86 protein-coding genes, 2 tRNA genes, 1 pseudogene and 1 riboswitch (2 of these 90 only partly in view) are annotated in these 115,343 nt (G+C 32.5%); of the genes and pseudogenes, 56 read left to right on the plus strand and 33 right to left on the minus strand.

What is annotated here, in order from left to right:
- Together gyrA and Q4Q47_RS20780 are read left to right on the plus strand one after the other, a co-directional pair.
- Positions 1–1,264 carry the end of a DNA gyrase subunit A gene (gyrA, locus tag Q4Q47_RS20775; protein ID WP_303308653.1) on the plus strand. 1,304 nt of this gene lie to the left of the window's left edge, so only the last 1,264 of its 2,568 coding nucleotides appear in the window; its start codon lies off the left edge, out of view; it ends in the stop codon at positions 1,262–1,264.
- Positions 1,265–1,281: 17 nt separating this feature from the next.
- On the plus strand, positions 1,282–2,532 hold the full coding sequence (locus Q4Q47_RS20780) for a tetratricopeptide repeat protein (protein WP_303308654.1): 1,251 nt from the start codon (positions 1,282–1,284) through the stop codon (positions 2,530–2,532).
- Positions 2,533–2,677: 145 nt separating this feature from the next.
- Here the strand turns inward: Q4Q47_RS20780 and Q4Q47_RS20785 are convergent, their stop codons facing one another.
- The 4 genes from Q4Q47_RS20785 to Q4Q47_RS20800 form a co-directional block, all read right to left on the minus strand.
- Positions 2,678–3,511, minus strand: a complete 834-nt coding sequence (locus Q4Q47_RS20785; protein WP_303309174.1) for an IS3 family transposase — start codon at positions 3,509–3,511, stop codon at positions 2,678–2,680.
- The gene (locus Q4Q47_RS20790; RefSeq protein WP_303307940.1) at positions 3,475–3,909 is read right to left on the minus strand and encodes a hypothetical protein; all 435 of its coding nucleotides are present in this window, start codon (positions 3,907–3,909) and stop codon (positions 3,475–3,477) included. Before Q4Q47_RS20790 ends, Q4Q47_RS20785 begins: the two co-directional genes overlap by 37 nt.
- 83 nt (positions 3,910–3,992) lie before the next feature.
- Complete coding sequence (locus Q4Q47_RS20795) at positions 3,993–4,742, minus strand: C40 family peptidase (protein ID WP_303308655.1); 750 nt, start codon at positions 4,740–4,742, stop codon at positions 3,993–3,995.
- Positions 4,743–4,988: 246 nt separating this feature from the next.
- The gene (locus Q4Q47_RS20800) at positions 4,989–6,164 is read right to left on the minus strand and encodes an acetyl-CoA C-acyltransferase (RefSeq protein ID WP_303308656.1); all 1,176 of its coding nucleotides are present in this window, start codon (positions 6,162–6,164) and stop codon (positions 4,989–4,991) included.
- Positions 6,165–6,451: 287 nt separating this feature from the next.
- Between Q4Q47_RS20800 and Q4Q47_RS20805 the strand changes: the two genes are divergently transcribed.
- The 7 genes from Q4Q47_RS20805 to Q4Q47_RS20835 all read left to right on the plus strand — a co-directional run bounded on the left by Q4Q47_RS20805 (position 6,452) and on the right by Q4Q47_RS20835 (position 14,133).
- Positions 6,452–8,500 carry an HD family phosphohydrolase gene (locus Q4Q47_RS20805; RefSeq protein WP_303308657.1) on the plus strand — a complete coding sequence of 683 codons (2,049 nt, stop codon included), beginning with the start codon at positions 6,452–6,454 and terminating at the stop codon, positions 8,498–8,500.
- A gap of 93 nt (positions 8,501–8,593) precedes the next feature.
- Positions 8,594–8,682: transfer RNA gene (locus Q4Q47_RS20810), tRNA-Ser, on the plus strand.
- Positions 8,683–8,703: 21 nt separating this feature from the next.
- Positions 8,704–8,778: transfer RNA gene (locus Q4Q47_RS20815), tRNA-Pro, on the plus strand.
- A 216-nt stretch (positions 8,779–8,994) separates the two neighbouring features.
- Complete coding sequence (locus Q4Q47_RS20820) at positions 8,995–10,071, plus strand: site-specific integrase (protein WP_303308658.1); 1,077 nt, start codon at positions 8,995–8,997, stop codon at positions 10,069–10,071.
- 291 nt (positions 10,072–10,362) lie between these two features.
- The gene (locus tag Q4Q47_RS20825) at positions 10,363–12,657 is read left to right on the plus strand and encodes an AHH domain-containing protein (protein ID WP_303308659.1); all 2,295 of its coding nucleotides are present in this window, start codon (positions 10,363–10,365) and stop codon (positions 12,655–12,657) included.
- Positions 12,658–13,314 (plus strand): hypothetical protein, encoded by a 657-nt coding sequence (locus Q4Q47_RS20830; protein ID WP_303308660.1) that lies wholly within the window; start codon positions 12,658–12,660, stop codon positions 13,312–13,314.
- A gap of 108 nt (positions 13,315–13,422) precedes the next feature.
- The gene (locus Q4Q47_RS20835) at positions 13,423–14,133 is read left to right on the plus strand and encodes a hypothetical protein (RefSeq protein WP_303308661.1); all 711 of its coding nucleotides are present in this window, start codon (positions 13,423–13,425) and stop codon (positions 14,131–14,133) included.
- A 737-nt stretch (positions 14,134–14,870) separates the two neighbouring features.
- On the opposite strand, the gene Q4Q47_RS20840 is transcribed toward Q4Q47_RS20835, so the two are convergent.
- From Q4Q47_RS20840 to Q4Q47_RS20865, 6 genes are all read right to left on the minus strand, one after another.
- On the minus strand, positions 14,871–15,350 hold the full coding sequence (locus tag Q4Q47_RS20840) for a hypothetical protein (protein ID WP_303308662.1): 480 nt from the start codon (positions 15,348–15,350) through the stop codon (positions 14,871–14,873).
- A 37-nt stretch (positions 15,351–15,387) separates the two neighbouring features.
- Complete coding sequence (locus Q4Q47_RS20845; RefSeq protein WP_303308663.1) at positions 15,388–17,088, minus strand: hypothetical protein; 1,701 nt, start codon at positions 17,086–17,088, stop codon at positions 15,388–15,390.
- Between the two features lie 20 nt (positions 17,089–17,108).
- Entirely contained in the window at positions 17,109–17,984 is an 876-nt protein-coding gene (locus Q4Q47_RS20850; RefSeq protein WP_303308664.1) for a PorP/SprF family type IX secretion system membrane protein, read from the minus strand.
- Positions 17,985–18,067: 83 nt separating this feature from the next.
- Positions 18,068–22,285 (minus strand): T9SS type B sorting domain-containing protein, encoded by a 4,218-nt coding sequence (locus Q4Q47_RS20855; protein WP_303308665.1) that lies wholly within the window; start codon positions 22,283–22,285, stop codon positions 18,068–18,070.
- Positions 22,286–22,421: 136 nt separating this feature from the next.
- A complete protein-coding gene (locus Q4Q47_RS20860) occupies positions 22,422–23,168 on the minus strand; it encodes a LytR/AlgR family response regulator transcription factor (RefSeq protein ID WP_303308666.1) in 747 nt (248 codons plus the stop codon).
- A gap of 3 nt (positions 23,169–23,171) precedes the next feature.
- Complete coding sequence (locus Q4Q47_RS20865) at positions 23,172–25,142, minus strand: sensor histidine kinase (RefSeq protein ID WP_303308667.1); 1,971 nt, start codon at positions 25,140–25,142, stop codon at positions 23,172–23,174.
- 1,206 nt (positions 25,143–26,348) lie between these two features.
- Between Q4Q47_RS20865 and Q4Q47_RS20870 the strand changes: the two genes are divergently transcribed.
- From Q4Q47_RS20870 to Q4Q47_RS20920, 11 genes are all read left to right on the plus strand, one after another.
- Positions 26,349–27,392 (plus strand): sensor histidine kinase, encoded by a 1,044-nt coding sequence (locus Q4Q47_RS20870; protein ID WP_303308668.1) that lies wholly within the window; start codon positions 26,349–26,351, stop codon positions 27,390–27,392.
- Positions 27,379–28,074 carry a LytR/AlgR family response regulator transcription factor gene (locus Q4Q47_RS20875; protein ID WP_303308669.1) on the plus strand — a complete coding sequence of 232 codons (696 nt, stop codon included), beginning with the start codon at positions 27,379–27,381 and terminating at the stop codon, positions 28,072–28,074. The genes Q4Q47_RS20870 and Q4Q47_RS20875 overlap by 14 nt, the downstream gene beginning before the upstream one ends.
- 131 nt (positions 28,075–28,205) lie before the next feature.
- Positions 28,206–28,907 (plus strand): DUF4386 domain-containing protein, encoded by a 702-nt coding sequence (locus Q4Q47_RS20880; RefSeq protein ID WP_303308670.1) that lies wholly within the window; start codon positions 28,206–28,208, stop codon positions 28,905–28,907.
- 83 nt (positions 28,908–28,990) lie between these two features.
- A complete protein-coding gene (locus Q4Q47_RS20885) occupies positions 28,991–29,422 on the plus strand; it encodes a DUF2846 domain-containing protein (RefSeq protein WP_303308671.1) in 432 nt (143 codons plus the stop codon).
- Positions 29,423–29,532: 110 nt separating this feature from the next.
- Complete coding sequence (locus tag Q4Q47_RS20890) at positions 29,533–29,922, plus strand: tautomerase family protein (RefSeq protein WP_303308672.1); 390 nt, start codon at positions 29,533–29,535, stop codon at positions 29,920–29,922.
- A 305-nt stretch (positions 29,923–30,227) separates the two neighbouring features.
- Complete coding sequence (locus tag Q4Q47_RS20895; protein ID WP_303308673.1) at positions 30,228–31,862, plus strand: LamG-like jellyroll fold domain-containing protein; 1,635 nt, start codon at positions 30,228–30,230, stop codon at positions 31,860–31,862.
- 17 nt (positions 31,863–31,879) lie between these two features.
- The gene (locus Q4Q47_RS20900) at positions 31,880–32,662 is read left to right on the plus strand and encodes an endonuclease/exonuclease/phosphatase family protein (protein ID WP_303308674.1); all 783 of its coding nucleotides are present in this window, start codon (positions 31,880–31,882) and stop codon (positions 32,660–32,662) included.
- Between the two features lie 81 nt (positions 32,663–32,743).
- Positions 32,744–34,276 carry a LamG-like jellyroll fold domain-containing protein gene (locus Q4Q47_RS20905; RefSeq protein WP_303308675.1) on the plus strand — a complete coding sequence of 511 codons (1,533 nt, stop codon included), beginning with the start codon at positions 32,744–32,746 and terminating at the stop codon, positions 34,274–34,276.
- A 14-nt stretch (positions 34,277–34,290) separates the two neighbouring features.
- Entirely contained in the window at positions 34,291–36,102 is a 1,812-nt protein-coding gene (locus tag Q4Q47_RS20910) for an endonuclease/exonuclease/phosphatase family protein (RefSeq protein ID WP_303308676.1), read from the plus strand.
- A 36-nt stretch (positions 36,103–36,138) separates the two neighbouring features.
- Positions 36,139–36,939 carry an endonuclease/exonuclease/phosphatase family protein gene (locus Q4Q47_RS20915; RefSeq protein WP_303308677.1) on the plus strand — a complete coding sequence of 267 codons (801 nt, stop codon included), beginning with the start codon at positions 36,139–36,141 and terminating at the stop codon, positions 36,937–36,939.
- 202 nt (positions 36,940–37,141) lie between these two features.
- The gene (locus Q4Q47_RS20920; protein WP_303308678.1) at positions 37,142–37,837 is read left to right on the plus strand and encodes a carbohydrate-binding family 9-like protein; all 696 of its coding nucleotides are present in this window, start codon (positions 37,142–37,144) and stop codon (positions 37,835–37,837) included.
- Positions 37,838–38,260: 423 nt separating this feature from the next.
- Here Q4Q47_RS20920 and Q4Q47_RS20925 read toward each other — a convergent pair whose 3' ends face one another.
- From Q4Q47_RS20925 to Q4Q47_RS20960, 8 genes are all read right to left on the minus strand, one after another.
- Complete coding sequence (locus Q4Q47_RS20925; protein WP_303308679.1) at positions 38,261–38,902, minus strand: M48 family metalloprotease; 642 nt, start codon at positions 38,900–38,902, stop codon at positions 38,261–38,263.
- A 65-nt stretch (positions 38,903–38,967) separates the two neighbouring features.
- Positions 38,968–40,038, minus strand: coding sequence for a DUF5018 domain-containing protein (locus Q4Q47_RS20930; RefSeq protein ID WP_303308680.1), 1,071 nt, complete (start codon positions 40,036–40,038; stop codon positions 38,968–38,970).
- Positions 40,039–40,095: 57 nt separating this feature from the next.
- Positions 40,096–41,418 (minus strand): RagB/SusD family nutrient uptake outer membrane protein, encoded by a 1,323-nt coding sequence (locus tag Q4Q47_RS20935; RefSeq protein ID WP_303308681.1) that lies wholly within the window; start codon positions 41,416–41,418, stop codon positions 40,096–40,098.
- A 10-nt stretch (positions 41,419–41,428) separates the two neighbouring features.
- Entirely contained in the window at positions 41,429–44,737 is a 3,309-nt protein-coding gene (locus Q4Q47_RS20940) for a SusC/RagA family TonB-linked outer membrane protein (RefSeq protein ID WP_303308682.1), read from the minus strand.
- 12 nt (positions 44,738–44,749) lie between these two features.
- Positions 44,750–47,272: a zinc-dependent metalloprotease gene (locus Q4Q47_RS20945; protein ID WP_303308683.1), complete on the minus strand. Its 2,523-nt coding sequence runs from the start codon at positions 47,270–47,272 to the stop codon at positions 44,750–44,752.
- A gap of 95 nt (positions 47,273–47,367) precedes the next feature.
- The gene (locus tag Q4Q47_RS20950) at positions 47,368–48,975 is read right to left on the minus strand and encodes a sensor histidine kinase (protein ID WP_303308684.1); all 1,608 of its coding nucleotides are present in this window, start codon (positions 48,973–48,975) and stop codon (positions 47,368–47,370) included.
- A gap of 12 nt (positions 48,976–48,987) precedes the next feature.
- Entirely contained in the window at positions 48,988–49,758 is a 771-nt protein-coding gene (locus Q4Q47_RS20955) for a LytR/AlgR family response regulator transcription factor (RefSeq protein ID WP_303308685.1), read from the minus strand.
- 295 nt (positions 49,759–50,053) lie between these two features.
- On the minus strand, positions 50,054–50,599 hold the full coding sequence (locus Q4Q47_RS20960) for an RNA polymerase sigma factor (RefSeq protein WP_303308686.1): 546 nt from the start codon (positions 50,597–50,599) through the stop codon (positions 50,054–50,056).
- 191 nt (positions 50,600–50,790) lie between these two features.
- Between Q4Q47_RS20960 and Q4Q47_RS20965 the strand changes: the two genes are divergently transcribed.
- The 16 genes from Q4Q47_RS20965 to Q4Q47_RS21040 all read left to right on the plus strand — a co-directional run bounded on the left by Q4Q47_RS20965 (position 50,791) and on the right by Q4Q47_RS21040 (position 77,909).
- Positions 50,791–51,978 (plus strand): FecR family protein, encoded by a 1,188-nt coding sequence (locus Q4Q47_RS20965; RefSeq protein ID WP_303308687.1) that lies wholly within the window; start codon positions 50,791–50,793, stop codon positions 51,976–51,978.
- A 219-nt stretch (positions 51,979–52,197) separates the two neighbouring features.
- Positions 52,198–55,551 (plus strand): SusC/RagA family TonB-linked outer membrane protein, encoded by a 3,354-nt coding sequence (locus tag Q4Q47_RS20970; protein WP_303308688.1) that lies wholly within the window; start codon positions 52,198–52,200, stop codon positions 55,549–55,551.
- Between the two features lie 10 nt (positions 55,552–55,561).
- The gene (locus Q4Q47_RS20975; protein WP_303308689.1) at positions 55,562–57,145 is read left to right on the plus strand and encodes a RagB/SusD family nutrient uptake outer membrane protein; all 1,584 of its coding nucleotides are present in this window, start codon (positions 55,562–55,564) and stop codon (positions 57,143–57,145) included.
- A gap of 262 nt (positions 57,146–57,407) precedes the next feature.
- Positions 57,408–58,070: an RNA polymerase sigma factor gene (locus Q4Q47_RS20980; RefSeq protein ID WP_303308690.1), complete on the plus strand. Its 663-nt coding sequence runs from the start codon at positions 57,408–57,410 to the stop codon at positions 58,068–58,070.
- 302 nt (positions 58,071–58,372) lie between these two features.
- Complete coding sequence (locus Q4Q47_RS20985) at positions 58,373–59,575, plus strand: FecR family protein (RefSeq protein ID WP_303308691.1); 1,203 nt, start codon at positions 58,373–58,375, stop codon at positions 59,573–59,575.
- Positions 59,576–59,728: 153 nt separating this feature from the next.
- Positions 59,729–63,130 (plus strand): SusC/RagA family TonB-linked outer membrane protein, encoded by a 3,402-nt coding sequence (locus Q4Q47_RS20990; RefSeq protein ID WP_303308692.1) that lies wholly within the window; start codon positions 59,729–59,731, stop codon positions 63,128–63,130.
- Between the two features lie 12 nt (positions 63,131–63,142).
- Positions 63,143–64,420 carry a RagB/SusD family nutrient uptake outer membrane protein gene (locus tag Q4Q47_RS20995; protein WP_303308693.1) on the plus strand — a complete coding sequence of 426 codons (1,278 nt, stop codon included), beginning with the start codon at positions 63,143–63,145 and terminating at the stop codon, positions 64,418–64,420.
- A 137-nt stretch (positions 64,421–64,557) separates the two neighbouring features.
- Complete coding sequence (locus Q4Q47_RS21000) at positions 64,558–65,430, plus strand: nucleoside phosphorylase (protein ID WP_303308694.1); 873 nt, start codon at positions 64,558–64,560, stop codon at positions 65,428–65,430.
- Positions 65,423–67,030, plus strand: coding sequence for a phosphodiester glycosidase family protein (locus Q4Q47_RS21005; RefSeq protein WP_303308695.1), 1,608 nt, complete (start codon positions 65,423–65,425; stop codon positions 67,028–67,030). Before Q4Q47_RS21000 ends, Q4Q47_RS21005 begins: the two co-directional genes overlap by 8 nt.
- 715 nt (positions 67,031–67,745) lie before the next feature.
- Positions 67,746–68,291, plus strand: a complete 546-nt coding sequence (locus tag Q4Q47_RS21010) for an RNA polymerase sigma factor (RefSeq protein WP_303308696.1) — start codon at positions 67,746–67,748, stop codon at positions 68,289–68,291.
- A 49-nt stretch (positions 68,292–68,340) separates the two neighbouring features.
- Positions 68,341–69,507: a FecR family protein gene (locus tag Q4Q47_RS21015; RefSeq protein ID WP_303308697.1), complete on the plus strand. Its 1,167-nt coding sequence runs from the start codon at positions 68,341–68,343 to the stop codon at positions 69,505–69,507.
- A gap of 141 nt (positions 69,508–69,648) precedes the next feature.
- On the plus strand, positions 69,649–73,119 hold the full coding sequence (locus tag Q4Q47_RS21020; RefSeq protein ID WP_303308698.1) for a TonB-dependent receptor: 3,471 nt from the start codon (positions 69,649–69,651) through the stop codon (positions 73,117–73,119).
- Between the two features lie 21 nt (positions 73,120–73,140).
- Positions 73,141–74,886: a RagB/SusD family nutrient uptake outer membrane protein gene (locus Q4Q47_RS21025; RefSeq protein ID WP_303308699.1), complete on the plus strand. Its 1,746-nt coding sequence runs from the start codon at positions 73,141–73,143 to the stop codon at positions 74,884–74,886.
- Between the two features lie 660 nt (positions 74,887–75,546).
- Positions 75,547–76,269 carry a hypothetical protein gene (locus Q4Q47_RS21030; RefSeq protein ID WP_303308700.1) on the plus strand — a complete coding sequence of 241 codons (723 nt, stop codon included), beginning with the start codon at positions 75,547–75,549 and terminating at the stop codon, positions 76,267–76,269.
- A 414-nt stretch (positions 76,270–76,683) separates the two neighbouring features.
- Complete coding sequence (locus Q4Q47_RS21035) at positions 76,684–77,490, plus strand: hypothetical protein (protein WP_303308701.1); 807 nt, start codon at positions 76,684–76,686, stop codon at positions 77,488–77,490.
- Positions 77,487–77,909, plus strand: a complete 423-nt coding sequence (locus Q4Q47_RS21040) for a hypothetical protein (RefSeq protein WP_303308702.1) — start codon at positions 77,487–77,489, stop codon at positions 77,907–77,909. Before Q4Q47_RS21035 ends, Q4Q47_RS21040 begins: the two co-directional genes overlap by 4 nt.
- 60 nt (positions 77,910–77,969) lie before the next feature.
- On the opposite strand, the gene Q4Q47_RS21045 is transcribed toward Q4Q47_RS21040, so the two are convergent.
- On the minus strand, positions 77,970–79,007 hold the full coding sequence (locus Q4Q47_RS21045; RefSeq protein WP_303308703.1) for a LacI family DNA-binding transcriptional regulator: 1,038 nt from the start codon (positions 79,005–79,007) through the stop codon (positions 77,970–77,972).
- A 265-nt stretch (positions 79,008–79,272) separates the two neighbouring features.
- Between Q4Q47_RS21045 and Q4Q47_RS21050 the strand changes: the two genes are divergently transcribed.
- From Q4Q47_RS21050 to Q4Q47_RS23925, 7 genes and pseudogenes are all read left to right on the plus strand, one after another.
- The gene (locus Q4Q47_RS21050) at positions 79,273–80,088 is read left to right on the plus strand and encodes an SDR family oxidoreductase (RefSeq protein ID WP_303308704.1); all 816 of its coding nucleotides are present in this window, start codon (positions 79,273–79,275) and stop codon (positions 80,086–80,088) included.
- A 239-nt stretch (positions 80,089–80,327) separates the two neighbouring features.
- Positions 80,328–81,509, plus strand: a complete 1,182-nt coding sequence (uxuA, locus tag Q4Q47_RS21055) for a mannonate dehydratase (RefSeq protein WP_303308705.1) — start codon at positions 80,328–80,330, stop codon at positions 81,507–81,509.
- Positions 81,506–82,930, plus strand: a complete 1,425-nt coding sequence (uxaC, locus tag Q4Q47_RS21060; RefSeq protein WP_303308706.1) for a glucuronate isomerase — start codon at positions 81,506–81,508, stop codon at positions 82,928–82,930. Before uxuA ends, uxaC begins: the two co-directional genes overlap by 4 nt.
- Before the next feature lie 9 nt (positions 82,931–82,939).
- Positions 82,940–83,938, plus strand: a complete 999-nt coding sequence (locus Q4Q47_RS21065; RefSeq protein WP_408612161.1) for a TRAP transporter substrate-binding protein — start codon at positions 82,940–82,942, stop codon at positions 83,936–83,938.
- Positions 83,939–84,047: 109 nt separating this feature from the next.
- Positions 84,048–84,515, plus strand: coding sequence for a TRAP transporter small permease (locus Q4Q47_RS21070; protein WP_303308707.1), 468 nt, complete (start codon positions 84,048–84,050; stop codon positions 84,513–84,515).
- Positions 84,515–85,810 (plus strand): TRAP transporter large permease, encoded by a 1,296-nt coding sequence (locus Q4Q47_RS21075; protein WP_303308708.1) that lies wholly within the window; start codon positions 84,515–84,517, stop codon positions 85,808–85,810. Before Q4Q47_RS21070 ends, Q4Q47_RS21075 begins: the two co-directional genes overlap by 1 nt.
- A 191-nt stretch (positions 85,811–86,001) precedes the next feature.
- Positions 86,002–86,451: pseudogene (locus tag Q4Q47_RS23925) on the plus strand (transposase); the annotation flags it as partial.
- Positions 86,452–86,528: 77 nt separating this feature from the next.
- On the opposite strand, the gene Q4Q47_RS21085 reads toward Q4Q47_RS23925, so the two are convergent.
- The 8 genes from Q4Q47_RS21085 to thiS form a co-directional block, all read right to left on the minus strand.
- A complete protein-coding gene (locus tag Q4Q47_RS21085) occupies positions 86,529–87,644 on the minus strand; it encodes a DUF7151 family protein (RefSeq protein ID WP_303308709.1) in 1,116 nt (371 codons plus the stop codon).
- A gap of 556 nt (positions 87,645–88,200) precedes the next feature.
- Positions 88,201–89,319 (minus strand): 2-iminoacetate synthase ThiH, encoded by a 1,119-nt coding sequence (gene thiH, locus Q4Q47_RS21090; RefSeq protein ID WP_303308710.1) that lies wholly within the window; start codon positions 89,317–89,319, stop codon positions 88,201–88,203.
- A 9-nt stretch (positions 89,320–89,328) separates the two neighbouring features.
- The gene (locus Q4Q47_RS21095) at positions 89,329–90,111 is read right to left on the minus strand and encodes a thiazole synthase (RefSeq protein WP_303308711.1); all 783 of its coding nucleotides are present in this window, start codon (positions 90,109–90,111) and stop codon (positions 89,329–89,331) included.
- A gap of 1 nt (position 90,112) precedes the next feature.
- The gene (gene thiE / locus Q4Q47_RS21100) at positions 90,113–90,763 is read right to left on the minus strand and encodes a thiamine phosphate synthase (protein WP_303308712.1); all 651 of its coding nucleotides are present in this window, start codon (positions 90,761–90,763) and stop codon (positions 90,113–90,115) included.
- A gap of 18 nt (positions 90,764–90,781) precedes the next feature.
- Positions 90,782–91,561, minus strand: a complete 780-nt coding sequence (locus Q4Q47_RS21105) for a hydroxymethylpyrimidine/phosphomethylpyrimidine kinase (protein WP_303308713.1) — start codon at positions 91,559–91,561, stop codon at positions 90,782–90,784.
- A complete protein-coding gene (locus Q4Q47_RS21110; protein ID WP_303308714.1) occupies positions 91,562–92,152 on the minus strand; it encodes a thiamine phosphate synthase in 591 nt (196 codons plus the stop codon).
- Positions 92,153–92,155: 3 nt separating this feature from the next.
- Positions 92,156–94,015, minus strand: coding sequence for a phosphomethylpyrimidine synthase ThiC (gene thiC / locus Q4Q47_RS21115; RefSeq protein ID WP_303308715.1), 1,860 nt, complete (start codon positions 94,013–94,015; stop codon positions 92,156–92,158).
- A 26-nt stretch (positions 94,016–94,041) separates the two neighbouring features.
- A complete protein-coding gene (gene thiS / locus Q4Q47_RS21120) occupies positions 94,042–94,245 on the minus strand; it encodes a sulfur carrier protein ThiS (protein WP_303308716.1) in 204 nt (67 codons plus the stop codon).
- 121 nt (positions 94,246–94,366) lie between these two features.
- Positions 94,367–94,460: riboswitch (TPP riboswitch) on the minus strand.
- A gap of 517 nt (positions 94,461–94,977) precedes the next feature.
- Here thiS and Q4Q47_RS21125 point away from each other — a divergent pair.
- On the plus strand, positions 94,978–95,901 hold the full coding sequence (locus Q4Q47_RS21125; RefSeq protein ID WP_303308717.1) for a hypothetical protein: 924 nt from the start codon (positions 94,978–94,980) through the stop codon (positions 95,899–95,901).
- Between the two features lie 160 nt (positions 95,902–96,061).
- Here the strand turns inward: Q4Q47_RS21125 and Q4Q47_RS21130 are convergent, their stop codons facing one another.
- Positions 96,062–97,051 (minus strand): AraC family transcriptional regulator, encoded by a 990-nt coding sequence (locus Q4Q47_RS21130; protein WP_303308718.1) that lies wholly within the window; start codon positions 97,049–97,051, stop codon positions 96,062–96,064.
- Positions 97,052–97,129: 78 nt separating this feature from the next.
- On the opposite strand from Q4Q47_RS21130, the gene Q4Q47_RS21135 reads away from it, so the two are divergent.
- The gene (locus tag Q4Q47_RS21135) at positions 97,130–99,469 is read left to right on the plus strand and encodes a TonB-dependent receptor (RefSeq protein ID WP_303308719.1); all 2,340 of its coding nucleotides are present in this window, start codon (positions 97,130–97,132) and stop codon (positions 99,467–99,469) included.
- 110 nt (positions 99,470–99,579) lie between these two features.
- Positions 99,580–100,296: a DUF4198 domain-containing protein gene (locus Q4Q47_RS21140; protein WP_303308720.1), complete on the plus strand. Its 717-nt coding sequence runs from the start codon at positions 99,580–99,582 to the stop codon at positions 100,294–100,296.
- Between the two features lie 94 nt (positions 100,297–100,390).
- Here the strand turns inward: Q4Q47_RS21140 and Q4Q47_RS21145 are convergent, their stop codons facing one another.
- The 3 genes from Q4Q47_RS21145 to Q4Q47_RS21155 all read right to left on the minus strand — a co-directional run bounded on the left by Q4Q47_RS21145 (position 100,391) and on the right by Q4Q47_RS21155 (position 103,646).
- Positions 100,391–101,119, minus strand: a complete 729-nt coding sequence (locus Q4Q47_RS21145) for a hypothetical protein (RefSeq protein WP_303308721.1) — start codon at positions 101,117–101,119, stop codon at positions 100,391–100,393.
- A gap of 155 nt (positions 101,120–101,274) precedes the next feature.
- Positions 101,275–103,344, minus strand: coding sequence for a PepSY-associated TM helix domain-containing protein (locus Q4Q47_RS21150; protein WP_303308722.1), 2,070 nt, complete (start codon positions 103,342–103,344; stop codon positions 101,275–101,277).
- Positions 103,344–103,646 carry a hypothetical protein gene (locus Q4Q47_RS21155; protein WP_303308723.1) on the minus strand — a complete coding sequence of 101 codons (303 nt, stop codon included), beginning with the start codon at positions 103,644–103,646 and terminating at the stop codon, positions 103,344–103,346. The genes Q4Q47_RS21150 and Q4Q47_RS21155 overlap by 1 nt, the downstream gene beginning before the upstream one ends.
- 82 nt (positions 103,647–103,728) lie before the next feature.
- Between Q4Q47_RS21155 and Q4Q47_RS21160 the strand changes: the two genes are divergently transcribed.
- Positions 103,729–103,998: a hypothetical protein gene (locus Q4Q47_RS21160; RefSeq protein ID WP_303308724.1), complete on the plus strand. Its 270-nt coding sequence runs from the start codon at positions 103,729–103,731 to the stop codon at positions 103,996–103,998.
- An 82-nt stretch (positions 103,999–104,080) separates the two neighbouring features.
- Here the strand turns inward: Q4Q47_RS21160 and Q4Q47_RS21165 are convergent, their stop codons facing one another.
- Complete coding sequence (locus tag Q4Q47_RS21165) at positions 104,081–106,612, minus strand: TonB-dependent receptor (RefSeq protein ID WP_303308725.1); 2,532 nt, start codon at positions 106,610–106,612, stop codon at positions 104,081–104,083.
- Between the two features lie 468 nt (positions 106,613–107,080).
- Here Q4Q47_RS21165 and Q4Q47_RS21170 point away from each other — a divergent pair, with 468 nt between their 5' ends.
- The 7 genes from Q4Q47_RS21170 to Q4Q47_RS21200 all read left to right on the plus strand — a co-directional run bounded on the left by Q4Q47_RS21170 (position 107,081) and on the right by Q4Q47_RS21200 (position 112,699).
- On the plus strand, positions 107,081–107,806 hold the full coding sequence (locus tag Q4Q47_RS21170; RefSeq protein ID WP_303308726.1) for a LytR/AlgR family response regulator transcription factor: 726 nt from the start codon (positions 107,081–107,083) through the stop codon (positions 107,804–107,806).
- 300 nt (positions 107,807–108,106) lie between these two features.
- On the plus strand, positions 108,107–108,784 hold the full coding sequence (locus Q4Q47_RS21175; RefSeq protein WP_303308727.1) for a response regulator transcription factor: 678 nt from the start codon (positions 108,107–108,109) through the stop codon (positions 108,782–108,784).
- Positions 108,785–109,056: 272 nt separating this feature from the next.
- Positions 109,057–110,283: a hypothetical protein gene (locus Q4Q47_RS21180; protein WP_303308728.1), complete on the plus strand. Its 1,227-nt coding sequence runs from the start codon at positions 109,057–109,059 to the stop codon at positions 110,281–110,283.
- Positions 110,261–110,611 (plus strand): hypothetical protein, encoded by a 351-nt coding sequence (locus tag Q4Q47_RS21185; RefSeq protein WP_303308729.1) that lies wholly within the window; start codon positions 110,261–110,263, stop codon positions 110,609–110,611. The genes Q4Q47_RS21180 and Q4Q47_RS21185 overlap by 23 nt, the downstream gene beginning before the upstream one ends.
- Before the next feature lie 52 nt (positions 110,612–110,663).
- Complete coding sequence (locus Q4Q47_RS21190; protein ID WP_303308730.1) at positions 110,664–111,116, plus strand: hypothetical protein; 453 nt, start codon at positions 110,664–110,666, stop codon at positions 111,114–111,116.
- Positions 111,117–111,119: 3 nt separating this feature from the next.
- On the plus strand, positions 111,120–112,244 hold the full coding sequence (locus Q4Q47_RS21195) for a type II secretion system F family protein (protein ID WP_303308731.1): 1,125 nt from the start codon (positions 111,120–111,122) through the stop codon (positions 112,242–112,244).
- Between the two features lie 26 nt (positions 112,245–112,270).
- Entirely contained in the window at positions 112,271–112,699 is a 429-nt protein-coding gene (locus tag Q4Q47_RS21200) for a type IV pilin protein (RefSeq protein ID WP_303308732.1), read from the plus strand.
- A gap of 210 nt (positions 112,700–112,909) precedes the next feature.
- Here Q4Q47_RS21200 and Q4Q47_RS21205 read toward each other — a convergent pair whose 3' ends face one another.
- Positions 112,910–113,071 carry a hypothetical protein gene (locus tag Q4Q47_RS21205; protein ID WP_303308733.1) on the minus strand — a complete coding sequence of 54 codons (162 nt, stop codon included), beginning with the start codon at positions 113,069–113,071 and terminating at the stop codon, positions 112,910–112,912.
- 111 nt (positions 113,072–113,182) lie between these two features.
- Here Q4Q47_RS21205 and Q4Q47_RS21210 point away from each other — a divergent pair, with 111 nt between their 5' ends.
- Complete coding sequence (locus tag Q4Q47_RS21210) at positions 113,183–114,589, plus strand: GspE/PulE family protein (RefSeq protein WP_303308734.1); 1,407 nt, start codon at positions 113,183–113,185, stop codon at positions 114,587–114,589.
- Between the two features lie 3 nt (positions 114,590–114,592).
- Positions 114,593–115,343, plus strand: partial view of a type II secretion system protein GspD gene (locus Q4Q47_RS21215; RefSeq protein WP_303308735.1) — the start only. It continues 1,181 nt past the right edge of the window; the window shows 751 of its 1,932 coding nt (coding positions 1–751); the start codon lies at positions 114,593–114,595; the stop codon falls past the right edge of the window.

Below are 115,343 nucleotides of genomic sequence, written 5' to 3' on the forward strand. Positions count from 1 at the left end.
TAAATTACGTTCGGAATATGAAGCCATCATGGAAACGATTACCGACCTTAAAGATATTTTAGACAAGAAAGAACGTCGAATGGATATTATTAAGGAAGAGCTGGAAGTTGTTAGAGATAAATATGGAGATGAGCGTCGTTCGATTATCGAATATGCTGGTGGTGATTTAAGTATTGAAGATATGATTCCTGATGAAAAAGTGGTGATTACCATTTCTCATGCGGGTTATATTAAACGTACATCACTTACAGAATATAAAACTCAAAATAGAGGAGGCGTAGGTCAAAAAGCATCTACGACTCGTAATGAAGATTTCTTAGAACATTTATTTGTAGGGACTAATCACCAGTATATGTTATTCTTTACACAAAAAGGAAAATGTTTCTGGATGCGTGTTTATGAAATCCCTGAAGGTAGTAAAACATCAAAAGGACGCGCTATTCAAAACTTGATAAATATTGAGCAAGATGATAAGGTAATGGCCTTCATTTGTACTCAGGATTTAAAAGATGAAGATTATATTAATAGTCATTATGTGATTATGGCTACTAAGAATGGTCAAGTTAAGAAAACCTCTTTAGAGCAGTATTCACGTCCTAGAACTAATGGAATTAATGCTATTACTATAAAAGAAGATGATGTACTTTTAGAAGCTAGATTAACAACTGGTACTAGCCAAGTCATGTTGGCATTAAAATCTGGAAAAGCAATTCGTTTTGAAGAAGCGAAAACAAGACCTATGGGACGAGGCGCTTCTGGAGTTAGAGGTATTAGACTAGCTAATGACAAAGATGAAGTTATAGGAATGGTAACTATCGAAAACCCACAAGAAGAATCTGTACTAGTAGTTTCTGAGAACGGTTATGGTAAACGTACCTATATTGATGATCCAGAAGATGGAGAGCCAGTATATAGAATTACAAATAGAGGAGGGAAAGGCGTTAAAACCATTTCTATTACAGAGAAAACGGGGAATTTAGTAGCTATAAAAAGTGTAACAGATAATGATGATTTAATGATTATTAATAAATCTGGTATTGCTATACGTATGGTTATAGCAAATTTACGAGTTATGGGAAGAGCCACTCAGGGCGTTAAACTAATCAATTTAAAAGGAAATGATTCTATAGCCGCAGTTGCTAAAGTAATGCATGATGAAGATGAAGTAGAAGTCGAAGACTCTGAAACTATTGAAAACACTGATAATTTGGAGGATGGCACAACTCTTGATAATAATGATGACGATAATAATACCGAAAATTAATAATAATATTTTATAAAATGAGAAAACAGTTAATTATAGCTTTGACCTTTTCTGTAAGCGTATTTGCATTTGCGCAGAAAAAAGAGCTGAAAACAGCAGAAAGAGCTATTAAAGGAACAAAGTATGCAGAGGCAAAAACAGCTTTAAAACAAGCAGAAGCATTAATGTCTAATATGGACGATAAGGCAAAATCAAAGTTTTATTTTTTAAATGGAGAAGCGTTGTATGCAGGAGGTGCAGGATCAATAGCCGATATAGATGCTGCTTTAGTTAACCTAAGTAAAGTTAAAAGTGGATATACCGCTGAAATTGATCAATTAAAGCAAGATATAGCTAATGGTTTATTAGTCAAAGGAAATGGCGCTTATGAGAAAAAAGATTTTTCAAAAGCTTCAGTATTTTTTGAAAAATCTTATAGAGCCACAGAAAGAGATACAGTATTTCTTTATTATGCAGCAGCAACAGCAGTTAATGTTCAAGAATATGATAGAGCTTTAGGGCTTTATGAAGAACTTAAAAAGTTAGGATATACGGGTATTGCGACACAGTATTATGCAACAGATGTTAAGACACAAGAAGAGGAGGCATTTAGTAGTAAAAATGTCCGTGATATTTCTGTTAAGGCAAAAACGCATATTAAACCAACTGAGCGTATATCAGAGTCAAAAAAACCAGAGATTGTAAAAAATGTGGCTCTCATATATGTTAATAAAGGTGATAATGAAAAAGCAATTGCTGCAATGAAAGAAGCAAGAGCTGAAAGTCCTAATGATGTTAATTTAATATTATCTGAAGCGAATGTTCATTATAAAATGGGTAATACGGAAGAGTTTAAAAGACTATTAGAGAAAGCGACGCAGATGGATCCTACAAACCCAGAATTACAATATAATTTAGGAGTTATAGCTGCAGAATCTAAGCAGGTTGAAGAAGCAAAAACGTATTATGAAAAAGCCATAGAGTTAGATCCGGGATATATAAATGCATATATAAATTTGGCAGCTTTAGTTTTAAACAAAGAAGAAGCAATGATTGAAGAGATGAATGGTTTAGGAACTTCTAAAGCTGATAATAAACGCTATGATGTGTTAAGAGAACAGCGTCAAGATCTTTATAGAGAAGCGATCCCTTATTTAACTAAAGCGCTTGAGATTAACTCTAAGAGTATTAGTGCGGCAAAAACGTTGATGAACATTTATAGTATTCTTGGAGAAACTGATAAATATAAAAGTATGAAAGAAAAAGTTGCTATGCTTGAAGAAGAATAGTGCAAACTAACTTACATTACTTAATGTCTAGTCCTAAATAAGCGATACAGATTATAAAGGATTAAATTTATAAATTAAAGCTGAACAATGATGCCTCATTGTTCAGCTTTTTTGATTTGTATTGTTTTCTTTTGAGTTCGTTTTGTTAGTGCATCTTTTCAGGAGTTAACATATGATTTGATAAATGAGGCCTTTGATCATTATAAATATCAATTGCATCTTTGATCAGTTTCTTCTTTATATCCAGATCTTTAATACTTCTGGCTATATCAAATTCTTGTTTTAAAATCCCATTTACTCTTTCTGCGATTGCGTTTTCATAGGGGTCATATTTCTCAGTCATACTTGAACTTATATTATTACTCATCAATAGTTGTTGATACTCATTAGAACAGTATTGCAAACCTCTATCAGAGTGGTGTATTAGTGGTTGGTTTTTATACATTCTATTCCCTAATGCCATATTGAGAGCTTGCAATGAACCTTCCATACTTAGGCTATCAGATATATTATAACCTACTACTTTCTTGGAGTATGCATCTGTGATCAAGGCCAGGTAAGAAGGGTTGCTCCTAGTTCCTACGTAAGTTATATCACTAACCCACACAGATTCTGGTTTTTCTATCTCCATGGTACTTATCAGGTTTTTGTGTTTTCTGAACCGATGGTGCGAATCTGTAGTGATATGGTAACTTTTCTTTGGGGTTATAAGCATATGGTTAGCTCGTAATATTTTAAATAACTTATCTCTGCCTACCTTTAGAGCTGATAGTTCTTTTTTTAACAAATGGTACAGCTTTCTAGCTCCTAGCTTGGGCATGACATTGCGTATACCACGAACTAGGGCGATCACTTTTTGAACTATGGCTTGTCTTTGGGCTTTTGATTTTATAGCCCTATAATAAACCTGTCTGTCTACCCCGAGTAATTTACAGGTAGAAACTAATGTTTCTTTGTGTGCTTCTTTGTAGTATTCAATAACTCGGGTTTGTAATTTTTTCTGATTGGAATATCATATTCTTTCTCTGCCATATCAACAAGCATGTCAAAGATGATCACTTTCTTGTCAGCGCGTTCAGCCAAATGTTCTGCCCGAGCTTTTTGCTTTTCCAGCAGTTTGATTTTTGCTTCTAATTCAAGTATCTTTTGTTCCGGTGTTTTTGCCAAAGTAAAAGGGGATTGATCTTCCCAATCAAAGGTACCATATTTTTTCAACCAATTGGTTACCGTAGAGTCTCCTTGAATGCCATATTTAGCTTTGGCCTGGCTTTTTGTGAGATTGCCTTGTTCTATGTCTTCTACTAATTGAAGCTTGAAAGAAAGCGAATAATCTTTTTGGGTACGCTTTAAATACCCTTTGTTTTCCGATGTTTTCATTACACTAAGCTTTTAGTGTATCGCTATTTTAGGACGGGACATAATTGATATAAAAAAGGAGCAAATTTAATTTGCTCCTTTTTTTAGACTATTTTTTTTATGACTCGTAATTTATGCGTGTGCATTTTTTTGTCAACGTTATAAATACCTGAGTGGTCTAATCTATCAATTCTAACTTTGCCATGCGCATGTATGATGTAATTATCTTTCATGATAATACCTACATGCGTTATAATACCTTCGTTATTATCAAAAAAGGCTAAATCACCGGGTTCGCTTTCCTCAATAAAACTTAAGGCTTCTCCTTGAGTAGCTTGCTGTGATGCATCACGTAATAATTTATAACCGTTTAATTTATACACCATTTGAGTAAGGCCAGAGCAATCTATACCAAAAGGTGTTTTTCCACCCCAAAGATAAGGGGTGTTTAAATATAGAAATGCTGTTTGAACAATGTTGTCTTTTGCTTTTTTACCATCTATACAATTCCCCTCATACTTATGATTTAAATCGGATAAACCATTTAAGGTAGATCCTAATAAAATAGGATGTAACTGGTTATTATTATCTTCAATAAACTCTACTAAGTCTGCAGAGAGTTTAGAAGATTCTTTGGCTAAAGATTTATATGCTTTTTCTGTAATTTCTAGATATTGCTTATTGTCAATCCAACCTTCATAAGAATCAAATGCTAAACGAATTTTACTCCAGTTTTTACGTTGCTCCAAGATTTTAAAAATTTCACCATAAATTACTTGAGATACAAGTTCACTGGTATCTGCAGGCTCATCTCTAAGGGGAACAATGCTTAAATTACAAATTCCGTATTGCATAAAGTTATTATCTATTGACTATTACTATTGATTATTTATGCAATTATTGGTGGGGAATATCAGATTGCTGAATAAAAATTTTAAAAAGTATTTCATGTGTCTATATGTATTGTTTTTTATTTGTCATACTTCGACTGCGCTCAGCACAGGCGCCTAGCATCTATATAATCATTGTCCTTGGGTATCGAACTTTTTAGTTATAGATGTTTCATAATAAATAATAACAATAAAAAACATTTAATATTACTAGCGTTCTATAACAATTGCAGATGCACCACCACCACCATTACAAATGGCTGCTGCTCCAATTTTAGCATTGTTTTGTTCTAAAACATTTAATAATGTGATTATAATTCTTACGCCAGAGCAACCTAGTGGATGCCCTAATGATACGGCCCCACCATTAACATTTACATTGTTATCATTCAATCCGAGAATTTTCATATTAGCTAAGCCAACTACAGAGAAAGCTTCGTTGAATTCAAAATATTCTACATCACTAATTTTAATTCCGGCTTTATTTAAAGCTTTTGGTAGCGCTTTTGCCGGAGCTGTTGTAAACCATTCAGGTTCATGAGCTGCATCAGCATAACTTTTTATGGTTGCTAAGGGAGTTAATCCTAATTCACTAGCTTTTTCTTTACTCATTAAAATCATGGCGCCAGCTCCGTCATTAATGGTTGAGGCATTAGCGGCAGTTACAGTTCCTTCTTTGGTAAATGCAGCACGTAATTGCGGGATTTTATCCATTTTTACATTAGTAAACTCTTCATCTTTACTAACTATCATTGGTTCTCCGCGACGTTGCGGTACTTCAACAGGAATAACTTCATTGTCAAATTTCCCAGCACCCCATGCTGCTGCAGAACGATTATAAGATTGTATGGCAAAATCATCTTGTTCCTCTCTTGAGAATTTATATTCCGTTGCACAAGCATCAGCACAAACACCCATAGCATTTTGATCGTAAGCATCTACCAGACCATCTTTCTGCATACCGTCAATTAATGATGCAGGTCCAAATTTGTTACCAGTTCGAGCATGTAAATAATGAGGAATTAAACTCATGTTTTCCATCCCGCCGGCGACAACAATATCTGCGTCACCAAGAGCAATGGTTTGAGCGGCTTGCATAACTGCTTTCATTCCAGATGCACACACTTTATTTATAGTGGTACACGGAACAGTATTTGGTATTCCAGCATAAATAGCAGCTTGTCTTGCAGGAGCTTGCCCTGTTCCAGCTTGTACAACATTACCCATTAAAACTTCTTCAACTAATTCTGGATTTAAATCTATTTTACTTAAGGCTCCTTTAATAGCAATAGCTCCAAGTTTTGGAGCAGGAATAGTGGACAGAGCGCCTAAAAAACTACCTATAGGAGTTCTTGCAGCCGATACAATAACTACTTCTTTATTCATTAATTTAATGCTTTAGTTTGTACTTGCGAAAATAACGATTTTTTAGTAGAAATTTGACTGATTCATTTATGAACTCATCTTGACTTTTTCTATTTCCTGAAAAACAATTAAAATTCGCCCATATTTCATTATTTTTTTATACCTAACGATGCTATACCTTTTTAAAATTGTTTCATCTGAACAAATTTCATCTCATTTTCGGTTAAAAACAAAAAGTCAAGATGAGTTCATTATAAAAATGGTGAAAGCTTATAATTTTATTACATTTGAAACCATTAAGCTTTTTGATGAAAGATTTTATAAATAAATTGTATAGAAATCATTCCTTAATTTATAAGGGATTATTGTTTATAGCTACCACTTTTTTAATTGTGTATTTATTCCCTAAAGGAGGAAAGTTTAAATATAATTTTGAAAAAGGTAAACCTTGGCAATCGGAAAATTTATATGCGCCTTTTGATTTTGCTATAAAAAAAAACGAAGAAGAGGTTACTGCTGAAAAAGATGCGTTAGTCAAGAATTCAATACTGTATTTTAATTTAGATAATACTATTGAAACTAAAGTAAAATCTTTGTATAAAAATCAGTTTAAAAATACGTTTTCAGATTCTATCTCCAGGACTATATTCAATAAGTTATACAAGGCTGGAGAAATGATTATCGCAGAACTGTATTTATTTGGAGTTTTAAGTGAAAATTATAATTTTTCAAACGATAAGGCTATAGTAGTACTTGATGGAAGGGTTAAAAAACAAGATGGTTTCTTTTCACATTTGGTTAAACAAGATGCTGTTTCAAAAGTCATTGATAATGCTTTAAGCAAGCAAGGATTGATCCATTATAAAACAGATTTCACTTCTTTGTTTTTTGATTTAATAGAACCCAATTTAACATTTGATAAATCGTTTACAGATAAAGCATTACAAGAAGAAATTGGTAAAATAGCTTATGCTAGAGGGAGTATTGCAAAAGAAACCTTAATCGTTTCAAAAGGCGAAGTTGTTGAAGGAGATAAATACCAGATTTTAAAATCTTTACAGTCTGAATACGAATCGCAAGTTTGGAGTGAGTCAAACTATATATGGGTGCTATTTGCATACACATTATTGGTTGCTTTGGCTTTATTGATGTTGCTTTTGTTCTTACGAAAGTATAGAATGACTGTATTTGAAAATAATACAAAAGTCACTTTCATTTTCTTTAATATTTCTTTATTGATATTTATTACAACCTTGGTAGTAAATTATGATTCCAAGTATATTTATATCGTTCCAATTTGTATTTTACCCTTAGTGTTTAAGGCTTTTTTTGATGCTAGATTGGGGTTGTTTGCACATGTGCTTACAGTATTGCTAATAGGTTTTATTGTGCCGAATAGTTACGAGTATATGTTTCTACAAATTATTGCAGGAATTGTAACTATACTAACTGTTTCAGAATTATATAAAAGAGTTAATTTATTTATTTCAGTAGGCCAAATAACACTTATTTATATTATAGCTTATTTCGCATTTTTTGTTATTCATGAAGGAAGCGTAAAAACTATAAAATGGGAAACATTTATGTGGTTTATTTTGAGTGGGTTAGCCACGCTGTTTGTACAACCTTTAATATACGTTTATGAAAAGCTTTTTGGTTTGGTTTCGGATGTATCACTTTTAGAACTATCTGATACTAATTCAAAATTACTTAAAGAGTTGTCTAATAAAGCACCAGGAACATTCCATCATTCTTTAAATGTAGCAAATCTAGCCGAAGCTTCAGCAAATGAAATTAGGGCGAATGCTATGTTGGTTAGAGTAGGGGCTTTGTATCATGATATAGGTAAAATGAAAAACCCTACTTATTTTACCGAAAATCAATCAACAGGAATTAACCCACATGATGAATTATCATCAAAGGAGAGTGCTCGAATCATTACAGACCATGTTATAAATGGTATTGAGATTGCTAGAAAAAATAATTTACCGGATAGGGTTATAGATTTTATACGTACACACCATGGTACCAGTGTTGTTTATTATTTTTATATGCAAGAAAAAAAGGATTTTGAAGAAGTTGACAAGTTAGATTTTAGTTATCCCGGACCCAAACCATTTAGTAAGGAAACAGCTATATTAATGATGTGTGATAGTATTGAAGCTGCTTCGAAGAGTTTAAAAGAGCCTACATCTACAAAGATTGATGCGTTTGTTGAAAATATAATAAATAAACAAATTGAGGATGGTCAATTTTTGAATGCAAATATTACATTTAAAGAGATTGAATCTATAAAAAAGGTGCTAAAACACAAGTTAGCAAATATTTACCATTTACGTATTGAATATCCAGAATAAAAATTATAAAAAAATAAATAAAATAGTTGTGTTATATCTAAGTATCTAGTACATTTGCAACCGCAATTTTATTGCAAAGTTCATAATATAATTGGAGAGGTGCCTGAGTGGCCGAAAGGAGCGGTTTGCTAAATCGTCGTAGCTAGAAATAGTTACCCAGGGTTCGAATCCCTGTCTCTCCGCTTTTTTTAAGATAACCAATTCGGGGTGTAGCGTAGCCCGGTTATCGCGCCGCGTTTGGGACGCGGAGGTCGCAGGTTCGAATCCTGCCACCCCGACAAACCTAGTAATAGGTCACAACAAAACACTGTTAATCGTATGATTAACAGTGTTTTTTGTTTTTACACATTTTATTTGATATCAAATAAAACCATATAAAAGGTGTGCAATTAGGTGTGCAATTGTTTGCCAAAAAAGTGCTGACTTTAAAGAACTTTAGGGTGTGATTTGACTTTCTGCTTAACAAATTATTGTTTAACTAAAGTCAATGAGTTATGAAAACAAAAAGCACTTTTGCCGTTTTAAACGCCTATTTAGATGAGGTGTATAACAAACTACTAAAGTGTCACAAATCCCTTTTAGAAGAAGATAAAATAATATCCTCGGATGCCATTAAGTCCAGATACCTGGGAGAAGATGACAACAGCAAGACCCTAAAAGAACTAATAACCTACCATAATGAAAATATGATCCACGTCCTCAAAGCGGGAACGATGAAGAACTACTATACCACAGAACGCTATTTACAAAAGTTCTTGCAGAAGAAAAGAAGGGTAAAGGACATCTACCTAAAACAATTGAATTTTAGGTTTATCACGGATTTTGAACATTACCTGAGAACCTACAAAAACTCGAAAAAGGAATTGCTATTATCCAATAATGGCGTCATGAAACATTTAGAACGTTTTAAAAAAATGGTAAACCTAGCCATCAAACTAGAATGGATGAACAAAAACCCATTTAGCCAATTTCAATTAAAATATAACAAATACGACAGGAAATACTTAACAGAAAGAGAATTGCATCTATTGGAAGCTACAGAGTTTACAAGCGACCGCTTACAAAAAATAAAAGATTGTTTTGTGTTTTCATGTTATACTGGGCTATCCTATGTAGATGTTAAAGAGCTAACGGAAAGCAATATTGTTAAGGGCATAGACAACAATAATTGGATATATACCAAACGGGAAAAAACGGACGAACAGGTAAAAGTCCCGATACTCCTCAAAGCATGGGCAATACTGGAAAAGTATAGAGTTATTCAAGAAAAAGATTTTGCAACCAATAATGTATTACCCATAAGCTCCAATCAAAAGACCAATATCTATTTAAAGGAAATTCCGAAAGCTTGTGGTATCCACAAGAACATTTCTTTTCATGTGGCTAGACATACATTTGCTACAACCGTCATGCTCTCCAATGGCGTGCCTATAGAAACCGTATCAAAATTATTAGGACATACTAAACTATCTACCACACAGATCTATGCTAGAGTACTTGAGACTAAAATTAGTGAAGACATAAGTAATCTGTTGGAACGTTTTAAAGAAAAAGAAAGTAAAATTGCATAAATTATTTTAATGAAATAGAGTGAAAATGGTGTCTAATAAAGTATTCCTAGTTCTTATATCCAAATAATCTCCCTGTCATTGACTATGCACGCAATAATTTCCTCTAATTCTGTGCGATTCGAATCAAATTATGGGTTACCCGTAGCGGTTTTTTCATTTATTTAAGAAAACCGCCCAGTTATTCCTTTATGTTGAGATAATTTATAGTAATAAACGTAAATTTATTGTCTAAATAAGTATTTTCGTCTGAAATCTGAGTCTAATTCATTAACTAATTCCTGTATAAAACGAATGACAAAAAAAACATTAACCCTATCAGTTCTCTCTCTTTTGATCACCTTTCTTTTTTTTAATTGCAACAAAGATCTCTTTGATGATGACAGAGACCTCGTTAAGGTGGATGGAAATAATGTCACATCAACCTATAAAATTGTTACAGCTAAGGAAGTGCCAGATGTAGCCAGTTCATTTGCTAATTTTATAAAAGAGACGGGCAACCAGAATTTTTTTGTAAGTCCTAGGATATATGAGCTGACGAACTTAAAAGAAGAAAAGAGCTATAGTGCACAGGTCTATTTAGGAGACTTCGAGGATAATAGATTCTATAACATCGCAGTAAAAAGAAACACAGATCAAAGTCTTGGAGCCTCAAAAATTATAGAATACCAAACCAGCCTGCCCAAAAATACTATCAGCACAAGTAATTTTAAAAATACTACATGGAAATTAAACAATTATAATACTTCTAGTTTAAAGCAAAAATTAAAAGGCAGTAATTCCAAAAATAAGGCATCAAGCTCACCTTGTACGGATGGGGTGTTTATACCAGAAGGAGGAACGGGGTTCAATGTGACACATATCTCTGGGAATAATTTTTCTGACAATATTTTTAATTCAGACAACGGGGGTAATTTAGGAGCATCGGGAACAGGAACAAGGTCAGGTTGGGTAAGTGTGTGCTTTGCCACTCTTGAAGTGGTTCCTTATAGCTGTAACGGACCTAATTCTGGGACGCCTCATCCACCTGGTGGCTCTGGACCGGGTGATTGTGGAGACGCCTCATCAGGTTACGAAGGTTCAGGAGTAAGGCTTTCGGTCGGGGAATATTGCACGCCAATATACGTAACCGTAGAAACTCAGACAGCTCCTATTACAGACTTTTTGAATGTAATAACTTTCGATTTTGGGTTTTATAGCCCCTGTACAATGCAGAAGCTTCGTGATAAGTTAAAAGCAGATAGAGAAAACTTGGATACATTGGGACTTGAGTTATTAGAGGAGTTGATCAGACTTTTAGGAGAAGATAGCGTTGAGCATTGTAGTAATCGTGATGATCGGCCTGTTCCAGACTTTTCAAAAACCAGTAGCCAAAAATCCACAGAAACGGACTGTCCCGAACCATTTGATGTCAATGTCGTAATTCCATCTATTTCTTGGGATTTATTTGAGATCTTGAATACTGCAAGCACTCCATTAGGGGATACGGCCTTAACAGATGCACAAAAAGTTTGGATACTGGATCATAGAAATATAGATGAAGTTGATGCATTATTAAGGTTTCTAGCTGATAACAACACCTCTTCAGAAGCCAAGACAGAAGCTAAAATGCGTATAGATGGGGAAAGAGCAAAAAGGGGCTGGGACTTCTCTAAATCTGGAACGTTCCTTAACAGGCCTTCGTTAACGTACAAGGCAACTTTCAGCCCAAACTCAGGGGAGACCATGTATTTGTTGGAAAATGGATTAGTTCTATATCAATCTGCTACCAAAAGAACAATTAACAAGGTAACCCTTAATAGTATAGCATCTACCGAACAAAATACGGATGGTTACAATTATATATATAATAATGACACAAAGGAATGGTATGAATACAGAATGCCCCCTGAAACTTTTGTTAATGCTGATATTGATTTTCTTTTAGATGCTTTTTGGGATGGCGTTAAGATAGTAGGTCGTTATGCTACGCCTTTAGAGGATGCTATTATACTTCTTGACGGTGAAGACTTCGACGGCATCGAACAAAATGAAGTTGTTGCGGGCGGTATGATATTGGTTAGTATAGTACCTGGTGGGAAAATATTAAAACCAATAGCAAAAGTAGTTAAGGGAACGAAAGCTTGGAAGGTTGCAGCCAAGGTAGGTGATAAGACAGTAACACTGTCTTTCAAGATAGTCAACGGTATTGTTGATTTTGGAAGTAGGAGCAAACTGGCGCAAGTAATAAGTACAAATGCTTTTGAAGAAGCACATCATATTATTCCTTGGAATAAACTAGATAACGAAATTATACAGGAAGCAGCTTATGCTGGGTTTCATATGAATGCTGAAGTAAACGGAAGGGCATTAACGAAGTTTACATCTTTAACAGGCGAAGGAATACATGGAAATCACCCTGCTTATGATAAATTTGTTCAAAAAAGGCTAAATGATTATATTGGAAATAGCTCTGAAGCGGCAAGAGAGTTTTTAGAAGAGGTATTGATTCCTGAGTTAAATGAACATATTGATGATGCTGTTAATTCTACAATGAATTTAAATACATACTTTAAAGAAGTGGTTAACCCTGCAAATGGTATTAATTAAATGAAATATTATTCAATAGGAATATCCGATGACCTTAAGATCATCGGGTATTATCCTCAATTAAAATTTAAAGAAGGTTATAATCCGAGTCTTTCGGATGGATACTATAATGTTCTTAAGGATAAATTCCCGAATTTTGTTCCTAACTACGAGTTAGAGTTACATGGTAAAGCCAATACGGTAAATATTTTACCATTATATCCCGAAGGGAAAGGACTATTGATAGATGATAAGGTTAGGCTAATATTAAAAAATCATCATCTACCACCTCATGCTTTTTACCCAATGAAATTATACCATAATGGAAATGTATTAAAATATTATTGGTTTCAATATATTCCAAATGATTTTTGGGAATTAATTGATACTAGTGCCTCTTATGCAGAGATAGTACAGATAGAAAAAGGTCAAGTTGCTGTTATAGATAAAATTAAAATAAAATCCTTAGAGCAAGTAAATCAAGGTAAAAAGATATATAAGGGACGTACTCCAATAAGGTTAGGACAATTAAAAATGGCTTCTGAATTTTGTAAATATGACTTCTATAAAACAGGAGCATTTAATCATACTATTATTAGTGAAAAACTAAAGAATGCATTAGGGGTTAACGGTATTACTGGATATCAAATTAAATCGTTCGATAAAATCTGTTTTTAACAAAACCTAACCCGTACTCTAATTAAGATTAGGGTAATTAAAAATGGCTTCTGAATTTTGTAAATATAACTTCTATAAAACAGCGACATTTATTATATAGCTAAAAAAATGAGTAAAAGACAATTAATATTCGTAATAGTTATTGTTTATATAACTACGAATAGCTTTGGACAAAAAAATAGTTTTACTAATACGTTGGTACATTTTGTAATAAAAGAAAGAAATTATGTGTCAAAAGAGTATGCTAATTCGGTTAATAATGAAAATGGTAAAAGAACTAATGACGAATGGGAGGGTGATTTGTTAGCCTTTTATCCACCAACGCCTTCATTACCAAAAGAAGTTCCGTCTGATTTCAAAAGATTTATACATTTCACAATAACCCCTAAACATTATATTGAATATCGAATAGTAGATAATATTTTTGAAAATGATACATTACATAGTCCTGCTACTATAAAAATAGTTAAGCTTGATAGAAAAGACTTAACAGTGACAGAATTTATACCATTATGGTTTGAAATGAGAAAAAGGAAACTCTATAAAATGGAAATATGCAATTATAATACTATAACTGAATATAGGAAGATTAGAAAGAATATGTGTGGATATGATTGTTTCAAAATAACTTTGGAGGACAAGTTTAATTCTGATTATTTAATTGAGTTATATGTTACCGAAGATATTAGACTTAATTATCACCCTATTGTTAATTGCGAAAAAATATTTAGTAAATATTTTCCTTTATATGTTAAAGAATATAAAAAGGAATATCCAAACGACTATTTTAGAGAGTTTAGTTTTGTAAAATCTCAATAAAAAGAATCAAAATGACTTTTAGGAGTATCAAAATCCAAGCAGTTATAATTACTCCACTTGTCTAAGACAGCTTACTTTCAAATTTTAGAGAAATAATCGGATAATGCAAAAATTTATATATAAGTTTTTAAGAATAGTAGAAAGGCACAGAAAACGCTGAGAAGTAAAGTAAAGATAAATTTTAATAATTAAGACTTAATCTGATAATACCTGGTCAACTTCACTGGAATATGCACTTTGTATCACAAAACGAAGAAGGTGACCGTCACACGACAGGATTACATAACTCAGCTAGTGCCAGACTTAATAACTTATAATCATACAGATGCTGGTGACGTTACATTGAACGATTACATATAGGAGTAGGAGCAAGTTATATAAGGTATTGAAGTATTGATAATCCTTCGGAATTACCAACAATTCAACACCAAAAAATCATTAATATGAGATAATTGAAAAAATAAATATTAACTTTGGAGAACTAGGCTAGTGCTTTTCATAGGAGTTCTTTGTTGTGCTTTCGTTATTTTTTATTCTATTTCGTTGTTCAATAACTATATCAAGTTCACTTTTTGTGGACGTTATACAAAAGGGAATGGTAGTCTACCTGCCACAGTTTGTCAAATTGTCTTTAAGCGCTTATGCGTAATTGTTATTTCCTTTCAAAGTCAGTAGAGTATGTACAGCTTATGATTTTCAATTTTATTCATTAAAGTTTATTGACAGTAGTTAACGTATTATTCAATCTCTCGTAATAATCTTCCATCACGAAGGTTATCTTTAAAATATACTAACGTAACTATTTCTCCAATAGAAGTATTATTATATGAATCACCATTAATATAACTTAGCTTAATCGTTTTGCCCAAACGTTCGATTTTTGTCCTTTCTTTATCTTTGAAAACAGTAGATAATATGTCGTCACTCATCTTTTCTGCATTATCCAGACCAGTTGTATCCTTTCTCTTGTAATAGGGGATTTTCTCAATAACCTCAAACCAATCCACATCCATATAATAATGTGGATTTTTACGTGTTCCCGTTTTATATTTTTTTACCACGACCACTTGTTCTCTGATTCCAGATTTTAACAACGAATCTTCTTGGGTATTAATAATATTGAATAATACCACAAAAGAGATGGCAATTATTGCTGATACTATCCATGTAATTCTGTTGATTCGTTTTATTTTTTGTTTGGAAAATTGTTTCGTCATTTATTTACTTTAATACTATTACCTACTTAAAAGTGAATTAGTTTATATTATCACACGATATATATGCATTAGTTCCTGCTCCAGCAAATTCTAAATTATTATTGAAACTGCCATTACCTTGAGCTTGCTGCTTAAAATTAAAATACTGGTACATGCATTTCCCGTCATGTTCTTTTGAGACCAATGCTATTGATAAAGAGCGAGACACAATAACACCTGAGTAGGTTTTATCATAGTCCCAATTTACCGATGTAATAATAGCTTTGGTATAAGTTTTCCCTGAACTTGAACTTTTTTTGCGCATAATCGTCAGAGCTTGATTTTCCAAACCAGTGCCGGACATTCCTCGTTTGGGCAATTTTTCATCTTTTAATCTGGCATTTTCTTCGCGACCAACAATTTGCTTCAAATGGTCTACACCCGAAGATTGGTCAATAGTAAAACCACCTTTTATACTTGAATTGGTTCCCCTAAAAACAACTTCAATATCAATAGTAGTTCCAGAATAAGGGCCAGCCGTCAATAAAGCATTGGCTATATGCTCATGTGTTCTTAACTTGTTTTCTACATATGGTGTTCCGTTTTTTTGTTTCCAGACATTACTTGGCAATATGGCAAGCTGCAGGTAATTTTTTTCTTGCATTGGTGTTGTTACCCATACTGCGGTGCTTGATGGTTCGCTAATAATGCCACTATTAACTTTGACCTTAACATCATTCGCGGCATAAGAATCTGTTAGCTGTCTTAGTTTAGAAGGTAAATAGACGGTTGCATAAATATTATCCCCTGATTTAAAGTTGGTTGAAAAATCATTTTCCGATTCATTTCCTATGGCCACTTCTTTTTTTGAAAACAATATTTTACCCAAATGCTTTTTATGCATTTCACTGGCATAAGTAATTCCTCCTGTTTTCTTACCAATCTGATTTTCTACTTCTTTTAACCATTGAGTGGCCTTTGCGTTATTGGGCGCAAATTTTAAAAGCAATTGACAAAACGCTTTTGTAGCTTCCAGTTCTTCTAATTCCTTTTGCGGGTCACCCTTAATACCAATATTGTTCATGTAATCTAAATAAGCCTTATAAGTGCCTTGACTTTTATTGATAAAGTTGGGATAATCATTTAAAGCACTAACTACTTGTTCTACATAAAACTTAACCCTTGTGTATGTTCCGTTTGTTTTTGAGGCTTCAACTTTGGCCATGTAGTCGGACTTATTGAAGTTCGCAAATCGAGTCACCGTCTCATATAATTTATTGTGGCTCCCATTAACAAATTTCAACCCTTGTGCGGCATCAGCACCATGTTCAGTATCACTATAGATATGATTTAGGTACATGTGAATGTCTCTAAAGTAATTTGCTGCATTTTCTGCGCTATTGGCCAAAGAAGCTTCATTTTCATAATCTACTTTATAACTATCAAAAGCTTTTTTTTCGTTAGAGATGTCCAAATCTGGGCATTTTGTCTGTATTGCTTTTAAGTTTCTTTCTGCATTACTTATATACGTTTTGAAGGAACTACTTGAAGTTTCATTGGCTGCCTTTTTAGTTTCTAGTTTTTCTAAATATCTGTTCAAAGATTTAAGTGCAGAATCACAAGGTCCTTTTTTTACTGTTGCCATGGTTTCTTTTGCTTTTTTTAAGTTTATTTGAGCATTTGTATGTTGTAGTACTCCTGTAAACAAGAAGGTTAACAGGATAAGTAAGTATCTTTTTATAATTGATTTATAGTGCATAAGCTCAGGATTATTTTTTATTAAAAACGAAATTTTAATATCACTTCATGACTTCCGTCACCATAGTTTCTCACGTCTGTTATTGAACTGTCATAGGCGTAACCGATTCTAACCCAATCTGCCATTTTAAAAAATGCCAAGCCACTTATAGATTCTTTTAATCTATGACTAATACCAATTTCTATCAGGTTGTATAAGTCGAATGTTCCACTAACATCCATAGAAAAAGGAACTCCACTTACTACTCTTGTTAAAACAGAAGGCGTAAAAGTCACATCTCTACTTAATGGAAGGTGGTATCCAGCTCCAGCAAACAAATGAAGTTCATCTGTAGCCTCTGTTACAATACCCGCTTCCTTTTCGTATCTTTCTGTCTTTAGAATGGCAGGCGCAGAAACATTTACAAAAAAGCTTTTTCCTCTTAAATAGGCGCCTACTCCAATATTTGGATTAAATACACTTACATTTTCGGTAAAAAGCGGGTCGTTCTCAACTCCTGTTTTGGTTAGGTCTATACCAATAAAAGAGCCTCCTCCTTTGAGTCCCAGAAAAAGGTCTACGGTTTCTGTTAATTGCAGCTTGTATGAAAAATCAATATAAACGTCAGTTTCATTCAGTACATATACGCTGCTATTGGTAATAGAAGCACCCAACCCAACTTTTTCATTCATTGGAATACTCAATGAAAAACTTTGGGTTTCGGGTGCATCTTCTAAACCAATCCACTGACTTCTAAAATTTGATGTGAATTCTGTTTTTTCACCAACTCCAGCATAAGCAGGATTGATAATGTTCATGTTGTAATTATACAGCGTAAAGGTTACGTCTTGCTGTGCATGGGACTGAATGTAAAATATCGAGATTACGATAAAACAATATAATTTGGTTTTTTTCATTTTTATATTTTTTATGAGAGAGGTTTTTGCAAACCCCTCTCAAGTAATTGATTTGATTTTTAATGATTTGATTATGGGAGTGGTTAATAATTGATGTATATCCACCCTTTTTTAGGGCTAAATTCTGCCTCATTTAAATTTATGATATACAGATATGCACCAACAGGCAGTTTTTTGTTACCGTTACCAGCTTTGTTAGACACACCATTCCAATTATTCTGATAATTATTGGCTTCAAATACCAGCTCTCCCCATCTATTAAATACTTGAACATTATTGTTTGGGAAGTCCTCAATATTTTCTATAATCCAGATATCCTTAATTGAATCGCCATTAGGGGAGAAACCACCTGGTACAATAACCTCCAAAGACTCACAATTGTCAGATACATTGTTGTTGTTTTCATCTATGGATTCAATGGTAACTGTTGCTGTTTCTGTAGCAGAATTTCCAGAATTATCGGTTACGGTAAGTGTTACAGTTACATCACCTAGAGCTGGACAATTAAATGAAGTGATATCTAAAGATATACTATCAATGCCACTGCAAGAATCGGAAGAACCGTTGTCTATATCTTGGGCAGAAATCGTTGCCTGTCCATCGGCATCTAGCTGTACGGTAATATCTTGGGTAACCACTATTGGTACGGTTGTATCTTCTACAGTTACAGTTGCTGTACCTATTTGGGAGTTCCCGTTGGAATCTGTTACAGTCAATGTTACCGTATTTGCTCCTAAATCACTACAGGTAAAATCTGTTTTGTCTAAAATTGTAGTTGAGATACCACAGCTATCAGTACTTCCATTGTCGATATCCGAAGCTTGTACGGTAGCTTGCTCATTGGCATCCAATGCTATTGTTATATTTTGGGTAATCACATTTGGTGTAACCGTATCTTCTATAGTTACGGTAGCATTAACATTATCGCTATTTCCTGAACCATCTGTTACAGTTAGTACAACAACATTCTGCCCAATATCAGAACAGGTGAAACTATTGGGAGCTACGGTGAGGTTAACAGTACAATTATCGGAACTTCCATTATCAATATCATTTCCTGTAATAGTGGCTTGTCCATTAGCGTCCAATTGTACGGTAATATTCTGAGCAACCGCTGTTGGAGCAATAACATCTTCTACGGTTACAGCAATGGTTGTAGTGTCTGTATTTCCGCTGGCATCGTTTACGGTAAACACCACTTCGTTAACACCGAGGTCTGCACATGTAAAGGTGCTTTTGCTTAAAGAGGCTCCAGTTATGGCACAATTATCCGACGAACCATTATCTACATCTAAAGTAGTCACCGTTACTTGTCCACTGGCATCTAATTGTAGGGTAATATCATTTGCACTAGCTACCGGTGAAATAGTTTCTGTAACGGTTACTATGGCGGTTCCAGTGCCTACATTACCTTCATTATCCGTAACCGATAAGATTACCGTATTGTCTCCCGTTGTACTACAATCGAAACTTGAAATATTTACAGACATTGAAGCAATACCACAATTATCCGTACTACCATTATCTATATCAGATGCGACAATACTTGCCTGTGCAAAAGCATCTAAGGGCACGGTAATATTTTGCGTTATAACTGTTGGAACAAGCGTGTCTTCTACAGTAACCACAGCTGTACAACTTGCAGTATTGGTACCATCATCAACGGTAAGCGTTACATTGTTAGCCCCAATATCAGCACAACTAAATGTACTTTTTGATATGGTTGAAGTAAATGTACCACAACCACTACCTGACCCTCCATCTATTTCAGAAGGTGTAATCGTAGCTTGCCCATTAGCATCTAGTTGTATCGTAATATTTTGGCAAACAGCCGTTAGGGGAACATTATCTTCTATGGTTACCACGGCGGTTTCTGTGTCTGTATTTCCACTAGGGTCTGTAACAGTTAATGTAACGGTATTGGCACCGAGGTTGGTACAATTAAAGCTTGATGGGTTAACCGTTCTACTAACTATCGCACAATTATCGGTAGAACCGTTATCAATATCTGTACCCACTATAGTTGCTTGCCCATTGGTGTTGAGTTGTATTGTAATGTTTTGAGTAGAAGCTATAGGAAGCGTATTATCTTCTACGGTTACCACAGCTGTATTGGTAGCTACATTATTATTAGTATCGGTAACCGTTAGTGTAACAGTATTGTTGCCTAAATTGGTACAATCGAAAGTTGTTATTGATGGTGTCATAGAAGCAATACCACAATTATCGCTAGACCCATTATCTATATCTGTACCAGTTATAGTGACTTGACCGTTGGCATCTAAAGCAACAGTAGTACTATTTGTTAGCGCAATAGGGTTTATACCATCTGTGGTGGTTATGGTTACCTGTGATGCCGCCGAATTGGGTAAATTAGGAGAGTTGACATCGGTTGCGGCATTTGCAGGTACATTGATAGTAATATCAGTATTACATAAAGAAGTTGGTGTTATTAAAGCGGTATACTCATTTGGACCGCTAGCTGCAGAAAAGTTGCTTGCAGTAGCATTAGTGAGTACAATATCATTAACATCAAAGCCCGTTACATCTCTATCAAATAGAAAAGTAACATTAAAGGGAGTGAGGGTATTTACTGTTGTTGGAGCATTAAGAATTGAAACTGTAGGGCCACATGGTCCGGATACAATATAAACTTGATTCGATCTTTTAACCATGTTAACATTGTTTTGGGCAACGGTAATATCATCTACATAAATACAGGTGAGTCCCGAAGCTACAGTAGTGTCTAGGTATAAATTTGTAATATTTGCATTTTTAATATTTAAATCTGTAAGGCTTGCAGGGATACCCAATGTACCCAAAACTGTACTAGATGATAAATCTAGACTTGTAATTGGGTTGTTGACACAGCTTAATTGGCTTAATGCAGAATTTGTAGAAGTGTCCAAACTTGTCAGGTTATTGTTATTACTTGTTAAATTGGCCAATGCCGTATTTGTCGAAATATTTAGACTAGTTATATTATTATCAGAACAATCTAATTGAACTAATGATGTGTTTGATGACACATCTATGTTTGTAAAATTATTTTCTTTTACATTAAGACTTATTAATGACGTATATGGTGATACATTTATGCTTGATAAATTGCTATTTTGAACAGCAATTATTTCAAGATTTGGAGCTGTAGATGGAAGAATAAGAGAAGAAAGACCTGTATTATTAACACAGTAAAGCCTCCTAAGTGTTGTATTAGAGCTGAGATCTAATGAGGTAAGAGAATTATTATTAAGATATAGAAAATTCAAGGCTATATTTGACGACAAGTCCACGGTACTTAAATTGTTGAAGTTTAACCTTAAGCTAGTTAATGACGTGAAATACTCGATTCCTGTTAAATCTGAGATACCCAAATTGGCCAAATTAAAGTCTGTAGGTATTAGGGCTTCGCTTACCTGTATTTCACTATCTAAATTAGTATCAACGCCTCTTGCAATTAATGCAGCCTTAAAATTAGCATCTGGAATATAAACGATTGGACAGTCTAAAGCATAAGCAGTTGCTGCATCCTTTTGCCAACCTGTTTTTGAAGCGGCAATAGTTACATCATCTACAGAAATACATGAAAGACTTGGGTTATTGAAGGCGTTAAATGTTGATAAAGTTGCAATATTTCCATTTTTGATATTTAATTCTATTAAATTAGAATTGTTACCACAACGAGCTGTAATGAGTCCTGTATAAGATGATAAATCCAAACTAGTCAGCCCAAGGGCTGTTAAGTTAACCGTAGTTATACTATTTGTGTTAGGTAAGGACAATGAAGTAAGATTGCTCATTCCTATCACACTAACACTAACTAGAGAAGTATTTGAAGTCAAATCTAATGAAGTCATGTTATTATTACTGCAAATTAATCCTGTCAAAGCTGTATTTGAGCTTAAATCTAAAGAAGTTAAAGTGCCATTTGTGTTTACTATCAAAAATGTTAGAGCTGTATTAGCTGAAAGATTCAAAGAGGTTAAGGGATTTGAATAGCAATCTAGTGTAGCCAAAGAAGTGTTTGAAGAAAAGTCTAGAGCGCCAATATTGTTCTGGCGTAAACTTAAATCTGTTAAAGATGTAAAAAACTCGATTCCTGTTAAATTGGATATCCCAAGATTATCTAGAGAAAGATTAGTAGGTACTAGCGCTTCATTTACTTGTATTTCACCATCTAAGCTAGTGTCAATTCCTAGAGCAATCAAAGCGGCTTTAAAATTCGCGTCGGGGATATTAATGGTTTGCGAATATGCTTTTACACATAGAAGTAGTAAGACTATTGGAAGTAGTTTTTTCATAATTGAATTGGTTTAATTTTAAATCAAAGATGAAGAAAGGTTCTTCTAAAAAATCAGCAGGTTGCTAAATCATAGTATTAGTTTGTTAAGTGATGTGGTATTCTTTTTAAGTGATTTTTAGTTTTAAGAAAATAAACTAAAGGCTATTTAAAAATTGTAATATCTTGGTGCGTTTTCTCTGTGATACTGGTATTTGGTCTTGATTTTCCATAATGAGACTACCTCCATCAGCCCTATCAAAACGGAGTATTTTTCGCATATTTATCAAATGGGAGTGGTGGGGGCGTATAAAACCATAGGGCGTTAATAATTCTTCGTATTCTCGCAAAGGTTTTGATATTACAATGTTTTTATGACCATCTATTGTGAACTCTGTGTATTGCCCACAAGATTGGCAGTTTATAATATCGTTTATCGTTACAAAATAAATGGACTCATGGTCTTTAAGAGCTATCTTTTTTTCTTTCACCATTACGTTTTTCAGGTTCTCCTGCATAATGGTTAACTGCATTTCTAATTGTTGTTTTTTTATTTGGTTTTTTACTTTATTAAAAGCGTCCAATAAATCTTCTAAAGCTATGGGTTTCAATAAAAAATCGATTGCACTAAATTTAAAGGCGTTTATGGCATACTTATCAAATGCAGTGATAAAAATGACATGAAACGGAATTTCATCGAGTGACACCAGAACATCCATTCCGGTGCCGTCATCCAGTTCTACATCCAACAACACCACGTCTGGATTGGTTTCTCGAATTTTTATCAGTGCTGATTGTACCCCTTCCGCTTCGTATAATTCTGAAACAAAGGGGCAATGCACCTGTATCATTTCAGAAATTCCATTTCTGATGTGTATTACATTATCAACGATGAGGACCTTCATACCTTAATAGAGTTTTGGTAAATAAATTACAATTTCAAAACCCTTCATTTCTTTTAGGTTCAATATCTCGAAACGTGCATTGTATTTTTGTTGCTGATTGAATAATACTAAGCGGTCTCGTACTATTTGAATTGCTCTTGATGTGTGTTTCTTGGTAGGTGTATTTTCATTCAAATTCATCCCATTATCTCTTATCGTAATACAAATTTCATTTGGGGACTCTTTTAAATTGACAACCATCTTTCCCTTGTAATCAATATTTTTAAAGCCATGTTCAATAGAGTTCTCCAGAAAAGGTTGCATAAGCATACCAGGCATTTTAAGCTCGTTTATCTCCAAGGTGTCTTCATATTCAATTTTATAATCAAACTTATCTGGAAATAGCAATTTTTGCGTTTCAAGGTATTGTATGACAAATTCAATTTCTTTTTCAATAGTTACCAATTCGGTATAAGTACTTTCTAGTGATTGACGCATTATTTTTGCAAAACGGGAAAGAAAAGCGGAAGTCTTTGGGCTGTTTTCTTTATTAGCAAAACTTTGCAAGGAAGCCATAGCGTTAAAGAAAAAATGAGGGTTGATACGGGCACGGTTTAAACGTTGCTCGGTTGTAATAAGTCTCATTTTGTTTTTTAGGCTTCTTTGTTGGTATATAAAGAAAATGATAATACCGATTAATGAAATCAATGCAACCAATACTATTAGCCAATAAATCTGGGAGCGTTTATTTTTGATTTCTAAAGCATCTATTTGTTGCTGTTGGTTTAAGTTCTCAATCTCTGCATCTTTTAACTCGGTCTTGTATTTGGTTTCGAGCTCATTAACCATTTTGATTTTATCCCTATTTAGAATGCTGTCCTTCATTTTACTATGAATTCTAAAGCTATTATAGGCTTTTTCTATATTTCCCGCACTTTCAAACAAATCTGCAGCATCATGGTGCAGCATCATATTTGCAGCTGTACCACCTCCTCTCAAGGTTTTGTTATCGTGATATAAAGCCGTATCCATCCACTTGACAGCTTCTTCGTATTGTTTTAAATCCAGATGGTCCCATGCTTTGGAATTGTACATCCCACTTAAATTTTTAACCCCTTTAATCCTTTTTCCGTAATAAATTGCAGAATCTATATGCTTTAAAGCTACTCTTGGGTTTTTTTTGTGGTATGAAAAAGCTTCCAAGGCTCTATAGATTAATGCTAATTCATAATCAATCTTATATTTTAGTGCACTTTCTTTCGCTCTCTTTATATACACAAGACCAGAGTCAATCAAGGTTTTGCGCCCGGTTCTAGTATAAGTAGCCTCATACTCGTATCCTAGCCACCTAAAATGTTTTGTTAGTTCAATAGGGTGTGCCTTCTCGTCTATCAGGGTTTCTACTCGTTTAATATAATCCCAATTCTTATCGCTTTCCTGCATTCTGGTAAACAAGTACACAACTTCTTTTATGATCTCAATTTCTTTTTCGGAGTCTTTTAAGAACTCAGATTCTTTTAATGCCTTAAAAGCAAACTCTGATAGTTTTTCCAGATTTTCCGAAGCACGATAATAAAGGGTTTTATTTAAATAAAGATTATATGTAAAATAGTCTTTGCAATTTGTATTTTTTAGTATTTGTTCTTGTTCTTTTATAAGAGTAAGAGCCTTATCTAATTTCTTTTCGGAGCAATAATATCTGAATTCTAATATTAGCCCTTCAACTTTGCAACTTTGAAATGGTGATTCTTTAAACCTATTTATTGCCCTAAAAATTTGAATGGAATCTTCATACTCAAGTAATTCTCTTTCAGTTTTTGTAATTATACGATTGCAATCACAAATGACTTTATCGGTATCTTTAGTTATTTTTGCTTTTTTTTTTAAAACCGATTCTTGAGCAAAAATTGGAGTGTAGGAAAGACTTGCGAAGAAAAAAGCAATCGCAAAAACTACTGATAACGAATTGAATGCATTATGTTTTTTAGCTATCATTTTAGTTTAAAAAAAAACAAAAATACGAAACGGTATATTATTTTTTTGATTTAAATTTTATAATTTAATTAGGAAATTGAGACGCCCTTCTATTAAAAGAAAATACTTTAGGTAAATTAAAATTAGAAAAAGGAATGTTACTAGATGAATCAAAATTAAAAGAATCTTTTTTCAAATACAAAGATGTCTAAAGAAGTTGGTTCACAAGACGGTCCAGATTATACTATAGATCTTGAAACACCCGACATTAATAATCAAAGATTATCTAAAGTATAAATTAAAGGGGTTCTAATTTGACTGTTAAATATGAAATTAAATAGGGGGTACTTATCAAAATATTATGACTAAACACACAGGCATAAAAATAATGACCGAGTATTTTCGCATCTATCTTTTATAAAGAAGGTCCAAATATCTCGTATAAAGTGTTATTGATAAATTATAATTGGCCAGACAAAGAAAGTTATACCCTAGAAGATATTAAAAATTCAAGAATGATTACTATTATTTGGAATTATTAAAATAGGAGATGATGAAATCTTAAAATTTATGTTAAAAGTCACTAGATGTTGTCACTTTTTCCCTGACATAAATTTAAGACTGTTTATCTAAAAATAAATATCAGAGAGTAATGAAAAAGTAAGTTTTTTGATATATCAAAATCATAAAACCAGTGCATAATGTTATTTTCATTAATACTCATATAATTTGTACCTTTATAACATCAAAGAAGATCAAATTATGTCTTCAAAGTTCTTTTTATAGTTTTAGTGTACAAATAGGTGTACATATTTAAAGAAAACAATATAAATAGCTGAATAACAGTGTGATACAGGGTAGTGGTTAAGTCTGCCACCCCGACGAACCTAGTAATAGGTCAAAATAAAACACTGTTAATCGTATGATTATCAGTGTTTTTTTGTTTTTATACATATTATTTGGTGCCAAATAAAATCACCTAGAACCATTAAAAAGGTGGGCAATGTTTCTTCACTAAAAATGTACTAGCTTTAGATCAAGTATACAGCCTCAGACTATAATTTCCAAAAGAGATCTATCTATGGCTTACATCTTATACATTATATGTTGTGTAATGCATACCATATCATATCTTGCAGACAAATATATTGAGTATGCAGAATACATTATTTAAATTCTCTAAAATAAGCGATTCTTGCTTTAACTTGAAAGCTAAGTTTTGAAGCCATGAAAAAATCAATTATTGTCTTGTTACATATAGGGTTTTGGACGTGTTATCTTTTTATGATTATGATTATGCTTGGGCTTTTATTTAAAAATAATACATACGAAGAAGCACGAATCAACCTTTTCTTCAAGTATCTTTTTGGATTTGCATTATTACCTTCGTTTATTTCATTTTATATATTCTACCTTTTTGTTTTTCCTAACTATCTTAAGTATAAAAATAGATATAAAACAATTATTTATAGTATTGTATCTTCTCTTATTATAGCTTTAATAGGAACAATTTTTATATCAATAATTGATGGAGATAATTCGTTGTACTATTGGCGAGAAGATTTTTTTGAAGGCCTATTTTCTATTTTTGTTATTACCTTAGTTTTTGGAATTATAGCTTTAATATTAAAAGGTAGCATAACCTGGTTTAATGATATTAAACAAAAAGAAGCATTGCAACAAAAGAATCATGAAATGGAAATGGCCCTGGTTAAATCTCAATTAGATCCTCATTTTTTATTTAATACCATCAATAATATTGATGTTCTTATAATAAAGAATGCTAACGAAGCTTCAAACTATTTAAATAAACTGTCTGATATCATACGGTTTATGCTTTTTGAAACTAAAACAGAAAAAATTCCATTGTCCAAGGAGATTGAATACATTAAAAAATACATAGAGCTACAAAAAATAAGAACAGCTAATTCTAATTATATAAATTTTAAAATAACAGGTTCATTTAATGGTAAAACAATAGCTCCAATGGTTTTTATTCCTTTTATTGAAAATGCCTTTAAGCATACTACCAATAAAAAACTAAACAATGCTATAACGATTATGATAACGATCAATGATGAATTCATAAAATTGAATTGTGTCAATAAATTAGATTCTAATAGAAAATTAAAACAAGAAAGTAATGGTTTAGGTAATGAGTTGATTAAAAAACGCCTGAATCTGATTTACCCGGAGAAACATACACTAGAGGTTATCAACCAAAATAGCACTTATAGTGTACAATTAACGATAAACAATGGAAAAATATAGCTGTATTATTATTGAAGATGAACCTTTAGCATTAGAGAGAACAAAAGACTTTGTTACTAAAATACCCTTTCTTAATTTATGCGCCACATTCGATAATGCATTAAATGGGTTGGCTTATTTAAAAGCTAATAATATTGATATACTTTTTTTAGATATTAATATGGATGAATTGTCAGGTATTGAGCTACTTGAAAATTCTAAAATAACAAGTCAAGTCATAGTTACTACTGCCTATCAAGAATATGCCTTAAAGGGGTATGAACTTAATATTACTGATTATCTTCTAAAACCATTTACATTCAATCGCTTTTTGCAAGCTGTAAACAAAGCACAGGAGAATTTAAGCAAAAATAATTTAGGCACAACAAATAATTTTATTTTTGTGAAAACTGAAAACCGATTGGAAAAAATTACACTTACCAATATTGTTTATATTGAAGGAATGCGAGATTATCGCAGAATTCATACCGTAGACAAAAAGATTATGACCTTGCAAAATTTTAAGGAATTGGAACAAATCATCCCTTCATCAATAGTATGTAGAGTTCATAAATCGTATATGGTGGCCCTAAATAAAATAGATTCTATTGAGCGTAGTAGAATAAAAATATCAGATCAACTCATCCCAATTTCGGAAACCTATAAGGAATATTTCTTTCAAAAAATCAGTAGTAAAACTTAAGGGCACAATAAATATTTTGCAGATTAAAAGTGACCGTATGCAGACGTCTTTACTTGATTTGCATATTAAAATTGTAGGATTAATGGTATGCATTGATATTTGTTTAATCATCAATCATTTAAACAAGCGAAATGCATGCCTACAAAAACACAGGAAGATTAGCAGGCTTTTTATTACTTATTTTAATACTGACAGGCATATTTGCTGAATTTTTTGTGCGTCAAAACCTATATGTAAACAATGATCCAATTGCAACTACTCAAAACATAATCGAAAACCAAGGGCTTTTTCGATTGGGCTTTGTGAGTGATTTGGTGATGTCTACAGTGTTCTTTTTCTATGCCTATATTTTATATCGCATATTTAAACCCGTTAATAAGAATATTTCACTGTTATTATTACTTTGTGTAGTCATATCTGTTGCTATGTTCTGTCAAAATGCACTTTATCAATTTTCTGTATTAGAACTATTGATAAATAGGGGCTATTCAGAGGCATTTATACCTGAACAATTGCAAGTTTTATCAATGTTTTTTCAAAACATTCATACCAAAGGGTATTATGTAAATCAGATATTTTTTGGAATGTATCTTTTTCCTTTGGGGTATTTGATTTTTAAATCCGGCTTGGTTCCCAAAATAATTGGTGTGTTTTTAATGTTGGGTTGCATTGGGGATTTAGTAAGCTTCTTTGATTATTTTCTTTTTCCTGACCATGAATCCATACTTATAAACAATATTACGTTGCCAGCAGATATTGGAGAATTTTCACTTTGCTTATGGCTTTTATTTATGGGAGTAAGAAATATAGACTCTCCAAAACTGCAGCACTAATAACTAATTAAAAAAATTGAATCTGAAGAGTCAAAAGAGTATTTAAAAAATATAAAAAGATTGAAAAAAATAATTAAATAAAAATGAAAAATATAATTCTAATATTATCCCTTACTATTACGAATGTTATGCTTTCTCAAGATGAAATTATAAGCATAGGAGAAAAACCTATAGTATATCTAATAAGAGATACAGGACTTCAAGGTGCTTTGCGAGCAACTCATATATTTTTTAATACGGAAAAGGTATGTAAATTAAATAATAAAAGATTTTCAATGCACAGTCTTGAAGTTGGAGAATATACTATTTATGCTCAAAGTGGTGGAAAAAAGCCAAGAAAGAAAGCACTTAACTTAAACATTAAATTAGAAGCGGGCAAGACTTATTATATTTATATGACTACCGAATCTGTAGATTATGGACGCGAATTTTATGAATTAACTTTAGGGTTAATAACCGAAGAATTTGCATTAGATAGATTAAAAACACTAAAACTTGACAAAAAGTGTTATTAATTTAATAGCCTAAAATGGCTTCATGAAATTTAAATATTTTATTACCCTTATAATTCTTGTTTCAGGATTGCCAAGAAACCCATTAAGTAAACCAGAAACACTTTTAAATAATGTCTCAAATTAAAATTTACGGTTTAGGATTAACTCTGCAGCCAATAAAAATAAAGCTATCAGAGGTAATACATCAATGTATAGTAGAATCGTTAAAGTATCCTAGAAATAAAAAGGCGCATAGGTTTATCAACCTTGGAAAAGATGATTTTTTTTACCCTGAAGGACGTACAGATAACTATATAATTATAGAAATTATAATGATTACAGGAAGATCTGTACAAACTAAAAAAAAACTTATCAAAATGCTTTTTAAAGAAATTAATGGGCAGTTGAATATTTCTTTCACAGATATAGAAATTTGCATAGTTGAGAGTCCAGCTTACAATTGGGGTTTTAGAGGAAAAATGGGTGATGAAGTTGAGTTAGATTATAAAATTGAAATTTAAGATATGTAATTCCAGATATTTTAGATTTAGATGTTTGCCAATTTTTAGATAATGCTTTCATTATAGATTTGAGTACAAAGATAGCGACTCAAAACCCAGAACTACTAAAGGCAAACATGCATTAGGTATTGACTTCTTTTTAATTGAAAATGATTTTCTCAAAAGGGGATAAATAGTGAATTTATCTTATTTGATACATAGTTAAATTAGTTAACAAATAGTTAAAAATTTCAAAATGTAGTTTTTTCATTGTTATATTTGGAGGTTGCCCTTTCGTATTTCCAAATAAGTAAATAATAATTTTAATGAAAAAACTAGTAGTTACCAGTATAATTTTTGTTTGTCTTTTTTCGAATTGTGCTCGAGCACAAAGCAAAAACGATTCGCAACCATTGATTTCAATAGCTATGGATACCACTTTAGTATCCAATGAAAACTTTACTTTTTATGGTAAAGATTCAATCGTAGAAGGTATAGACGGGAAAGCTAAATATTTTAGTGGAAGTGGGAATGAGGATAACTACATACATATTAAAAATACAGAAACCTTATCAGCCTTATGGAAGGATCGGGATTTTTCCATAGAACTATGGGTTCAGACTAAGGCAAAAAATGATAAATTCCAGGTTATCGCTTCAAATAAAGATTGGAATTCCGGAGAAATAAAAGACTATACAGATAATCGTTATGCAGGATGGAGTCGCATAAGCGGCCTTAATAAAGGCTGGGCCATTATATGTCAACCAGATGGTAGTTGGGCTTGGAATATTGGAAATGGCGAATATGATGGCAAACAACAGCGGGTAGAAATCTACAGAAAAGACTATAGACCAACGGCTCCGAGACAAAAAATAAATGATGGAGAATGGCATCATTTGGTATTTACAGTTAATCGTGAAGCTAATGAAACCCGTTTATATTTTGATGGTTTAAATGTAGGTATATATTACATGGGGCCAGTGAAAGATTTAGATTCTGGGCTACCAGTAAGTATTGCTACAGATGCTTTAGGTAAAGACCCGGAACTTTCCTTTAATGGAGCAATAGACAATTTCCATATTTACAACCGTGTTTTAAGTGCAGAAGATATAGCTCAAAACTATGAAGCATTGGTGCCAATGGCAGCAATTCCAAGAGCACCTGAAAAGCGTGTTGAAAAATTAAATCTTATGTCATGGAATATATGGCATGGAGGTAGAAGAAGAGGTAAAATAATTGGTCCACAGCAAGTTATAGACCTCATAAAAGAAACCAATACAGATATTGTTATGATGCAAGAAACTTATGGTTCTGGACCATTAATTGCAGATGCACTTGGATATTATTTTTATTTATCTAGTGCAAATATTTCTATATTGAGTAAGTACCCTATTGAAAAAAGTTGGGTAGAATACCATCAATTATGGACAGGAATAGCTACGATACAATTAAGCGAAGAACAAAAAATAAATCTAGCAAGTATTTGGCTTCATTATTTACCAGGTAGAGATACAGGATCAGCAAATGCTACTCCAGAAAAACTTATAGCAGGAGAAAAGAAAAATCGTCATAGAGAGATAAAAATCATTTTAGATAAACTTAAACCACAAATAGAAGTAGCAAATGATATTCCTTTAATTATAGGTGGAGATTTTAATTCCCCTTCTCATTTAGATTGGATAGCAACAAAAAAAGATTGGCACAACGGCTTGATTGTAGAATGGCCTGTTAGTAAAGAAATGTTGGATGCAGGATTTAAAGATTCTTTTAGAGAAGCGCATCCAAATCTAGACTATGCTTCACCTTCCATGACAGCAGAAAAACTTTCTTATCGCATAGACTATATTTATTATAAAAGTAAAAAGTTAAAAACTTTAAGTTCAGATATGTTTTTTGATTATAAGGGAGTCTGGCCTAGTGATCATCCAGCTTTAATTACTACACTTTCAATAAAAAAATAAATTCAAAATTCAAAAATATGATTCTTAAAACAAAATCTAAATGGTCTATTTTCCGCCTAAATAGCATCATCATACTTTTAATTATAACTAGTTGTGCTTCAACAGAAACAAAACCTATCACAGTATTTAATTATAATATTCACCATGGAGAAGGAATGGATAATGTTTTAGATTTAGATAGAATAGCCAAAGTAATTAACTCTGCTTCTCCAGATGTTGTTACATTACAAGAAGTAGATATAAATACCGAAAGAACTGGAAAGGTTCACCAAATGGAAGTTTTGGCTAAATTAACTAACATGAATTTTGCTTTTGGTAAATCAATAGATTTACAAGGAGGCAAATATGGTAATGGTATTTTAACAAAGTTTCCTATAAAAGAACAAAAAACCTATCCCTTACCAGGAAATGAACCCAGATCGGCGCTTGCTGTAACTATGGAGCTTGACGATAAAAAAGAAATAGTTTTAATTTCTACACACTTAGCAACAGAAAAAGAAGGGCGTTTAGCCTCTATAGAACCTATTGGAAAAATATTAAAAGATTATAATCAATTACCTCTAATCTTAGCGGGAGATTTTAACGCTGTTCCAGAAAGTAAAGTCATATCAAAATTAAACGCTAAGTTAAATAATACAACTGTTGGTAAAAAAACCCACCCTGTAAATGTGCCTACAGGACAAATAGACTATATTTTTTGCTCTAATAACGATCAATGGTCGGTTGTGTCTTCTAAAGTTTTAGATGAAAAAGTGGCCTCAGATCATAGACCATTAGTGTCTGTTTTAAAACTTAAATAGAAATTACGTAGATGTTTTTCTAATAAACATTGTGGATAAGTAAAGAAAATAACTTTAACAAAATTATAAATTAATTAAAATATGAAACAATTCACTATTACTAATCTTGGAATTGTAATAATGCTTGTTGCTTTTTCATTTGGTAATCTTCAAGCTCAGAAAAAAGAGGGGCAATTATTGTTTTTAGATTTTGACAGCAAAGACTCACCTAATCTAAGAGAATCTAATGCCAATCTTGTATATGGTATGGGGATAAAAGGCAAAGGATTAGATATAGAAAAGTCTACTAACCTTCCTAAACTGAAAGATTTTGGAACAGATTGGTTTTCTAATAGTAAAGACTTTTCAATATCTGTATGGGTGAAATCTGCGAAAGTTACAACAGACACTACTATTATTCTATCGAATGCAGACTTTAGGAAAAAAGATATGGGCATCTATAAGAAAAGAAGGATCAATCCTGGTTTTACGCTTTATAGTAGTAATGGAGCTTGGGGTTGGAATATTGGAAATGGAAGTGCCTATTATAACTACGAACCTATAGCTAAAGATCAACCAATTACAGATAATATATGGCATCAAATTGTTTTTACCTATAACGCTAGTCGCAAAGAAGTACGTTTATTTTACGATGGTATAAATAGAGCCATTTTAAGCATAGGAGACCTGAGCAATAGAGATTTTGCAAGTAATAAAACTTTAATGATTGGGAAAGATGAAAGTGAATCTAGTTATAAACCCTTTCAAGGAGTCGTAGATCAACTTGAAGTATCGACAACGACTCTGTCACAAAAACAAATTCAAAAAGCATTTAAAAAACATGCCAAAATTCAAGAAGAACCTGAAATGGAGAATGATGTTTTAACCGTGCTTAACTGGAACATCTGGCATGGTGGTTCACATTTTTTAAAAGATAGAGATGGGTTTGATGGTGTGGAACGTATTATAGAAATGATAAAAAAATCAGGAGCCGATATTGTAATGATGCAGGAAACTTACGGATCTGGTTCGATAATATCCAGCAGTTTAGGCTACTACTATTACGAAGCATCAAGTACAATTGGAGCTGTTTGGGGCGCAAATATTTCGGTGATGAGTCGTTATCCTATAGAAGATGTTTATATGATAGAGGAGCGCTCTAATTATGGAAAGAATTATGCATTTAATAACGGTGGCGCAAAAATTAGACTTTCTAAGAAAAATAAAGTGATAGCATTTTCTAACTGGTATAATGGAAGAAAACCAGAAGATTTGGACGGTGCTTTAAAAGGTTGGGCTAAGCTAGTAAATAATGCAGATGATATTCCTATAGTTTGGGCAGGAGATTTCAATTCGGTATCACATCTTGATGACGGTATTGGAAAATCAGGACATAGTAAACTTATGACAAATGCTGGTTTTAAAGATTCCTATAGAGAGCTATATCCAGACGCTAAAAAATACCCTTGCTATTCGGCCCCAAGAAATGAAGATAAAATAGACTTTATTTATTACAAAGGCGTAAAGTTGAAATTGATTGAAGCAGGAAAAATTATTGAAAATTTTAAAGGCAAAAACACACTCGGATACCCATCCGATCATTTAGGACTTACCAGCAAATTTAAGTTTAATTAAAATACTAATATAACATGAAAAAAACATTATTCTTTTTTACTACGATTATGATTGCAAGTCTTCTTATATCTTGTGAGCTTGCTAAAGAAAAAGACAAATCACTTACAGCATTTGACTTTGATAAAGATGTAAAAAGCGGAGACCTCCAGTTTAGCGGCAATGGGTTTTCGTTTGTAGACGGAATTGATGGACAAGCCTTAGCATTTAAGCCGGATAAGAGGTATCATAATTTAAGTTTGGATAGTTTGTCCCTTGATGGTACCAAAGACTTTTCTGTTCAATGTTGGGTGAAAACAACATCTGAAAAACCTACAGTATTTCTTTCGCAAAAAGATTTTAAAGACAAAAGTATTTTAACTCAAAAGAATGCTGGGTGGGCTTTATATAGCTCTGGAGGTACATTCGCATGGGCTATAGGATCTGGTAACCGAAGAATAAATTACGAAAGAGATAATGGAAACAGCATGCCTGTTAATGATGGAGATTGGCACCAATTAACCATCACATACAATAAAGAACGTTCAGAATTTCGTTTATACTACGATGGGCATAATAAAGCTATTTATAAAGTAAATTTTGATTTTTTGAATCAGCAACCTTTAGTCATTGGGGCAACAGAAAACAACTTTGATTATGAGAATAATTATGCCCCCGATATTATAAGCGGACAAGAAAATTTGCAACGCCTGGTCGATGAATTTAATGCTCTAGGCATAGAAAATGTAAAAGATGATGAATTCTTAGCCCTCATTACAAATCCCAATCAATTATTTAAGAGTAAATTAGAAAGCTATAAGGGAAGAAAAAAATTTGACAAAGAAACGCTTTCGAAAGTCATTGAAGTTAGAAAAACATTAGGACCAAATCCCTATACTGTTTTTCAGAATATGAAATTAACAGTTCTTAAGCCTGTAAGTAAAATTTATGGCTTGCAAGACGGAAAAGTACATATTAATGAGGCTGATGGGAAATCTTTTACCATGAGTGAAAAATTATACCCTTCAGATTTTACTATGGACCAACTATCCGTTTGGGAAAGAACAATAAGTTCTGAAGACGTATTACATAGTTATAATGAATATAAAGAAAGTGTTTCTTTTAAATTAACCAAAAATTTAAAAGACTATACTGTAGGGGTATGGAATATATGGCATGGAGGAATTCATTGGTCTTTGGAAAAAGACGGTTGGGATTCAAGAATGCGAATCGTTGAAATGATTAAAGAGAAAAATTTAGACGTGGTTTTAATGCAGGAAACCTATTCTAATGGTGATTTTATTGCTGCAGAATTGGGATATTATTTTGCGACAACATCCGATTGGGATTATTGCTATCAAGGTGCCAATATCTCTGTATTAAGCCGCTATCCCATTAAGGAATTGCAAGTATCTGAAGCTACCGAGTTTAATAATGTCGCAGTAAAACTAGCCATAAGTGAAACTCAGGACATTTGGGCGATGTCCAATTGGTATGGTATGAACAATTTTCCTAAAGTTTATGACTTCCATGAGTCTAAGTTTAGTAAATCAGACAGTATTCCAGTACTTTTTGGGGGAGATTTTAATGCAGTGCCACATACCGATGGAGGAAGAAGCCCAGCTTCTAAAAAAATGTTAGAAAACGGATTTACAGATGCATATAGAAGTTTGTATCCAGATGTTGAAAAATACCCTGGATATTCACACCAAGGAGGCGTAAGAATAGATCAGTTGTATTATAAAGGAAAAGGCATAGAAAACACTTCTACTGAGGTTATTTCAACATGGCCTAACGGTTTTCCTTCAGATCATTTTTTAATTGTATCTAAGTTCAAGTTGAATTATTAAAACTCAAAATAAGCACTATTTAATTTTAAAAAAAGTATGAAACAAATAAAACTAAAGATATCAATAGCTTTATTATTGATAGCAATCATTGCTCCAGTACAGGCTCAAAATAAAAAGAAAACAATAGTAAAAGTGCTATCATATAATATTTATGGAGGAAGAACTACAAAACTCGATTATAATTTAGAAGCAGTAGCAAAGGTTATAAAAGATACAGATCCAGATTTTGTAGCTATGCAAGAGGTGGATTATAAAGTTAACAGATCTAAAAAGTATGATTTGGCAACCGAACTAGGATACCGAACTAAAATGGCACCTATTTTTGCCAGAGCGATGTATTATGATGGAGGAGAGTATGGAGAAGGCGTGTTATCAAAGTACAGTTTTATAAGCACTAGAAATGTACCTTTACCATATATTGAAGGTGAAGAACCTAGAGCAGCACTAGAAATAATTACAGAAATACCAGAAACAAAAGACACTATTGCTTTTGTGGGTACACATTTTGCCCATGAAGGTAATGCAGGAAGAGAAATACAAGCTAAAAGGATCAATGAAGTGTTTTCAAAAAATAAGTACCCAACTATTTTAGCAGGTGACCTTAATGCAACTCCAGGAAGCGGTCCTATCAACACACTTGAAGAAATGTGGCAAACTACTTATGACAGGGAAAACCCAGAGCCTACTATACCATCTGACAACCCCCGAACTAAGTTAGATTATGTAATGTTTTATCCGAAAAATAGGTGGAAAGTACTGGATAAGAAAGTTATTGCTGATACTTATGCCTCCGATCATTGTGTTTATTTGGTGACTCTTGAACTTTTGGATGAATAGGAAAGCAAAAAATTATTAAATTAAGAACGCAACTAATTTAGAGGTTCTTAAGCTGTAGATTAAAAAACCTCAGATATTATAACTATAATGGCTGAGGTTTTTTAAGTAATGTCAAAGGGACAAAAAGTCTGACTGTTTCGATGATAATTTATTATTATATAATTTTATTGAGGATGAAAAATACCATTAAATAGAATACCTTATGAAACATGTATTGGCTCTTATTTTTTCTCTTTTCACGCTTGTTGCGTTTAGTCAATATGAATATAATGTTTTAAAGACAAGTAGAAAGATACATATTGATGGGTTATCAAAAGAGTCTACTTGGGACAAGGCTATTGAATTGACGACGTTTAGAAATTATTGGAGCGATAATGAAATGCCCAAAACGTCCTTCAAAGGGTTATATGATGATAATTTTTTCTATTTTCTTTATAATGTCATAGACAATGATATTGTTTTGGTAGACAAACCAAGTATTGGAGAAGAAAATCAGGCCGTAGGTTCTGATCGCATCGAGATTTTTATCAGAAATGAAGACACTAGTAAAGACTACTATTCTTTAGAAATGGATGCTAAAGCAAGAGTTTTTGATTCAAAGGCAGACTTTAACAAAAGTTATGGTGTTGACAGCGCATGGGATTGGCCAGAAGGTCAACTTGAATTAAAATCTACTTTTACGGATAATGGATATATTGTTGAAGGCAGAATTAGTATGACTTCCTTAAAAGAATTGGATCTTTTTGATGGAAATGTACTCTATGCAGGATTGTATCGAGGCAACTATAGTTCCAGAGCAGGTAAGAAGCCTTCTGTCGATTGGATTAGCTGGGTAAAACCTAAGAAACTAAACTTTCACATCCCTTCTTCATTTGGAGTTTTAAAGTTTATGGAATAAGGAGATTGATATGAAAAATAGAAACAGGATCCCAGACACCGTTAGGGTTTCCTAGTGGAGTACCGAGTCATTGTCTCGTCCTAAAAAAGTTTACGTATTTTGCATTAATCCTAAAATAGATTTATAACTTACTCTTAGTCCTGTTATAGATTTACCAGTCATTTTGAAATTTAATCTAAAAATCCTCCGACCCTTGGTGTCGGGCCTGCCTGCCGGCAAAGGCAGGGTTTCCTATTAATCTCTCCTTTGGAGAGGTCAGAATTGCCTTTTTTTGGCAATTCTGGGTGAGGTAAAATACAGAATTTCGATTTTTGACCTTGAGGTCAAAACCTTGTGGGCAAATTAATTGGGTATGAAACCAGTGAAATACCGCTGTGGCTCTGCCCTGGGGATAGTTGGTTTTAAGAAATTCTTTATTTGGTATTATTCCATTTCCCAAATATCAGTAAAGGATACCTTAAAAGCATCGACATTAGACATTGTTTTTGTTTTTTCTGCAAAAATTAGGAGCTGTTCTATTCTACGTTTGCCAGATGGATGTGTAAAGGTTTCATTTCCGAACAGGATTTTAAGAACATTAAAATCTTGCTTCATTAGACGCGCCATTTTGGGGAGATGTACAGTAATTTTATAGAATGCAATTAAATCTGCTAACAATTCAGCTTTTTTATAAATATTAGTTAGCTTTCCATTAGGGATTTCATTACCTAAATTAAACAAAGAAGCCTGAGCAAGTGTAGCCATATGAGCAAGTTCGTGGGCCATAACAAAGATACGTATTGTATCAATAGGTGCGTCTACTAAACCTTGACTAACTTCTATATAACCAGAAGCCGCTCCTGCATTTATAGTATTATCATTTTTATCGATAACATAATGCGAAGGAAATTTAATGCTATCATATTCTGAAAAAAGAGGCAATATCTTTTTAGTATACAAATTCATTAATGTTTCTTGGTTGGTTAGTTTTTCGGGCATTTCTACTTGAGCTTTAGACTTTACAATAGACCAAGAAATAATAACAACGCAAATACCAATGGCTAATAAATACATCCTATTCTGCATCTTAATTAAGCTTATAGAAAAACCCTCTAAAGAGAGGGTTTTTCTATAATTTATACAATAAAAAATTAGTTATATACTATAGTTTGAGTTACAAAAATGAATCCAAAATAAGAATAATCTATGGTTAGTGGATAGTTGTCTGTATTATATGTGTAGCTTTTTTTATTGTCATCGTATGCTGGAGATTCGTATGTAGAAGGATTATTAGGACCTCCTCTTTCTACTGTTTGTATAATCTTACCAAAAGCAGCAGGATAAACATGAGCAAAAGGATTGTTTTTATCGTCGAAAGCTGTTGCTATGGTTGTACTATATTCTATGCCTGTATCATTTTTTAGCATATTCCCGTTGGCATCGTAAGTATTGGTTACAACATTATCGGCTTCGCCTGGCACAGAAGTAGTTTTTGCTTCAATTCTACCTAGATCGTTGTATTGGTATGTAGTACTGCTTATCGCTACGGCGAAATCATCTTCTTTTGTAAAAGTTTCTGAAGACACTATTATGCCATCCTCATAAGTGAATACAACTCTTTCATCGTCGCCATCTACATCTTGGTCGTTATCGATGCTTTGCTCTATTACTTGGTTTAAATCGTTATACGTATAGCTAATTTTTTCATAAATAATAGTTCCATAGGAATCTTCTATATCGACACTTTCTACGATAAAATTAGCGTCGTTATAGGTGTATTCTACAACTCTATTATCGGGTGACGGAGCTGTACTATCATTATAAGTTAGTGATTTTATTCGGCTACCACTACCTACTTCTCCTCGCAAATTAATAGTAACAGTATAGGTTTTAGTTGATGTTCCATCTTCTGCGGTAACTACAAAAGTTACAGCCTCACCATTAATGTAATTTATAGCTTCTGCAGGACTTGGTGTTATAGTAGCGCCTTCACTCACCGTAATTGCTGCTACTAATGCATCTAAGCTGGTTCCAAAAGGGACACTTACTATAATATCATTACCTAGATCATAGATTATCTCTTCGTCAGGAATGCCTTCAAAGTTGATTGTAAAAGACTCGATACTATTTAAAGCGGATAAAGTTACACTATCATCACTTGAACATGCAACTATTGCGGTTAGAGATACAACAGCTATAAAAATTGAATAGATTTTTTTCATAATACTTCGTTTTTTGATTTTAATTAACATCCTTACAATAGGACATTCTTGTTAACATTAATTTAAATTAGGGTTGTTAATTGTGGCATCCACTGGAAATGGAATCGTATAACGATCGTCATTCTGATCTAATTGATATTGTATGCCATCATAAATTTTAGTAATCGCCTTTCTGCTGGTACGTCGTAAATCATTCCAACGGTGTCCTTCTATAGCCAATTCTCTAAAGCGTTCGTTTAGTATTTCTTCCAGTAATATTTCTTGAGACATTGCCAATAATTCGTTTTCGTAGGCTATCGCAGCAACTGGAGTATAGCGTGCTTTAATTAATGGACGTAATGCATCGACAGCATTTGACAATTGATTTAATGCAGCATAGCTTTCCGCTTTGCTTAAATACAATTCGGAAGTACGAAACGAACACTTATATTTATCGTCGGCATTTTTAACAGCTCTTATTTCTCCTCTGGCACTAATAAAATATTGCGCATAACGCAAATCTTCGGTTGGATTATAAGTATTTAATAAGGCAGAAGAAATTGAAGTATAGTAGGACAAATCGAAAGAAGAAGATGGTTCCAAGGCCAAAATAGATTCCACAGTATCGTATTCTGAAGCTAATACGCTTTCATCTATATTTAAATCTAATAATGCATTGTTTATTGCTAAAGCAGCATCGGCCTCATTAATAGCCAATTGCCACTCTTGTTGAAACAAATACACTCTTGTAGCAAAAGCAGATACTGCCTGCTTAGAGAAACGGTAATTTAAACCCGTTGGCTGCACCTCAAGATTAAGTAAGGTTTTACTTTTCGCAATATCATCAAGGATAAGTGTATATACCTTTTCTACAGATTCTCGCGAATAGGCTCTGTCTAACTCATAGATGGTTACTACAGGTACACCTAGGTCGGCAGAAGCCGTGACTTGGTTATAAGGCTCGGCATACAGATTTAATAATTCGAAATACTGTAAAGCTCTAAGTGCATACGCCTCGCCGAGTAATTGTTGAACTTCTTCAGAATCTCCAGTAATATTCTCTTTCTGATCTATAATATGATTCACATAAAAAATAGTGGTGTAAAAATCAGCATATGGAAACGATCTTGCATTGGGGTCTCTATCAACATCATTCCAAATAAAATTATCTTTATACTGTTCAACTCCTAAAGATGCGGAACTGAGATTTAACTCGTCCGATCGATATGCCGTAAGTACTTTGTGATTTGTTGTAAAGCTATAAGCAGCTGTTAAAAAAGCACGGTATTCCTCGACCGATTTAGGGATCACCAATCCCGTTGGTTCTATGTCTAAATAATCGCTACAAGAAGACACAACAAGTAGCAAGACTAAACTTAATATTTTCATGTTCTTTTTCATATGTCTCTTATTAAAAAGTTATATTTAATCCTAACGAAATTACTTTAGGAATGGGTTGTGCATACCTGCTTCCGAAAGTTTCCGGGTCGAAATATCCATCATAATTAGATCCAAAAACAAATAGATTTCGGCCTTCTAAATTCAATCTTACATCGGTCATTTTCAACTTGTTCAACAATCTATTAGAGAAGGCATAACTTAACCGAATGCTATTAATTCTGATATAAGAAATTTCGTCAATCCAAAGATCTAGATCGCTATATGTATCACCGCCATCGTCACCTCGAGCAAACCAATTATAAACAGCATTAGTCTCGAAACCTGGACTACTTGATCCTATAAGCGCAGGAAAACTTCCAGTGCCGGCTTTTAAAATATCGGTGTTATAATTAGTGCCAGGTTGGGCGTATACAAAATCGTAAGCAGGTGTGGTTTGCACCAATTGCTTCAAATTAAAATTAGCTGCAATACTTAAAGAAAATTGCTTATACCTAAATTTATTAGTAATACCACCAGTGAGTTTTGGATCACCGCTCCCTAAGTAAGTATACAAATCGCGATGTTCTTGACGTGTGAGCTGACTACCATCGGTACCTTCGTTTAACTGAAAGAAATCTACGGCCGATACCTTATTGCCATTTTTCCAAAATAATGGCAAGCCATTACTATCTAATCCCGCAGTTCGAATGCCAAAAATGGCATTGACAGAATATCCTTTTCTTGAAGGTTTAAAGTCTTCTTCTCTAATTTCAATCTGTTCCACAATATTCTTATTGTGTGCAATATTGAAACTTGTGATCCAATCAAAATTTTTGTTCCGGATATTTTGGCTCGTTATGGCCAATTCGAATCCTTTGTTACTTATAGACGCCCAATTAGTGTTTATAAAGCTATATCCCGACTCTAAAGGCACCGACTGAAACCCGATTAAATCGGTACTTTTTCGATAATAATAATCACTGTTTATATAAATGACGCTGTTAAATAACCCGATATCTAGGCCTGTATTAAATGATACCGTTTTTTCCCATCGCAAATCTGGATTAGGAGCACCATTTGCTATAATTGTTTCTTCTGTTTGTCCAGGTAAAATACTTGTAGTAGAATAAGTTCCCACCACATAAGGAGAGGTCGATTTATCAATATTTCCTTGCACACCGTAAGACGCTCTGAACTTTAAATCGGATACCATTTCTAGTTCATCCATAAAATCTTCTTGAGTTATATTCCAAGACCCTGCAAGAGACCACAAAGGTAAATACCTGTATTTTTTGTTGACACCAAACAAATTAGAACCGTCATAACGCAAGCTTCCAAAAAGCGTGTATTTTCTATTATAGGTATAAGATGCAGTTCCGAAAAAAGAGGTATAGGCATTTTCCATAAACTGCTTATCGTAAGTATCGAAAGCAGAATTACCTACCGCTCTTTCGTCGGTAATTGGCACAGACAAGAGTGTCTTAGCATTAAAACCAAATGCTCTTGTACCGATGTTAGTACTTTTATTGCGTCTAAACTCGGTTCCTAAAAGCACATCGAGTTCGTGTTTTTCTTTGAATGTTGTATTGTAGGTCGCTGTTGTTTTCCAGTTATACTGAAAAAAACCGGTATTAGTGTTTTCTATAATGCCTCCATCAGGTAAGAAGTAAGCATACTCACCACCAGCACCCAAATATTGTGAACGCTGTCTGTATTTTCTAGTAAAATAGCTTTCCTCACCACCAAAACGCTCTGTTTTGGTATCGTCAATTTGAAGCCCTAATTGGGTGTAAAGTTTCAGTCCTTTTGTAGCATTATACGTCGCATCGAATAGGGCTTTTATCCCAGTATATTTAAGATCATAACTGGTATTGCGACGCTCTTCTAAAATATTATATTTCAAATTTAAATCCGATCGCTCTATTAAATCGGGGTCATAAACATAATGACCGTCGACGTCCAAAACCTGTAAATAAGGATTTGCTCTACGAGAATAATTTGAAGGGTTTGTATTAGCATCAATTCCAGTGATATAAGAAAAGCTCTTATTAATATTCCCAAAGAGAGACACGCCAATTTTTAAATCGTCTCTCACTTGAAAATTATTTTTTATGGTCAAATTAAAACGCTTTTGGCCAGTGCCTTTAGTAGCTCCAATTTCATCGAAAAATCCTGTTGAAAAGTAATAATCATTTTTCTCACCACCACCAGAAATACTCAAGTTGTATTGTTGGTTTAATGCCGTTTGGTACAAGGCATCTCCCCAATTGGTATTAATCTTTCTAAGCGCGTTAATCTCGTTTTGTGCATCTAAACTTATCGCAGCAAAGCCATTAGTTACAAAATTATTATATGCGCCATAGCTATTCAAAATACGAGCAACTCCGCCTCTGTCGTTTTGATAGATGAGGTCGGAGCGACTCGCTAGATCTAATTCAAAATCTACCTTTTGGTTCGAATTCATTAAGTTTAACTTATCGAAATCTGGTCTTTGGGTCACAAAACTATTGGCGCTAAAATTAATGCGCATAGGTCCTTTTTTACCATTTTTACTAGTAATAACAATAACGCCATTTGCAGCTCTTGCACCATAAATAGAGGTTGCTGAAGCATCCTTCAAAATAGTAATGCTCTCAATATCTTCGGGATTAAGCCCTCCAATAGCATACGAACGTAATTGATCAATATTGTCTTTATCGGTAAAATCTGATGGAATATCATTGCCTTCTAAAGGAATCCCATCTAACACCCATAACGGATCTGAAGACCCATTTAAAGTGGCTATACCTCTAATTACAATTTTAGCCGGTGCACCAGGCGCTCCGTTGGTAGGTTGTACAACGACTCCGGCAATTTGTCCAGAAAGCATCTGATCGATATTAGAAACTCCTGCTTGTTTAATGTCTTCTGTCTTTACTTTTCCGAAAGCAGAGGTTACCTTTCGTTTTTCAATTTTTTGATATCCCGTTAATAATACTTCTTCTAATTCCTGATTTTTCGAATTTAGATTGATAACGAGATTCGTGCTTGACCTAGAAATATCGATAACTTTCGTCTCAAAGCCCATGGAAGACACGGTAATGTTAGCAGCATCCTGAAATGCTTGGAATGTAAAATTGCCATCAAAATCGGTTGTAGTACCAATCATGGCTCCATTAATTTGATTGGCTGTATTTGCAGTGCTTCCAATAATAGCCGACGAAATATAAACCGAAGCACCTACAACGGGTTCCCCGGTATTTAAATCGTATATATACCCACTAACGGTTTTCTTTTCTTGTGCGTAAACAGTGCTTGTTAAAATGGCTATTACTATGAACAGATATCCTAATTTCTTCATTAATCTGTGGGTTTAGTTATTTAAGTTGTATTGTATTCTATAAATTAAATCTGCGTAGTGGGTCTTTGTAATGACATCTCCTTTGTTTTTCTTTTTTTCTAACAACTGTAAAATGTTAACTAAAGCGCCTCTCTTTAATGATGCAGCATCAGTTGCTCTAGGTAAATAACTGTAGTGCACATATTTAAAATTAGTATTTATGTTTTCTTTTTTCTTTTTAGATTTTTTCAATAACTCGTTACTTCCCGAACATAACACATCGACATAGTTTTTTTGAGTCATGCGGTCGTAAACCGAAAGAGACTTCCCGTTAATTGTACGGTCGAATATACTTTCGTAAAGTGTATTAAAAATATTTTCTGATGTAAAGCCTTGTGGTTTTTCTAATAGTTCGTTTTCGGCTAATCGCATTAATCGGTCGGTCTTTAATAAATTATGCATGACCCTTAACTGAGACGACCTTAACATAGACAACGACGAATAATAGCGGGGACCATCAGGAGCATCACGCACAGCATACACTGTATGAAACAACTCTGGAGAGAACAGCCATTTTTGTGGTTTAATGGCATTATCGATAATATACTCTAAAGCCTCTCGCTGTATTTTGGAAGGCACGGCTTCGTACGATTTTTTCCCATCGCTATAAACGGCATTGTTTAAATACACCCCTCCAATATTGGCCATTACATGCCCGTTATATAATTCCCATTGGTCGATAATGGCTTTATATAATTTTGAAGCCTCGTAATAATCTTCCCCTTCTTCGGCAGTCCACTCAATAATATGAGGTAAAATTCTTTTTAAATTTAACAGGCCATATTCTGAAGCTAACATGGCATCATCTCCCAAATCTTCCGATTGCGAACGTGGGTCTACAACATGACCGCTTGGTTGTTGCTCTCCGTAAAAATATACGGGATCGTTTTCATTATCTCGAATCCAAGTATTCAAAAGTTTTTCTTCTTGTTTAGGGTTCGAAGAAGCCAACCAGCGATAGCCCCAGTTAATAGCATAAGTATCGTAAGCTCCAATTTTTGGTGTAATTTCCACTATTTTATCTTCGGGTTGTGCCACATAATTAAAACGCGCATAATCCATAATAGAAGGTGCAGTACCACCCATTTTAGAGGTGAAACTTGCCGAACGTAAGGACTCTACGGGATAGGCATTCGACGCGCCCATATTATGCTTTAAACCAAAAGTATGTCCGACCTCATGCGAGGATACAAACCGAATAGCTTCGCCCATATAATCGTCTTCAAAAATATTTTTCCGAGCCTTTTCGTCTATGGCACCAGTTTGTACGCGCATCCATTTATGTAAAGATCTCATGACGTTATGCCACCAAATAATATCGGCTTCCAATATTTCGCCGCTTCTAGGGTCAACAATAGAGGGACCCATTGCATTTTGAGATTCAGATGCCGCATAGGTAATCATTGAATAGCGCACATCGTCGCCATCGAAATCTTTATCATCCTCGGAAGGAAACTTAACCTGTATCGCATTTTTAAACCCTGCCTTTTCGAAAGCAATTTGCCAATCTCTAACGCCTTGCATTATAAAAGGACGCCACTTTTTAGGTGTTGCTGGATCTACATAATAAACTATCGGCTTTTTTGGTTCAACTAATTCCCCTCTTAAGTATTTCGCCTTATCGTCTTCTTTAGGCTCTAATCGCCAGCGTGTAATAAGACGTTTGTTTTCGACTTGCTGTTGCTCATCATTGTAATAAGACATAGGTGTACTAAAATACCCGATACGCGGATCGGCAAATCTTGGAGTCATGACTTCTTTGGGTAATAAGACCATATTAATCGTTAGGCCTAAAGACAAGGCTAATGATGGCCCGCCACCTTCAGATACCGAAGTAGACATCGTTGATTTTATTACTATGTTTTCTGGAAAAGCTTTTATCTGCTCAATTTTAGATAGTTTAGAAGATATACTACCACCTAGTCCTGTATTGGACAGCACGTCAGTAAAACTCTTTTCTTTTCCGTTAAAGACTTTATTCACCTTAATTAAGGTTGCTGTAGAATCGGTATTGAAAGTTTCTATCTCGAACACTTCAATATTCGACTCTCCAAAATTATCTTTCACCGATTTAGTGATCGCATCATCTTTTGGAGATTTAACCTGAGGGTTAATTGTTTTTACCCATACTTTATTTAATAAGGTGTCCTTATAAAATCGAATGACTTTGGTTTCGTAAGTCATTCCTTTATTTAAACCATGACCGTTTAAACTTAAAGGCACTTGTGATATTTTATTTACCAATAAAATATCTGTAGCAAGCATGAGATCTGGAATTTCAAAATAAATATCCTTTTTATGCTGATACACATTAAAAAAACCACTTTGCTTTGTGGACTCTTTAATGATATCGGCATAGGCAATATTGCTATCCAACAAATCAGCCGTTGTATCTTTATTATCCGATTGCTGTGCAGAGATTTCTCCTCCCAACATTATTAGTAAAACCACAATTATTTCAAGAACATATTTACGTTCTAAGAAAGTACACTTCATAAATCCATTTATATCTGGGCCAAAATTGAACTATGCAATCAACTTCTAACAATAAAAAGGAATGAACTCTTTATAAACTGGAGTGAAGTCTGCTTTTAAGGCAGCAAAGGTAAATAACAACTGAAATTATTATTGTTAATTTCTGTATAAAAAGTGCTTACACCGTAGTATTCGTAACTGTTTTTAATATATTTAAGACCTATTTTATGGCTTTTTTCTTCATATTTTTTTCGAGGATTATAATTATTGCTCACAATGAGCTGCTCGTCTTGAATTTCGATGGAAATTTGTAAAGGTTTATTTTTTGTAAAACTATTATGTTTTATTGCGTTTTCTAATAATGTTTGTAAAGAGAGCAACGGAATCTTTTTTTGTAATGCCCTAACATTATCGAGGCCTTTAAGTTCCATAAATAAGCTGCCTTTAAATCGTATTTGCTGCAAGAAAAAATACTGCTCCATAAACTCGAGCTCATTTTTTACCCATGCCAAATTACCTTCATTTTCTGCCAGTACATAACGATAAACATTGGCTAATTTAAGCACAAACTCTTGAGATAAATCTGGGTTGCTTTCTATAAGTACATGCAAGGAATTTAAACTGTTAAATAAAAAATGAGGATTCATTTTTTTCTTGAGTTGTTGTAACTGAAGTACCGCATTCTTTCTTTGAAATTTCTCGTTGCTCGCTCGTAGCTGCTCCCTTTCTTTAGTTACCTTTAAATTCTTGTTATAATCACTGGTTAGTTGTAATCTCGACAAAACCAATACTAATATAAAAGTACCTAGAACAGAAACACTAATCCATGTAAAGTAGCGTTGCGTACTTTCCATAGACTCCTTCAGTTTAATATCTACAGGAAAACTCTCTCCTAAAATTAAAACCTGGTCGACGTTATTTAATGCTTTATAGAAACGCAACACTTCTAATCCTAAATATTCAGAAATGAGTTGTGTTTTAATTAGGTTATCGCTGTTCTGTACATTTATATTATCAAGAATAGCACTTCTATCTACACCTTTAAAAAAAAAATCAATTTCTCTACCTATATATTTAACTTCTGGATGTAGTATGCATATCCCTTCTTTTGTTGTAAGTACTGTATAACTTCCTCCAGGAACATATTTTTGAGAATAATATTCCCAGAATTTCAACAAATCGATATCATACGAAAAGCCAACAAAACGACCATTGGGCAAAGATATATGCGTCGTTTTTCGCAAATATACGTTATCATTTATATGAAAAATTGGAGAACCATTTTCACTAAATCGGTTTTTTATTTGTCCTTCTACATACGATTTAATTCGAATATTATAATGGGCGTTTATGGTATCGAAATAAGTAATAGACACACTCTCAGCTAAACCAGAAAAAGCCCAAGATTTGTTTATATGTACATTTGTCGCAGCAATATCTGCTACTAATTCTAACTTTTCAAAATATTCCTGAGGACTTAATTCCTTGTTACTATTTAAAATTTTAGAGGCTTCTATGAGGTAAGTATCCAAACGTTCAAATTCTAATGCAATAACATTTTGTTTGGCAATTAAATCGCTTTTTACAATTTCGCTAATCAATTCTTCGGTAACCGTTTCAATTTTATTTGTTAAGGCCGTATATACTATAAAAAAGAGACCAATTGACATTAAACTTATAGTCCAAGTATACTGATGCTTTTTTAATTTTAAAAGGAGCTTCATAAAAGTACTGGATTAACGGCTTAACCACGCTTTAAATTTCTTCTTAACTTTTGCACTCACCAAAATAATTTCATTTTTATCTAAAGCAAAATGCAATTCAATTTTTAAGCGATTATTACTGTACTCATAAATATTCTTAATGGCACTGTGCTTAATAATATAATTTCTATTCACTTTAAAAAAATCGCGATGCGATAATTTTTGTTCTAGCCCTAAAATGGTATCCGAATACAGATAATTATCCCCATTTACATCGTGTAAAAATAAATGCTTGCCTTGTGCTCTAAAAAAACTAATCTCTTTACTCTCTATAGAAATAAGCTGTTTACCATTATTAATTAAAAACCGCTCTTGCGTTTCGGCAGTCTTTTTAATGCTATTCATTTCTAAAAACAGATTGGTCATTTTTTGCTGATAAATCTCGGGCAACGATACAACATCTTTATATTTCTTAATGGCCTGGTCTAATTTTTGGGCATCGTAAGGCTTGAGAAGATAATCGATTGCAAAATATTTAAATGATTTAATTGCGTAGCGGTCGAATGCGGTAGTAAAAATAATAGGTACTGTTATTTGTAAATTTTCGAATATTTCGAAACTTTCTCCATCTCCAAGATGAATATCGCTAAAAATAATATCACACTTATTATTTGCGAGCCATTCTGTGGCTTCTTCAACACTTTCTAAATGTGCAATGACGTCTATATTATAGGTGCTTTTTAACAATAACTTCTCTAAAGAAGTTGCGGCAAGCTCCTCATCTTCAATTATTACAACTTTCATCTATTATTGTTATTTTCAAATTTACGAAATTATGTTATAGTAGAAACTATGGTTGTTAACTAACCGCTTGTATACAATGCCATCGTTGCTTATAAGAATATCAAATAGAGAAACACCATGTTGCTCTTGTTTTGATTTTATGTTCAATTTCATTCTGTTTATATTTTTAGAATTAAAGATGCTTGCAAAAACTGCCTCTTAACGAGTTAATAACAGGGAGTAATAAGCATACACCAGTTACAAAACCAGCCATAATTACCATATTGTTAATCAAAATATCTGTTAAGGTCTAGTACTAAATCAATAATAATAGATAATATTTATCTTTAAGTATTTCCCTCAATTTGCGATATGCATTTTTTTTGGCTGTGTGAACAGTATGTGGAGAGATTTCTAATTGAGTGGCTATTTCAGGGTTTTTTAAACCACGCAAAGAAAGCTCAATGATTTCTTTTTGACGGCTGGGTAATTTATTTATTGCATTCCTAACAATCATAAATGTCTCCTGATTGATAATATTTTTCTTAAAGAAAGATTCAGATTCCAGTTCTTTCAATAAAGATAGATCCACATTGTTTTTTGATTTCTTTAAAACGTTTAGGCAATTGTTTTTTACAACAACATATAAAAAACTTTTTACGCCTTGTATGTCATCAAACTCTTTTCGTTTTTCCCAAAACTTTACAAGAGCCTCTTGTGCTGCATCCTTACTTTGATTTGGGTTTTTCAAAAACTTGTTTGCAAACGAACACAAAATAGGGTAGAAGTCATCAAAGAATTCTTTAAAGGAATCTTTATTTCCTTGTTTTATATCGACTATAATATTTTGAGATGAGAGCATTAATTAATAAAAGTATTGAGCCGTAAATATATAAAAACGGAATTTAGAAAAAGTAGAGATACTAAAAAAGTGAAGACGTCTTGGTTTTAAGGTTTAACTTAGAGCTACAAGATTTAAGATTTTTTTTTGTTTGACAATACCCATGTTTCAAACCTGAATTGTATTGTATATAGAAAGTTAAGTTAAAATAAATGAATCAGGAGAAAGAATTTTTAAAAATAGCAAAGCTTATTGCTAGTGAATTAAGTGGGGAAATTAATGATGAAGATCATCAATATCTTCACAATTGGTTAAATGAATCTGAGCAGAATAGAGGTATTTATAATGAAATTAAAAAAGATGGTTGGTATGCTTCAAATATAAAATCTATTCAAGAATATAAAATAAAAGAAGGTTGGAATAAAATTAATCCGAGGATTCATTCTATATCTAAAACTAAAATTAGAAAACTACCACCAAATATTTGGAGATATGCAGCAGCCGCAATTTTTGTGGGTATTTTGGCAACGGGTTATTTTTTTAGAGAGCATTTCTTCGAAAGCCCTTCAGAGATTACCCCAATAATTGTAAATAGTAATATAGAGCCGGGTACAAGTAAAGCTATATTAACCTTAGAAGATGGTTCGGTTGTAGAATTAGAGAAAGGTAATGCTTTTAAAACTAAAAGTGCCAATAGTAATGGAGACCAAATCATATACAAGACTGGAAAACAAAACTCAGCTAAAATTGTCTATAACTATTTAACTATTCCAAGAGGAGGCCAATTTCATGTTGTTTTATCAGATGGTACAGAAGTATGGTTAAACTCTGAATCTCAACTAAAGTATCCTGTAGCATTTACAGAGGGCAAAGCGCGTGAGGTTGAGCTAGTTTATGGAGAGGCCTATTTTGATGTGTCGTCTAGTTCTAATCATAAGGGGTCAATATTTAAGGTATTCAATCAATCTCAAGAAGTTGAAGTATTAGGAACAGAATTTAATATAAAGGCCTATAAAGATGAATCAAATGTTTATACCACACTAGTTGAGGGTAGCGTAGCAGTAGGTACTAGTGTTTTAAGGCAAAGTTTAGTGCCAAATCAACAATCTAATTTAGACATTAAGACCAACAGTATTACAGTTAAAGAAGTTGATGTAAAAGCTGAAACTTCATGGAAAAATGGAACTTTTAGTTTTATAGATAAGCCGCTAAAAGACATTATGAAAGTGGTATCTAGATGGTATGATGTTGATGTGATTTTTGTAAACAAAGAGCTGGAGAAGGTTGAGTTTATTGGTATTTTAGATAAACAACAAAGTATTGATGAAGTTTTATCAATTATAAAATCTACTTCAATGAATGATTATGAAATAAAAGATAAAACAATAATATTAAAATAGTGAATCCTAATTTAAATATACTAAAACCAACGCCTATGAGATAAAACAACAATCGAAAAAAGGAGGATAAGGTTTAACCCGGAAAAGTAAATACCCTATCCCCTCAGAATTATTATCAATTAATTAAAAATGTTTAACTAACTAATAACACGCAAATTTATGGAAATTAAATTAACCAATGTCAGTTTTCTATTTAGAAAAAGGCTATTAATGATTATTATGAAAACCTTCATTTTCTTGTTTTTCACTACGGTTTTTGCCCTAACACCTATTGAGATTGTATCCCAAAATTCTAAAATAAAAGTAGAAGAAGATAAAACCTTAACTGTAGATGAGGTCTTTAAATTGATTATGAATCAAACAGACTATAAATTCTTTTATGAAAAAGGGATATTTAAAGATTTTCCTAAAGTTAAATTGAAAAAAGGAGTTGTAAAAACGAATGAGTTATTGAAGAGGAGTTTGTCACAGGGTAATCTTGATATTATATTAACAGTAAATAATGCGATTTTAATAAAAGAAAAATCAAAAACCCTTGATGCCACCTTAGCAAATCAACAAACGCATAAAGTTTCGGGCTTAATAAATGATAAGAGTGGACAACCTTTGCCAGGAGCGAATATTCTGGAAAAAGGAACAACCAATGGAACCCAATCAGATTTTGACGGTAAATTTTCTTTAGATGTAATAGATGGTGATGCTGTACTTGTTATTTCTTATTTAGGATTCGAAACTCAGGAAGTATCTGTTAATAACCAAGCAAGTATTACTGTAGCCTTAAATGAAGATCAGGCTACATTAGACGAAGTGGTGGTGGTAGGTTATGGTACTCAAAAGAAAGTTAATATAACTGGAGCTGTATCTTCAGTAAGCATTAAAGATATTGAGAACAGACCAGCACCAAATGTGTCAACATTATTAGCTGGACAAGTTCCTGGTTTATCTGTTATTCAGCAATCTGGGAGACCTGGTCAAAGCGCTGGAACTTTTAGAATTAGAGGGATTGGAACTTTAGGAGATGCTTCTAAGAACAATCCTTTAATTTTGGTTGATGGTATAGTGGGCGATCTTCAAGATATTGATGTAAACGATATTGAAAATATTTCAGTATTAAAAGATGCATCAGCCGCAATTTATGGAGTAAGAGCTGCTAATGGAGTTGTCTTAATTACTACCAAAAAAGGACGCACTGGAGTTCCAGTAGTTAAATACCACGGAGGCGTTGGTACACAACAGGCTTTTAAAATACCGAATAGAGTTAATTCATATGATTATGCTAGATTGTATAATGAAGCTAGAATAAACGATGGAGGTTCTCCGTTATTTTCAGATGACGATTTGGCTAAGTTTAGAGATGGTACAAGCCCTCAAACGCACGTTAATATAGATCATTTTAAAAAACTATTAAAGAGTGGAGATCCAATAAAGACATTTCATAATATCAGTGTGTCTGGTGGTAGTGAAAACACGAAATACAATTTGTCCTTTGGATTCCTTGATGAGGGTTCCTTAATAAAAACATATGGCTATAATAGAAAAAACTACCGTGTTAATATAGACCAAAAAATAAACGACAAGTTAGATGTTGGTATTAAGTTAGCAGGATCCTTTGGTAAAACTTTCGGAAATATTCAGTCTGTTGGTCAAATCATTACAGAATCTTATAGAGAGTTCCCAGGAGAAGTTGATCAATTTGATAACGGTCTTTGGAAAAACATGCAAGAGTTTGGTGTTGGACAGAGAAATATGTTAGCATATTTAGAATTACCATTGGGAACGGATGTGGACAGAAATAATGATTATGTAAGTACTGTTTTTGCAGAATTTAAAATCATGCCAGAATTGAAAGTAAGAGGTCAATTTTCTGCTAGAAATGACAATAGGCTTCAAAATAGAAAAAGAAATGTTGTACAATGGCATAGATATGATGCAGCCACAGACACTTATAATGGAAGTAATATAGCAAGTGGTTATTTAATTAGAAGAAATGAAACCGTTTGGGATTATACATCTAATTTACTTTTAACCTATAACAAATCATTTAACGATCATAATTTAAAAGGGTTGTTAGGTTTTGAACAACGAGACCAAAATTGGTCATATAGCCAAGCAGCAAGGTTTAGTCTTTCTTCTAGTAATGAATTAACTGAATTAAATGGAGTTGCTGATGGCAATGACCGTGGAGAAGGTAGTGCTTCAGAGTATAAGTTAAGATCTGCTTTTGGAAGAATTAACTATAATTTTAAGGACACTTACTTTTTTGAAGGCATTTTGAGATACGACGGAACTTCTAGATTTACAAAAGAAAATAGATTCGATTATTTCCCTTCGTTTTCTGGAGGATGGAAAATATCTAACGAAGATTTCTTTAAATCGGAAACAATTAACCATTTATTTTTAAGAGGGTCATGGGGTATATTAGGAAATCAAGAAATAGGAAATTATCAATTCCTAAATACTTTTGGTCCAAGAGATAACTATAATTATTCCTTTGGAAACGGTTCAGTCAGTGGGGTTCTCGAAAATAAAACATTAGCAAATGCCAATATTTTATGGGAAACTACTACATCTACAAATATAGGTATTGATGCCAGATTGTTTAACAATGCTTTATCAATTACAGCTGAGTATTTTATAAAAGATACAAATGACATTCTACTAGGTTTAGATCAACCATACATTTTAGGGGCTGAACCTCCTACTGTAAATGCAGGTTCGGTCGAAAACAAAGGATGGGAATTAAGTGTCAACTATAGTGGTAGAGTAAATGATGATTTTAATTATTATATAAATGCAAATGTTGGTTATGTTAAAAACCAAATAACAGATTTAAAAGGAACAGAAAGACCTGGAAGAGATATTGGAGATCCTATTCAAAACATATTTGGATATGTGGCTGACGGGTTGTTTAATTCACAAGCTGAAATAGATGCGGCACCAACGCACAACATAGCAGGTACACCAGAACCAGGAGATATTAGATATAGAGATATTAATGGGCGTGATGCTAACGGAGAGTTAACAGGTTTGCCAGATGGTGTTGTAGATGCCAATGATAGAAAATCATTAGGAACATATTTTCCAAAGTATAATTTTGGACTTAATTTAGGGTTTGATTGGAATAATTTTGATTTTTCTATGGCTTGGCAAGGATTTGCAGGTCATAAGGTATTAACCGATGGACCAACGGTACGCCCTTTTTGGGGAGGAAATGCTGTACCGACACAAAGTATGGTTGACAATTTTTGGACACCAACAAATACAAATGCAGATTTTCCTAGGTTGGGTTTTGCAAATCAAGATCGGAATTACCAAAGTAGTACCTATTGGGTAAACAAGGGCGATTTTGCTAAGTTGAGAAACATGCAAATAGGTTATACGCTGCCACAAAATGCCTTAAGTTCTTTAGGTATTAACAAATTTAGAATCTATGTGTCTGGAGAGAATTTACTTTATATATCCAAAGTGAAAGATATTGATCCTGAATTTGCGCATGGTTCTGGATTTGCTTGGGATAATAATAATTATCCAACAAACAGACAGTTTCTACTAGGGTTTAATGTAACTTTTTAAAACAAAAAAAATGAAAAATATATTTATATTATATACTTTATTGGCTATAGTAATTACAGGATGTAATGACGATTTTTTAGACGTAGCCCCTGGGGATAAATTAACAGATGTATCATTTTGGAAAACAGAAAAAGAAGCTTTTGATGCACTTACAGCTGCTTATGCTACTTTTTCAGAACGCGGAAGCGTTTGGAGTACTTGGAATACCTACCTTTTTGCAGCAGGAACAATGACGGATGATGCAGAGGGTACTTATAACAGTTTTCAAGATGGATCTATTGGACCTACCGATGGTACAGTAGAAGCCCTTTACAAAGAATTATACACTAATATTAGAATTTGTAATGTCTTTTTAGCAAATATAGATAGGCCGGAGATGGATGAAACTTTGCGTACTAGATTTATTGCAGAAGCAAAGTTCATTAGAGCGTTTCACTATTCAATATTAAGAAATAATTGGGGAGGTGTGCCACTTATAACAGATCCATTAACACCATCTGAATTGAATGTTTCTAGATCTTCAGCTGCGGAAGTAACAGCATTTATTTCATCTGAATTAACTGTAGCAGCAGCAGTCTTACCTGCATCCTACGGAGCAGCAGATATGGGAAGAGCTACAAAAGGAGCCGCATTAACTTTAAAAGCACGTACACTATTATACGCTGGAAACTATGAAGATGCTTCAACAGCAGCAGAGGAGGTGATGACCTTTGGTTACGATCTTTTTCAAGATGGAACTGGAGAAGGTTATTTGAATTTACAACAGAAACCAAATGAAGATAATGTAGAAGTTGTTTTTGCTGTGAGGTATAATAACCCCGATACATTTCACCGGTATTTAGTTAGAGTATACCCACAAAATCATACCCACCCTGGAGGAGAAAATGGAGCAGTGAAGATATCACAATCATTTGTAAATGCTTTTGAAACTACAGACGGAAAAACCATTGACGATCCGATATCAATCTTTGATCCTTTAGATGAGTTTGCCAATAGAGATCCTAGATTGAATATGGCGGTGTTAAAAAAAGGAGATATGTTATCAGGAAACCCATTAGCTGGAAGTACTGTTGATGCATCAAATAACACGGGGTATTATGCTCGTAAATTAATTCAAGATGAAGGCTTTCACGGTTGGGATAGATACGATAGAGATATTGTATTAATGCGTTATGCAGAGGTATTATTAATCTTTGCCGAGGCTAATATTGAAAGTGGTTCGATAAGCCAATCCGTTTTAGATGCAATAAATGACGTTAGAGCTAGAGCATATAACACAACACGTGCAGATGTTGCTAATTATCCAAGTATAACAACAACAGATCAAAACGAACTTCGTGAAATAATTAGAAGAGAACGTCGTGTTGAACTAGGTATGGAACATGGAGATTATAGACTAAATGACATTCGTAGATGGAATATAGCAGAAACAGTATTAAATGGTGATTTAAATGGTGCAAAAGATGGTACAGGAAATTATAGGTTTATTAAAAACCTGAGTTTTGATGCATCTAAGCATTATTTATGGCCAATTCCTCAACGAGAAATTGATTTGGTAGGTTCCAATATATTAAGCCAGAATCCTGGATATTAACTTTAATATAATAACTTTTACTTAAAATCTTAGTCTTAATTAATTTGAGTTAGTTTTTTTAATGGGTTGGAGCGCTAAAATGTTTCAACCCTATTTTATTAAATAAAAGTTCAAATTATAACAAGAAAGATAATTTATTTGAATATCCGTAATTACCAATAATTGATCAATTATACTTAAGTTTAATATTTAGGTTTAGGTAGTAGTAGTTTTTTTATTATACCTTTAACCGCTCATAACTCTTTTTTTAAACATTTTTTTTGTGGTTAAAAAACCAATATATAGACATATCCAATTTCAAAATGATGGACAAATAAATCCGTCATCCGTTTCTACTAAAAAGACAATAGCTACATCTGATTTGCATTTGTGGCAAGAGTTTAAAAAAGGGAGTGAGTCTGCTTTTGCTCTAATTTATGAAGATCATGCTGCGGGCTTATATAGTTATGGATTAAAGGTGGTTTATAATAAGGAGTTAGTAAAAGATACTATACAGGATCTTTTTATCGAAATTTGGGATGCCAAAGAAAGATTGGCTAGTGTTGAATCCATTAAGGCTTATCTATATAAATCGCTTCGACGAAAATTAATAGTCAGAGCTTCCAAAGTTAGAAAGACATTTGATAAGAATAAAGATATAAACGATCTCGATAAAAAAATTCCCTCTGCAGAAGTTAGTCTTATAGAAAAACAACGTTTTGAAGAACAACGTCTGGCTTTGCAAAAAGCGCTTAACATGCTTAATGATAAACAAAGAGAAATTATTCATTTAAAGTTTTATGGCCGACTGAGCTATAGCGAAGTTATGGAAATTATGTCTCTAGATAAAAAAGGAGTATATAATTTAATGGCACGGACCATTAAAGTGTTGAAACAAAATTTAGTGATATTCGCTTTACTAGGCATCTTGTTTTTTATTTTATAAGTATTCGATTCTGCAAACACCTAATTGCTTTTCAATCTAAAAATTCTCCGATCTTTGGGGAGGGTCTGCCTGCCGGCAAAGGCAGGGTTTTCTATTAACCTCTCCAAAGGAGAGGTCAGAATTGCCAAAAAAAGGTAACTCTGGATGAGGTAAAATCCCTCGCTCAAACCCTGTAAAATATGAGGTTTTATAATTATTTAAAAAAAAGATTGTTTTTTTTGAAGTAAAAATTAAATTTTCTGCTCTTTTAAATAAAGAACCTGAATTTCATCAGATTCTACTTAGATAAAATGGCATAATAAATGAAATATATTCATTACAGCGTAGAGGATTTTGTAAAAGATGAATATTTCCAAAAATGGATTTTGGATACCGATACCATGACCTCAAATTTTTGGAATAATTGGATTGTAAAATATCCAGAAATGAAAGATACGGTAGAAGAGGCAAAAAAGCTTATTCTTTTAATTGATTTTGAAAAAGACCAACTTTCCGGTTCTGATTTTGACACCATGTGGCAATATATTATTGAAAAAAGAAATACGAAACTTGCGACTTCTCATATAATATCAAAAAGAAAAGTTAAAACTTTATACTGGAAATATGCGGCGGCAGCATCTGTACTGTTAGTTGTAGCGCTTACAATATTTCTAAATAGAGAAAACAACTTACCGCAAGTTACAGAACCAATTATTGTTAAAAGCCAAATTGAAGTAGGCAGCAATAAAGCAACGCTTACACTTGCAGATGGTTCGAATATTGATCTGGATAAAGATAAGGTTTACAAATCGGACAATGTTACTACCAATGGAGAAGAGATAGTGTATAATAAAGATTCTAGTGAAGAGATAGCGTATAACTATTTAACAATCCCTCGGGGTGGTCAATTTTCAATAAAACTCTCAGATGGAACAAAAGTATGGTTGAATTCTGAGTCGCAGTTAAAATACCCTGTGTCGTTCACCAAAGGCAAAACCAGACAAGTAGAATTAATTTATGGCGAAGCCTATTTTGATGTGTCTCCAAGTTCTGAGAATCATGGTGCAGATTTTAAGGTGTACAATAATAAACAGGAAGTACAAGTCTTGGGTACAGAATTCAATATTAAAGCTTATAAGAACGAAACAAATATCTATACCACTTTGGTAGAAGGTAGCGTAGCTATTAATTATGAAGATATTAAGCAAAATTTAATTCCTAATCAGCAGTCGATATTAAGTTTAAATAACAATGAATTGTCTATAAAAACTGTAGACGTATATAACGAAATATCTTGGAAAGAAGGTGTTTTTGTCTTTGAGGATAAATCGCTTAAAGATATCATGAAGGTTTTATCTCGTTGGTACGATATGGAAGTGATATTTAAAAACAAAGAAGTTGAAGATGAAGAATTCTTTGGCATTTTGGAAAAAAATCAAAAAATAGAAGAAATACTAGTGAGTATTAAAAATTTCGGAATAATTCAGGATTATGAAATTAAAAATAAAGAAGTAGTATTAGAATAAAAAAAAGGGAGCGAAGTATAGATATTTTGCGGCATCAAACTTCGTCCCTCTATTATGTATTAATTAAATGTTTAACTAACACCAAGCAAATTTATGGAAATTTATTTACTTAATGCTGGTTGCTTTATACGAAAGCGACTGCTAATTATTATTATGAAAACGTTTATCTTTTTATTTTGTTCAGCTGTTTTTAGTTTCAGTACAACAAACACGTTTTCTCAAGAAAAAGTATTGATAGATAGGGACAAATTAGTTTCAATCAGTCAAGTGTTTAAAATTATTAAGCAACAAACCAATTATCGTTTCATTTTCCCCAAAAAGGCGTTTAAGGATTTGCCTAAAGTTGAACTGAAAAAAGGGGAAATTAAATTAGGCGATTTGTTAAGAAAAAGCTTGGCAAATAACAATTTAAGTTTTGTTTTAACAGAAAACAATAACATCCTTATTAAGAAGAGTACAGTACTCAAAGACATTGAAAAGCAGCAAGAGATTATTGTAAATGGAATCATCAATGATATTAATGGTCAGCCTTTGCCAGGAGCCAACATCGTCGAAAAGGGTACTACTAATGGAACGCAATCTGATTTTGATGGAATTTTTTCTTTAACCCTTGGAGACAAGGATGCGACTTTAATCGTTTCTTTTCTGGGTTATTCAACTCAAGAAGTTTTAGTAAATAGCCAAACTAACATTACGGTAACTCTAGAAGAAGACACGGCCAGTTTAGATGAAGTAGTCGTTGTTGGATATGGTACTCAAAGCAAACGAAGAGTTACAGGATCTATTTCAAGTGTTGATGTTGTAAAGGCCGAAAAAGCAGGATTTTTATCGACAGATGATGTGCTCCAAGGTAGAATCTCTGGTGTACAAATTGCATCAACTTCAGGAAGTCCAGGTGGGCAACAAAGAATTAATATCCGTGGTATAGGATCATTACAAGGTAATAATTTGCCATTAATAGTCATTGACGGAATTCCTATAAATAATTCTGATCCGTCTTCACTTAATGAAAGCGTTTTTGGTTCTGTAAACAATCAAAGCCCTTTAGCGCTACTTAACCCTAATGATATTGAAAGTATAGATGTTCTAAAAGATGCCGCTTCAACAGCTATTTACGGGTCCCGAGGCACTAATGGGGTTATTATTATTAGTACAAAGAAAGGTAAATTTGGAAAAGCCAAAGTAAACTTTTCTACTTACTCAGGTATTCAATATGCTCCTGAAAAAATAGAAACGGCTAATACAGCGCTTTGGTTAGAAGTAAACAATGAAGCTAGAAATAATTTTAATAGCGATCAAGGTTTTACTAGTGGAGATTCAGGTTTTCTCGCGCCACTCTCGAATCCTTTACCATCGGGACAATCTGAGTTTGATTGGACAGGAGGCATAACAAATTCTACGTCTACTATACAAGATCATAATCTTTCTGTATTTGGAGGGAATGAAAAGACAAAATATTATTCATCTTTTGGTTTTTTTAAACAAGAGGGATGGTTTAAGAAAAGTGAATTTAAAAGATATTCAAGTAAGTTAAATATTGAACATAAGTTCAATGATAAAGTAAAGTTTGGAGTCAATTTTATAGGAAACTATAGTATCAATAGTAGAGTTGCCAGTCATGAAGGAGGTTTAAGATTATTAATTAGATCATTGGAACAAAGACCGGCAGATTTACCTTATCATCCAGATGGCAGCTATAATATAGGTGGTTCAGCTACATTAACCAGACACAGTGGGGTACAGGTAGTAAACGAACAAGATTCTAAATACAAAACGTATCGAGGTATTGTAAATGCTTTTGTAGAAATTAAACCGTTTGAAGGCTTTACATACACGCCATCGTTTAATATAGATTATGGTACATACCATGATAATACTTATAGATCGCCATTACATCCCCGGGGAAGAAATGTAAATGGTCAAATATTCGATTCAAGAAATATTCTTACGAACATTTTGGTTGAAAATTTGTTTAACTATAAAAAATCATGGGAAGATTTTGATTTAAATGTAACAGTGGGGCATTCTTATCAAAAGGAAATTGTAGAATCTGCTTTGATTGATGCAAGGAATTTTCCATCACCATCATTTAGAGCAATATCTTCAGCAGCAACACAATTTGCTTCTGGATCTAAAGCTGAAAATGCATTGGATTCTTATCTTGGGAGACTTTCTGGAACATATAAAAATCGTTATTTTTTAGATGTCGCTTTTAGACGTGATGGTTCTTCTAGATTTGCAGATGGCAAACGTTATGGGAATTTTCCATCTGTTTCTGCTGGATGGGTTCTTTCTAATGAACCATTTTTCAAGGAAGACTCTTTTATATCTTTCTTAAAATTAAGAGGATCATACGGTATAACAGGTAGTACTAGTAGTATTGGGAATTATAACTCACTAGCTTTAGTTTCTTCTGGTTCTGGTAATGATGATTCAAATTACTTAGGCAATAGCGGTTTAATTTCAGATCAATTAGCAAATCCAAATCTTACATGGGAACAAGCGAGTTCTGTAAACTTTGGTTTAGATTTATACTTTTTAGAAGACCGTGTTAAGTTAACAATGGATTATTATACACGAGACACAGATGATTTATTATATGATCGTCCTGTACATGGTACGACGGGCTTCACTACGTTCTCAGAAAATATTGGTAGTATGACAAACAAAGGGTTTGAACTTGGTCTGAGTACTAATATTATTAATAATGATTCATTTACATGGAATCTTGACTTTAATGTATCAACCGCAAGTAATAAATTGACATCTTTAATAGGGGACGAACCCATTCCTTTAGGATATAATGTTCTAAAAATTGGCGAACCAATAGGCTCCATTTATTTATTAAAACAAACAGGAATTTACCAATCAGATTCAGATGTTCCAGCAGCTTTAGCAGCTAATGGTGTACGCGCAGGAGATGTTATTTATGAAGATGTAAATAATGATGGCAATATTACTGCAGCAGACAGACAAATTGTGGGGAATGCTTTTCCTGATCTTTTTGGAGGGATAAATAATACCTTTAAATATAAAGACTTTGATTTATCAATTTTCTCAAGCTTTTCATCAGGTAACGACATATACTCTGCATGGAGATCAGGAGGGTTTCTATCTGGTGGATCTGCTGGTTCTATAAGAGTTGGTGGAGGCGTTGACGGATTAGGCTTTTCACAATTCGGAATGCTTAGAGAAACTGCTCAAAATAGATGGACAGGCTCTGGAACAAGTAATACAATACCTAGAGCAATTGCAGGAGGTACTGGTGCCGCTTTTCATAATAATCAAGCATCATCGAGATGGATTGAAGATGGCTCTTTCTTTAGAATTAAGAACATTACTTTAGGGTATACCTTACCGAAAGATATTACCGATAAATGGTCTGTTGATAATTTTAGATTGTATTTAACAGGGAGTAACTTATTTACTTTTACAAAGTATTCGGGGTATGATCCAGAAGCTTCTGATAGTTCGGATCCAAGAACCTTTGGCGCTGACTTTTTAACAGCTCCACCACTTAGAACAGTGATACTTGGATTAAATTTAAATTTTTAAAACCTGAAAATCATGAAATTATATAAAAAACATAGCTTAGTATATTTATTATTAATGCTACTTACAATATCTTGTTCAAATGAGTTGGACTTATTTCCAGAAGAAAGTATTAATCCTTCTCAATTGAATAGCTCGGACCTCCCTCAATTAATAAATGGGGTGTATAATAGATCTACAATAGGAATTGGAAATAGATTTGTTGATTTTGATTTACTGGCTAATCATTTTGAAGCGACCCCTTTATTCGCAGGTGATGATGTAAATTATGTTAGAAACAGATTGAGCCCAACAGAAACAGAATCTTGGTGGTTAGAACTTTATGAAGCGATTTTTAATGCAAACGTTGCATTAGAAGTCATTGACAACTTAGAAGGAGACTTTAATAATGAAAAGGCAACTGCTTTATATTTAAGAGGTTTAGCTTACTATTATTTGGTTACTAGATTTGGAGGTGTGCCATTGCTACCTCAAAATACGACTGAGATTGTTCAAAGAAGTACAGCGGCAGAAACATGGAGTTTTATAACTACAGACTTAACGAATGCTGAGTCATTGGCTGATAATTTTACTAATGAAAGTTTTGTTTCAAAAGAAGCGATTCAAGCTTTATTAGCAAGAGTATATATTTCAACGGGTAATAATTCTGGAGCTGAAAATATGGCAGAAGCCGTAATAGCTTCAACTTCGGGAAACTTTAGTTTAGAATCTAACTTTGCTTCTATTTTTAGTAAAAATGGTAATAATGAAGTTATTTTTTCTTTAGGAAACGATCCGGTTGAACTTGTTAGGCAGTATGTAACATTTAATCCAAATGATCATCCAGTTTCAGGTTCTCAACAATTTGCACCGACTGATGATATATTTAATAATTTATATACCAATGCAGATCTAAGAAAAGACGCCACATTAATTGTTTTTAATAGTCAGAATATTATAAACAAATATACTGAGAGTAGAAACCTTCCAGTAATTGTAAGTCGATTAGCAGAGATGTATTTAATAAGTGCAGAAGCTCAAGGGTATCCTTCAGGATTAACCAGACTTAATGAGTTAAGAAATGTACGTGGTTTAGGAGATAGCTCCGCTACAAATCAAGACAGTTTTATTGATGCCATTCTTGATGAAAGACAAAAGGAGTTTTATGCTGAAGGTTTTTATTGGTATGATTTGGTTAGAACAGATAAAGCTATAGAGCGATTGGACAATGTCACTGAACAAAATCAATTACTACTGCCTATACCTCAACGAGAAATAGATTTAACAGGGATCTCTCAAAACCCGGGTTATTAAATAATAAGTTTAATTTCGAGTTAGTTATTTTTAGAACTGAAAAACAGATCATGATCTGTTTTTCAGTTTCTTTTTAACATTTTTATGCCACAATGTGCCATTGAGCTATTTCTTCAAATTCAAATAAAAAAACTGTAATGATTTTAGATTCAGAATTAATTTTAAACCCAGACGGCAGTATTTTTCATCTTCATCTTAAACCAGGGCAAGTTGCAGATACCGTTATTTTAGTTGGGGATCCTAATCGTGTTAACATTATTGAATCGTTTTTAAGTAATGTTGAGGTAAAAGTATCTAATAGAGAGTATGTATGTGTCACAGGGATGTATAACAATACCAGAATAACTGTTGTTTCAACAGGTGTTGGTATTGGCAACATAGATATTGTTATGAACGAGTTGGATGCTTTGGTAAATATAGATTTTGAAAAAAGAAAAATTAAAGACACCCTAAAAACACTTAACTTCATTCGTATAGGTACATCAGGCAGCCTTCAAAAAGATATTCCAGTTAACTCATTTGTAATTTCTCAGAAATCTATAGGGTTTGATAATTTATTATGCTTTTATGATAAACATGAAACGATAGAAAATAAGGAATTTAAAACCGCATTTAAATCACATTTGGGGGCAAGTAACCTGTTCTTTTCTCCCTATGTCATTGATGCCTCTAAAACATTATTCAATAAATTAAACAGCTCAAAAACCTTTTCAGGTATCACCATAACCTCTCCAGGGTTTTATGTGCCTCAAGGCAGAGAATTACGTCTAAAAGCTAAATTAGAAAACATAAACGAAAAGCTATCTTCTTTTAAATATAACGACTTTAGAATAGCAAATTATGAAATGGAAAGTTCAGCAATGTATGGTTTGTCTAAACTATTAAACCATAAGGCTTTAGCAATTTGTTTAATTATAGCAAACAGATTAAATAAAAATGCAAATGAAAATTACAGAGAACAAGTAAAAGAACTTATCTCGTATGTTTTAAATAAAATAACAAATGAATAAGCCATCATATAAAATAATAATTGTTACATTTCTTTTTATTTCTTGTAACAATACCTCTTTTAAAAAATTACCAGATTTAGGTTTAGGAGAACCAAATTTAATCCAAGAAATTGAACACGAACAACTAGCTGAAGGACTGAATTTTTATAAAATAAAAAGAGGTAAGGCTTCAAATAAAGATTTTTTTACACTTTCCTCTGGAGTAGTTTCTGAAAACAATGAAACAGCGCTAGTAAATAAATTAAAACACCTTGGGTTTTCATCTAGAATAGTAACTGCTGCTGAGCTAGGTCCTCATGGAGAATCTTTAGGGAATATGGTCAGAGTAGGGAAATATCATACTATTGAAGATGCGAAAAAAGATGAAATAAGATTAAAAAAAGATAGTATACATATGGCTGTACGCTATACTGCAGAAGATGGTAAGCCAACTTCAGGTCCTTTCCGTATTAGTATCTTAGAAATTGATTTAAATAGATTTGAAGGAAATATGTTTTCCGAACTCGGTAAAGGTGAAGTTAAAGGGAAAGAATACACATCTTCCATAGCTAAACGACATCATGCTATAGCCGCCATTAATGCAGGTTTTTTTGCTTGGAATGATAAAGTAGGGATTGATGGAGAACCAGCAGGAATTTCAATAATAAATGGAGAATTAGTAAGCGAAGCGACAAATGGTAGAGCTGCCCTAGTTATTAACAATAACAAACGGCATCGCGTTTATATTGCACATAGCTTAAGAAATGAAATGAAGCTATTTATTAAAGATTCTGTTTTTAATATAAATGGCATTAATAGAGAGCCTGGGAAAATACTAAATTGTGGCAATCAATTAGAATCTACATCTACAATACCAGTACATGATTTTGTATGTGGTAATCCAAATGAAATTATTGTTTTTAATAAAGAATTTGGAGAAAAAAGTCATGAGGGAGTTGGTTTTGAGTTTATCATTGATGAAGTAGGAACTGTCATTTCAAAAAATAATATAAGAGGAGGTGAAATTCCTAGTAAAGGCTATTTAGTACAAGCAACAGGTACTTATGCAAAACAATTAGAAAAACTCGTCCAAAACGGAATAATGGTTTCAGTAGAAATTAAAGTGATGAGCGATGATGGTGAGATTGAACTTAAAGAAGGTGTTTATGCTGTAAATGGTGGTCCCACACTTTTACATAACGGAACTATAGATATGTCGGCTAGGTATCGAGAAGGGTTTGAAACACAATTCAAGAATTTTAAGGTATCTGATGAGTTTGTAGACAAAAAAGATAAAGCATCTGTTAGTGAGGAAGATTCTAGTAATAGATATGGTTTCTACAATGGCTGGGTAGTGCGACGTCACCCAAGAACTGCTATAGGAATAACACAAGACAACAAAATATTTGTGGTAGTTGTTTATGGTCGGCAACCTAAAATTACAGCAGGCGCATCTGTTACAGAAATGGCAAAACTTATGAAAGCTCTTGGTTGTCAAGAAGCATTTAACTTGGACGGTGGAGGTTCAAGTATGATGATTGTTAATAATAAAAAAACTGGAAAATCTTCAGATTTAGAAGGAGAACGTGCTGTAGGTGATGCTTTAATTTTTACAGAATAAGTTCATTTGGTATTATTCAAATAAGTAGTGTATTGTGAAATGGAGGTTAAGTCAACCGCTTTCCCGGCTTTTTAAGAAAATAATCAATATAGAAGTTCACCTTAATTAGTAATACAAAACTGACAATCATATGATTGCCAGTTTTTTTGTGTTTTTAAAGTTATCATTTAATCGAAAAGAATTCCCTGATGCTTGCGTCGGGGTTTCCGTTGAAATTGTCATTCCCGTGAAATCGTAAGATTCATGAATTCATTATTATAAAAATATTGCATAATGAATAAAACGGGAAATGCAAAGCATTCACGATTTCCTATTTAATGAAATAAAATGCATGAGTAATCTAAATATAAAATTTTGGTTTTTGACCTTTTTTAGATCAAAACCTGTGCTCAACTTGATTGGATATGAAACCGGCTAAATACCTTTATGGCTCTGCCGAGGATAGTTGGTTTCAAGAAATTTTTTATTTTGAATTGGTTTAGTTAAAATGTAGCCATTTAAATCTGAGAATTAATCCAAAGAATTCCTCGGGGGTAGTCGGTTTTAAGATTTTTTTTATTGTTACAAGTCCATTCTAATTGCTGCGTTTCAATTCTTCAAAAATAAAAAAACTATATATTTGGTTTTTAAATTTTATTCTATTTCCAAATGAATTGTTTGTTTTTTACTTTTGTTTATTTACCCATTGTTTGTAGCGGTATTTTTATAATAATAGATGCAGGAAAATAATTTGGACATAGAAGACATATTTAAACAGCACTATAAAGATTTGTGTCATATAGCTTTTAATTATCTTCAAAATGTAAAGGATGCAGAGGATGTTGTTCAGGAAAAGTTTATTGCTCTGTTGCATAACAAAAAACTAAATGAAATAACTAATATAAAGTCCTATTTGTGGCAGAGTATAAAAAATGCATGCATAAATAAACTTGAAAGAGAAAAGAAATTATACAGATTAGAGGAATCTTATTTTACAAATTATAAAAGTGTTTCAAAAGAAGAAGAGATGATACGTTTAGAGCAACAACTATATCTTCATAAGCAAATCGATTTGCTGCCTAAGCAATGTAAAAAGGTGTTTTTAAAATGTATAATAGATGGTGAGAGTTATAAAGAAACTTCAAAAGATCTTGAAATTTCTGTAAATGCAGTTAAAAATCAAATGAAAAGAGCTTATAAAATTTTAAGAAAATCATTAAACAATCATTATGTTTTCTCTCTATTTATAAAAAAATATATTTTTAGAAGTACCCAAAATTAAATTTATTGTGTTAATATACTAAAGGATGTATATTTAGTTAACACGATAAATGAAGAAGTCAGAGCTTTTGGTTGGAAAAATTGAAAACACACTTTCTAAAGAAGAGGAGTTACGCTTTCAAGAATGGATTGATAAATCACAAGAAAATAAATTGTTTTACGAGTACCTTCTTTTTCTAAATAAAAATGGAAAAGGAGTTAAAGAAATTATGTCCAAAGATCTGACTGAAGCATGGCTTGATTTCAATAAAAAACAGTACTACTATGAGCAAAGAAGGAGACGTATAAAAAGGCAACGAGTACTAAGGTATGCTGCTTTATTTATAGGTTTTTTATTGACCATAGGCTATGTGTTTAAAGATCATTTGATTAATTCTATTGGTAGTGAGGTCGAAGAAATTGTAACTCAGGATTTAATAATTCCTAACGAAGACATAATTTTAAAAAGGGAGAATGGAGAAGTTTTAACCTTAAAAGAAGAAAGCAATTTAGCGCTAACAAATAATAAAGGTGCTGTAATTGGACAGGTAAAAGGAAATAAACTTGCCTATAAAAAAGAAGCTTCCAAACAATTAGTATATAATGAAATTAGGGTTCCTTATGGTAAAACCTTTCAACTGGAACTTTCAGATAAAACCATCGTTTATTTAAATGCGGGTACTTCTTTTAAATACCCTGTAAACTTTATTGAAGGCTTAGATAGAAAAGTATTCTTGCTTGAAGGCGAAGCTTTTTTCGAAGTTGAAGAAAATAAAAACATCCCATTTTTAGTTGAAACCCCCCATCAATTAAATATAAAAGTAACCGGAACAAAATTTAATGTATCAGCTTATAAAGAAGACGATGTAATAAGTACTGTTTTGGTTGAAGGAAAAGTCTCTGTTGCTTCCAAAAATAATATGGTGGCGTTACTTCCTAATTACAAAGCTACTTCAAGCAAATTCACAGAAGAGATATCTACTAAAATTGTAAACACAGACGATTATACGGCTTGGATAAAAGGTATTATTATTTTAAAACGGACTACTTTTAAAAAGATAAGACAACGACTAGAAAGGAAATATAATGTGGTAATTCTTAACACAAATAGTGTACTAGATGAACAGTTATATAATATATACTTTCATGAAGAAACCATAGGAGAAGTTTTAGAATCCCTTAAAAAAACGTTTGATATAAAATATAAAATAGAAAATAATACAGTAATTATTAATTAAAATCTTTAATGCCTATGACATAATAAACTAACTACTTTTCATGAAGTCCACATAAAAAGATTGGGAATGGTGGGCATTCCCAATCCAAACAATAAGTGGCTAAAACTAATGTAAAACCACATTAATATTCAGAACAAAAATATGAAAAACTTAAGACAAGTTAAAGAAATTACTTTAACTAGATTAACAACCAATTTGAAAATGAAACTTTCTATACTTTTTTTAACGTTAGTTCTTTTTCAAACACATGCAAATACTTCTTATGCACAAAAAACCAAAATATCTTTAGATTTAGCAGATGTATCTATTGAAGCTGTTTTAGATGAAATTCAAAAAAAATCCAAATTTAGATTTTTGGTAAATGTATCAGAGGTAGATTTAAATGATAAGGTTTCTGTTCATGCAAACAAAGAAACTATCAAAAAAATTCTAACAAACTTATTTAAGAATAGAGGCATTCATTTTGAAGTATCTAAAAAACAAATCATACTAACAATTAAGCAAGCATCGGCTTTCCCCGAAGCTATAGATACTAATATACAACAGACTATTACCGGTACTGTTAAGGATATAAATGGCCTTCCTTTAGTCGGAGCAAATGTTTTAGTTAAAGGCACAAAAATAGGAGCTCAATCAGATTTTGATGGAAATTTTTCTATGAATATACCTGATGCCAACGCTACTTTAGTAATTTCTTTTTTAGGTTATGCCACTCAAGAAGTGCCAGTTAACGGGCAGACGGTTATTGCCGTAACAATGGAAGAAGATATTTCCGGTTTAGATGAAGTGGTGGTAGTAGGGTATGGTGTTCAAAAAAGAGCAAATTTAACAGGGGCAGTAGACAATATAGACTTTGAAAAAGAAGTCGGAGATCGACCTGTAGCATCTGTTAGTCAAATGTTGCAAGGCGCATTGCCAAATCTTAATTTTAGAACGAACCTTGGTGGTGGAGAACCTGGATCGAGTTTGAATTTTAATATACGTGGCATAGGGACATTAACCGGTAATCAAGGGACACCTTACATATTGTTAGATGGGATTCCAATATCTCAAAGACAAATGAATACCATTAATCCAAATGATGTGAAAGAAATAACAGTGCTCAAAGATGCAGCATCTGCAGCTATTTATGGCGCACGTGGAGCGTACGGGGTTATTTTAATTACCACAAAAAATGGAACAAGAACCAAAGGAACCACTGTGAGTTACTCTTCTAGTTATGGATTAGCTACTCCTAATAAGTTACCAGAAATGGCAAACAGTCTTGAGTTTGCTAATACATATAACCAAGGCCGGATAAATTTGGGGCAAACTCCATTATTCGACGATCAAGAGATTCAGGATATAAAAGATTATATGAGTGGCGTAATAACTGCAGATACAGAACCTAATCAAGCAAATACTAACTATAGATATTGGGATGATGGGTACGCAAATTATGATTGGTATGATATTATGTTTAAAGATAATGCTCCTAGACAAAGGCATAATGTAAGTGTAAATGGAAGTGGAAGCAAAATCAATTACTATCTTTCAGGTAGTATATATGAGCAAGAGGGAAATTTTACCTATGCCAAAGAAAAATATAATAGAACAAACCTCACTTTAAATATAGAAAACCAAGCGACAGATTGGTTTAAAATTGGTGGAAAAGCAAAATATTCCAGAGAAAAAACGAATTTTCCTAGTGGTGGTTTTGGAGGATTTGATAAGAATATTATATATCATCAAATATCGCGTATGTGGCCAGTAAACCCGCTTTATGCTCCAGATGGTACCATTTTTAATTTTGATGTAAAGCGCGTACAAGATTCGGGAACAACATTCGATGTTAAAAACAATACTTTCCTTACGTTGTTTGCAGAAGTAGAACCTGTAAAAAATTGGATAACTAAGGTTACCTATAACTGGACTATTGAGCAAGAGAATCGTGAAATCGAACAATTTCGAAACCTTTTATTTAATCCAGATGGTACCACAAGAAATGTAGGGCATAATCAAAACTCTATTTCCAGACGTGTAAGAGATCATAATGATCGTTTAATAAATTTGGTTTCTACCTATAATTTTAATTTAGGGCTGCATAATTTTTCGGTACTTGCCGGGTATGAAGAACGTGTTAGAAACGAATTTGTGTTTTCTGGTAGTCGTGCGGGGCTTATTACAAATTCACTCCCTACGTTTAGTACAGCCACTGGAATACAAACCGTTGATGACGCACTTTTTAGTTATTCAACCAGAGGCGTATTTGGTAGATTGAATTATAATTTTGATGAAAAATACCTTTTAGAAGTAAATACACGTTATGATGGAAGCTCTTTTTTCCGTGAGGGAAATCGTTTTGGTTTTTTCCCATCAGTATCTGCTGGTTATGTTTTATCAAAAGAAGATTATTGGGAACCTCTTAGTGATGTTATATCGTTTTTTAAACTTCGAGGATCTTGGGGTTCTTTAGGAAATCATGATCCGGAACTTGCTTCACGTTATCAAGCATTGATGGGGTCGAGCCAATCATCATATATAATAGATGGAGATCGATCAGTGGCAGTTTTTGCACCTAATTTAATTAGCCCTAATCTTACTTGGGAAACAGCTAGAACAGTAGATTTTGGTTTTGATGCCAGATTTTTAAATAATGCCTTTGAGCTTAATTTTGATTGGTATAATCGTGTTACTTACGATATGGTAGGACCAGCACAGTCGCTTTCTGCTGTTTTAGGAACATCCCCACCAGTAGAAAACAATTCAGAATTGGGAACTAAAGGATGGGAGCTTGTTCTTGGATGGAGAGGAAAAATAGGTGAGGTAGGTTTAAATATTAAGGCAAATCTTGCAGACCAGCAATCTAAAGTTTTATCCTATCCTAACGAAACGGGTACGGTTAATGATTGGTTTGCCGGAAGAAAATCGGGTGAGATTTACGGATTGACTACTGTTGGGTTTTTTGAATCTGATGCAGCAGCAGCGAGTGCCCCAGATCAAACTTTTATTTTCCCTAATTGGGGAGCCGGAGATATTCAATACCAAGATTTAAATGGCGATAATAAAATTGATAGAGGTGCTTGGACTAAAGATGATACCGGAGATTATAGAGTTATAGGAAATACAACACCAAGATATTCCTATGGTTTAAGTATAGGTGTAGATTATAAAAGATTTAATCTTACTACTTTAATTCAAGGTGTTGGTAAAAGAGACTGGTCTTTCCCACAAAGTACAAATCTATTTTGGGGCCTTGTTGGAAGTCAATGGCAAAGTACTATACACAAACAAGCATTGGATTATTGGACACCGGAGAATACAGGAGCATATTTCCCTAAACCATATTTATCAGGAGAGCATAGAAAAAATACACGAGCTCAAACTAAATACATTCAAAATGCTTCCTATATGCGCTTAAAGAATGTTCAATTAAGTTATTCGGTACCTAGCTCGCTGCTTAGTCGTTATGGCCTAAGTTCTTTGCAACTCTATATAAGTGGAGAGAATTTGTTAACCATTACAGATTTGATTGATACTCAGGATCCTGAAACTTTGGACGGAGGATTTGGAGACGGAAAAATTTACCCATTACAGCGGGTATTTTCTACAGGTATTAATTTAACTTTTTAACACTTCCAAATAATTTATATTATGAAAAAATTAATAAGATATATAACTTTATTTTTAACGATTGCTTCTATAAGTTGTGATGATGAATTTCTTAATCACCCAGATCAAGATAACATCACTTCAGATAACTTTTGGAAGACTACTCAAGATCTCGAACTGTATGTTAACCAATTTTATCCACAATTACCAAGTTGGTCCCCTGGAGCATGGAATGGTGGTATATACTGGTCGGATGGTAATATTGATAATATTATCCACGAAAATTCCACTCGAAGTGGGACCATTGTTGGTTTAAATACAGTTGAAACAGGTAATGGTCGTTGGAATTATTCGACAATACGCTCCTTGAATATTTTCTTTGCTAACTACGAGACTGTTGATGCAGATTTTGACGAGTACAAGCATTTTGTAGGTGAAGCTCACTTTTTTAGAGCATGGAGTTATTTTACGCTTCTTAGAACCTATGGAGGTGTGCCTTGGATAGATAAACCTCTATTACCAGATTCAGAAGAGCTGGAAGCGCCACGTGCTTCCAGAAGTGAAATTGCTACTAATATTTTGGCAGATTTAGATAAAGCTATAGAATTTATGGCATCTGGAAAGAATAAAGGAGGTAATCGTTTAAATAAGGAGTGTGCGCGACTTTTAAAAGCTAGAGTTGCCTTATATGAAGGGACATGGGAAAAATATCATAACGGAACTTCTTTTGGTGTAAGCGGATCTGATGGGGCATCATTTATTCAAATAGCTGCAGACGCTTCCAAATCACTTATCGATAATCCGGGAGGTTTTAGTATTAACAATACCGGAAATCCAGGTGTAGATTATGAAACTCTATTTAACCAAGCTGATTATTCTTCAAACCCAGAGGTAATGCTTTGGCGTCGATTTGATTTGGCTTTAAGTATTGCACATAATGGACAAAGGTATTTGCCACGTATTGGTGGTGCCCGAGGAGTAACAAAAGAATTAGTTGATGATTTTCTTGCCATTGATGGTTTGCCAATTGCTTCAAGTCCATTATATATGGGAGACCAGGGGCTGGTAAATGTTACAACGAACCGTGATCCCAGACTTAGCGAAGTTATATGGGTTCCTGGTCAGCTTCAACAAACCGGAAGAGGCGCTCCTGATGAATTTTTCGATAGAGCTCCTTTAGAAATAGGTGGAGAAGGCGGTTGTCCAACGGGGTATATGATTCGTAAAGGGGCTAGTACAAACCGCGATTATTCTCATACCTCGGGTGTAGGAGTTACTTCCTCTCCAACCTTTCGTTTTGCAGAAGCCTTACTTATATATGCAGAAGCAAAAGCAGAACTTGGGTCTATTTCCCAACAAGATGTAGATGAAAGTATTAATGTGCTTCGTAGTAGGGCCGGTATGCCTAATTTGAATATAGGGAGTATAACGGCTGACCCTAATTGGGCTTTCCCTTCGTTATCTCCAATACTTAATGAAGTACGAAGAGAAAGACATGTTGAGTTAGCTGTTGAAGGATATCGTTTTGATGATATAATGCGTTGGAGTGCAGCTGAAGATTTGGTTGTAGGGAAACGCTATAAAGGAGTCTATTTTGTTCAGTCTGAGTTTCCTGAACTTACACCAGGTACAAATGTATTATTGGATACTAATGGTTATGTAGATCCAAATCAAAATTCTTTACCCGGTGGGTTTCAATTTGATCCAATGAGAGATTATTTACTGGCAGTACCATTAGATGAAATTACGCTTAACCCTGCACTAACGCAAAACCCGGGTTGGGAATAGGGACACTGTTTTTTTGAAAAGATATATGATTTATTATCAATATGATATCGTATATGTAATTAAATTTAAGTTAGTTTTTTAGTTGTTAGAGTCGGAGAGGTATCCTCTTCGGCTTTAATTTTAATATATCATTATACTATTACAGTAATTAGCACCCCTTTATAAGAACCCATAACTTATGCTTTAGGGGGGGACATATAAATACCTGGAAGGATAAAGACCATTATATTGAAACATATGCTATTTATAATTGTCGTTTTAATACTGAATTTTTGTCCTTCACCAGAATTTGTGAAATTATAAGATTTATGCTTTGAAGAATGTAAGAAAAACATTATAGCTGAAAAGCACCTCCCACATAAGCTTTCTCTCGAGATGAAAATAATTGTCATTTTTTTTTAATTATACCACCCGTTTTTGCTTTCTTGTTGTGTTAACTATACATAGAACTCGTTTTGTGCTTTTTTATTGAAGTAAAAAATGATATTCTCTTTCTCTCTCTCTCTCTCTCTCTCTTCTTACAAAAATTATTTCCATTACCTCATAGTATTGATATACTATGAAGTGAAAAGGTGTGAGAACTGGAGATTATTTGTAAGTAGAAAAGGTAGTTTTTAATCATAAGAAATAGAAGATAAGTTCATAACATAAAAAATCTAAATGAATAATTCCAATAAAATTAAATCACTTTCAAAAAAATTAGCAGTTTCGTTATTTAGGGGTCAGGGCTCTAGTCTTTTTATGACTGAGGCTAGATATACTGTAGGGGTTACCGATAATGTTGTTATATCTGGTGAAACAAGCTCAGATACATTTGATCAACCAGTAGTAGTCAACTCTATTTTACATATAGAGTCTTATGGTTCCAATATAGATTATATGTTTACACCTACAGGAGCTAGTAATTCGATAGTTACAACCTCATTATTTGTAAGGACTTCTCCAACGGTTAATTTAAATTGGGTTAATGCTACATCCTTTACAGTAACATTATCATCTCTAGCTGCCTTAAGGTTTGACAATTTATCAGTTGCTACTAGTACCAATGGTCAAACTTTTTTTGAATTGAAAACTGCCTATAATACGGGAAGTACTATAACCGAAACAGCTAATGGTATTAGTGTTACAGTAGCTGGTGATTTTAGTTATTCCTTAACGAATTATGATGGTACTTCAGATGCATCAGGTCAAGTTGTTTTATCAAATGTGATTACGACCCCCATTTCATTTGCATTTAACCAATCCGTAGTAGTGAACTCCGTTTTAGCTATAGAGGGTAATGGAGACAGTACAGATTATACTTTTATACTCATAGGCGGAAGTAATTCACCAATTGTGACATTCATAGTTTCTATTGTAGGAACAAGTGTTGATTTAAATTGAAACAATGTGGCATCCTTTACAGTAAACACCTTTTCAGGAGCAGGCTCATATCTCACCTTTGATTATTTATTGGTTCCCCTTTTATTACTGATGGTTATATTTATAAAACATCATCATATATCCAAACCCAGTAGCCCTCTTTATATTAAAAACAGTTTAGGCTTAAAATCTATTAATGTAATGCATATAACCCAGAGGATAGATTTAGCTAAGTGGCCAGTTGGCTCGGTGATTTTGCAAAAGGAACTCGTAAATAAAAACAAATTGCAAGACAATGACCAAAAAATATACAAAAAGAAATACATTAATAAAAAGAAGGAGGAATGTAGTTTAAGACTGAACAGTATAAGTTAAGACTAAATCCCTCTTTTTTAAATTAATTAAAAAAATTAATCACTAATTACATATAAATTTATGAAAATCAAATTAACTAATATAAGAAGAAAGAGCAAAAAATTAATCATTCTGATCCCTGTATTCTTACTTTGTATATTAATATTCAGTTGTTTAAATTTAAAAAAGAAAGATAAGGAGGTTATTGTATTAGATAATTTTTCTTACATTAGCAAAACAATTATTGGTTCAGACGAAATACCTTTGCACGGTTTAATTTTTAAAGAAAAGGATGGTATTGGGAAAGATGCTATTGAAGAAGCTTTAAATTTAATAAACGAATACCTTGGTAATGGTTGTGCTACGGTAGATGAAAATGGCAAGGTTTTATTGAGTTTAACAGAAAAAGAAGTTAAAAGGTTACCAAGAAAACAAAGAGTATTCTATAGAGTTATAAATGAGGTTGTTGCTTCTAGTAAAGAAACTATAATTTCTATATCTAAAGATTCTGAATTTGTTGTAGTTGGTAGTGCATTTTATAATGAAATTGATATATCTGATGTAAATCATTTTGGAACAGGTAAAATATGTAATAAGTTTTCAGTGTTTGCCCATGAAATTAAAGAACAGCAATTACTGCAACGTGGAAAGGATAAGAACCCTCATTTGGCTGGAATATTAGTAGAAGAAGAAATGCTGGGGTATACCAGAAGCTATTTTGATTCATCTGATTTAAAAAAAGTAAGATTTGATGATGTTTCTAAAAAATGGATATGTACAGGCTTTATATATTCATTTTTTGAAAAAGGAAGTAGGAAAATTGAATTGTCTGTTCGCATAGATACTAATAATATTGTTGGAAAGCCTAAGAAAAAAAATATAAGATGAAATCATTAATAATTGTATTGTTTTTTAGTTCTTGTTTTTTATCAGAAAGTCAGATTAAACATGAACATGCATATAAATTTGATAACGTAGAAGAAAGCAGTAATTTTAAAAAAGAATTTAGGGAAAAAGCCCATTTTTTATCAACAGACTGTCAGAATGAAAAGGCTCAAAGATATTTCAGTAAACAAATAGATATTATTAAAGAAAGTGTAAATAATAAAGATGGTCGCATTAATATTAATGAGGTTGCTCGTGCTATAGTATATTTAGAAAGGGTTACCAAAATTAATTCTACTTCGGATAGTAATTACTTTGGAAGGTACAGCCCTACAAAAGAAGATTATGAAGAATGGGAAAAATGGTTCAAGAAAAACTTTCGAAAGATGTGTTGGGAAGACACCACCATAAAAAGCCCTTAAAAAGAATATAATGATTTAGTCTTTTGTTTTAAAAGAAAGGACCATGTCTTATAAATAAACTCATAAATACTTAATATTCTCTTTCGTTAAAAGCTTAATAGGTAAATACCTGTTTTTTTTAGGAACAATGTCATTTATAATAAAATTGAATAATGTCTTTGTACCTTCATAACCTTGGAAAAAAGCATTCTGATCAATTAGAAAATTAATGGTCTCATTTTTAATAAAAAGAGCATTTTCTTCGCTTAAATCGTAACCAATCAGTTTCAAATGTTTTAACCTGTGCTCTTCTATATATTTAGCCATAATACTAACTTTACTAGATGGTACAAACAAGCCCTTAATGTGTTGATTAGCTAATGTTTTGTAAATAAATGTATCAATAGCTATCTGATCTTTGGTTTTAGGAAGTACCACTTCATTTATTTTAATAGACGAAGCTTGCGTATTAAAATACGATTTAAAACCTGAAATTCTATCTTCAATAGCCGAATGATGACTATTGTCTTTTCTAACTTTTACTATGAGAACTTCATCATTATCATGTATTAGCAATGACATAAGTTTAGCGGCAAGTGTACCACTATCAAAAGAATGCTGTCCTATATAGGAAATATTGTTAGCCCCTTGTAATTCAACATTAATAAATACATAAGGTGTCTTTCTTTGTTCTAACTGTATAAGTCGTTTTTTGGTTTCGATTAAAAAAACTGGCGCTAATAATACAGCATCAAAAGTCTTTTCTAATAACTTATCAAAAGCTTCTTTAAAGGAATTCGAATCAAATTGATTAAAGTAAAAATAGCTTACAGAAGTTCTATGGATTTCAATTTCTTTAGAAGCCTTTTCAATACCTTTTTTTGGAAGATACCAAAAATCGGATGAAGACTCAATAGCAGGAATTAAAACTGCAATGTCATATTTTTTATTTAAGGCAAGTGTTCTGGCTGTTTTGTTTATTTGAAAGTTATGTTCCTGAATTATTTTTTCAATACGCTCTTTAGTTTTTTTAGAAACGCCAGATCTATTATGAATCACCCGATCTACAGTTCCAATAGAAACGTTTGCTAAAGCAGCAATGTCTTTAATTGTTTTCAATTTATTTTTTTAAATAAATACTTCTTATAAAATACAAACAAGTAGTTTGTTATACTCTTTTAAAAAGCAATAATAAACGAAAATATTAAATACTAGGTTATTTTTTCTTTGTTTTTCAAATAAAATTAAATAAAATATTTAAATTTGCGTGTGCGTACACGTTTTTTGTTAAAAGCATAATTTATACCTGACAAATGGAGAAGGTAATTATATAATATGAATTAAATTTTGATTCATTAGTTAATGTAAAAAAAATAAAAATAAGATGAATTTATTTAACATAAAAGGCAAAATAGTACTTATTACCGGAGGTTGTGGAGTATTAGGCGGATCTATAACTGAATATTTATTAAGAGAAGGAGCTACTGTAGTTCTATTAGATTATAATGAAGATGTTTTAAGAGAAACAGTAACAAGGTTTAAAAATATTAGCGAAAATGTAGATGGCTTTTTCTGTAATGTAACAGAAGAAGAGAGTTTACAAAAAGTTTCTGATGCTGTTGTTAAAAAATATGGTCATATTGATGTTTTATTAAATGCAGCTGGTGGAAATATGCCAGGGGCTACAATTGGACCGACGCAAACTATCTTTGATGTGAATATGGACCACTTTAAAAAAGTTGTAGACCTAAACCTATTCGGTAGTATTTTACCATCCATTATTTTTGGAAAAGAAATGGCAAAAAATAAAAAAGGCGTGATTTTAAATATTTCTTCCATGACAGCTCAAAGGGCCATTACAAGAGTTGTAGGATATTCTGCTTCAAAGGCTGCGATTGACAATTTTACAAAGTGGTTATCTGTTGAATTAGCATTGAAATATGGAGACGGATTGCGAGTGAACGCTATTGCACCAGGATTCTTTATAGGCAATCAAAATAGAGATTTGTTGATAGATAAAGAAACAGGAAATTATACAGATAGGGGACATACTATTATACAAAACACACCGATGAAAAGATTTGGTGAAACTGATGAATTGAATGGAGCAGTGCATTATTTGTGCTCAGACGCTTCAAAATTTGTAACGGGAATTGTAGTTCCTATCGATGGTGGATTTAGTGCTTTTAGTGGTGTTTAATCGAAAAGAATTCTCCGAGGCTTTGCCTTGGAGTTTCCGTTGAAATTGTCATTCCCGTGAAATCGAAAGATTCATGAATTCATTAATATAAAATAAAAACAATGAATAAAATGGGAATCTAAATAACAAAAATTCGATTTTTGATCAGAAAGGTCAAAATCAAACAAGCGAAATATCTTTATGGCTCTGCCTTGAGGATAGTTCATTTTAAGAATTTTTTTATTAATTAAGAAAAACAAATGAAACAAACATGGCGTTGGTATGGGCCAAACGATCCTGTACAATTATCAGATATTAAACAAGCAGGAGCAATAGGAATTGTTTCTGCGTTACACCAAGTTCCTAACGGAGATGTTTGGACTGTTGAAGCTATTAATGAAAGAAAGCAAATTATTGAAAATGCAGGTTTAAAATGGTCTGTTGTAGAAAGCATTCCTGTACATGAAAATATCAAAACACGTTCAGGAGATTTTAATGTATACATCGATAATTATAAGAAAAGTATAGAAAATTTAACAACATGCGGCATCAACATTGTTTGTTACAATTTTATGCCAGTATTGGACTGGACAAGAACGTCTTTAGATTATGAGTTAACAGATGGTTCTAAAGCTTTGTGTTTCGATGTGACGGCTTTTGCCGCTTTCGAATTGTATTTATTAAAAAGACCGGGAGCAGAAGTTATTTACTCCGATGTAGAAAAGGCAGAAGCAAAAGCGTATATAGACGCTTTATCTGAAGATGAAAAGGAAGTATTGATAAATAATATTATTGCCGGATTACCAGGAGCAGAAGAAGGTTATACTTTGGAGCAGTTTCAAACGGCTTTAGACACTTATACTCATATTGATGATCAGAAATTAAAAGAAAATCTGGTAGCTTTTTTAAAGGAAATTATACCCGTTGCAGCTCAAAATAACGTGTTGATGTGTATACATCCGGATGATCCACCTTATCCCATTTTAGGCTTACCAAGAGTCGTGAGTACCGAAGCGGATTACGCCTATGTATTTGAACAAGTACCTCATATTTCTAACGGAATTACTTTTTGTACAGGATCTTTAGGAGTAAGAGCAGATAATAATTTGGTACAAATTTTTAAACGCTTTGCAGATCGCGTTCATTTTTTACATTTAAGGAGTACTAAAAGGGACGAAAAAGGAAACTTTTATGAAGCGAATCATTTAGAAGGCGATGTAGATATGTTTAGCGTAGTAAAAGAAATCATAGTAGAAGAAGAAAAAAGAAAAGCAGCAGGAAGAGCAGATGCATTGATTCCTGTTCGTCCAGATCATGGTCACCAAATGTTAGACGATTTGTATAAAAAAACCAACCCGGGCTATTCAGGAATTGGACGTTTGCGTGGATTGGCAGAATTGAGAGGTTTGGAAGTAGGAATTTCTAAAAGTTTAAGCCGATGATAAATCAAACAAATCCAAAAGGCTTTATAACAGATAATTTTTTGTTACGATCTAAAGAAGCAGAAATTTTGTTTCATGATTATGCGAAAAAGATGCCAATCGTAGATTATCATAATCATTTATCTGCCAAACAAATAGCTAAAAATAAACCGATTGAAAATATTACCAAAGCCTGGTTAAACGAAGACCATTATAAATGGCGTGGTATGAGAGCTCATGGCGTTGATGAAGCATTTATTACAGGTTCAGTTTCCCTAAAAGATAAGTTTACAAAATGGGCTGCAACTGTGCCTTATACGTTGAGAAACCCTTTGTTTCATTGGACACAATTAGAATTGAAACGTTATTTCAATATAGATACTATTCTACAACCCGATACAGCAGATGCCATTTATGATAAAGCGAATGCTGTTTTAGCTCTAAAGACGCCAGCTGAGTTATTAGAACAAATGAAAGTAGAAGTTGTTTGTACTACCGATGACCCAACTGATTCTTTGGAATATCATAAGCAAATTAAAGAAGGTCATTTTTATACAAGGGTATTGCCGACATTTCGATCGGATGCTTTATTTTTTATAGAAAACACATATGAGTTTACTAACTATTTAGATAAGTTAGCTACCTGTGTTCATTATTCTATTGATAGTCTTGATAACTTGCTCAAAGCAATTGATGCAAGAATTGATTTTTTTCATGAGCATGGATGTAAATTATCTGATTATGGTGTTACGGGACCTTTATATGTTGTTGATTATACAGAAGGTGAGGTTGCGGAAATTTTTGAAAAGTTTTTAAGCAATAGATCTTTAACGGAAAATGACGTAGCAAAATACAGAACCTATGTTTTATTTTATTTGTCTCGTAGGTATCATGAAAAAGGTTGGGTGCAACAATTTCATCTAGGCACTATTAGAAATAATAATAAAAGACTGGTAGCATTGTGTGGAGCAGATGCAGGGTGTGATTCCATAGGAGATTTTTCGTTTGCTGAATCCATGTCAAGATTTTTTGGTAAGTTGGATTATGAAAATAAGCTAGCAAAAACAATTTGCTATAATTTAAATCCTGCACATAATGAAGTATTTGCCAGTATGATGGGGAATTTTAATACAGGAGAATTACCAGGTAAGATGCAGTGGGGGTCAGGTTGGTGGTATTTAGACCAAAAAGATGGTATAGAAAAGCAATTAAATGCGCTATCAAATATTGGCTTGTTAAGTCATTTTGTTGGTATGCTGACTGACAGTCGCAGTTTTTTATCGTTCCCAAGACATGAATATTTTAGACGCATACTATGTGATTTAATAGCTGATGATGTACAAAAAGGATTGATCCCTAATGATATGGCTTTTTTAGGAAAAATGGTTCAGGATATATGCTATAACAATGCTATAAGTTATTTTAAATTTGATACCAACTAAGAACGCTTTATGAAAAATCCAAACCTAAATTTTTTGTTTATTAAACAGCTGCTGGTCTTGATAGTATTATTCATGTTTAGTTCATGTAATACGTTGCAGGATAAAAAAGTTATAAAACTGGCACACGGGTTAGATATAAGTCATCCAGTTCATAAAGCTATGGTGTTTATGGCTGAAGATTTAGAAAAGCGTTCTAAGGGTACAATGAGGATTCAGATTTACCCAAACCAACAACTTGGAACCGAACGTCAGGCATTAGAATTATTACAAATAGGAAGCTTGGATATGACTAAAGTTTCAGCAGCGGTTATGGAGAACTTTTCTCCTAATATGAAAGTGTTTGGATTGCCTTTTTTATTTAGAGATAGAGCGCATACTTTTAATGTTCTGGACGGGGATATAGGCAAGGCACTTTTAGATGGCGGTCAAAAATACTGGTTAAAAGGACTTGGGTATTATGATTCTGGAAGCCGAAGCTTTTATACAAAGGAAAAATCTGTAGAGTCACCGGAAGATTTAAAAGGCTTGAAGATTCGCGTTATGGAAAGTATCACGGCTATGAATATGGTGAGTAGTTTAGGAGGTTCACCAACGCCAATTTCCTGGGGAGAATTATACACCTCTTTACAACAAGGCGTGGTTGATGGTGCTGAAAATAATCCACCTAGTTTTTATTTATCGCGTCATTATGAAGTCTGTAAATTTTATTCTTTAGATGAGCATACATCTGTCCCGGATGTTCTCATTATGGGAACACATTTATGGAACGATTTGAATGCTGAGCAACAAAAATGGGTTCAGGCTTCTGTTGATCTATCTGTTGCATACCAAAGAGAATTGTGGGCAAAGGCAGAGCAAGAAGCCTTGGATGCCGTTAAAAAGGCAGGCGTTCAGGTTATTCATCCTGATAAGTCTAAATTTCAGAAAAAAGTAGCAAGCATGTATGAAGGCTATCAAGATGAAAATGAGATTTATAGTTTAATTAATAGAATTCAAAAAGTAGAATAATACCAGTTTAGTTAAAAATGTTATATAACTAATTTGAACCAGTGAAAAATAAACGAATTATATACCGCATTTTATGATAGAAATAGTATAACACTTTAGTTTGCAAAAAATGGAGATAAGAAAGAAAATAGATAAAATTCTGGGTAATACTTTAGTTTTCATTATGGCTGTTATGGTTATAAATGTACTATGGCAAGTGTTTACCAGATTTATAGTAGGAACACCAAGTTCGTTTACCGATGAACTGGCTAGATATTTAATGATTTGGGTTGGTGTATTAGGAGCCGCTTATATTTCGGGAAAAAAAATGCATGTGGCTATAGATTTAATTCCTAGAAAACTTAATAAAGCAAACCAGATCAAGTTAAAGATCGTTGTAAATATTCTTATCATAATTTTTTGTTTAGGAGCACTTGTTGTAGGAGGAGCCAGATTGGTTTACATTACTCTTATATTAGAACAATACTCTCCTGCATTACAAATTCCACTAGCATTAGTTTATTTAGTGATTCCTATTAGTGGGCTGTTAATTATTTTTTATAAAATTTCAGACATTCTTAACAAACAATTACTCTAATGGAATATATACCAGTCATCATTTTAGTTTTAAGTTTTATTAGTTTATTGTTAATTGGAGTGCCAGTAGCTTGGAGTATCGCCATGTCATCATTATTAACTATGATGGCTAGCTTTCCGGTATTACCGGCGTTAACAACTGTTTCTCAAAGAATAGGTACTGGTCTCGATAGTTTTGCATTACTGGCGATTCCATTTTTTATACTCTCGGGACAACTCATGAACAAAGGTGGTATAGCCCACCGTTTAATAGCTTTTGCTAAAACTTTAGTAGGTGCTCTTCCGGGTGGATTAGCTTTAATAAATGTCATTTCGGCCATGCTTATGGGGGCTATTGCTGGCTCGGCTATGGCATCAGCTTCTGCTATGGGGAGTATATTGGGTCCAGAAATGGAAAAGGAAGGTTATTCTAAAGAATTTGGAGCGGCTGTAAATATTACATCTTCTACTATAGGGCTTGTTATTCCTCCAAGCAATGTATTGATCGTATATTCTTTGGCTAGCGGTGGTGTGTCTATTGCAGCATTATTTCTTGCAGGGTATATTCCCGGAATCTTAACTGGTTTATTTTTAATGATAGTCGCCTCTTTTTGGGCTAAAAAGAAAAAATATAAAGTAGGGAAACGTAGTTCTATAAAAGAAGTCGTAAAAACATTCATAGCAGCTTTTCCCAGTTTAATGCTTTTAGTGGTTGTTATAGGTGGCATTGTTACTGGAATTTTTACGGCTACAGAGGCTTCTGCCATTGCGGTACTTTACACATTAGTTCTTGCGTTTTGGTACAAAGAAATCTTCATTAAAAATCTGCCTCAAATATTTTTAGACTCTTGCGGTACTACAGCTATTGTTATGCTATTAATAGGCGCATCCATGAGTATGTCATGGATTATGAGTTATGAAAATATCCCTCAGGATATTTCTAACTTACTTTTAGGAGTTAGTGATAATCCCATTATCGTTTTATTAATCATTAACTTATTGCTCTTATTTGTGGGTATATTTATGGATATGACACCTGCTGTTTTGATTTTTACGCCTATATTTCTGCCAATCATTACAAAATTAGGCATGGATCCTGTGCAATTTGGAATTGTGATGGTTTTAAATTTGTGTATAGGGCTTTGTACACCACCCGTCGGCTCTGTCTTATTTGTTGGCGTCGGGATTGCCAATACGACTATAGAAAAAGTGGTAAAACCTTTATTGCCCCTTTTTGTATCTATGATTATAGCGTTGTTTCTGATCACTTATTTCCCAGAATTAAGTTTATGGTTACCTCGATTATTTGGGTTATAGGGTAGATGTTGACGTTGACGTATAAAAATAGTGCGGTTTGTGTACGAGGATTTTCCGAAGGAAAATCAGACGTAGCAAAACTGCACTAACAAAACTGCACTAACCTTTGGTTAAACACTAAATTACACATTACTTTTTTACGTTGTGCCCGTTGCACATTGTAAAAGTACAATTATTTAGTGTTTTTGTATATGCAAGGGAAAAAGACTTATCAAGAGCCATTGTTCACGAGTTTTCAATTAAGTGAACGAGTACCAAAGACTAATTTTTATAGACAATTAAGAGCCGTTTTAGATTTACATTTTTTGTGTTCAGAAACACCTCCTTATTATGGTAGCAGCAGACAAAAAAGTATAGACCCCGTAGTATTTTTTTAACTATGTCTGGTTGGCTATTTGGAAAACCTGACCAGTGATCATGAATTAATTAGGCATTGTAGTATGCGTTTGGATATTCTTTATTTTCTAAGTTACAATTTAGATGATAAATTTCCTTGGCACAGCAATATTAGGTGTATCCGACAGCTATTTCCCGAGGCTATTTTTGAAACGGTTTTCACTCACATATTCGAATTATGCGTAAACAAGAGGATGGTGAGTGATCATACCCAAGCCATAGATTCCGTTCCAATAAAAGCCTCTGTAAAGAGGCTTAAATAAAACCTTTTTTATTGAAATTATGGGATTGGACAACGATTACCGTTGTTGAATAGTTTTTATTAATTACTTCTTTTTATGACTAGGTACGGGATTCCACTAGCAGAAAATTCTCCATCAATTTCTGAGCTTAATCTTATTCCCAAGACAATTTCATTTTCTGGAAGATTGTCAATAATGTTATCTGTGATTAAATTTTCTTTTATATTAAAAGTATTATTTGTTCTTATTAATGTATTAGATATTGCTACATTGTCAGTGATATTGTAAAGTTCAAGTGATGCATAATTACTACTATTACCAACATAAGGGTCAGATTCAAAAAATATAGAACCAACATTTTCAAAATTACTTTTATTAAATGTTATTCCTGCGACAATTATAGGAATGGAGCTAGAAGTATTTGCAGTAGACCCTATACCATCCGCAACTTTCAACCTTATTTCTTCATTTATTACACCATCAATTCCATTGCAGACGTATTTAGTTATGTTTATTTCGTTTTCGTCTAATAATTCATTTCTATTTGAATCAACTCCAGATTCGATTTTAACTCCACCATTTTCACATATCGTTCCTTCTGCTTCATCAGTAATATTAGTAAGACTTAAATTACCATTTAACCCGTTGCATGTATAAGTTGTGTATTGAACTTCATTATCATTTAATACACCGTCATTATTTGAATCTATTCCATAGTATATTTTTAAACCGCCATTTTCACAGTTTACACCTGAATCTTCATTGGAAATTTTTGTTAAACTGATATTGCCATCAATTCCGTTACATATATATGCAGAGGACATAATCTCACTTTCATCCAAAATGTTATTATTATTAGCATCTATACCTGAATTAATTCTTATACCTCCGTTTTCACAGTTTTGCCCTTTAGGTTCTGAGATAACTGTTATAAGACTATTACTTCCATTAATTCCGTTACAAACATATTTTGTGTTTTGAATTTCATTGTTTTCAAGTATTCCATTGGAATTACTATCTAGACCAGCTTCAACTCTTAAACCGCCATTTTCACAATTACTTCCACTTATTTCATCAGAAATATTTATTAAACTATTTATTCCGTCATTCCCTTGTAAACCTTGAGTCCCTTCTTCTCCTTCACAGCTTATAAATAATACTATTGTAATTAAATAAAAAAGCTTTACTCTTTTCATATATTTCGATTTTTGATTAAATTATTCCTAACAATTGTATATGCGTACCAGTACACATATTTCTTATTTGTTGAGACCACTAATCTAGCGGATTTTTAATTGTTTTAAAAGTATTTGTAGCCTCAAATGTATATATTTCTGTTGTTTTGTATACTTAGTATTTGTTGATGTTATTTTTATATTACATAAAGATTTGTATTCGAATTATTTGTCGTATATACAGCTTGAAGTATGAGTGACAAACAAGACTGTCTAAAAAGTGTCATTCTGAATATTGCCGAGAAACAAAATATATTTTGTTTCGAAGGTAGGAGCGAAGTTGTGAAGAATTTCTTATAAGTATAATGCATTGATTTACATGAGTATAAGGTTCTTCGCTATAGCCAGTATTGGGCGTAGTCGAAGTACTCTGAATGACAAAATATATTACTTTTTAGACCTCTCCTCATTCTTCGATTGGAATGGCAGTAATCAATTAATAGAATATATTCAATGATATGGATTTACAGATTTTAATAGATCGAACTCACGTTAATCATATCAAAATCACGTTATTTTAGTCAACAGAAACATAAGACTTTGACCAATCTTTCCAGACAACCTCATAACCTTGAGATTGAATCATTTGTTTAATTTGATCGGTAGTACGTTCATCAGAAATTTCAAATTGCTCAAGTGATTCAGATTCTACACTATAGCCTCCCGGATTCGTCTTGGATTCTGCGCTAATAGACGTAATGCCTAAATGAATACAATGATTTCTAAAGGTTTCACTTTCACGAGTAGATAATGACAATTCAACGTCTTCATCCAGTAATCTATAGGCACAAATTAGTTGTACTAAATCCGTATCGGTCATTTCTACTTTTGGGTCTAATCCGCCTTGATGAGGTCTAAGCCTGGGAAAAGAGATAGAATATTTTGTTTTCCAATATGTTTTTTGCAGATATTTTAAATGCAAAGCGGTGTAAAAGCTATCCACACGCCAATCTTCAAGACCAAAAAGAGCGCCCAGACCAATTTTATGAATGCCAGCTTTACCTAATCGGTCGGGGGTATCTAATCGGTAATCAAAATTCGATTTTTTACCTTTTGGGTGATGTGTTTTATAGGTGGCTTTATGATAAGTTTCTTGATATACTAAAACTGCATACAAACCCGAGCTAATTAAGGTTTCGTATTCTTGTTGATGTAAAGGTTGTACTTCGATGCTAATATTTGAGAATTGGGATCGAATCAGGTCTATAGCATGTTTTATGTACGGTACTCCAACAGTTTTGTTGGCCTCTCCTGTTACGAGAAGAATATGATCGTACCCCAATTTTTTAATGTGGGTAACTTCCTTTAATATTTCAGCATCACTCAAGGTTTTCCTTCTAATACCATTATTCATGCTAAATCCACAGTAAGTACAGATATTTTGACATTCATTAGATAGATACATGGGAATATACATTTGAATCGTATTCCCAAAACGTTTCCGAGTAATGGCATTACTGCGTTGTGCCATTTGTTCTATATAGGGTTTAGCAGCCGGAGAGATTAGTTTTTTAAAGTCTTCTAACTCAATTTTATCTTTGAGAAGGACTTTTTCAACTTCCTGAGGAGTCACTTCGTAAATCTCTTTTTCTAAAACAGACCAATCGTATTTTTCAAATGTATCTTTAAAGGACATAGCGTTTTATTAATTTATATCATTTAAAAAAGAGGTTAGTGGACTACTTGCTTCAGCCCGGTTTTTAATGGGAGCTAGTTTCGCGTTATAAGCCATTCTACCAGCTTCAACAGCCATTTTAAAAGCGATTCCCATGTCTACAGGGTTTTGAGATACGGCAATGGCAGTATTTACTAAAACGGCATCAGCCCCTAATTCCATGGCAAATGCCGCATGAGACGGGGCACCAATACCAGCATCAACTATGACAGGAACTTTACTTTGTTCAATAATGATTTCCAAAAAATCTAAAGTTTTAATGCCTTTATTACTTCCAATGGGTGCACCTAATGGCATCACGCATGGTACACCTACATCTTCTAACCGTTTACATAATACCGGATCTGCATGGATATATGGCATCACTACAAATCCGAGTTTTACCAATTCTTCAGCAGCTTTTAAAGTCTCAATAGGGTCGGGAAGGAGGTACTTGGGATCTGGGTGTATTTCCAGTTTTACCCAATTGGTCTGAAGGGCTTCTCTGGCCAATTCGGCAGCAAATATAGCTTCTTTTGCGGTTCTTACGCCAGACGTATTTGGAAGCAAATTAATTTGGCTTCCGTTTAAATGAACAAGCATATCGTCCGATTCCTTTTCTAAATCAACGCGTTTCAATGCTACTGTAACCAACTCGCTTTCCGAAGCTAATATGGCTTCGCGCATTTTATTTGTGCTACTAAATTTACCTGTTCCGGTGAATAATCTCGACTTAAAAGTCTTGTCAGCTATTTTAAGTATATCCGTTGTCATTTTATATTTTTTGATTTGGATTCCAAACCTGTTCTTGCGCTGAAGAGCTGTTTAAAAGTTTGTTGAATTGACTAATTTTATTAAAGTTTTTGGTAATTTCTCCTGAAGCTGCAATACCGTAAACGCCCGTTTTTAAAATGTCAGGAACATCTTTTATGGTGATACCACCAATGGCAATAATCGGAGTGTTTGTTTGTAATGCTTCAAGAATGGCTAGGTAACCGTTTGCTCCTAAAATGGGACTTAAATGGTCTTTGGTAGTTGTAAAACGAAAAGGTCCCAGACCTATATAATCTACTTTTTTTTCGATTAATGCTTCACAGTCTTCAAGTGTATTGGCTGTACCTCCAATAACTTGCCAGGATTCTAAATATTTTTTTGCAATAGTTGGAGAGGTGTCATTTTTTCCCAAATGCACGCCATCTGCTTTTACCTTTTTTGCAATTTTATAATGATCATTAATAATTAAACGTGTTTGATAGTGCCCAGTAATTTCTCTGGCTTCTTCGGCAATTTTTAAAATCTTTTTTTCGGACAAATTCTTTAAACGCAGCTGTACTAATTCTATTCCAGAAGTACATGCTTTTTGGATGTTTTCAAGATGTTCCTTTGTGGTATTTCCTTGTGATATGTAATGTATTTTTGGAATCATAATATTGGCTATTGGCTGCTAGGTATTAGGTGTTAGGTATTGGGGGGTGTATTTGTGCTTTCCTAATAAACTGTCATTAGAATTTAAAAACTGTTCTGTGTACTGTTTTGCATTTTTAGCAGCATCTTCCAATTCTATATGTAATGCTAAATGACTAGCCAGTGAAGCCGATAACACACAACCACTTCCGTGTTTTTCATAAACTTTATCAGTATTTGGAGGTATGTTTACCATGACGATTCTGCTGTGGTGCAAGGTATCCCAACCTTTTTTGTCATTTCGATGTCCGCCTTTTAAATAAATATTGGAGGTTCTGGAAATATGTTCAATCGTATTTTCAATCGTTAATTTCGGATACAAAATTTGAATTTCATCATAGTTAGGCGTGACAATAAAACATTGTTTCCATATGTTGTCTAGTAAATCCTGGCTTTCGGTTTCGTGAAAATCAAAACCAGCACTTGCTTTAATGATTGGATCCAAAACAATTTTGATATCCGCACTTAATAGATGTAATTTGTTTAAAATAAGGTCTAATGTTTTCCAGGATTCTACAATGCCTATTTTTACGACATGGATATCAAAGCGCTCAAATAAGATTTCTAATTGAGCCATAATTAGATTAACTTCTGTCCAAACACATTGTTTAAAATCAATATCATTTTGAATGGTAATAGCTGTACAAACGGATAAACCATGCAACCCATGCGCCTCAAACGTTTTGATGTCTGATGTTAATCCTGCTCCTCCCGAGGGATCATGGCCAGCTATAGTTAATATATATTTATTGTCATTCATTTATCGCTCAAAGTGATTTTTCATCTTTTTAAAAACTTCCACAGGGTTACTGTTATTCCATACACCTCCTAAAACACCAACCCCATTAAAGCCTAGTTTATTAAACTCAGAGAGATTATCAGTTGTTACACCACCCATTCCAATAATTCGTTTATCAATATGGTTTACATCAAAACCCCTGCCTTTATAGCCTTCTTTTGAAATTGAAGAAAAAACAGGGCTTAGTAAGTGATAGTCAAACTCAAACTCACAGTTATTTAAGTCATCAGGTTCATGAAATGAGCTACTAATCGTTTTGCCAAACATATTTAATTCTTTAAAATAATGTCCTGGATTATCTATGTGGTCTCTTCTTTTTTGTTCTTGAAAATGAATGCCTTTTAGATTGTACGTATTGATTAACTCATGAAAATAATGAACCACAATTCGATTGTGGTATTTAACATCAATTTGATTTAAATAGTCACAATGCTCCTGATAATTTTTTTCGGGTTTTCTCAAGTGGTAGTATTCTAAACCAGCTTCGAAAAGCTGATTTAGAATTAAAATTTCTCTATGAATATCCTTTTCAGGAGCAATTAATACGATCATGGTTTATAAATATACTTCGCTTCCTTTTTCTTTGAATTCTTTCGATTTTTCTTCCATACCTTTTTGAACGACTTCATTCTCAACAATATCATTTTCAGCGGCAAAGTTGCGTATTTCCTGAGAAATTTTCATCGAACAAAACTTAGGCCCACACATGGAGCAGAAATGGGCTATTTTAGCCCCATCTGCAGGTAAGGTTTCATCGTGATATTCCCTTGCTAGTTCAGGGTCTAGACCTAGATTAAACTGATCTTCCCAGCGAAATTCGAATCGTGCTTTACTTAATGCATTATCTCTATGTTGCGACCCCGGATGTCCTTTTGCTAAATCGGCAGCATGTGCAGCTAACTTATAGGTAACCACACCTGTTCGAACATCTTCTTTATTAGGTAATCCTAAGTGTTCTTTTGGAGTCACATAACAAAGCATAGCGCAGCCATACCATCCAATCATGGCAGCACCAATTCCAGAAGTAATATGATCATAACCTGGAGCGATATCTGTTGTTAATGGACCTAATGTGTAAAAAGGAGCCTCATCGCAAATTTCAATTTGTTTCTCCATGTTTTCTTTAATCATGTGCATAGGGATGTGACCAGGACCTTCAATAAAGCATTGTACTTCTTGTTTACGTGCAATTTTGGTTAGTTCACCTAGTGTTTCCAGTTCAGCAAATTGAGCTTCATCATTAGCATCTGCAACCGAACCTGGACGTAATCCGTCCCCTAAAGAAAAGGCCACATCGTATTGTTTTAAAATAGCGCAAATATCTTCGAAATGGGTGTAAATGAAATTTTCTTTGTGGTGTGCCAAACACCATTTTGCCATAATAGAACCACCTCTAGAAACAATTCCTGTGACCCGTTTAGCAGTCATAGGAACATACCTTAATAATACACCGGCATGAATGGTGAAATAATCGACACCTTGTTCTGCTTGCTCAATCAGGGTATCTCTAAAAATTTCCCATGTTAAATCTTCGGCAACGCCATTTACTTTTTCTAAGGCCTGGTATATAGGAACAGTTCCTACCGGAACTGGAGAGTTTCTAATAATCCATTCCCGAGTTTCATGAATGTTTTCACCCGTAGATAAATCCATGATATTGTCTGCACCCCATCGACATGCCCAAACTGCTTTTTCAACCTCTTCTTCAATCGAAGATGTTACAGCAGAATTACCAATGTTGGCATTGATTTTTACTAAAAAATTTCGTCCCAAAATCATGGGTTCTGCTTCTGGGTGATTAATATTAGAAGGAATAATTGCACGGCCTCTTGCAACTTCTGAACGAACAAATTCGGCAGTGATTTTTGAAGGAATTGAAGCTCCAAAGTGCTCGCCTTTGTGCTGCTTTTTAATTTCAGTCATTTCATCAATTCGCTGATTTTCGCGAATCGCTATATATTCCATTTCAGGCGTTATTATACCCTGTTTTGCATAATGTAATTGGGTTACATTTTTTCCTTCTTTAGCACGTAATGGTTTTTTGAGCAAAGAAAAACGCATATGATCCAATGAGGTATCATTTAAGCGTTCGTTACTATATTTAGAAGTAAATTGATCCAATGCTTCTACATCATTACGATCTAAAATCCATGGTTTACGAATAGGATCTATGCCTTTATGGATATCTATGTCTTTATTAGGGTCTGTATAAGGTCCCGAAGTATCGTATACGGTTACTGATTCGTTAGGCGTTAATTTCCCAGTCATGGCATCTTTAGTATCGCTAAGAGAAATGGCTCTCATGGCCACTTGTATGTTTGGGTGTATATCACCTTGCACATAGATTTTTTTAGAGTTAGGAAATGGATTTCTTGAAATTTTTCCTTCTTTTGGAGCTGTGTCTTTTGTTTTCATTTTATAAGTTTAATGCTGGAATAGAATTAACCACCCTGAGTTGCTTGAATAATTAAAACCTGATCATTTGAATTGAAGTCGTGTGAGTCCCATCGTTCTTTTGCTATAATTTTATTGTTAATAGCAAAAGCAATACCTTCTGAAGGCGACTTGATTTTAGTAAGTAGTTTAGAAATAGTGGTGCTTTCTTCAACCTCTAATACCGTCTCATTTACCGATATTTTAATCATAAATAATACAATTTTAATAGTTTTTTATAACTAAAAAAGGTAGAGACAAAGTACTTTGAAATAGAAGCACAGCCATTATAAATAATGTGTACTTAAATAAGAAGTATGTAAATGCATATAAGATACATTTCTAACTTTTTCCTTCGTTGGTACTAACCATATCAGGTTCAAAGGGACTCTCTCAGTTCCAAAAAGGAACACCCCTAAAGTTTACTGTACAAACTTATTTAAAATTTTGGATTTAAACTACCTTTTTTGAATGAACATTAGTTATTAGTTTGAAATATTTAGATGAAGAGGGGGAATTGAAGGGTTCCTTTTTAAGTTGCAATTCTAGAGGAAGTATGAGGTTTTAAGAAACAATTCAAAAGAAAATTGAACATATCTATTTTTTGTATAAAATCCTTTTAAGACAAGTTTTAATCCATCAGAGGTAAGTTTAATCCATCTAAGATAAGTTTTAATCCGTATAAGGTAATTTTTATGAGTGATCTTTGGTAAAATATTGTTAGTCAAGTGTTTGTTGTTTTTTTTCTTAATTACATTTGACCATTTTTATTGAAATTTTCAAGACATAAACTTAATGTTTTTTCATTAAAAATTTGATTAAAAATTATTACCCTTATCTACTTTATTTTCTTTTTAAGATAAAAACCTATCAATTTATGATAGCGTTATTTTCATTTATGGTATGGAATTGTTAGGTTTAATTATTTCTAAATAAAGAAAGATATGAAAATAGAAAAAATCAAAAATTATAACCAGAAAATTCTAGTAATTTTAGGAACTATAACCATAATCATTGGAATAGTTTTTATATTAAAGACCATTAAGGAAACAGAAGATGTAGGAGAAAGTTTAAATGTATTTGCTTTTAGAAAGCCAGATAGTAGATATTTTAAGAATTATAATCCCATGTCTATAAGAAATAGTATAGTTACTAGAGATTTAATAAAATTTCAAGAATATAAAGATAGTGTTAAAGGTAGGCTGACGAAAATTACTGATAATAAAAAACAATTACAAAGAATAATTGACAGAAATAAATTACAAGATACAATTAAAGACAAATATGAAAAAAGAATAAACGAATATGAAAAAAGAATAGGTATTCTAGAAAAAACAATAATTAATTTTGATATTTTAGAGTCATCTGTTTGTAAATTTAAATTAAACCCTATAGATTCTTCTTCTGGTAATTTAACTTATGATCAAAATGAAAATGTAGTATCGATTAACTATATAAGGAATAATATTCCTAATTTTGTACATGAGATGACCCATGCATATCAATTTCTCAAAGGAGGTATTGCCTTCACTAAGAATAGCGAAAAACCTTTTGCTATAGACCTATTCGATGAAGTGTCAGCTTATAAAGCACAATATGCTTATGATCCAATTAGTGTTATAAAAGAAATACTTTCTGATAGTATAGTAAATAATTTAATAGATATAGATACGAGTTGGGTTAGAGGAATACGAGATCCTATTAAAAAAAATCACCTTTATCATAAAACTCACTATGCTATTAAAAACATTAACATAAATACTCCTGTTAAAGAATTAGATGATGCATACCCAAAGATTAATTATGATAGTTTAAAATTAAAACATTTATATATGGGAATAATAACCTATGAGAATTGCAAAAGGTAATTTTATTATAACCTGCTTCTCTGAGGTTGATTGTTCTTACTTTGCTTATTTAAAGCAGTTATATTTTAACTTATTGGTTTTATTTTAAGAAAAAAAATTAATGAACAAATAAATAGATAGATAATCCTTAAAGACATACTACCAAAGAAAAGACATTAGCTTAAATCTTAACTCTAAACTCCTTTGGTCTTTCATTATAAAACCTTTTAAAAGCAGCACTAAAATGTGTTGCATTTTTATATCCAACACTCTCAGCGATTTCATATATTGGTAATTCTGTATTTTCTAACAGATATTTAGCTCTAATCATTTTTTCTTCAACAAAATATTTAGAAATGGTAGATTCGAATACTCTTTTAAATTCACTTCGTAGTACACTTTCATTCAACCCTACTTGTTTTACTAATTGATTCATTGAGTAATTTTTATCTAAATTATTCTTTAAAAATTGTTTAAGATTATAGAGTTTTTTTAAATGTTTATTATGTTGGACACTTAAACCATCAATATTTATATTTTTATAATTATTAATTTGGATAGCTAGTATTTCCAATACTTTAGCTTCTAAATATATTTTTCGTGAAATCCCTTTTATTTTTTTTGTTTCCAAATCTGATAAAACTGAAAATAGATCGTTTGTTATTGGGATAATTAAATTATTATCGGTTAATTTTTTAAACTCAATTTCCTTACTTATTCCATGTTGCCTTAGAAACGATTCTGATAAAGTAATTTTGATTTCTTTAAATGGTTTACCTCCAGATATTTTATTGTATCCAGCATAGGTTTTAATATATGCCGTGTAGCATTCTTGGCTTTCATAAAGAAGTTCTTCAATTGTATTGTTTAAGCCTATTATTTTTTCACCTTCCAGTAGAAAGGATAATTGTAGTTTATTCTTTTCTCCTTGATTATAAATCTTAAAATCGTGGTTTAGCCTATATCTGCTTATAGAAATTACAACATTATTAAAATGAAATTCTATAATCATTCCTTTACCATATTTTGGCACTATATGACGTTCAATTTTTGTAAGTCCCTCTTCTTCAATTTTATGGATCTCTTCAGATATATGTTCTTTTAAACTTGTTTTTAATGCTATTAAATCTATAAGTTCATAATTTTCTGTATCACGTCTTTTTTTCTTCAAATCACGTCATTTGTTTATAGAAAAACCATTCTATTTTTGTATTAAATTTATTTAGACTAAATATAAATAACAAAAATAATGATTAAAAAATTACTATTACTACTAACAATTATTTTTTCAGCAACATTTGTATATGGGCAGCGTGGAAAAATTAAAGGAAAGGTTATTTCAAGACAAGGTTACGAGATTGCAAATGCTAATATTTCAATTAAAAAAACAGGTACAGGAACTATGACAAATAGTTTTGGCGATTATTTAATTGAAAATATAAAATCTGGTAACTATACACTTAAAGTTACTTTTGTTGGCTATAAATCTGAAGAAGTTTTGGTATTAGTCAAAAGCAATCAAACGACAAATGTTCCAACGATTACTTTATTGAAAGGAGAAGAAAAGTTAGATGAAATTCTTGTTGAGGGCCATAAAAAAAATAAGTACAGTGCAAAAACACCATCAAGATCTCTTCGTTTAAAAACGGAAATAGTAAATCTTCCACAAAATGTTCAGATAATAAACAATGATTTACTTGTTGATCAACAAGTAACCAGCATGATGGATGGTGTCATAAGAAACGTAAGCGGTGTAACCATGTTAGAGCACTGGGGACATTTTGCGCGTATAAATATGAGAGGTTTTAGATTGCCAGCTTTTAGAAATGGTTTTAATGTATCTGATACCTGGGGACCATTATCTGAAGACATGAGTCTTGTAGAAAGCGTTGAGTTTGTAAAAGGGCCTTCAGGTTTTATGCTTTCTGCTGGTGAGCCCGGTGGATTCTATAATGTGGTTACTAAAAAACCAGTAGCAAATAAAATAGCTAATATATCTCTTACGACTGGTAGTTTCGATTTTTATAGAGGCGCTTTGGATCTCGGAGGTAAATTAACAGAAAACGGAAAATTATTATACCGCTTTAATGCCATGTACCAAACAAACGATTCACACAGGGGAGGTGAAGATGTTGAACGTTTTGCTATAGCTCCAGGAATAACATATAACTTTTCAGAGAAAACATCTTTAACGACGGAAGCAAATATAGAAAAGGCAGAAAGTCTTATAGGTTCCGCATATGTATTTGCTCCGGTAGCCGATGGTTATGGAAGCTTAGATAGAGATTTTAAATTCTTAGATACGAATTACCCGGAAACTGATATTAATCAATTTACATCATTTACAAATTTTAAGCATGAATTTTCTAAATATTGGAGCTTTGAAACTCAATTTGCTTATTTAAGATATGAACAAGATGGTAATTCTGCTTGGGCAAGTATTACCGAGACAGGTGATGCTACACGTTTTATATATGATTGGGATGCTTTGTCTTTAGGTAAATATTTCCAAACCTATGTTAACGGTAAATTTAATACAGGAAGTATCAGTCACACCATATTAGCTGGTTTTGATTATACAGATAAAAATTATTGGGCAGATTTTACACAGGCACCTTTTGTGGTAGACTCTAGCACGCCCTTTAATATTTATAATCCAATATATGGTAATACGGAAATACCAAGCTTTGATACTTCTGATATTAGAAATAGAAATGGTGGAACGCCATATAATGGTTTTGTAAACCGATCTGTTTACTTACAGGATGAAATAGGTTTTGCCAACGATAAAATAAGATTAACACTTGCAGGTAGGTACACCAATTTATCTACAGTAGGGAAAAATGAAAATGATGCCGAGTTTACACCTAGAGTTGGTGTAAGTGCTGATGTTTTGCCTTCATTGAAGGTATATGCTTTATATGATCAATCATTTTTACCACAAAATGGAAGGACAAGCAATGAAAAGCCAGTTAACCCTGTTGAAGCAATAGATGTTGAAGGGGGGATTAAGAAAATCTTTTTTGATGGGCGTTTAAAGGCAGCGTTGGGAGTTTATCAAATAACAAAAGAAAATATTGCATTTACAGATCCCGGAGATAATAGGTATGTTTTAGAGTTAGGTGAAGTACAATCTAAAGGAATTGAATTTGATCTTCAGGGAGAAATCACTCCAGAATTAAATGTCGTATTAAATTATGCAAATACTAATGTAGAAGTTACAAAAGATATTAACCCGGATAATGTTGGAAATAGAATAGCAGGGCATGCAAAACATATTACAAACGGTTGGTTAAATTATAATTTTGTTTCTCAATCAAAATTAAAAGGACTAGGGCTATCACTAGGTTACCAATATCAAGTAGATCGTTCTAGTTGGGCTTGGGGAGCAGATAATGAAACTGACTTGCCAGATTATTTTAGATTGGATGGTGGGCTATCATGGCAAAATGATGCTTTTAGAATACAAGTAAATCTTAATAATATTTTAGATGAGTATTTGTATTCCGGTGCTAATTATGGCAGCTATTTATACTGGCAATCTGAACCTGGAATTAATGGTAAAATAACATTAACCTACAAGTTTTAAGGCATATTTCATAATTGAGTTAATTGAAATATAATTAGTTAGTTTAATTTTTACAGCCTTCTTATACAAACAGGAAGGCTGTTTTTCCAATTTTAAAACAAAGAAAAAAAATGAAAAAATCAATTTTAACATTCGCATTAATAGTGTTGGCAACAACACAAACTTTTGCACATTATTTATGGATCGAAACCAATCCTAATGGGGCTATAGGTAAAGAACAAGAGGTAAAGGTTTATTTTGGAGAGTATACCTATGGAGTCATTGAAAAAGTAAATGGTGAAGCATTTCCAAAAGTAAAAGATTTTAAACTTTGGGTAGTTGATGTTGCCGGCAATAAGACACAAATAAAAGTAACCTCAACTGAAGATTACTATTTAGGAACTTTTACACCTGCTTCAAAAGGGATTCATACTATTATTTTGAATAATGATAAAATCGACGTTATTGATTATACAAAATACGACTTTGGTATTTTTAAAACACATTATCATGCAGTAGCTAAAGTAAATGTTGGAAATACAAGAGGAAAAACAAAAGCGTTAAATAATAAAGGAATTACGGTAAAAGACATTTCTGAAAACAAAAAAGAAATAAAGCTTCAAGTATTATACAAAGAGAAACCATTAGTAAAAAATGAAGTGAAAATTTATGTGTCAGATCAGTGGTCAAAAACTTTAGAAACTGATGATAATGGATTGGTATCTTTCAAATTGCCATGGAAGACAAAATATATTATCGAAACGACAACTAAGGAAGAAGTGCCTGATGAATATAAAGGCAAGGCTTACGAATTTATTTGGCATTGTGTAACATATTGTATTTTATAGAGGTAGTTATTAGTTGTCCTTTTTTCTCTATAATTTACGAAATAGCCCTGAATTTTAATATTCAGGGCTATTTACTTTATGGTTTTTGATTTGTTTAATTATTAACTTCTAGCTTTATATTTTGTTCTAAATCATAAAGTTTTGTTATTAACACTTTATCTTCAATAAATGCGTGAATATTTAAGTCATACTCGAAGTTTTTTAATTTTTCAAGTAATATTCTAAAAGAAGATTTATTGGTTTTTGGTGGTTCATATTGCAAAAGAACATTCATTATATCTGATAGGTTTTCAACAGTGTCGGAATGCTCTTCTACAAAGTCATCAATAGAGTTTTTCTGTAGAAATTCTATAAAAAAAGAAATTTCTTTTTTGAAGAATATAGCTTTGTATAGACTATTTGCGTACAAAAACAATGTTTCTTCTTCTTCATTAAAATGTTCTTGTAAATCAACTTTATATTTAAAATAAAATTTATATAAAATTTCTAATAGTGGGTGAGATTTAGGATAATTACTAAGTAAAATAGCGATGCTCTGTCCAATTTCCGGCAATATCTTTTCCATATAATACTTATGAGAACGTGTTAAGTAATCTACAATCACAGGAACCGGATATTTGGAAAATAAATTAATATCTACATCTTCATAATTACAAAATACATTGAGGACATCAACCAAAAAATCAGGGTTTATTTCAGTTAATGTCGTATTTTCAATAATTTGATTGGTATTACTAGAATCGATTCCAAAACGATTGAATACGTGTTCCGTTATTCTGTGTTGTAGAGTAATTTCTGAAGGGGAAGTATAAGAAGTGATCATATGTGCGTTTTATCTCAAAGTTCTATTTTTGTATACACTTTAAACGATGTATATCCAATCAATATTATTCTTTTCTTTCAATAAATTTTACTTCTGAAGCTAATTGGTTTATCATTATAAGAAACGCTTAGTTTTGTTCGATTTCTTATTTAATTTTAAGCAATGGCCTCATTTTTCCATTTGTTTAGATTTATTACTAAAAAGACACTTGCCATAGCCATTAATAACAAAATAAAAATTTCAGAGTAATTATTAGCTTCATGCATAATGGCTTCAATAACATGATATGTATTAAATAATGCTACTATGATTCCCCAGATAAAGGAAGCCCATCGAAACCAGTATTTAGACACTTGTACTGTAAGAACAGCAAATAAAAAGGCTAATCCTTCCATTAAAATCCGCCATTGATGTGCCCAAAAGGGTGTTTCTCCTGTTGAACCCTCAATGAATACTGATTCTTTAAAAAATACAGTTGCTAAACCGTAAATATGATGAAATACAAATCCGAAGATGACAAGTAACCATAATGTAATAATTTTTGTTCGCATTGGTAGATGGTTTTTATCGTTATTTTTTACTTTTAAATGAGTGTCTTTTTTTTCTATTACTTGTGCCTCTTCCGCTTTTAAGGCTTTAATGTTTTTATAATCTATAGGGTTTTTATTAAAGGCACTTTGCATGTTGTTTTTTGGCTGAATTTTAAAATAGAAGAGTAGGGAGAAGGAGGCAATTATCACCCATAAAGCATCTATTAATAAAATATCAAATTGATGTTGTGAAATGGTGACCCAAAACCAATTTCCTGAAATAAATCCATTAGTAACAGGGACTAAATAACCCAAAATAGCACCTGATAATAAACAGTACTTATTGGTAAAGTAATTATCTCTTTTAAATCTGAAAAATAGAATAGCAATCAACCAAGTAATGAAATAAAACCAATAAATAGCAGTTTGCTTATCGTCAAAATAGTCGTTTGAAAATTTTACAAATAAAAAAGCCAGTGCAGTTACCGGAAGCATAGATAGACAAATGGCTAAATAGATATGACCAACTTTAGCTGTGTACAGTCTTTGGTTAATAGCCATACTTTTTTTGTTACGAGCTTCGATCCATATTAAAACCCCAGTGATAATAACAAAACAGGTGACGAGTGCTAAAATAAAATAGATCATTCTTAAAGGGATTCCTCCAAAATCTGCAAAATGTAGACGCCCGATAACCCGTTGTACATCTTCTGTATAAACACCTTCATAAGGACTCTTTTTTTTCAATATGTTTCCAGTATGGGCATCAAAGACAATACGGCCGATACTTATAAAACGCTCACTATCTTCAAGTTCACCAGCTATAATATATTTCATATTGGTGCCGCCATAGTTTTTAATGTACGCTCTTGTTAAGTGGAAGTTATCCCAGTGTGTTGCTGTTTTTTTTGCAAATTCATTAAAACTAGGAATTTCTTTTTGGCTTGTAGTAATCCATTCGTAATTTTTACGTTCTGGACGTAAATCCTCCATTAATTTGTCTTGGTTATTATTATATAAAGTATTAGCCGGGATCAATACTAAAATACTTAAACAAAAATAAGCACCTGTGACGGCAAAAATGAACTGAAAAGGTAGACCAATGATCCCAAGAGCGGTATGGGCATCAGTCCAAACCCTTTTTAAAGTCTTTCGCGGATCGAAAGCATAAAAGTTGGGAATAATTTTTTTCCAATGGACAACAACACCTGTTACCAGAGCAAATAAGAAAAATAAGGCCACAAAACCAGAAAGATACATACCTAATGTGGGTAGTTGTGCAAAAAAGTGTAGACGATATAAAAACTCGCCTAAAGAATATTGTTCTGGATATGTTTTTGTGTCAACCGTATTTATATCAGCATAAAGAAAGTGTCCTTGCTTTGCTTTTTCAGTGGCCAAAGTGTCTTTACTAGGACTCATTGAAATGCTGATCTTATCGCTTTCTTCTCCTAAATTTAATTGTAAATCTCTACCTGTTAATTCATGATTATTATCTAACGCTTCTAAAATACGGTCGAAATCAATGTCTTTTCTTTCAATATGGTGTATGGGCTTACCATCTTCCCAAGCAGTTATTTCATCTTTTAACAAAGCGAAAGCCCCTGCAAAAAAGATGATATACAGAGCAACACTAATTACGATGCCGCTAACGGTATGCATGTTAAAGAATACGTTATAATTTCTTTTGCTCATTATATAAAGGGATTGTTTTGATTTCCTAAAATGTAGATTCCCAAAAGGACAGTTATAATACCTGAATATAACAACCAGGCTTTCCACCCATTATTGAATAAAAATGGAATAATTAATAAGGCGCACCAAACAATAAAAAAAGTGAATATAAAGCTAATTAAAATGCCCTGTGGGTATGGTAACCAAAGGGCTAAGGACATATGGGAAAGCGCTGTAATAATATAACCACCTAACAAACCTGCTGAAATTTTGGCGAATTGTTGCCACGGTGATTTATTTAAATATTTAAGATTTGCCGGCATAGTTTAATAATATAATTCGAGTATTAATAAAATGAAAAGTAAAACAGAAACAGACTTGTAGAGTCCTTTTTTTAAAGGAGACATGATAACAATTAGCCCTAAAATTAAAACCAATGATAGCAACCAAAACAATATTCCAGATGTTAGACCAAAAGATATTATAGCCATTATTAATGCTAGAAAGAAAGATACAAGCCCTATAACCTTTGAAATTTTAAGCTTAGAATGTATCCACTTTTCTATTCTTAAATTATGGCTTACTACTGCTTTTTCTGATGCCGTGTACAGAAAAAAACTTCCCAAAAAAATGAAGAGTATACTGCTTGTTATCATATCATATTTTTTAAAATAAGCAACTCTAAAAATACTTTTAGAGTTGCTTCAACTTAACTAAATAACTAATTCTAACTACTAACTATAAAAATTGATTAACATTAAAATTTATAAACAGCATTTGCTAAAAATGCTCTCGGTTGTTGAGCAACTAAGGTGCTCCAACCTTTATAGTAAACTTCATCTGTTATATTATTAGCTTTTATACCAATTCTGAATTTTGGTGTATCATAATATATTGAAGCGTTATAAATGGTATAGCTTGGTAATTTAAATTGACCAGAAGTACTATTGTTTATGGTAAAATATTCAGACGCGCCATTTAAACCAGCACCAATCCCCATATTTTTTAAAAACGTGTCTTCTTGAAATTTATAATCTCCCCAAACCGTATATGTGTTTTCGGCTCCAGATTCTATTGGTCTTCTACCCAGAAGCCCTTCTGCTACTGTTTTAGTTATTTCACTATCATTATAAGCATAACCGATTCTAAGGTTTAACCCATCAAAAGGGTTAGCGTTTACTTCGAGTTCAATACCCTGGCTTATAATCTCATCTATATTAATACTTGTTGATCCATTTACAGGGTCGGTATCTCGCTTGTCTTTTGCAGTGATATTATAATAACTTATACCAATGTTTAGTTTTCCATTTAAAAAATTGGTTTTAGTACCTATTTCGTACTGTGTCGATTTTGTTGGAGGAAGTGTTTCTATAATGGTATTACCTGTATTAAAATCAACAGAAATTTTAGGGTTCACATTTATAAAGCCAGTTTGATAATTTACAAACACTGCCATTTTATTTAATATGGGTTGGTATACAGCTCCAAATTTTGGAGAAAAAGATGTTTTGGTATAATCATCTTCTTTAACCGATTTTTCTCCGTCTTGATTAAAATAATCTAAACGTAAGCCCAACATGATAGATAAAGCAGGCGAAAAATTGATGACATCGGAAGCATAGATAGCCATGGTTTGCGATTTTGTTTCGATATCATTTGCAGGTAAGTTTTCAAATATGGGGTCAAAAAAAGTTGGGCTATGCGGGTATGCTGTTTCTATCTCTCCTTGAGTCAACGGATTGTCAATAAGTGTTCCATCTGGTAAGAAAAAACCATTTACAATAGGAAACCCCGTATTGGGATCACTATCCTTATTCCTGTCATAGGCTTCATTTTTTACATAATCAAAACCAATCACAGACCTGTTTCTCACGTTTCCTATTTTAAAATCTCCAATAAAATTTTGTTGAACATTTAAGCTTTCCTGACCACTATCCTGCTTAATCATTAATCTGGTAATTAAATCGTTTTCTAATAAGCCTTCAAAAAATTGATTGCTACCCACTATAAAAGGATAGGTTGGATCACTTGGGTCGGGTAGGGGCCTTAAAAAGAATCTACTGGCACCTTCGAGTAAATAAGAGTAATATCCTTCACTTTTATAACTACTACTGGAAAAAATAGTTTGAGAGGTCCATGAGTCTGATATTTTATAATCTGCTATTAAGCGTGTATTAAAAACAGGATTCTCAAGATAAATATCATTATTGGTAAAAGAAGCTTCAGGGTTAATTCCAAATTCTGCAGGAGTCGTTCCTTTTATAGGATATCCTCTTCTTACAAAGAGCATGGCAGGATTGGTTTGCCTTGTTTTAGAAAATTCAATTCCGGCAGAAATATTTAAACGGTTGTTTACTCTATATGATAATGATGGTGCTATAAAAAATGTTTTTCTAAACCCAGCATCTTGAAAACTACCTTGGGTAAGATAAGAGCTGTTTATTCTAAAATAAGGACTGTTTTTATCGCCTAAAGGGGTGTTTAGGTCAACAGAAACTCTATGAGAATCAAAAGAACCTCCTGTATAAGACACACTCCCTCCAAAACCTTCAAAAGGTTTTTTAGTCACTACGTTTATTAATCCACCAAGCGAATTAACCGTGCTACCAAACAAGGTGGCAGATGGTCCTTTTAAAACTTCTATACGCTCAATATAGGAGGGGTCTACAGAGCTAAAAACTGAACCAGGAACTCCGTCTATAAGACTAGGTTGTATGGAAAAACCTCTTAATGTATAATAACCAGTGCCATCTCCACCACGTCCAGTGGCTTCCCAAAGTTTACTAACTCCGGTCGCATTCTTTATACCATCATCAAAATTAGTAACTACCTGAGATTCTAACAATTCAGAAGTAACAGTACTGTATACCTGTGAGTTCTCTAAATCCTTTAAAGGTAATTTAGATACATAAGCTGTTTTCTTTCTTGAAAACTTATTTTTCCGTTCGCCTTGTACGATGACTTCGCTTAATAATTCATTTCCTTCATAAAGGATAATAGTTCCCAATGTATTTGTTTGATTATTCGATATTGAGAATAAAATTTCTCTGGTTTTAAAACCTATATAAGAAATAACAAGTGTATGATTGCCATTTGAAATGTTAGAAATTTCAAATGTTCCATTTTCATTCGATTGTACGCCTTTAATCGAATTTTTAATTAAAATATTAACCCCGGATAAGGGCATTTGTGTGTTGTCAGTAATGCTTCCTTTTACACTTCCAGTTTGAGTAAAAGAATAGGAAAAAGATAATAGTAAAGCTAAGACGATTGAGAATTTTTTATTCATTTATAGTTATATATTTTTGTACTAAAAAAACATTATTCTTATTTAGAATAAATAAAAATAAGACATATATTTGCTGCAAATCTATTAAGAATGATTCTAAATAAAATAATATTTTATCGTTTTTTTTAATAAAATATTCATTGATTTGAGAATGAGATTGTTATAAAAAAACCTTTTTTAATGTTAATCTCGATTTTCAATTCTAGTACGCAGTATGGAAATTTTATCTGATTATACACAAAAGATTGTCTAAGAAGACAGTTTTTTGTTTGGAATTGTTATTATTTTTAATAGTAAATCGTCAAGTGATCTTTAAGACTTTTAATCAAGATCAATGAAGTCTTCAACAACCCAATTTTTTTGTTTTTAATATAAACCACGGAAAACCCTTAGTTTAAATATGGTAAAACCCTAGCGACAATAGTAGGAATATGAATATAATTGCTTTCATTTTTTAATTACAAAACCTTGAAGAATTATCTCATAATAGAAACAGAAGAAACTGTTATAAATAAAATTAAAGAAGTGCTTAGTGATTTTCCTGAATTTAATTGTATCGGTTGCACTTATGATCATCCAGAACCTATTGAGTTTATTCTTAAAAACATGCCCGATTTAATCTTTTTGAATCTAGATACCGTATTACACAATCCTTTTAATTTTGTTAATGAAGTGGAGCAATATTTAAAAAAAGATTATGAGTTTATTGCTATTTCATCTTCAAAAGAAAAAACATATGATGCCATAAAAACTGGTTTTTTTGATTATTTATTAAACCCAATAACTGACCTAGATATAAGAAAAGCTGTTTTAAAGTTTAAAAAAAAACATCCAAATAAAATAAATAAAACTATTTGTCTAAAATCTTATAAAGATTATCAGTATTTGAATACGGATGAAATTTTGTTTTTAAAAGCAGATAATAATACTACTGATTTTTATATGAACAACGGGCATACCATAAGTGCTTTTAAAACACTTAAAACTTTTGAATTAACATTACCAAGAAATTTTTTAAGAATACATAAAAGTTATATTGTCAATAAAAACTATGTTAACAGAGTTAATTATGGTACTTTAAATTGTACATTAAAAAAGTGTTTAAAAAATATACCATTTAGTAAAACATATATTAATAATATAGAATCCATGATTAATACATTGTCTCAAACTTCTGTATTGGGGTTAAGTTGATTTTCCTTTCAAAAAATACTGTTTCACTCATAGAAGTATCCATTTCACTAATTACAGTTAAATAGTATGGGGTTTTTCATTTCTATATTTTATGTTTGTTAAGATACTATGAGTACATGAAATTTGATTAAAACTATTTAAGTTAATGCCTATTATAACAAATAAACTTAAAAGTTAATTTTTTTATTAAAAATGTATAAAAGAAGTGATTTAACACTTAGTTTTTTTGAGGGATTAAACTAAATTGAAGTAAATTGATTGTGATAAAAATAACATTTTTTTAATTTAATATTCTCTAACATGATGAGTCCCTACAGAGTTTTACTAATTGATGATCATCCATTAATTACAAATGTTTATAAAAGAACTTTACAAACTATAGCAAAGTTAAATAAGACCCTTAAATTTAATATCGATGTAGCCCATAGTTGTGATATGGCTATTTTTAAAATCAATGAAGCAACCAAAAACAAACCCTTTGATATTGTTTTTTTAGATATAGGGCTGCCTGCTTCTCAAGACAATAAAATATTGGGAGGTGAAGATTTAGGCATATTAATTAGAAAGCAATTTAAAAAGATCAAAATAATTGTATCTACAAGCTATGATGATAGTTACATGATTTCTTGTATTCTTAAAAATGTTAATCCTGAGGCCTATGTTACTAAAGGAGATTTAACTATAGACATATTAACCGAAACCATAAAAACAGTTGTTTTAGATCCACCTTATTACAGTAAAACTGTAATGAAAATATTGCGTAAACAATCTGCAAATGACTTTGTTATTGACAATATTGACAGAAAGATTTTGTATGAACTATCTAATGGGACTAAAATGAACGAATTGCCACAAGTTTTACCCCTTTCAATAGCCGCATTAGAAAGAAGAAAACGAATACTAAAAGATGTTTTTAATGTTGAAGGTAAGGGGGATAGAGACCTGTTACAATTAGCTCATGAGAAAGGGTTTATTTAATTATGTAACACTGCTAAATTAAGATATTTAATCTTTAAATTTTGATTAAAAACTCAGGCTTATTTATTGGTAAACCTTAGTTAAATATGCTCTAATATTTAGTTTTTGAAGCTCTTTTAAGTAAGGAATTACCTTTTTATTTTAAGGTATAACCCTAATTGGTTTAATAGCATGTCTATTACTTTTAATCATATATGATTAAAGAAAAAAATGAAAATATAATTATTCGATAATTGAAAAATAATTTCAAAAATAATTTCAAACTTAAGTACATGTTAAAGGGATCTTCTTTAATGAATGCCATTTTTGTTTGTGTTATTATTTCTGTTTTTAGTGGTTGTTTTATTTTAATATCTCATTACCAAAACATATTGAATGATAGGCTTTATTTACAAGAAGATTTAATTAGTAGAAATGAGTCGGCATTCAATTATTTTTTGAATAATAGCAAATTGGTTTCATATAACGATACTAAGGAAATTACTGTTTTTGATGATGATATCCCATCTTTTATTGAAAAAAAGAACTGGGGTTTTTACAATATTTTAATTTGTAAAACAGTATTTAAAAATGATACTATTAGCAAAATGGCTTTGGTGGGTAGCATTAAAAAAGTTGAAGACGATTTGGCTTTGTATGTTACAGATTATGATAAGCCTTTAAAATTATCTGGTAAAACTAAAATTTTAGGAGATATCAAAATCCCTAATGGGCGCTCTGAGCAAGCCTATGTTAATGGACAAAAAGGTAATGCATTAACCTTAAAAGGTAGGCAATTAAATTCTAAAGATAGACTCCCGAAAATTGATAAAATTATTAATCTGGATGTTTCTGGTTTACCCCGTTTATCATTTAATGCCATTAATGAAGAAAAGGTGCTAGTTAATGGGTTTGATAATGTAACCAAAGTTATAGATGTTAATGGTATAGCTTCCCTAAAGGATATTAGCTGTAAGGGTAATTTTATTTTGTATTCCATTAACGATTTAGAAATAGATAGCTCTGTAACACTAAACGATGTGGTTATTATAGCCCCTGTTGTTAAAATTGCGTCGGGGTTTAAAGGTAATGTTCAAATTATAGCGAATCAGACGGTTGTTGTTGAGGAAAACGTATCCTTATTGTATCCATCTAGTATTTATATTAAAAATGATACAGATATAGTTTCCATAGAAATAAAAAAAAACAGCACATTAGTTGGAGGAATTGTAATAGATGGAGATACTTATAATAATTCTTTAGAACGTAAATTATATATAAATGAAGATGCTACTGTTATAGGGAATGTGTATTGCTATGGAAGTACACAATTAAAAGGCACAATCGTTGGAAGCATTTACACAGATAGGTTTTTTCTAAAAACAGAGGCTTCAAACTATGAAAATATCATCTTAAATGGATGTATAGACAAAGAGAAACTTCTCGAGAATTTTGTGGAGCTTCCATTATTTAATAACTCATTCGATAAAAAAAAACATGCGGTTATTAAAGAATTTTAAAAAGCTGAAAGCCTCATCATTGGTAGAATCTGTCATAGCAATCGCCATTATTTCTATTTGTGTTTTAGTGGTTTTTATGGCTTACCTAAATGTTATTAATCTAAACAAATCGGTTTATTATTATAAGGCTAAACATACTGTTGAGTTTTTAACACATGAAAGTATAGAACAGCAAGATTACGAAGATGATGTTTTTAAATATAGAGGATATACTGTTACTAAAAAAGTGACAATTAATAAAGAAGATCAAGTGGTTTTGCTATCATTTTTTATAAAAACAGGACATAATGAGTATCAAATTAACAAGCTAATCCCATACAATGAATAGCATGTGTTTGAAGAGTTTTACAGTATTAGAGGCCTTAATAAGTTTAATTCTTATGGGAATTATTATAACGCTAAGCTATACTGTGTTTAATTTAATAGAAAAACAAATGACACTTTTTCAAAATGAGAATACAGGCATTTTACAATACAACTTATTTAATACAACCATTAAAAATGATATTTATAACGCTAATAATTTTACTCAAGATAACAACCAATTGTTATTAGAGTATTACGATGGATCAAGTATAAATTATCAAGTCTCAAAGCATTTTATTTTAAGACACCATGATATAAAAACAGACACTTTTAAACTCCGAGTTTTAAGCCATAAGTTTTTACAAAACGGTATTTCTAAACCTTTGGATAAAATACTTCAGGTTTCCATTGAAGTTTTGGGTGATTCTATCAATACAAATTATTATTTAAAAAAGAATACCGCCAATACTATAAATAGCGTCTATTTTAATGACACAACCATAACCGTTAAAAAGAACAAATACTAGCAGTTGAAAATTGAAATAAGTACATATAATCCAAAAGCAAAGAAGAAAAATGCTCTAAATACAGAGATTAATTTTTCTACGTCTATTTTTAAACGGTTTTCTGATAAACAAAAAGAAGATTTTTATAGAGAATTTTCGACTCTTATAAAATCTGGAGTAGATTTTAATCAAGCATTAGAAATATTAACCAGTCAACAAAAATCTAAATTTGTAAGATCTATTTATAAAACTATTAATGATGATGTTGTTAAAGGAAAATCACTTCACCAAGCCATACAAAATTATAAATACTTTTCGCCTTACGAATATTATAGTATTAAAATAGGCGAAGATACAAGGCGATTACCAGCGATTTTTGATCAACTCCAAAAATTCTTTTCACGAAAAATTAAAATGAAAAGACAAATTGTTTCTGTTTTGGCATACCCGGTGTTTGTGTTACTTATAACATTTGGGGTACTCTATTTTATGCTAAACTTTGTAGTGCCTATGTTTGCATCTGTTTTTCAGCAATTCGGAAAGGAATTACCCGAAATCACACAATTTGTTGTAAATGTTTCAAACAATTTTAATGTTATAATTTCAGTGATAACGGGGTTTGTTTTGTTAACGGTTGTAGCACATAAGTTATTAAAACAACATGAGGTTTATAAAAGAATCACATCAAATATACTGCTAAAAACACCTTACTTTGGAGGCCTTATTAGAAAAATATACTTAGCACGATTTTGCCAATCTTTTGGGTTATTACTATCCGCAAAAACCCCATTAATCACATCTTTAGAATTAGTAGAAAAGATGATTACATTTTACCCGCTCAAAAACGCGTTGTCACAAACTAAAAAAGACATTCTAAAAGGAGAAACCCTAGCTAGTAGTTTAAAGAAATACACCTTTTTTACTTCAAAAATAATATCGTTAACGGCCATTGGTGAGCAAATTAATGAGTTAGATACTATGTATGATGGATTGGCAAACCAATACAACGATGATGTAGATCATTCTACTAAAATGATAGGAACCATTTTAGAACCAATAATGATTGTCATTATTGGGGGGATTGTAGGTTTTATAATGATTGCGATGTACTCACCAATTTTTAATTTAAGTAAGGTCATTCAAAATTAGACATCAAATAATTTAAAGTTTAAAAAATGAAAAAGTTAGTATTAAAATTAAAGAAAAAAAAGGGCCATTTAAAGGCATACTCTATGTCGGAGATCTTAATTGTACTCTGTATTATTGGGATCTTAATTTATTTGGTCGTGCCCAACCAAACATCTGTAGTTACAAGTGCTAAATCTATTGAAGCACAGAATATGTTAAGTATGATTCATGGTTTAGAAAAAAGCCATTTTTATCGCCATTCTAAATACACTGCAGATTTTAATGAATTGGGGTTTGAAGAAACTTTAACTATAGATAAAGGCGGACAAGCAGTATATAAAATTGCAGTTACAGAAGCTTCGTTAAATAGTTTTAAAGCCACAGCTACAGCATTGCAGGATTTTGATGGCGATGGAGTCTTCAATACCTGGGAAATAGACCAAGACCGTAAATTAAGAGAAATTGTAAAAGATTAATATGGCACATAACTTAGGATACATTTTGTTAATAATCGTGTTGCTTTTTGTACTATATTTTGATACAAAAAAGCGAACCATACATATTATTTTACCTATACTAATTTTCAGTTTCTCAATACTGATTAATTATACGTCTCCTAATTTAAAATTAATAGATATTATATATAATCTTGTTTTTTTACTCATTAATATATTAGGTCTCATCCTTTATTTTTCATTAAAAACAAAAGCATTTGTTAACCCCATAGATCGTTTTATTGGCTTAGGGGATATCGCTTTTTTCATAGCCATAACGCCGCTTTTCAAACTTGAAACATTTATTCTATTTTTTATAGTAGGCTTACTGTTTTCATTGTTACTATATGTCATAATCTTATTGTTTAAAGAGATAGAAACCGTTCCACTTGCAGGTTATTTAGCATTGTACCTTGTCATTAATATAGTCGTACAGCATGTATTTAATATGAATCTATCTATCTAATGGAGGCAGCAAAAATTAATCATATAAACGTATCGGTTAGCTTGCAGCAAGCTATTAGTTCTGAGATGGCAAATCACTTTCTAATCATTCCGAAAAGGGTTACAGAAACTGAATATGTATTCTACATTGATCAAAATCAAGAATTAGAACTCTATAGCATTAAAGAAGAACTTAAACTGCTTTTTGATAAGAAAATATGCTTAGAAACTGTAGAGACTTCCATAATAAAAAAAGCGCTTTCCATTTATTATAGAAAGAATGACTCTCAGCCTAAATTGGTTTCTTATGGCAATGATTTTTTGGAAGATCTAATTTTTGAAGCAAAGCATATAAATGCCAGTGATATTCATATAGAAATATATGAAGAAGATGTACGGGTTAGATTGCGAATAGATGGTCAATTAATTGAGAAAAATAACATAAAAAAAGAGAGTTATTTAGAGTTGATTAACCAAATTAAAATTAAATCGAATTTAGATATTACAGAAAAAAGATTGCCTCAAGATGGTAGAATTGAATATGATGATTTCGATATAAGGGTTTCTATTTTGCCCACACATCATGGTGAAAAAGTGGTCATGCGTATATTAGGAAGGGATGCTTCTCATTTGGATATTTATCAACTAGGGTTTGAAGCAGATGATTTGCCGTTTTATCTGGAAGCTGTAAAAAAGACTAATGGTATTATTTTAATTAGTGGTCCTACCGGATCTGGAAAAACCACCACTTTATATGGGACTTTAAAACACCTCAATAACATAAATACGAATATTGTTACTGTTGAAGACCCTATAGAATATACATTAAAGGGTATAAATCAAGTACAACTAAAAGAAAATATAGGACTCACTTTTACATCTGCATTACGATCTTTCTTAAGGCAAGATCCAGATATCATTATGTTAGGAGAGATTAGAGATGCACAGACTGCTCAAATGGCTATTAGGGCATCTTTAACAGGACATTTAGTACTATCAACAATTCATACTAATTCTGCAATAGGTACCATTTCCAGATTGGTAGATATGGGAGTGCCATCTTTTTTAATTGCCGAAACTATCAATATATCTGTAGCACAAAGATTAATAAGAACCCTATGTAAAACATGTAAGAAAGAACAGGAATTTAATGAAGACGATTTACCATGGTCCTTTATTCCAAAAAATAAATTAAAGAAACACTATGTAGCTGTGGGATGCGATGATTGCTACCATACTGGTTATAAAGGTAGAAGAGCTATTTATGAAATACTACCCATTACCCGTGATGTGATTGATGCCATAAAGAAGAATACATTGGAACAGTCTGATGCCATGAAAAACAAAAAACTATCTGACAAAGCTTTTGATCTATTTTCAAAAGGACTTACATCGTTAGATGAAATTTACCCAATACTTATCAATTAAACTATGTCGTACAGAATTATAATGACGCTTATATCATGTATTATTTTTAATATAAGTTTTTCACAAACGAATATTAAAGTATTTACTGAAAAATTAAACGAACTATCAAAAACGAAAAAAGGGTTGCAAGATAATGTTAGAATTGATTTAAGTGGTTTAACATTGTACGATTTTATCAATGCTTTAGCAGAAGAACATCAATTAAATGTTAGCGTCGATTCAAATTTAAATCAACTTGTTACAAGCAATTTTTATGATGTAAATATAAAAGATGTCTTCTTATTTTTAATTAAAAAACACCAACTGGAAGTTGATGTGTCAAACAATATTTTGATCTTTAATAAAAAGCCTGAAGTGGTTGTTATTAAAAAACCGAAACCATTAAAAAATATAGATGTTTCTTATAATGAACAAAACAAATTTTTATCTGTTAAATTAAAAAACGATTCATTACCAAGAGTAGCACAAGCGATTACGGATGCTTCAAAAAAAAATGTGGTATTAGCTCCGGATATTAAAGACCAAAAAGTATCTGCATATATTTTAAACAGGCCTATTGATGAGGTGTTGGAAATGATGGCAAAATCAAATAGTTTAGTTTTAACCAAAGACGAAAACGATAATTATTACCTTGAAAAGGGCGTAGTCGCTCCTCCACAAGTTCCTAAAAAAACGACTGCATCACGTTCTAGCAGAAGAAGTCAATCAACAAAAAACAGATCCACAAATCAAGCAAGCGCAGGTGCTTTTGAAA

It is taken from the genome of Flavivirga spongiicola (assembly GCF_030540825.1).
GTDB lineage: Bacteria > Bacteroidota > Bacteroidia > Flavobacteriales > Flavobacteriaceae > Flavivirga > Flavivirga spongiicola.

Excerpts from the sequence above, each read along its gene's own strand:
- Q4Q47_RS20780 (WP_303308654.1), top strand. The coding sequence starts at position 1,282 with ATGAGAAAACAGTTAATTATAGCTTTGACCTTTTCTGTAAGCGTATTT.
- Q4Q47_RS20790 (WP_303307940.1), bottom strand. The coding sequence starts at position 3,909 with ATGAAAACATCGGAAAACAAAGGGTATTTAAAGCGTACCCAAAAAGAT.
- Q4Q47_RS20795 (WP_303308655.1), bottom strand. The coding sequence starts at position 4,742 with ATGCAATACGGAATTTGTAATTTAAGCATTGTTCCCCTTAGAGATGAG.
- Q4Q47_RS20800 (WP_303308656.1), bottom strand. The coding sequence starts at position 6,164 with ATGAATAAAGAAGTAGTTATTGTATCGGCTGCAAGAACTCCTATAGGT.
- Q4Q47_RS20805 (WP_303308657.1), top strand. The coding sequence starts at position 6,452 with ATGAAAGATTTTATAAATAAATTGTATAGAAATCATTCCTTAATTTAT.
- Q4Q47_RS20820 (WP_303308658.1), top strand. The coding sequence starts at position 8,995 with ATGAAAACAAAAAGCACTTTTGCCGTTTTAAACGCCTATTTAGATGAG.
- Q4Q47_RS20825 (WP_303308659.1), top strand. The coding sequence starts at position 10,363 with ATGACAAAAAAAACATTAACCCTATCAGTTCTCTCTCTTTTGATCACC.
- Q4Q47_RS20830 (WP_303308660.1), top strand. The coding sequence starts at position 12,658 with ATGAAATATTATTCAATAGGAATATCCGATGACCTTAAGATCATCGGG.
- Q4Q47_RS20835 (WP_303308661.1), top strand. The coding sequence starts at position 13,423 with ATGAGTAAAAGACAATTAATATTCGTAATAGTTATTGTTTATATAACT.
- Q4Q47_RS20840 (WP_303308662.1), bottom strand. The coding sequence starts at position 15,350 with ATGACGAAACAATTTTCCAAACAAAAAATAAAACGAATCAACAGAATT.
- Q4Q47_RS20845 (WP_303308663.1), bottom strand. The coding sequence starts at position 17,088 with ATGCACTATAAATCAATTATAAAAAGATACTTACTTATCCTGTTAACC.
- Q4Q47_RS20850 (WP_303308664.1), bottom strand. The coding sequence starts at position 17,984 with ATGAAAAAAACCAAATTATATTGTTTTATCGTAATCTCGATATTTTAC.
- Q4Q47_RS20855 (WP_303308665.1), bottom strand. The coding sequence starts at position 22,285 with ATGAAAAAACTACTTCCAATAGTCTTACTACTTCTATGTGTAAAAGCA.
- Q4Q47_RS20860 (WP_303308666.1), bottom strand. The coding sequence starts at position 23,168 with ATGAAGGTCCTCATCGTTGATAATGTAATACACATCAGAAATGGAATT.
- Q4Q47_RS20865 (WP_303308667.1), bottom strand. The coding sequence starts at position 25,142 with ATGATAGCTAAAAAACATAATGCATTCAATTCGTTATCAGTAGTTTTT.
- Q4Q47_RS20870 (WP_303308668.1), top strand. The coding sequence starts at position 26,349 with ATGAAAAAATCAATTATTGTCTTGTTACATATAGGGTTTTGGACGTGT.
- Q4Q47_RS20875 (WP_303308669.1), top strand. The coding sequence starts at position 27,379 with ATGGAAAAATATAGCTGTATTATTATTGAAGATGAACCTTTAGCATTA.
- Q4Q47_RS20880 (WP_303308670.1), top strand. The coding sequence starts at position 28,206 with ATGCATGCCTACAAAAACACAGGAAGATTAGCAGGCTTTTTATTACTT.
- Q4Q47_RS20885 (WP_303308671.1), top strand. The coding sequence starts at position 28,991 with ATGAAAAATATAATTCTAATATTATCCCTTACTATTACGAATGTTATG.
- Q4Q47_RS20890 (WP_303308672.1), top strand. The coding sequence starts at position 29,533 with ATGTCTCAAATTAAAATTTACGGTTTAGGATTAACTCTGCAGCCAATA.
- Q4Q47_RS20895 (WP_303308673.1), top strand. The coding sequence starts at position 30,228 with ATGAAAAAACTAGTAGTTACCAGTATAATTTTTGTTTGTCTTTTTTCG.
- Q4Q47_RS20900 (WP_303308674.1), top strand. The coding sequence starts at position 31,880 with ATGATTCTTAAAACAAAATCTAAATGGTCTATTTTCCGCCTAAATAGC.
- Q4Q47_RS20905 (WP_303308675.1), top strand. The coding sequence starts at position 32,744 with ATGAAACAATTCACTATTACTAATCTTGGAATTGTAATAATGCTTGTT.
- Q4Q47_RS20910 (WP_303308676.1), top strand. The coding sequence starts at position 34,291 with ATGAAAAAAACATTATTCTTTTTTACTACGATTATGATTGCAAGTCTT.
- Q4Q47_RS20915 (WP_303308677.1), top strand. The coding sequence starts at position 36,139 with ATGAAACAAATAAAACTAAAGATATCAATAGCTTTATTATTGATAGCA.
- Q4Q47_RS20920 (WP_303308678.1), top strand. The coding sequence starts at position 37,142 with ATGAAACATGTATTGGCTCTTATTTTTTCTCTTTTCACGCTTGTTGCG.
- Q4Q47_RS20925 (WP_303308679.1), bottom strand. The coding sequence starts at position 38,902 with ATGCAGAATAGGATGTATTTATTAGCCATTGGTATTTGCGTTGTTATT.
- Q4Q47_RS20930 (WP_303308680.1), bottom strand. The coding sequence starts at position 40,038 with ATGAAAAAAATCTATTCAATTTTTATAGCTGTTGTATCTCTAACCGCA.
- Q4Q47_RS20935 (WP_303308681.1), bottom strand. The coding sequence starts at position 41,418 with ATGAAAAAGAACATGAAAATATTAAGTTTAGTCTTGCTACTTGTTGTG.
- Q4Q47_RS20940 (WP_303308682.1), bottom strand. The coding sequence starts at position 44,737 with ATGAAGAAATTAGGATATCTGTTCATAGTAATAGCCATTTTAACAAGC.
- Q4Q47_RS20945 (WP_303308683.1), bottom strand. The coding sequence starts at position 47,272 with ATGAAGTGTACTTTCTTAGAACGTAAATATGTTCTTGAAATAATTGTG.
- Q4Q47_RS20950 (WP_303308684.1), bottom strand. The coding sequence starts at position 48,975 with ATGAAGCTCCTTTTAAAATTAAAAAAGCATCAGTATACTTGGACTATA.
- Q4Q47_RS20955 (WP_303308685.1), bottom strand. The coding sequence starts at position 49,758 with ATGAAAGTTGTAATAATTGAAGATGAGGAGCTTGCCGCAACTTCTTTA.
- Q4Q47_RS20960 (WP_303308686.1), bottom strand. The coding sequence starts at position 50,599 with ATGCTCTCATCTCAAAATATTATAGTCGATATAAAACAAGGAAATAAA.
- Q4Q47_RS20965 (WP_303308687.1), top strand. The coding sequence starts at position 50,791 with ATGAATCAGGAGAAAGAATTTTTAAAAATAGCAAAGCTTATTGCTAGT.
- Q4Q47_RS20970 (WP_303308688.1), top strand. The coding sequence starts at position 52,198 with ATGAAAACCTTCATTTTCTTGTTTTTCACTACGGTTTTTGCCCTAACA.
- Q4Q47_RS20975 (WP_303308689.1), top strand. The coding sequence starts at position 55,562 with ATGAAAAATATATTTATATTATATACTTTATTGGCTATAGTAATTACA.
- Q4Q47_RS20985 (WP_303308691.1), top strand. The coding sequence starts at position 58,373 with ATGAAATATATTCATTACAGCGTAGAGGATTTTGTAAAAGATGAATAT.
- Q4Q47_RS20990 (WP_303308692.1), top strand. The coding sequence starts at position 59,729 with ATGAAAACGTTTATCTTTTTATTTTGTTCAGCTGTTTTTAGTTTCAGT.
- Q4Q47_RS20995 (WP_303308693.1), top strand. The coding sequence starts at position 63,143 with ATGAAATTATATAAAAAACATAGCTTAGTATATTTATTATTAATGCTA.
- Q4Q47_RS21000 (WP_303308694.1), top strand. The coding sequence starts at position 64,558 with ATGATTTTAGATTCAGAATTAATTTTAAACCCAGACGGCAGTATTTTT.
- Q4Q47_RS21005 (WP_303308695.1), top strand. The coding sequence starts at position 65,423 with ATGAATAAGCCATCATATAAAATAATAATTGTTACATTTCTTTTTATT.
- Q4Q47_RS21010 (WP_303308696.1), top strand. The coding sequence starts at position 67,746 with ATGCAGGAAAATAATTTGGACATAGAAGACATATTTAAACAGCACTAT.
- Q4Q47_RS21015 (WP_303308697.1), top strand. The coding sequence starts at position 68,341 with ATGAAGAAGTCAGAGCTTTTGGTTGGAAAAATTGAAAACACACTTTCT.
- Q4Q47_RS21020 (WP_303308698.1), top strand. The coding sequence starts at position 69,649 with ATGAAAAACTTAAGACAAGTTAAAGAAATTACTTTAACTAGATTAACA.
- Q4Q47_RS21025 (WP_303308699.1), top strand. The coding sequence starts at position 73,141 with ATGAAAAAATTAATAAGATATATAACTTTATTTTTAACGATTGCTTCT.
- Q4Q47_RS21030 (WP_303308700.1), top strand. The coding sequence starts at position 75,547 with ATGAATAATTCCAATAAAATTAAATCACTTTCAAAAAAATTAGCAGTT.
- Q4Q47_RS21035 (WP_303308701.1), top strand. The coding sequence starts at position 76,684 with ATGAAAATCAAATTAACTAATATAAGAAGAAAGAGCAAAAAATTAATC.
- Q4Q47_RS21040 (WP_303308702.1), top strand. The coding sequence starts at position 77,487 with ATGAAATCATTAATAATTGTATTGTTTTTTAGTTCTTGTTTTTTATCA.
- Q4Q47_RS21050 (WP_303308704.1), top strand. The coding sequence starts at position 79,273 with ATGAATTTATTTAACATAAAAGGCAAAATAGTACTTATTACCGGAGGT.
- uxuA (WP_303308705.1), top strand. The coding sequence starts at position 80,328 with ATGAAACAAACATGGCGTTGGTATGGGCCAAACGATCCTGTACAATTA.
- uxaC (WP_303308706.1), top strand. The coding sequence starts at position 81,506 with ATGATAAATCAAACAAATCCAAAAGGCTTTATAACAGATAATTTTTTG.
- Q4Q47_RS21065 (WP_408612161.1), top strand. The coding sequence starts at position 82,940 with ATGAAAAATCCAAACCTAAATTTTTTGTTTATTAAACAGCTGCTGGTC.
- Q4Q47_RS21070 (WP_303308707.1), top strand. The coding sequence starts at position 84,048 with ATGGAGATAAGAAAGAAAATAGATAAAATTCTGGGTAATACTTTAGTT.
- Q4Q47_RS21075 (WP_303308708.1), top strand. The coding sequence starts at position 84,515 with ATGGAATATATACCAGTCATCATTTTAGTTTTAAGTTTTATTAGTTTA.
- Q4Q47_RS21085 (WP_303308709.1), bottom strand. The coding sequence starts at position 87,644 with ATGAAAAGAGTAAAGCTTTTTTATTTAATTACAATAGTATTATTTATA.
- thiH (WP_303308710.1), bottom strand. The coding sequence starts at position 89,319 with ATGTCCTTTAAAGATACATTTGAAAAATACGATTGGTCTGTTTTAGAA.
- Q4Q47_RS21095 (WP_303308711.1), bottom strand. The coding sequence starts at position 90,111 with ATGACAACGGATATACTTAAAATAGCTGACAAGACTTTTAAGTCGAGA.
- thiE (WP_303308712.1), bottom strand. The coding sequence starts at position 90,763 with ATGATTCCAAAAATACATTACATATCACAAGGAAATACCACAAAGGAA.
- Q4Q47_RS21105 (WP_303308713.1), bottom strand. The coding sequence starts at position 91,561 with ATGAATGACAATAAATATATATTAACTATAGCTGGCCATGATCCCTCG.
- Q4Q47_RS21110 (WP_303308714.1), bottom strand. The coding sequence starts at position 92,152 with ATGATCGTATTAATTGCTCCTGAAAAGGATATTCATAGAGAAATTTTA.
- thiC (WP_303308715.1), bottom strand. The coding sequence starts at position 94,015 with ATGAAAACAAAAGACACAGCTCCAAAAGAAGGAAAAATTTCAAGAAAT.
- thiS (WP_303308716.1), bottom strand. The coding sequence starts at position 94,245 with ATGATTAAAATATCGGTAAATGAGACGGTATTAGAGGTTGAAGAAAGC.
- Q4Q47_RS21125 (WP_303308717.1), top strand. The coding sequence starts at position 94,978 with ATGAAAATAGAAAAAATCAAAAATTATAACCAGAAAATTCTAGTAATT.
- Q4Q47_RS21135 (WP_303308719.1), top strand. The coding sequence starts at position 97,130 with ATGATTAAAAAATTACTATTACTACTAACAATTATTTTTTCAGCAACA.
- Q4Q47_RS21140 (WP_303308720.1), top strand. The coding sequence starts at position 99,580 with ATGAAAAAATCAATTTTAACATTCGCATTAATAGTGTTGGCAACAACA.
- Q4Q47_RS21145 (WP_303308721.1), bottom strand. The coding sequence starts at position 101,119 with ATGATCACTTCTTATACTTCCCCTTCAGAAATTACTCTACAACACAGA.
- Q4Q47_RS21150 (WP_303308722.1), bottom strand. The coding sequence starts at position 103,344 with ATGAGCAAAAGAAATTATAACGTATTCTTTAACATGCATACCGTTAGC.
- Q4Q47_RS21155 (WP_303308723.1), bottom strand. The coding sequence starts at position 103,646 with ATGCCGGCAAATCTTAAATATTTAAATAAATCACCGTGGCAACAATTC.
- Q4Q47_RS21160 (WP_303308724.1), top strand. The coding sequence starts at position 103,729 with ATGATAACAATTAGCCCTAAAATTAAAACCAATGATAGCAACCAAAAC.
- Q4Q47_RS21165 (WP_303308725.1), bottom strand. The coding sequence starts at position 106,612 with ATGAATAAAAAATTCTCAATCGTCTTAGCTTTACTATTATCTTTTTCC.
- Q4Q47_RS21175 (WP_303308727.1), top strand. The coding sequence starts at position 108,107 with ATGATGAGTCCCTACAGAGTTTTACTAATTGATGATCATCCATTAATT.
- Q4Q47_RS21180 (WP_303308728.1), top strand. The coding sequence starts at position 109,057 with ATGTTAAAGGGATCTTCTTTAATGAATGCCATTTTTGTTTGTGTTATT.
- Q4Q47_RS21185 (WP_303308729.1), top strand. The coding sequence starts at position 110,261 with ATGCGGTTATTAAAGAATTTTAAAAAGCTGAAAGCCTCATCATTGGTA.
- Q4Q47_RS21190 (WP_303308730.1), top strand. The coding sequence starts at position 110,664 with ATGGGAATTATTATAACGCTAAGCTATACTGTGTTTAATTTAATAGAA.
- Q4Q47_RS21200 (WP_303308732.1), top strand. The coding sequence starts at position 112,271 with ATGAAAAAGTTAGTATTAAAATTAAAGAAAAAAAAGGGCCATTTAAAG.
- Q4Q47_RS21205 (WP_303308733.1), bottom strand. The coding sequence starts at position 113,071 with ATGACATATAGTAACAATGAAAACAGTAAGCCTACTATAAAAAATAGA.
- Q4Q47_RS21210 (WP_303308734.1), top strand. The coding sequence starts at position 113,183 with ATGGAGGCAGCAAAAATTAATCATATAAACGTATCGGTTAGCTTGCAG.